82 protein-coding genes, 2 tRNA genes and 3 pseudogenes are annotated in these 92,181 nt (G+C 60.3%); 35 read left to right on the top strand and 52 right to left on the bottom strand.

From position 1 onward, the window contains the following. Positions 1-413: 413 nt before the first annotated feature. The 5 genes from ABRP98_RS04230 to ABRP98_RS04210 all read right to left on the bottom strand — a co-directional run bounded on the left by ABRP98_RS04230 (position 414) and on the right by ABRP98_RS04210 (position 4,279). Positions 414-515, bottom strand: a complete 102-nt coding sequence (locus tag ABRP98_RS04230) for a 30S ribosomal protein bS22 (RefSeq protein WP_003855542.1) — start codon at positions 513-515, stop codon at positions 414-416. Positions 516-791: 276 nt separating this feature from the next. After that, the gene (locus tag ABRP98_RS04225; protein ID WP_005276651.1) at positions 792-980 is read right to left on the bottom strand and encodes a helix-turn-helix domain-containing protein; all 189 of its coding nucleotides are present in this window, start codon (positions 978-980) and stop codon (positions 792-794) included. A gap of 251 nt (positions 981-1,231) precedes the next feature. Further along, on the bottom strand, positions 1,232-2,023 hold the full coding sequence (gene proC / locus ABRP98_RS04220; RefSeq protein WP_349857676.1) for a pyrroline-5-carboxylate reductase: 792 nt from the start codon (positions 2,021-2,023) through the stop codon (positions 1,232-1,234). An 81-nt stretch (positions 2,024-2,104) separates the two neighbouring features. Further along, a complete protein-coding gene (locus ABRP98_RS04215) occupies positions 2,105-3,340 on the bottom strand; it encodes an Rv0497 family membrane protein (protein WP_349857674.1) in 1,236 nt (411 codons plus the stop codon). Positions 3,341-3,349: 9 nt separating this feature from the next. Then, positions 3,350-4,279, bottom strand: a complete 930-nt coding sequence (locus ABRP98_RS04210; RefSeq protein WP_349857672.1) for a Ppx/GppA family phosphatase — start codon at positions 4,277-4,279, stop codon at positions 3,350-3,352. A 33-nt stretch (positions 4,280-4,312) separates the two neighbouring features. On the opposite strand from ABRP98_RS04210, the gene ABRP98_RS04205 reads away from it, so the two are divergent. Next, on the top strand, positions 4,313-5,212 hold the full coding sequence (locus ABRP98_RS04205; protein WP_284771000.1) for a DUF3109 family protein: 900 nt from the start codon (positions 4,313-4,315) through the stop codon (positions 5,210-5,212). On the opposite strand, the gene ABRP98_RS04200 is transcribed toward ABRP98_RS04205, so the two are convergent. The 4 genes from ABRP98_RS04200 to mshA all read right to left on the bottom strand — a co-directional run bounded on the left by ABRP98_RS04200 (position 5,209) and on the right by mshA (position 9,300). Further along, positions 5,209-5,919 (bottom strand): winged helix-turn-helix domain-containing protein, encoded by a 711-nt coding sequence (locus ABRP98_RS04200; protein WP_349857670.1) that lies wholly within the window; start codon positions 5,917-5,919, stop codon positions 5,209-5,211. The two genes, ABRP98_RS04205 and ABRP98_RS04200, sit on opposite strands and share 4 nt — an antisense overlap. After that, positions 5,916-7,178 (bottom strand): sensor histidine kinase, encoded by a 1,263-nt coding sequence (locus ABRP98_RS04195; protein WP_410755951.1) that lies wholly within the window; start codon positions 7,176-7,178, stop codon positions 5,916-5,918. The genes ABRP98_RS04200 and ABRP98_RS04195 overlap by 4 nt, the downstream gene beginning before the upstream one ends. A gap of 68 nt (positions 7,179-7,246) precedes the next feature. Next, the gene (locus ABRP98_RS04190) at positions 7,247-7,993 is read right to left on the bottom strand and encodes a phosphoglyceromutase (protein WP_005276632.1); all 747 of its coding nucleotides are present in this window, start codon (positions 7,991-7,993) and stop codon (positions 7,247-7,249) included. 41 nt (positions 7,994-8,034) lie between these two features. Next, a complete protein-coding gene (mshA, locus tag ABRP98_RS04185; protein ID WP_349857668.1) occupies positions 8,035-9,300 on the bottom strand; it encodes a D-inositol-3-phosphate glycosyltransferase in 1,266 nt (421 codons plus the stop codon). A 66-nt stretch (positions 9,301-9,366) separates the two neighbouring features. Here mshA and ABRP98_RS04180 point away from each other — a divergent pair, with 66 nt between their 5' ends. From ABRP98_RS04180 to ABRP98_RS04160, 5 genes are all read left to right on the top strand, one after another. Continuing rightward, a complete protein-coding gene (locus ABRP98_RS04180; RefSeq protein WP_349857667.1) occupies positions 9,367-11,085 on the top strand; it encodes a long-chain-fatty-acid--CoA ligase in 1,719 nt (572 codons plus the stop codon). Between the two features lie 22 nt (positions 11,086-11,107). Next, positions 11,108-11,677 (top strand): methylated-DNA--[protein]-cysteine S-methyltransferase, encoded by a 570-nt coding sequence (locus ABRP98_RS04175; protein WP_349857665.1) that lies wholly within the window; start codon positions 11,108-11,110, stop codon positions 11,675-11,677. Between the two features lie 70 nt (positions 11,678-11,747). Beyond that, positions 11,748-13,457: a long-chain-fatty-acid--CoA ligase gene (locus ABRP98_RS04170; protein WP_349857663.1), complete on the top strand. Its 1,710-nt coding sequence runs from the start codon at positions 11,748-11,750 to the stop codon at positions 13,455-13,457. 11 nt (positions 13,458-13,468) lie between these two features. Next, complete coding sequence (locus tag ABRP98_RS04165) at positions 13,469-15,046, top strand: AMP-binding protein (protein WP_349857661.1); 1,578 nt, start codon at positions 13,469-13,471, stop codon at positions 15,044-15,046. Between the two features lie 69 nt (positions 15,047-15,115). Beyond that, positions 15,116-15,592: an S-ribosylhomocysteine lyase gene (locus ABRP98_RS04160; protein ID WP_023016638.1), complete on the top strand. Its 477-nt coding sequence runs from the start codon at positions 15,116-15,118 to the stop codon at positions 15,590-15,592. Between the two features lie 156 nt (positions 15,593-15,748). On the opposite strand, the gene ABRP98_RS04155 is transcribed toward ABRP98_RS04160, so the two are convergent. Further along, a complete protein-coding gene (locus ABRP98_RS04155) occupies positions 15,749-16,876 on the bottom strand; it encodes a UDP-N-acetylmuramate dehydrogenase (RefSeq protein WP_349857659.1) in 1,128 nt (375 codons plus the stop codon). A 24-nt stretch (positions 16,877-16,900) separates the two neighbouring features. On the opposite strand from ABRP98_RS04155, the gene ABRP98_RS04150 reads away from it, so the two are divergent. From ABRP98_RS04150 to ABRP98_RS04140, 3 genes are read left to right on the top strand one after another with little or no spacing between them, the layout of a single operon-like run. Continuing rightward, positions 16,901-17,392 (top strand): DUF2505 domain-containing protein, encoded by a 492-nt coding sequence (locus ABRP98_RS04150; RefSeq protein ID WP_284853626.1) that lies wholly within the window; start codon positions 16,901-16,903, stop codon positions 17,390-17,392. Positions 17,393-17,423: 31 nt separating this feature from the next. Continuing rightward, positions 17,424-18,233 (top strand): class I SAM-dependent methyltransferase, encoded by an 810-nt coding sequence (locus ABRP98_RS04145; RefSeq protein WP_349857658.1) that lies wholly within the window; start codon positions 17,424-17,426, stop codon positions 18,231-18,233. Positions 18,234-18,282: 49 nt separating this feature from the next. Continuing rightward, positions 18,283-19,086 carry an LmeA family phospholipid-binding protein gene (locus tag ABRP98_RS04140; RefSeq protein ID WP_349857657.1) on the top strand — a complete coding sequence of 268 codons (804 nt, stop codon included), beginning with the start codon at positions 18,283-18,285 and terminating at the stop codon, positions 19,084-19,086. Positions 19,087-19,140: 54 nt separating this feature from the next. Here the strand turns inward: ABRP98_RS04140 and ABRP98_RS04135 are convergent, their stop codons facing one another. Genes ABRP98_RS04135 through ABRP98_RS04120 form a run of 4 tightly spaced genes read right to left on the bottom strand, consistent with a single transcriptional unit; the run spans position 19,141 to position 21,682 of the window. After that, entirely contained in the window at positions 19,141-19,584 is a 444-nt protein-coding gene (locus ABRP98_RS04135; RefSeq protein WP_349857655.1) for a deoxyribose-phosphate aldolase, read from the bottom strand. A gap of 2 nt (positions 19,585-19,586) precedes the next feature. Beyond that, positions 19,587-19,877: a DUF2516 family protein gene (locus ABRP98_RS04130; protein WP_284853622.1), complete on the bottom strand. Its 291-nt coding sequence runs from the start codon at positions 19,875-19,877 to the stop codon at positions 19,587-19,589. 5 nt (positions 19,878-19,882) lie between these two features. Continuing rightward, positions 19,883-20,317 carry a CGLAU_01105 family protein gene (locus ABRP98_RS04125; protein ID WP_349857653.1) on the bottom strand — a complete coding sequence of 145 codons (435 nt, stop codon included), beginning with the start codon at positions 20,315-20,317 and terminating at the stop codon, positions 19,883-19,885. Positions 20,318-20,350: 33 nt separating this feature from the next. Next, entirely contained in the window at positions 20,351-21,682 is a 1,332-nt protein-coding gene (locus ABRP98_RS04120; protein ID WP_349857652.1) for a DUF445 domain-containing protein, read from the bottom strand. 163 nt (positions 21,683-21,845) lie between these two features. Here ABRP98_RS04120 and ABRP98_RS04115 point away from each other — a divergent pair. Together ABRP98_RS04115 and ABRP98_RS04110 are read left to right on the top strand one after the other, a co-directional pair. Next, a pseudogene (locus tag ABRP98_RS04115) lies at positions 21,846-22,903 on the top strand (type IIL restriction-modification enzyme MmeI); the annotation flags it as partial. Between the two features lie 373 nt (positions 22,904-23,276). Beyond that, positions 23,277-24,472, top strand: a pseudogene (locus ABRP98_RS04110) (IS3 family transposase). Positions 24,473-26,971: 2,499 nt separating this feature from the next. On the opposite strand, the gene ABRP98_RS04105 reads toward ABRP98_RS04110, so the two are convergent. From ABRP98_RS04105 to ABRP98_RS04085, 5 genes are all read right to left on the bottom strand, one after another. Beyond that, a complete protein-coding gene (locus ABRP98_RS04105; protein WP_296088621.1) occupies positions 26,972-27,133 on the bottom strand; it encodes a transposase in 162 nt (53 codons plus the stop codon). Positions 27,134-27,344: 211 nt separating this feature from the next. Continuing rightward, the gene (locus ABRP98_RS04100) at positions 27,345-27,719 is read right to left on the bottom strand and encodes a hypothetical protein (RefSeq protein WP_284853962.1); all 375 of its coding nucleotides are present in this window, start codon (positions 27,717-27,719) and stop codon (positions 27,345-27,347) included. 56 nt (positions 27,720-27,775) lie between these two features. Next, complete coding sequence (locus ABRP98_RS04095) at positions 27,776-28,525, bottom strand: succinate dehydrogenase/fumarate reductase iron-sulfur subunit (RefSeq protein ID WP_349857648.1); 750 nt, start codon at positions 28,523-28,525, stop codon at positions 27,776-27,778. After that, a complete protein-coding gene (locus tag ABRP98_RS04090) occupies positions 28,525-30,540 on the bottom strand; it encodes a fumarate reductase/succinate dehydrogenase flavoprotein subunit (protein WP_349857647.1) in 2,016 nt (671 codons plus the stop codon). The genes ABRP98_RS04095 and ABRP98_RS04090 overlap by 1 nt, the downstream gene beginning before the upstream one ends. Positions 30,541-30,555: 15 nt before the next feature. Continuing rightward, entirely contained in the window at positions 30,556-31,311 is a 756-nt protein-coding gene (locus tag ABRP98_RS04085; RefSeq protein ID WP_239268882.1) for a succinate dehydrogenase cytochrome b subunit, read from the bottom strand. A 372-nt stretch (positions 31,312-31,683) separates the two neighbouring features. On the opposite strand from ABRP98_RS04085, the gene ramB reads away from it, so the two are divergent. Continuing rightward, positions 31,684-33,093 (top strand): acetate metabolism transcriptional regulator RamB, encoded by a 1,410-nt coding sequence (gene ramB, locus ABRP98_RS04080; protein WP_349857645.1) that lies wholly within the window; start codon positions 31,684-31,686, stop codon positions 33,091-33,093. Positions 33,094-33,185: 92 nt separating this feature from the next. On the opposite strand, the gene lpdA is transcribed toward ramB, so the two are convergent. Continuing rightward, positions 33,186-34,598 carry a dihydrolipoyl dehydrogenase gene (lpdA, locus tag ABRP98_RS04075; protein ID WP_005276561.1) on the bottom strand — a complete coding sequence of 471 codons (1,413 nt, stop codon included), beginning with the start codon at positions 34,596-34,598 and terminating at the stop codon, positions 33,186-33,188. A gap of 645 nt (positions 34,599-35,243) precedes the next feature. Here lpdA and ABRP98_RS04070 point away from each other — a divergent pair. The 6 genes from ABRP98_RS04070 to rfbA all read left to right on the top strand — a co-directional run bounded on the left by ABRP98_RS04070 (position 35,244) and on the right by rfbA (position 42,872). Next, entirely contained in the window at positions 35,244-36,323 is a 1,080-nt protein-coding gene (locus tag ABRP98_RS04070) for an alpha/beta hydrolase (protein ID WP_349857644.1), read from the top strand. Positions 36,324-36,362: 39 nt separating this feature from the next. After that, the gene (locus ABRP98_RS04065) at positions 36,363-37,688 is read left to right on the top strand and encodes a M1 family metallopeptidase (protein ID WP_349857642.1); all 1,326 of its coding nucleotides are present in this window, start codon (positions 36,363-36,365) and stop codon (positions 37,686-37,688) included. A gap of 153 nt (positions 37,689-37,841) precedes the next feature. Continuing rightward, the gene (locus tag ABRP98_RS04060; RefSeq protein WP_284783184.1) at positions 37,842-39,398 is read left to right on the top strand and encodes an HNH endonuclease signature motif containing protein; all 1,557 of its coding nucleotides are present in this window, start codon (positions 37,842-37,844) and stop codon (positions 39,396-39,398) included. A 134-nt stretch (positions 39,399-39,532) separates the two neighbouring features. Further along, positions 39,533-40,537, top strand: coding sequence for a dTDP-glucose 4,6-dehydratase (gene rfbB, locus ABRP98_RS04055; protein WP_349857640.1), 1,005 nt, complete (start codon positions 39,533-39,535; stop codon positions 40,535-40,537). 2 nt (positions 40,538-40,539) lie between these two features. Next, positions 40,540-42,021: a dTDP-4-dehydrorhamnose reductase gene (gene rfbD / locus ABRP98_RS04050; RefSeq protein WP_349857638.1), complete on the top strand. Its 1,482-nt coding sequence runs from the start codon at positions 40,540-40,542 to the stop codon at positions 42,019-42,021. Positions 42,022-42,023: 2 nt separating this feature from the next. After that, positions 42,024-42,872: a glucose-1-phosphate thymidylyltransferase RfbA gene (rfbA, locus tag ABRP98_RS04045; RefSeq protein WP_349857636.1), complete on the top strand. Its 849-nt coding sequence runs from the start codon at positions 42,024-42,026 to the stop codon at positions 42,870-42,872. Here rfbA and ABRP98_RS04040 read toward each other — a convergent pair. The 3 genes from ABRP98_RS04040 to ABRP98_RS04030 are packed head-to-tail and all read right to left on the bottom strand — an operon-like array spanning position 42,869 to position 45,436. Beyond that, positions 42,869-43,483 (bottom strand): MBL fold metallo-hydrolase, encoded by a 615-nt coding sequence (locus ABRP98_RS04040; RefSeq protein ID WP_284770764.1) that lies wholly within the window; start codon positions 43,481-43,483, stop codon positions 42,869-42,871. The genes rfbA and ABRP98_RS04040 overlap by 4 nt on opposite strands. Then, positions 43,483-44,568: an S-(hydroxymethyl)mycothiol dehydrogenase gene (locus tag ABRP98_RS04035; RefSeq protein ID WP_349857634.1), complete on the bottom strand. Its 1,086-nt coding sequence runs from the start codon at positions 44,566-44,568 to the stop codon at positions 43,483-43,485. The genes ABRP98_RS04040 and ABRP98_RS04035 overlap by 1 nt, the downstream gene beginning before the upstream one ends. A gap of 52 nt (positions 44,569-44,620) precedes the next feature. Then, on the bottom strand, positions 44,621-45,436 hold the full coding sequence (locus tag ABRP98_RS04030) for a GDSL-type esterase/lipase family protein (RefSeq protein WP_349857633.1): 816 nt from the start codon (positions 45,434-45,436) through the stop codon (positions 44,621-44,623). A gap of 151 nt (positions 45,437-45,587) precedes the next feature. Here ABRP98_RS04030 and ABRP98_RS04025 point away from each other — a divergent pair, with 151 nt between their 5' ends. Then, positions 45,588-47,210, top strand: a complete 1,623-nt coding sequence (locus tag ABRP98_RS04025; RefSeq protein ID WP_349839380.1) for an AMP-binding protein — start codon at positions 45,588-45,590, stop codon at positions 47,208-47,210. Here the strand turns inward: ABRP98_RS04025 and ABRP98_RS04020 are convergent. From ABRP98_RS04020 to ABRP98_RS04010, 3 genes are all read right to left on the bottom strand, one after another. Further along, the gene (locus ABRP98_RS04020) at positions 47,194-47,670 is read right to left on the bottom strand and encodes a hypothetical protein (protein WP_349857631.1); all 477 of its coding nucleotides are present in this window, start codon (positions 47,668-47,670) and stop codon (positions 47,194-47,196) included. The genes ABRP98_RS04025 and ABRP98_RS04020 overlap by 17 nt on opposite strands. Positions 47,671-47,758: 88 nt before the next feature. Continuing rightward, positions 47,759-47,834 (bottom strand) — tRNA-Thr (locus tag ABRP98_RS04015). 141 nt (positions 47,835-47,975) lie between these two features. Continuing rightward, positions 47,976-49,175: a DNA polymerase III subunit delta' gene (locus ABRP98_RS04010; protein ID WP_349857630.1), complete on the bottom strand. Its 1,200-nt coding sequence runs from the start codon at positions 49,173-49,175 to the stop codon at positions 47,976-47,978. 37 nt (positions 49,176-49,212) lie between these two features. Between ABRP98_RS04010 and ABRP98_RS04005 the strand changes: the two genes are divergently transcribed. Together ABRP98_RS04005 and ABRP98_RS04000 are read left to right on the top strand one after the other, a co-directional pair. Next, positions 49,213-50,745, top strand: coding sequence for an adenylate/guanylate cyclase domain-containing protein (locus tag ABRP98_RS04005; protein WP_349857629.1), 1,533 nt, complete (start codon positions 49,213-49,215; stop codon positions 50,743-50,745). Then, positions 50,745-51,953 (top strand): DUF418 domain-containing protein, encoded by a 1,209-nt coding sequence (locus tag ABRP98_RS04000; RefSeq protein WP_349857627.1) that lies wholly within the window; start codon positions 50,745-50,747, stop codon positions 51,951-51,953. The genes ABRP98_RS04005 and ABRP98_RS04000 overlap by 1 nt, the downstream gene beginning before the upstream one ends. Here ABRP98_RS04000 and ABRP98_RS03995 read toward each other — a convergent pair. After that, positions 51,946-52,704, bottom strand: coding sequence for a hypothetical protein (locus tag ABRP98_RS03995; RefSeq protein ID WP_349857626.1), 759 nt, complete (start codon positions 52,702-52,704; stop codon positions 51,946-51,948). The two genes, ABRP98_RS04000 and ABRP98_RS03995, sit on opposite strands and share 8 nt — an antisense overlap. Before the next feature lie 26 nt (positions 52,705-52,730). Further along, positions 52,731-55,730 (bottom strand): type I DNA topoisomerase, encoded by a 3,000-nt coding sequence (topA, locus tag ABRP98_RS03990; protein WP_349857624.1) that lies wholly within the window; start codon positions 55,728-55,730, stop codon positions 52,731-52,733. A gap of 246 nt (positions 55,731-55,976) precedes the next feature. Here topA and ABRP98_RS03985 point away from each other — a divergent pair, with 246 nt between their 5' ends. Then, positions 55,977-56,606 (top strand): DedA family protein, encoded by a 630-nt coding sequence (locus ABRP98_RS03985; protein WP_284783204.1) that lies wholly within the window; start codon positions 55,977-55,979, stop codon positions 56,604-56,606. Between the two features lie 23 nt (positions 56,607-56,629). Here ABRP98_RS03985 and ABRP98_RS03980 read toward each other — a convergent pair whose 3' ends face one another. Continuing rightward, positions 56,630-56,833 carry a cold-shock protein gene (locus ABRP98_RS03980; protein ID WP_005276524.1) on the bottom strand — a complete coding sequence of 68 codons (204 nt, stop codon included), beginning with the start codon at positions 56,831-56,833 and terminating at the stop codon, positions 56,630-56,632. Positions 56,834-57,015: 182 nt separating this feature from the next. Here ABRP98_RS03980 and ABRP98_RS03975 point away from each other — a divergent pair, with 182 nt between their 5' ends. Next, on the top strand, positions 57,016-59,388 hold the full coding sequence (locus ABRP98_RS03975) for a DEAD/DEAH box helicase (protein ID WP_349857621.1): 2,373 nt from the start codon (positions 57,016-57,018) through the stop codon (positions 59,386-59,388). Here ABRP98_RS03975 and ABRP98_RS03970 read toward each other — a convergent pair. From ABRP98_RS03970 to ABRP98_RS03935, 8 genes are all read right to left on the bottom strand, one after another. Then, complete coding sequence (locus ABRP98_RS03970) at positions 59,385-59,708, bottom strand: Rv3654c family TadE-like protein (RefSeq protein ID WP_284850372.1); 324 nt, start codon at positions 59,706-59,708, stop codon at positions 59,385-59,387. The genes ABRP98_RS03975 and ABRP98_RS03970 overlap by 4 nt on opposite strands. Then, a complete protein-coding gene (locus tag ABRP98_RS03965) occupies positions 59,701-60,015 on the bottom strand; it encodes a hypothetical protein (protein WP_284783208.1) in 315 nt (104 codons plus the stop codon). The genes ABRP98_RS03970 and ABRP98_RS03965 overlap by 8 nt, the downstream gene beginning before the upstream one ends. A gap of 33 nt (positions 60,016-60,048) precedes the next feature. Then, positions 60,049-60,252: a DUF4244 domain-containing protein gene (locus ABRP98_RS03960; RefSeq protein ID WP_005276515.1), complete on the bottom strand. Its 204-nt coding sequence runs from the start codon at positions 60,250-60,252 to the stop codon at positions 60,049-60,051. A 57-nt stretch (positions 60,253-60,309) separates the two neighbouring features. Further along, a complete protein-coding gene (locus tag ABRP98_RS03955; RefSeq protein ID WP_349857619.1) occupies positions 60,310-60,933 on the bottom strand; it encodes a type II secretion system F family protein in 624 nt (207 codons plus the stop codon). Further along, entirely contained in the window at positions 60,930-61,709 is a 780-nt protein-coding gene (locus ABRP98_RS03950) for a type II secretion system F family protein (protein ID WP_349857617.1), read from the bottom strand. Before ABRP98_RS03950 ends, ABRP98_RS03955 begins: the two co-directional genes overlap by 4 nt. Further along, entirely contained in the window at positions 61,702-62,904 is a 1,203-nt protein-coding gene (locus ABRP98_RS03945) for a TadA family conjugal transfer-associated ATPase (RefSeq protein ID WP_349857615.1), read from the bottom strand. Before ABRP98_RS03945 ends, ABRP98_RS03950 begins: the two co-directional genes overlap by 8 nt. After that, positions 62,901-63,971, bottom strand: coding sequence for a septum site-determining protein Ssd (gene ssd / locus ABRP98_RS03940; RefSeq protein ID WP_349857613.1), 1,071 nt, complete (start codon positions 63,969-63,971; stop codon positions 62,901-62,903). Before ssd ends, ABRP98_RS03945 begins: the two co-directional genes overlap by 4 nt. A gap of 350 nt (positions 63,972-64,321) precedes the next feature. After that, entirely contained in the window at positions 64,322-65,038 is a 717-nt protein-coding gene (locus tag ABRP98_RS03935; RefSeq protein WP_349838531.1) for an oxidoreductase, read from the bottom strand. Between the two features lie 127 nt (positions 65,039-65,165). Between ABRP98_RS03935 and ABRP98_RS03930 the strand changes: the two genes are divergently transcribed. Together ABRP98_RS03930 and ABRP98_RS03925 are read left to right on the top strand one after the other, a co-directional pair. Continuing rightward, positions 65,166-65,669 carry a phage holin family protein gene (locus tag ABRP98_RS03930; RefSeq protein WP_410757377.1) on the top strand — a complete coding sequence of 168 codons (504 nt, stop codon included), beginning with the start codon at positions 65,166-65,168 and terminating at the stop codon, positions 65,667-65,669. Positions 65,670-65,747: 78 nt separating this feature from the next. Continuing rightward, positions 65,748-66,686, top strand: a complete 939-nt coding sequence (locus ABRP98_RS03925) for an alpha/beta fold hydrolase (protein WP_349857612.1) — start codon at positions 65,748-65,750, stop codon at positions 66,684-66,686. A 45-nt stretch (positions 66,687-66,731) separates the two neighbouring features. On the opposite strand, the gene ABRP98_RS03920 is transcribed toward ABRP98_RS03925, so the two are convergent. From ABRP98_RS03920 to nth, 4 genes are all read right to left on the bottom strand, one after another. Next, the gene (locus ABRP98_RS03920) at positions 66,732-67,928 is read right to left on the bottom strand and encodes a MarP family serine protease (RefSeq protein WP_349857610.1); all 1,197 of its coding nucleotides are present in this window, start codon (positions 67,926-67,928) and stop codon (positions 66,732-66,734) included. Between the two features lie 62 nt (positions 67,929-67,990). Continuing rightward, complete coding sequence (locus ABRP98_RS03915) at positions 67,991-68,692, bottom strand: NUDIX hydrolase (protein WP_296088703.1); 702 nt, start codon at positions 68,690-68,692, stop codon at positions 67,991-67,993. Next, the gene (locus ABRP98_RS03910) at positions 68,689-69,279 is read right to left on the bottom strand and encodes a TlpA family protein disulfide reductase (protein WP_349857607.1); all 591 of its coding nucleotides are present in this window, start codon (positions 69,277-69,279) and stop codon (positions 68,689-68,691) included. Before ABRP98_RS03910 ends, ABRP98_RS03915 begins: the two co-directional genes overlap by 4 nt. Positions 69,280-69,283: 4 nt before the next feature. After that, the gene (nth, locus tag ABRP98_RS03905) at positions 69,284-69,937 is read right to left on the bottom strand and encodes an endonuclease III (protein WP_349857605.1); all 654 of its coding nucleotides are present in this window, start codon (positions 69,935-69,937) and stop codon (positions 69,284-69,286) included. 341 nt (positions 69,938-70,278) lie between these two features. Between nth and glxR the strand changes: the two genes are divergently transcribed. After that, entirely contained in the window at positions 70,279-70,962 is a 684-nt protein-coding gene (glxR, locus tag ABRP98_RS03900) for a CRP-like cAMP-activated global transcriptional regulator GlxR (RefSeq protein WP_005276495.1), read from the top strand. Positions 70,963-71,047: 85 nt separating this feature from the next. Here the strand turns inward: glxR and ABRP98_RS03895 are convergent, their stop codons facing one another. The 4 genes from ABRP98_RS03895 to ABRP98_RS03880 form a co-directional block, all read right to left on the bottom strand. Next, positions 71,048-71,863 carry an MBL fold metallo-hydrolase gene (locus ABRP98_RS03895; protein WP_349857603.1) on the bottom strand — a complete coding sequence of 272 codons (816 nt, stop codon included), beginning with the start codon at positions 71,861-71,863 and terminating at the stop codon, positions 71,048-71,050. An 18-nt stretch (positions 71,864-71,881) separates the two neighbouring features. Next, positions 71,882-72,340: a RidA family protein gene (locus ABRP98_RS03890; RefSeq protein ID WP_349857602.1), complete on the bottom strand. Its 459-nt coding sequence runs from the start codon at positions 72,338-72,340 to the stop codon at positions 71,882-71,884. Beyond that, on the bottom strand, positions 72,341-72,499 hold the full coding sequence (gene sp36, locus ABRP98_RS03885; protein ID WP_349857600.1) for a Sp36 family protein: 159 nt from the start codon (positions 72,497-72,499) through the stop codon (positions 72,341-72,343). It abuts the gene before it with no gap. A 90-nt stretch (positions 72,500-72,589) separates the two neighbouring features. Next, a complete protein-coding gene (locus ABRP98_RS03880) occupies positions 72,590-72,913 on the bottom strand; it encodes a WhiB family transcriptional regulator (protein WP_005276491.1) in 324 nt (107 codons plus the stop codon). Positions 72,914-73,058: 145 nt separating this feature from the next. On the opposite strand from ABRP98_RS03880, the gene ABRP98_RS03875 reads away from it, so the two are divergent. Beyond that, the gene (locus ABRP98_RS03875; RefSeq protein WP_349857598.1) at positions 73,059-75,530 is read left to right on the top strand and encodes a transglycosylase domain-containing protein; all 2,472 of its coding nucleotides are present in this window, start codon (positions 73,059-73,061) and stop codon (positions 75,528-75,530) included. A gap of 3 nt (positions 75,531-75,533) precedes the next feature. On the opposite strand, the gene ABRP98_RS03870 is transcribed toward ABRP98_RS03875, so the two are convergent. After that, on the bottom strand, positions 75,534-75,998 hold the full coding sequence (locus tag ABRP98_RS03870) for a GatB/YqeY domain-containing protein (protein WP_005276488.1): 465 nt from the start codon (positions 75,996-75,998) through the stop codon (positions 75,534-75,536). Between the two features lie 43 nt (positions 75,999-76,041). Here ABRP98_RS03870 and ABRP98_RS03865 point away from each other — a divergent pair, with 43 nt between their 5' ends. Continuing rightward, the gene (locus tag ABRP98_RS03865) at positions 76,042-76,929 is read left to right on the top strand and encodes a metallophosphoesterase (RefSeq protein ID WP_284770738.1); all 888 of its coding nucleotides are present in this window, start codon (positions 76,042-76,044) and stop codon (positions 76,927-76,929) included. A gap of 68 nt (positions 76,930-76,997) precedes the next feature. After that, positions 76,998-77,071, top strand: a tRNA-Pro gene (locus ABRP98_RS03860). A 64-nt stretch (positions 77,072-77,135) separates the two neighbouring features. Here the strand turns inward: ABRP98_RS03860 and ABRP98_RS03855 are convergent. Beyond that, a complete protein-coding gene (locus tag ABRP98_RS03855; RefSeq protein WP_349857596.1) occupies positions 77,136-78,500 on the bottom strand; it encodes a CitMHS family transporter in 1,365 nt (454 codons plus the stop codon). Positions 78,501-78,853: 353 nt separating this feature from the next. Further along, the gene (locus tag ABRP98_RS03850) at positions 78,854-80,317 is read right to left on the bottom strand and encodes a hypothetical protein (protein WP_349857594.1); all 1,464 of its coding nucleotides are present in this window, start codon (positions 80,315-80,317) and stop codon (positions 78,854-78,856) included. Between the two features lie 84 nt (positions 80,318-80,401). Between ABRP98_RS03850 and ABRP98_RS03845 the strand changes: the two genes are divergently transcribed. Continuing rightward, on the top strand, positions 80,402-80,956 hold the full coding sequence (locus ABRP98_RS03845; RefSeq protein WP_349857593.1) for a hypothetical protein: 555 nt from the start codon (positions 80,402-80,404) through the stop codon (positions 80,954-80,956). Positions 80,957-81,101: 145 nt separating this feature from the next. Here the strand turns inward: ABRP98_RS03845 and ABRP98_RS03840 are convergent, their stop codons facing one another. Continuing rightward, positions 81,102-82,652, bottom strand: coding sequence for a catalase (locus ABRP98_RS03840; protein WP_284853990.1), 1,551 nt, complete (start codon positions 82,650-82,652; stop codon positions 81,102-81,104). A 183-nt stretch (positions 82,653-82,835) separates the two neighbouring features. Between ABRP98_RS03840 and ABRP98_RS03835 the strand changes: the two genes are divergently transcribed. Both ABRP98_RS03835 and ABRP98_RS03830 read left to right on the top strand, forming a co-directional pair. Next, positions 82,836-83,378 carry an RNA polymerase sigma factor gene (locus tag ABRP98_RS03835; RefSeq protein ID WP_349857591.1) on the top strand — a complete coding sequence of 181 codons (543 nt, stop codon included), beginning with the start codon at positions 82,836-82,838 and terminating at the stop codon, positions 83,376-83,378. Between the two features lie 260 nt (positions 83,379-83,638). Further along, positions 83,639-84,997 carry a YkvI family membrane protein gene (locus tag ABRP98_RS03830; protein WP_349857589.1) on the top strand — a complete coding sequence of 453 codons (1,359 nt, stop codon included), beginning with the start codon at positions 83,639-83,641 and terminating at the stop codon, positions 84,995-84,997. A 98-nt stretch (positions 84,998-85,095) separates the two neighbouring features. Here the strand turns inward: ABRP98_RS03830 and ABRP98_RS03825 are convergent, their stop codons facing one another. Together ABRP98_RS03825 and ABRP98_RS03820 are read right to left on the bottom strand one after the other, a co-directional pair. Further along, positions 85,096-86,127 carry an aspartate-semialdehyde dehydrogenase gene (locus tag ABRP98_RS03825; RefSeq protein ID WP_349857587.1) on the bottom strand — a complete coding sequence of 344 codons (1,032 nt, stop codon included), beginning with the start codon at positions 86,125-86,127 and terminating at the stop codon, positions 85,096-85,098. A 35-nt stretch (positions 86,128-86,162) separates the two neighbouring features. Then, positions 86,163-87,428 carry an aspartate kinase gene (locus ABRP98_RS03820; protein WP_023016575.1) on the bottom strand — a complete coding sequence of 422 codons (1,266 nt, stop codon included), beginning with the start codon at positions 87,426-87,428 and terminating at the stop codon, positions 86,163-86,165. Between the two features lie 240 nt (positions 87,429-87,668). Here ABRP98_RS03820 and ABRP98_RS03815 point away from each other — a divergent pair, with 240 nt between their 5' ends. After that, the gene (locus ABRP98_RS03815) at positions 87,669-88,511 is read left to right on the top strand and encodes a DMT family transporter (RefSeq protein ID WP_034666781.1); all 843 of its coding nucleotides are present in this window, start codon (positions 87,669-87,671) and stop codon (positions 88,509-88,511) included. Here the strand turns inward: ABRP98_RS03815 and ABRP98_RS03810 are convergent. Beyond that, the gene (locus ABRP98_RS03810; protein ID WP_349857585.1) at positions 88,508-89,602 is read right to left on the bottom strand and encodes a putative hexosyltransferase; all 1,095 of its coding nucleotides are present in this window, start codon (positions 89,600-89,602) and stop codon (positions 88,508-88,510) included. The two genes, ABRP98_RS03815 and ABRP98_RS03810, sit on opposite strands and share 4 nt — an antisense overlap. Positions 89,603-89,836: 234 nt before the next feature. Here ABRP98_RS03810 and leuA point away from each other — a divergent pair, with 234 nt between their 5' ends. Together leuA and ABRP98_RS03800 are read left to right on the top strand one after the other, a co-directional pair. After that, positions 89,837-91,654, top strand: coding sequence for a 2-isopropylmalate synthase (gene leuA / locus ABRP98_RS03805; RefSeq protein ID WP_349857583.1), 1,818 nt, complete (start codon positions 89,837-89,839; stop codon positions 91,652-91,654). Between the two features lie 34 nt (positions 91,655-91,688). After that, a pseudogene (locus ABRP98_RS03800) lies at positions 91,689-92,181 on the top strand (hypothetical protein); the annotation flags it as partial.

The following is a 92,181-nucleotide window of genomic DNA, read 5'->3' as shown; positions in this document are numbered from 1 at the left end:
CTTCGTGCTCTCAAAGAAAACTACTCCCTACTAGTCGGTAACTGATTTCTCAGTCCAACTAATGGGGAGCAGTTCAATCTTGCGGAAAATTGACTCCGCTAAGGCAGCGACTAATGAACTTGGGCGGCTTCACAGAAAGCACGGCATCGCCGATCAAAACGATGGCTAGTAGATACGTACCGAATACAGATAAGGACCCCACTCAGGAACCTCCCTTGAAACAGATGCTAAGCACATGAAGCATCGCATGACCCAGCTTTTCTGGGTTGAATTGATTCTACAGCTCAAAACAATCGACCGTATGTGGCGGTGTCCAGCGGAGGCACGACCGGGAATCCAAGCTCGGCATTAAAACCAGAAAACCTCCGCCGCCGCGCTAAGGCACGGTGCGGAGGAATCCTGGGCTGTTGGGTTTACTTACCCAACTTACGACGCTGCACGCGGGTGCGGCGCAGCATCTTGCGGTGCTTCTTCTTGGACATGCGCTTGCGGCGCTTCTTGATGACAGAACCCATAACAGGCGTCCTCACTTTCTTTTAGTACGTACTGTGAACCTGCCGGCGCCTGAAACGGCAAAGGTGCACTCTTTGCCACCTTGGCCGCACATATGCGGGCCATCACGGCGTGCCGACACGAATGCGATCCATCTTACCTAGTCCCCAGCGCGTCTCCAAAAGTGACCCCGATGGCGACGCCGGCAAAAGGAAGCGCGCGGGAAAACGAGACAGCGCCCACCACCGCTGACCAAGAGTGGCCAACAGAAGTGGGCGCTGCCTTAAAGGCGCGAGAACCTACGCTCCGTAAACGGATGCCTCGAGGTACTCGTTAACGGCAGACTCGTGAACGCGGAAAGAGCGTCCGACGCGCACAGCCGGCATTTCGCCTGCGTGAACCAAACGGTAGACAGTCATCTTAGAGACGCGCATGATTTCGGCGACCTCCGCGATCGTCAGAAAGGTTCCTTTTTCTTCATTTGCCATAATTATCTAACCCTTCAGCTCGTTACGCGCTGTAGGCTTCCCCTCCCACAGGACTTCACGCACGTGCTCGTCCCAGCCTATCGTGAAACATGTGACTAATGCGACCCAAGTGCCAAATTTTTTCACAGCAGTTGTTCAGTTCACCGCCAAAAGCGCTGCTTAACAACCGCCCCATGACTCCCGGACTGCCCCCGCGTGGTGCGAGGTAACTACACCCCCACCACGGGGAACTCGCCGCATTTGGCGGGCTTCTAGCCCAGCTCCTTAGCCTTATCGGAGCACGCCTCGGCGGCGCGGTAAAACGCACCGCGCAGGCCAGACTCTTCCAGCTCGCGCACGGCCGCGGCAGTGGTACCGCCTGGCGAGGTCACACCCGCGCGCAGCTGCGTTGCCGAGCGGCCGGAGTTGGCCAACATATCGCCGGAGCCGGCAGCCGCCTGGGCGGCGAGCTTTTCGGCGATATCGCGGGGAAGGCCGAGCTGCACGCCGGCATCGACAAGCGCCTCTGCCACGAGGAAGAAGTAGGCCGGCGAGGAACCAGCCAGGGCGGTCGCAGCGTCGATGTTTTTCTCTGGGATGACCGCGACCTCACCAACGGCCTCAAGCAGCTCTCTCACGCCCTGCATCTGGGTCTCAGTCACGTGCTCACCGGCGGCGCAGGTGCACATGCCGCGGCGCACCAGCATCGGCGTATTGGGCATAACGCGCACAACAGGCACGCCCTCGCCCGCTGCGGCCTGCAGGGCCTCCAGCGTCAGCCCTGCGGCCATAGAAACCACCACGGCGTCCTTGGCCGGGCTAATCTCGCTCAGCAGGTCCAGGATGGCATACGGCTTAACGGAGGCGAAGATATAATCCGCGCCGTCCACCGCCTCAGCGTTATCCGTCGTGACGTTAACGCCATAGTTGCTCTTGAGTTCTTCACCGCGGGAGGCGGTGCGGTTGGTCACCGTGATATCGGAGGCATTAAAGCCCGATTCCACAAGACCCGAGGTCAAAGCCTCACCGATTTGTCCTCCACCTAAAATTGCAATCTTTGTCATAGTCTCCACAATGCCAAAAATAACGCCACCCGGCTACCTCCACGAAGGAAGCAGCCGGGTGGTTCTCAGCAATTCGCCGGTTTAGAGCATGACCAAAAGCAGTGGTCCAAAGGTCAATATAAGCCCGGTAATGCCCGCAAGGAACATGGAGAAGCCATCGCGGGCGGTGCGTAGCGCATGCGTAACTCCGACCATAATTGCAGTCACGCCGAGTGCCAAGATGGCCACAACGATGCGCGGGAAGTTATCCCAAAGAACTTCAAAGCCCTTGAAGATAACAATGGCCAAGACAATGCCCACGACCACCATGATGAGGATAGACATGGGGTTGAGCTTCTCGTGCTCTTCGGTAATTTCCTCGTCCCGGACCTGGGGCAGCTCGCCGGTATCGTCGGACTTCTTCGCGGCCGCAGCAGGTTTTTGCGCAGGCGCGCCAGCCTTGGCCTTGGTTGCGGCATCCTTGGCATCCTTCGCTCCCGCTGCGGTCGCTGCAGCGGCACCAGCCCCAGCAGCGCCCGCCTTTTCCTTGGTGCTGGATTCAGCGGTATCAGCGACGTCCTTGCGCTTGTCCTGCGAGGACTGTGACTTGCCGATGCGCTGGATCACCGCAGTATCATCCGCGGACGGCTGATAAGACTTCTTCTCGGCATCCTTAGCCGCAGCCTTGTCCTCCGGCTCCGACTGCGCAGGCTTCTTTGCCTCCTGCGCGTTTGCCTTCTGCGCGGGGGCGGGCTTGGCGGTCGGCTGCGAGGCGGACCCCGCTGCCGGCTTAGGAGAGGCGGTAGGCCCGCTCGGCTTGCCGTTCTGCTTCGGCGCCGGGGACGCGGTTGGGGTAGCCGCGGAAGGCTTTTCCGCAGCCGGCTTGGGTGAAGCGAATTGCGGCTGGGATGGCTTGGTTTGCGCAGGCTTGCCGATGCCCGACTGTCCCACACCCTGCTTCGAGCCTTCCTGCGTGCCCGTGGCTGGCTTGCCCGCTGCAGACTTGGAGCCGGTCGGCTTCGCAGCGGAACCGCTCGCCTGCTGGGCCTTGGAATCCGAGGTCTTGGACTCGGCGGCCTTGTTTCCCGCGGACTGCTCATCCTTGGACTTCGGCGCCCGGATGACAGGGGCGTCATCGTCGATGGATACGTTGGTGTGCTTCGCCTCAGGCGGGGTGGACTTTACCTTTTTCAGGCTGCCGGTGAGCTCAGCAACGGATACGCCGCCCTCATCGAGGCTCCGCCGACGGCGGCGAGAGGTCTTCTCGTCCTTGTCCGTGCGGTCCTTCTTATTGCGAGCCAGCAGCTCGGCCACGGTCAACTGTTTTTCGTCAGCCATGATCTCTTCCTATTCCAATCCCTTGTCGGTCCGGCGCAAAATAACACCTTCGCGCAGCGCCCATGGGCAGATTTCCAACTTCTCGATACCCAGAGCTCGCATGCTTGCCTCGGCAACCAAAGCGCCGGCGACGATTTGGTGCGATCGGTTCGAACTTACACCCTCGAGGTCCGCTCTGTCTGCTGCAGTCATGCGCGTAATGAATGAAATCAACTGGCGCAGGCCCGGTGCGGTCAAGGTGCGCTTGACGTATGGCCCCGCAGACGAGGGCGCCGCACCAGTCAGCCGCGAGAGGGTGCGGAAGGTTTTCGAGGTGCCCACGGCCAAGCCAGCCGGGCCCATTGCCTTCATCTGCGTGACGGCATCTTCAAGCTCCGCATCGATGAAATCGCGCAGCGCACTGACCTTCTTTTTCTCCGGCGGATCGGTATCGAACCAGTTGTGGGTAAGACGTCCTGCGCCCAGATCGAGAGAGAAAGCCAGGTCAGGGTGTTCATCGGTACCGATAGATAACTCTAGGGAGCCACCGCCGATGTCCAAGTTGGTGATGCGCCCAGCGGACCAGCCGTACCAACGACGAGCCGCGAGGAAGGTAAGCTGCGCTTCTTCCACGCCCGTGAGGATCTGCAGGCGCACACCGGTCTGCTTTTCCACCTCATCGAGTACCGCTTCAGAGTTAGGGGCAGAGCGGACCGCGGAGGTCGCGAAGGCAATAAATTCGGAGCACCCGAGTTTTTCACCCAGCTCGCTTGCCTCACCCACGGCGGACACGAGCTTTTTCAGGCCCTTTTCGTGGATGTTTCCCTTCTTATCCAGCTGTTCAACCAGCCGGAGTGGGGTCTTCCAATCGCTCATCGGAGTAGGCCGTCCCCCCATTGCGGCATCGACCGCAACGAGGTGGACGGTATTACTTCCAACGTCTAATACACCTAATCGCACACCCATAGCGTAGTAGGTCTACCGTGGTTAGGTGTGAATCGCCCAAAATCTGACACCGTTTACCTAGGTTTTCCCGCCAGCTCGCCTGCGGCGGCATCGATTAAAGCCGGGCACGAAGAGGCCCCAGATTTTCCGCGGGAGTGGTTCGAATTTACCAACCCAAACGACCCTTACCATGTCTTTTCCATCGATCTGACGTGGGTGGAATCGCACTACAGCTGCCAATTTGGCACGTCGGCGTGCCGGGGCATCGATAAGAGCCAGCCCGATGTGGGCTGCTGCGTGCACGGTGCATATATGGCCGATGAACAAGACCGCGACCAGCTTTACGATGCCGTCTCCCGCATGCCCGCGCGCTACTGGCAACTGCGCCCAGCGGGGGTAGATGAATTCCTGGAGCAAGAAAACACCGATGAGCTAGAGCCCTGGTTGGAATGGGACGAGCTCGATGGCGAGGATGGCGAACCGGAACCGGCGCTGAAAACGCCCATCGTGGATGGCGCCTGCATCTTTGCCAACCGCGCCGGCTGGGAAACAGGCACCGGCTGCGCGCTGCACCAATGGGCCGTCGATAGCGGCGAGGAGCTGACCGTGGTCAAGCCAGAGGTGTGCTGGCAGCTGCCGCTGCGGCGCTACGAGGATTATGAAGAACGCCCCGATGGGCAGGAGATTTTGCGCACCACCATCGGCGAATATGACCGCCGCGGTTGGGGAAATGGCGGCGAAGACTTTGATTGGTACTGCTCTACCGATGGCGCCTGCCACGCCAATCCGCTGCCAATGTGGCAATCGCACGAGGACGAGCTCGTCGCGCTCATGGGGCGCGAAAGCTACGATATTTTGGCTCAACAATGCCGTGCCCGCGCGGAAGCCGCCGAGCACGGCGTAAAGCTTAGCCAGCACCCAGCCAGTATCAAGGCCGGCTGGTATTAGAGCTCGAATTTATAGCCCAACCCGCGCACCGTCACCAGGTGCTTCGGGCGAGAGGGGTGCTCCTCAATCTTGGTGCGCAGGCGCTTGATGTGCACGTCTAGCGTCTTGGTATCGCCCACGTAATCGGCACCCCAAATGCGATCGATGAGCTGGCCGCGGGTCAGCACGCGCCCGGCGTTGCGCAGGAGGTATTCCAGCAGGTCAAACTCCTTGAGCGGCATAGCCACCGGCTCGTCTGCCACAGTGACGATGTGGCGCTCCACATCCATCTTCACGCGGCCGCCGGACAGGATCTGCTCGTCTTCTGCCTCGGTGCTCTCCGCAGCACCCGCGTGGGAGGACCGATCGTTGCCGCGACGCAACACGGCCCGGATGCGGGCAATGAGCTCGCGGGAGGAATACGGTTTGGTGACGTAATCGTCCGCGCCCAGCTCCAGGCCCACGACCTTGTCGATTTCCGCATCGCGCGCGGTGACCATAATGACCGGCACGGAGGAGGTGGCGCGCAGCTGCTTGCACACGTCGGTGCCGGACATGCCGGGAAGCATGAGGTCAAGCAGCACGATGTCGATGTCATTTTCGCCGAATTTCTCCAGCGCGGATGGGCCATCGAGGGCGATAATCGGCTCGAAGCCTTCCTTGCGGAGTAAGAATGCCAGCGGATCGGCCAGCGACTCTTCATCTTCCACGATGAGAATGGTGGTCATTGTGCTTTATCCTTTCGACGTGCTGCTACGCGTGCTACCGCACGCTGGAGCCCAGGAGCCGCCGCATCGACGGATTCCTTGTCTTCATTATCCTGCAAGTCAGCCTCGTGCGCTGGCTTCTCTTCCTTATATATGGGCAACTCGATGGTAAAAGTAGAGCCCGTGCCCGGGCGCGACCACAGCTTGATATTGCCCCCGTGGTTGGCCACCACGTGTTTGACAATTGCTAATCCTAAGCCAGTGCCTCCCGTCTGCCGCGACCGGGCTTGGTCAACGCGGAAAAAGCGCTCGAAGACGCGCTTATGATGCTCCGGTGGGATACCGATGCCACGGTCCGTCACCCGGATCAACACGACGTCCTCTCCCACCACTTTCTGTGAGACGGAGACCGGCAATTCCTCCGGCGAATAATTAATCGCGTTGGAAATGAGGTTAGACAGCGCCGTTACCAAGAGAGAACGGTCGCCTCTGATCTGCACGCCCTCGGAGGGACCTTGGGTCAGCCTGATGGAGCGCGCGTCTGCGGCGAGCTGATTGCGCGAAATCGCCTCGTCAATGAGATCGTCCACGTAAAGCGGTTGCATTTCCGGCAGCGCTTCGGCGCCCTGCAGCTTGGACAGCGAAATAAGCTCGCTGACCATATCCGCCATGCGGTTGGCCTCTTTTTGCACCTTGTTGCCGAAGTACTTCACGTGCTCCGGATCCTCGGGGTCTTGCAGCAGGGCCTCGGCCAGCAGTGCGATGCCACCCACCGGGGTTTTCAGCTCGTGGGAGACGTTAGCTACGAAATCGCGGCGCGCGGATTCCATGCGCACGTTTTCGCTCTCATCGGTGCCGTAGATGATGATAAAGCGGCCATCGTTCAGCGTCAGCGGCTTGATAACGGCCTTGACCTGAGTGACGCGGTGCCCAGTGCGGCGCTTGGGGATTGCCAGGTCCACGGTGCGGGTTTCCTTATCCTCGAATACCTGCTCTGCGGTCTTCCAGATTTCCGGATTGACGGCGCGATCGTGGACCACGGACATCTCGTGCGCCGCGGGATTGGACAGGATGATTTCCTGATTCCTATCGAGCACCGTCAGCGCCGTAGGAGAGCCCTGGACCGCGAGGTGCAGGCCCTGGCTCACGTTGGTGACCTGGTTTGCCTGGGCGTCGCTGGCGCGCTGGCGGCGTGCCATACGCTCGCGCACCCGAGAAATTAATGGCAGCGCCACCGCGCAGGCAAGCACGCCCGCGAGAAAGACAAAAATTAATTCCACGTGATTAAGCCTAATCATTAGAAAGTCCCCAGGGAGCACCTCCCCGGGGACTTATATGCAGTAGCGGGTTACTTGCCACCCTGCGCGGCAACGGCAGCGGCCCCGGCCTCGGCGGCCTCTGGGTCCAGGTAGGTGCCGCCCTCGTTGACCACGGAGCCATCCTCCGCGATCTCGTAAACCAGCGGGATACCGGTCGGGATATTCAGCCCGGCGATGTCATCATCGGAAATGCCATCGAGGTGCTTGACCAACGCGCGCAGGGAGTTGCCGTGCGCTGCAATCATGACGGACTCGCCCTTCTTAGCCCGCGGCAGAATCTCTTCCTCGAAATAAGGCACGAAGCGCTCGACTACGTCCTTCAGGCACTCCGTCTGTGGGACCTTGTCCAGGTCCGCGTAGCGGGGGTCGTTTGCCTGGGAGTACTCGGCGTCATCGGCAAGCTCGGGCGGGCGCGTGTCATAGGAACGGCGCCATGCCATGAACTGGTCCTCGCCGTATTCTTCCTTGGTCTCGGCCTTGTTCAAGCCCTGCAGCGCACCGTAGTGGCGCTCATTGAGGCGCCAGTCACGAATGACCGGGATCCAGTGGCGGTCGGCCGCATCCAGCGCGATATTGGCGGTGCGGATGGCGCGGCGCAGCAAGGAGGTGTACAGCACGTTGGGCAGGATGCCTTCTTGCGCGAGCAGCTCGCCGCCGCGCTTGGCCTCTGCCTCACCCTTTTCTGTCAGATCAACATCGACCCAACCAGTAAATTGGTTGGATTCATTCCAGGTGGATTGGCCATGGCGAAGAAGAATCAGTTTTCCGTTAGTCATGCCTCCAGCATGCCACGAAACCACACGGCGCGTCAGTGAAGCTAGTCTCCCTTCGCCCGACGTTGGTGGCAGTCCGGCACGGGAATCTGCCGGGCTTCGTCATAAATTTCCGTCAGCTCTCGGGCCGTGTTGGTCCAACTAAAGCGCGCGGCATGCGCGACGGCGGCCTCGCCCATGGCGATGCGTCGGGCGTCATCATCAAGCAGCTGGCTCAAGGAATCCGCCCAGTCCTTCGGCTCGTGGGACGGCACCAGCAGCCCGGTCTTGCCATCGACGACGGCGATGGGCAGCCCACCCACTGCCGCGGCGACGACCGGCGTGCCAGAGGCCTGGGCCTCGAGCGCCACCAGGCCAAAAGACTCGTTGTAGCTGGGCACCGCCACGATATCCGCGGCGCGGTACACACCTACCAGCTCCTCGGGTGGGCGGGGTCCTAAAAAGCGCACGCGCTTTTGCACGCCCAACTCCCGCGCCAATTCCCTATACGCCTCCGGCGAGGCATTCGCCCCAGATGGCCCGCCGCAGATGAGCACCCGGAAATCGCGGGTGGGCTCGCGGTGGCACAGCTCGGCGGCGGTGCGGATAAGAACTTCGGGCCCCTTGAATTTCTGTAGCCGCCCCACAAAGGCCACGACCTTGGTATGCAACGGGATGCCCAGCTCGCGGCGGGAACGCTCAGTGTTGCGGTCGGTACCTGGGGTGAATAGCCCCACGTCAGCACCTGGGGAGACCACGCGGATGATATCGCGCTCGGCATCGTAGTGCTCCGCCAGATCGCGGGCTTCCTGATCGGTATTGACCACCAGGAGATCGGCATTATCCACCAATTGCTGCTCGCAGATGCGCCGCGCCTCTGATTCCACGGTGTCCTCGGCGGTGCGGTAAGCGTTTTTCACCGCTGCCAAGGTGTGGGCGGTGTGGACGAGGGGGATGCCCCATAGATCGCGCAGCAGCCATCCCACTTGGCCGGAAAGCCAGTAATGGGAGTGAATAAGGTCATATTTTTTGCCCTGCCACTTGGCAAATTGCATTACGCCGCCGGAAAAAGCTGCCAGCTGGGTAGGTAGATCTTCTTTTTCTAGCCCCTCAAAGGGGCCTGCCACAATGTTGATCACCCGCAGGTTGGGGGCCACTTCCACGATTTCTTTGTGGCTGGGGCGGGTAGCGCGGGTATAGACATCCACCTCGACACCAAGCTGGGCTAATTGGCAGGCAATATTTAAAACGTAGACGTTCATTCCGCCGGCATCCCCGGAGCCAGGCTGCTCAATGGGGGAAGTATGCATAGAAATCATGGCGATGCGCATGGTAACTCATCTTAGCGGCGCTATACTGACCCCTGCCAACAACCTACGCTACCGAAAGGTCACGCATTGTCCGCTTATGAATCAAAGGCATGGCTCCAGTATTACCCGGAGTGGACGCCGCATAGCCTCGACTATGGCAACACCACCCTGTTGGACCTGTTTGACAATAACCTCAAGGTCAATGGCGATAAGTCAGCCACGTATTTCTTTGGACGCAGCCAAAACTATTCCGAGCTGGACCGCCAAGTGCGCGCCGCCGCAGCCGGCCTGAAGGCCTTTGGCGTGCGCCCCGGTGACCGCGTAGCCATCGTTGCCCCCAATAGCCCGCAGTACATCGCGGCCTTTTATGCCATCTTGAAGCTCGGCGCCCAGGTTGTGCTGCACAACCCGCTTTATACCGCCCACGAGCTGGAGGGTCTGTTCCAGGATCACGGCGCGCGCATCGCCATCGCCTGGGACAAGGCCGCCCCCACCCTGGAGAAGCTGCGGGCTACCACCAACCTGGAAACGGTCGTGTCCATCAACATGATCAACGCCATGCCCACCCTGCAGCGCGCCGCGCTGCGCCTGCCGCTTCCCCCGCTCAAGGCCAAGCGCGAGCAGCTTTCTGCCCCGGCACCAAATACCGTGCCGTGGGAGGCGCTGATTGGTGATGCCATCGGTGGCAACGGCACCGATATTAAGACGCCGGAGGACATTGATAAGGACACCATCGCGCTGGTGATGTACACCTCCGGTACGACCGGCGCACCCAAGGGCGCGATGCTCTCGCACGGCAACCTCGTATCCAACCTGCTCCAGGGCAAGGCGTGGGTGCCAGGCTTAGGCGATAAGCCAGAGCGCATGCTCGCCGCCCTGCCCTTCTTCCACGCGTATGGCCTGACCATGAACGTCACCTTGGCCCAGCTCATCGGCGGCGAATTGGTCATTCTCCCCGTGCCGCAGATCCCGCTCATCATGCAGCTGATGAAGAAGCACACCCCGACCTGGGTCCCGGGCGTTCCTACCTTGTACGAGCGCATCGTCAAGGCCGCCGAGGAGCAAGAAGTACCCATCAAGGGCGTGCGGGCAGCCTTCTCCGGCGCATCCACCCTGCCTTCTGAGACCGTCAATAAGTGGGAAAACGCCACCGGCGGCCTGCTCGTAGAGGGCTACGGCCTAACCGAATGCTCGCCGATTATCGTGGGCAACCCCATGAGCACCGACCGCCGCCCCGGCTACGTGGGCATTCCCTTCCCGGATACCGAGGTGCGCATCGCCAACCCCGATAACCTGGATGAAACCCAGCCGGACGGCGTTGAGGGCGAAGTGCTGGCCCGCGGCCCGCAGATTTTCAAGGGCTACCTCAATAACCAGGAAGCCACCGATGCCGCCTTCCACGGCGACTGGTTCCGTACCGGTGACATGGGCATCATGGAAGAAGACGGCTTCATCCGCCTGGTCAGCCGCATCAAGGAAATCATCATCACCGGCGGCTTCAACGTCTACCCGGGCGAGGTCGAAGAAATCCTGCGCGAGCACCCCAGCGTCGACGACGCCGCCGTGGTGGGCCGCCCGCGCGAGGACGGCTCCGAAGACGTCGTTGCCTGCCTCGATCTTGCCGATGGCGCCGCGCTCGACCCCGAAGGCCTCAAGGAGTACTGCCGCGAGCGCCTGACCCGCTACAAGGTCCCACGCACCTTCTACCACTTCGAGGAACTGGCCAAGGACCAAATGGGCAAGATCCGCCGCCGCGAGGTACAAGAAGACCTCATCAACCGCCTCGAAGCGGAGAAGAACTCCTAAAACACCTAGAGTTCACACCACCATGCTGCGCACCATCGATACCCCCATCGGCCCGCTGCTACTCACCGCAGATGCAGACGGGCTGTCCCGGGTCGACTTCGTCGCGATCCAGTCGGGTCGCCGCGAAACCAGTAAGGTTCGCGGCGAGGTAAGTAGAGACCGCAACGAGGAAAGCAAGGGACACTGCGAAACCAATCAGGTGCGCGGCGAGGTAAGCGACGGGGACAATGGGGGCATCGACAAGCGCGGTGCAGACATCTTAGATGCGGCGCAGGAGCAGCTGGCGGAGTATTTCGCCGGACACCGCCGCGAGTTCGACCTGCCGCTTAACCCGGCACCCACGACCGAATTTCGCGCCTTGATCCATGCGCAGCTAGACACCATCGGCTACGGCGAGGTTTCAAGCTATGGCGAGCTCGCCGCCGCCGTGGGGCGCCCCGCTGCTACTCGGGCGGTCGGTACCGCTTGCGGCGCCAATCCCCTGCCGATCATTCGGCCCTGCCACCGCGTGCTGCGCAGCGATGGAACGCTCGGTGGCTATGCCGGCGGCCTGGATATCAAGCGTTTTTTGCTGACACTCGAAGAAAACTAGAGGATTTCCTCACGTTCTGGGTATACTCGCCCTTTGTAATATTTTTCTTTACCAAACGAAAGGGTAGCGCGTGTCTGCATACGAATCCCGGGCCTGGATCAAGCACTACAGCGACTGGACCCCCGCCACGCTTGATTATGGCGATAAGACCATCGTTGATTACTACGTTAATAACCTCCGCATCAATGCGAATAAGTCCGCTACCTACTTCTTCGGCAGTACACAGAGCTACGCGGACCTAGACGCACAGGTGCGCGCCGCCGCCGCGGGCCTTAAAGCCTTTGGCATTCGGCCTGGCGATAGGGTCGCCATCGTCATGCCCAACTGCCCCCAACACGTGGTGGCGTTTTATGCCATCCAGCTGCTCGGGGCCACCGCGGTGGAGCACAACCCCCTCTACACCGCCCACGAGCTCGAGGGACTGTTCCAGGACCACAGGGCGCGCGTGGTCATCGCCTGGGACAAAACGGCGCGGACGCTGAATAAGCTGCGCGCCACCACCCCGCTAGAGACCATCGTCTCCGTGAACATGATCGACGCGATGCCACCGCTCAAGCGCCTCGCGCTGCGGATCCCCCTGCCGCCGCTGGCCGCGAAGCGCGAGCAGCTGACCGGCGCGGCCCCGAATACCGTGGCCTGGTCCACACTTATCGGTTCCGCCATCGGCGGCGATGGCAAGGACCTCGAGATTGCCCAGGTCACGCAGGACGATATCGCGCTTATCCTCTACACCTCCGGCACCACCGGAAAACCCAAGGGCGCGCTGCTGTCGCACGGCAACCTCATCGCCAACTGCGTGCAGGGCGAGGCTTGGCTGACGAATATGGACGCCACCGAGCAGCGCTTCCTCGCCGCCTTGCCGCTCTTCCACGCCTACGGCATGACCACGCTGTGCGTACTCAGCATCTACTTCGGCGCCGAGCTGATCTTGGTTCCGTCCCCGCAGATGCCGCTCATCATGGACATCATTAAGAAGCACACTCCCACTTGGCTGCCGGGCGTGCCCACGTTGTACGAGAAGATCATGGACGCCGCCGAGGACAAGGGCGTGGATCTCGCCGGCATCAGCAACGCGTTCTCTGGCGCCGCTACCCTGCCGGTTGACGTGATGGAGCGCTGGGAATCCATGACTGGAGGCCGCCTCGTGGAGGGCTTCGGCATGACCGAGACCTCCCCCGTGCTTATTGGCAACCCCATGAACGGCAACCGCCGCCCGGGCTATGTGGGCCTGCCCTTTCCCGATACCGAGGTGCGCATTGGCAACCCGGATAACCTCGATGAAACCCAGCCAGATGGCGAGCCGGGCGAGATGCTGGCTCGCGGGCCGCAAATTTTCCAGGGCTATTTCAATAACGAAAAGGCCACCGAGGAGTCCTTCCACAATGGTTGGTTCCGCACCGGCGATATGGCCACCATGGATGAGGACGGCTGGGTCAGGCTGGTTAGCCGCATCAAGGAAATCATCATCACTGGCGGCTTTAATGTCTACCCGGCCGAGGTCGAAGAAGTGGTGCGCAAGCACCCAGACGTCAAGGAGGTCGCCGTGGTGGGCCGCCCGCGCAAGGATGGCTCCGAGGACGTCGTCGCCTGCGTCATCCTGCGCGATGGCGCCGTCTTAGACCCAGAAGGCCTCAAATCCTTCTGCCGCGAGCGCCTGACCGGCTACAAGATTCCGCGTACCTTCTACCATTTTGAGGAGCTGACCTCGGACCAGCTGGGCAAGATCCGCCGCCGCATGGTGCAGCAGGATCTCCTCGATCTCCTCAAGCAGAAGGCTTAGTATTAACCACCATGTCAGACCTCGAGTACGACGCTACGCTGACGGATTTCCTCGCCACCGCAGTAGCCAACTTCCCCCACCGTCCCGCCACATTTTTCGGCGGCGAGACCTTGAGCTACGCGGAGCTGGATACCCGCATCGCCGCTGCCGCCGGCGCCCTGCGGGAGATGGGAATCCGCCCCGGCGACCGGGTAGCGCTGGTCTTGCCCAACTCCCCGCAGCACCTCATTGCCTTTTTCGCGGTGCTGCGCCTAGGCGCGGTCGTAGTCGAACATAACCCTCAGTACACCGCCCACGAGCTGGCCCCGCTCTTTGCCCACCACGGCGCCAGCGTCGCCCTGGTCTGGGATCAGGTCGCCGCCGTGGTCGATGGCCTGGCCAGCACGGTGATCCCCGTGCCTTTGGAGGCGCCCCTTCCCCTCTCCGGCGCCCCAGTGCCCCACCGCCAGGCCGCGCTTGCCGATGCCGCCCTCATCCTCTACACCTCCGGCACCACCGGCCAGCCCAAGGGCGTGGTGCTCACGCACGGCAACCTCGCCGCTAATTGCATCCAATTGGAAGCCCAGGCCGATCTGCGCCCGGGCCACGAGCGCTTCCTCGCCACGCTGCCGATGTTCCACTCCTATGGATTGACCATGAGCGTCTTGCTCGCGGTGCGCTGCGCCGCCGAGATCATCCTGCTGCCCGCCCCGCGCCCCGCGGCCGTTGTCAGCGCCTTGGCGCAGCGTCGTCCAACATGGATGCCAGGCGTTCCCACCATTTATGAACGCGCCATGGACGAGCTGGCGGCGGAATCGGGTGCCGAATCTGGCGCAAAACCAAGTGCTGAACCGGCAACAGGAGCGGCCGCCGAACAGGCCGCAGACCTGGGCGGGGTGCGCTACGCCATTTCCGGGGCGGCATCGCTGCCCGCGCGCATCATCGAGCCCTGGCAGGACCGCACCGGCGGCATGCTCGTCGAGGGCTACGGGCTTACTGAGGCCTCCCCCGTGCTGACCATCAACCCGCTTGGTGAGGGTCGGCGCGTGGGGACCATCGGCAAGCCGCTTGCCGATACCGACTTGCGCATCGGGGATCCCGCCGACCTTGACCGCAGCCAACCCGATGGCACGCCCGGCGAGATCCTCGCCCGCGGGCCCCAGGTTTTTGCGGGCTACCTCGATAATCCCGCCGCCACGCGGGAGGCATTCCACGGCGATTGGCTGCGCACCGGCGATATGGGTGTGCGCGAGGCTGATGGCCATTTCCGGCTGGTGGGCCGGATTAAAGAGGTCATCATCACCGGTGGCTTTAACGTCTTTCCTAGCGAGGTGGAACACGCCCTGCTTAGCCACCCTGCGGTGGGCCAAGCCGCGGTGGCGGGCGTCCCGCGTGCCGATGGTTCCGAGGATGTCGCCGCCTGCCTGGTGCTCCACCCCGGCGCCACCTTTGACGCGGAAGCGCTGCGCGAGCACTGCCGTGGCCTCCTGGCCCGTTATAAGGTCCCCCGCCATTTCGTGGTGCAAGAAGAATTGCCCACCGATCAGCTGGGCAAGCTGCGCCGCCGTCAGGTGCAGGACATCTTGGTGGCGGAGGTTTCTTCCCGCTAACTCGCGGCGCGCATTCGGCTGAAGAATCTATTCTGTGAAGTGACACTCGCAGCGATTAGGCTGGGGAGTATGACTGAACAGAACCAAGAAAAGATTAACGTCAAGTCCTTCGAGCTCGACCACCGCCTCGTCAGCGCACCATATATCCGCGTGGCTGACCGCACCGATTTGGGCGGCGGCGTCGAGATTATCAAGTACGACCTGCGCTTCTGCCAGCCCAATAAGGAGCACTTGGACACGGAGGCGCTGCACTCCGTGGAGCACATGATGGCCAACTTTATGCGCAACTACACCGATAAGCTCATCGGCTTTGCTCCCATGGGCTGCCGCACCGGCTTCTACGCCATCACCAACGGCATGGAGCAGGATGAATTGCTGCGCGCCGTTGAGGGTGCGTTGAACGATATCCTTTCCGCCACAGAGGTTCCCGCCGCCAACGAAGAACAGTGCGGTTGGGGCGCGCACCACAGCTTGAAGGGCGCGCAGGATGCGGCCCGCAAGTTCTTGGACGCCAAGCCGGAGTGGCTCGAGGTCATGGCTGCCTAAGACTGCGCCGGGGCGGCTTTTGCGCCGCCCGTGCTGCCCGCGCTGCCAGTGCTGCCTGCAAGCGACACTTACGTCCAAAACAACCGCGTTTCGCCAAAAATGAGGGCGAATTTGAGAAGAACGCGGTTGTTTTGGACGTTTTTATATGCGTGCGGCCTAGTCTTCGTCCATGGATACGCCCAGCCACACCGGCTCGGGCACGAGCTCGACGCCGAAGGCTTCGCGCACGCCGTCGCGGATCGTGCGGGCCAGCGCGACGATGTCTGCGGCGGTCGCGTTTCCGCGGTTGGTCAGCGCCAGGGTGTGCTTGGTGGACAGCGTTGCTGGGCCGGAGCCGGGGTAGCCCTTTGTGAATCCTGCGTTATCGATAAGCCAGGCTGCCGAAAGCTTTTCGTGCGGGGACGGTTCGCCCTGTGCTGAAGCGGTGGCGGGATGGCGGGGCATGCGGTCGGCGGGGGCATCGCCAAGCGTGGCGCGCACCTTGTCCTGGATGGCATCAGCGACGCTGGACTCGACCACGGGGTTGGTGAAAAAGGAGCCTGCGGACCAGGTGTCGTGGTCGGCGGCATCGAGCACCATGCCCTTGCCGCGGCGCAGCGCGAGGACCTCTTCGCGGACCTGGGCGACGGGGCGGCGTTCGCCGGGGGCATCGGTAAGCTGGCCAAAGCGCAGTGGGCGCGACAGCCCATCGGTGGTCAATTGCAATTCGACCTCGAGCACCACCGCTCGGCCGGTGAATTTCAGGTTGGAGTAGCGGTAGGCCAGATCAAGATCGGAGACGGGAACCCACTCATCGGCATCGGTGCGCAGGTTATACAGGCGCACGCGGGTCAAGACCTCAGAAATCTCGGCACCGTAGGCGCCTACGTTTTGTACGGGCACCGCGCCCACCGTGCCGGGAATGCCGGACAGGCACTCGATGCCGCCCAGGGACTGTGCCACGGATTCCGCCACGACCTCGTCCCATACCGCACCGGCTTGGGCGCGCACGAGGCCAGTCTCGGTATCCATGTCCACCGCGGCAAAGTCGAGGACGACGGCGACCACGTCTACCTCGCCATCAGAAACCAGCAGGTTGGAACCGCCGCCGACCACGATGAAAGGAACTTTTTCTTTCTCGAGGTACCGCAGTGCCGCAACCGCTGCTTCAGGCCGCGAACAACGCAACGTGACCCGCGGCTTTCCCCCCACGCGCAAGGTGGTGAGATCGGCAAAGCTCGCCGTGGGATCCACGTCTACGCCGTCGATTGCTGTGAGTTGTTGCGTAAAAAATTTATCAAGCACGTATACCAAGGTAGTCTGTTAAGCATGTCAACTCGTAGTGAAAACACCGTAACCATCAATCAGCCTATCGACATGGTTCACAAGGCGCTGCTCACCCAGGGGTACTGGGAGTACATCGTGGCAAACCTTTCCCCTGAGGCAGGCCAGGTTCACGATTTCTCCGATAACGTAGCCACGCTCTACGAGGTTCTTCCGACCACCCTCTTGCCAGAGGCAGTGCGCGCCATGGTCTCGCAGGATCTCAAGGTCAAGCGCGTGGTCACCGTGGGCGAGCTCAACGGCCAGGCCGCTGACGTCAACTACACCGCAGACGTCAAGGGCACCCCGGTGGACTTCAAGGGCGATATTTCCCTGGCCGGCGAGGGTGAGATGACCAAGCTGACCTACACCAACGAGATCTCCGTCAAGATCCCGATGATGGGCGCGGCCATCGAGCCAAAGGTGGGCGAATCCCTCTCGGAGCTCTTTGATAACGAGGGCAAGCTGACCGAACAGTGGATTTCTGAAAACTCCTAAGGCATCCCAGCCTTAGCATCCACCGATTCCCATGGCCGACCACGCTCATAACCTGCGCGCCAGCGCAGCAGCGGGTCGGCCTTTTGGCGTTATTACCCGCGGCACCACCAACTACAACCGGCTGCGGCGCTGCGATAGGTGGATGATGGCGCACCCGGAAATCTCGGCGTTGCTGCGCCACGTGCGCACCCCGCTCGCGCTCGACGTGGGCTATGGCGCCTCACATACCACCACCGTGGAGTGGGCGCGGTGGCTGCGCCGCATCAACCCCCGCGTGGATGTGCGCGGGCTGGAAATCCACCCGGACAGGGTACTGCCGCCGCGCGATGGCGTGCGCTTTGAGCTGGGCGGATTTGAGCTTGCGGGATACCGGCCGCAGGTGGTGCGCGCCTTTAATGTGCTGCGCCAATACGATGTGGACCAGGTTGCGGAGGCGTGGCAGACGGTGTGCTCACGCTTGGCGCCTGGCGGGTTCTTCGTGGAGGGTACCTGCGATGAACTGGGCCGGCGCGCGGCGTGGATCCTGCTCGATCAGCATGGCCCAAAGACGTTGACGCTCGCATGGGATCCTTTCGACGTGACCCGCCCCTCTGATGTGGCCGAGCGCCTGCCCAAGGTGCTCATCCACCGCAACGTGCCCGGCGAGCCCATCCACGAGCTCCTGCAGGCCGCCGATAGGGCGTGGGATCGCGCCGCCGGGTGGGCCCCGCACGGCCCGCGGGTGCGGTGGCGCATGGCACACGCCCTGCTTGCCGATGCCCCCTTTAGCCTCCAGCCTCCCCGCCGTCGGCTGCGCGATAATACGCTCACTGTGAGCTGGGAGAGCATCGCGCCCCGCTAATATCCAGCACACATTGCCACCGGCCGCCTCATGCGCCACACTGGTAGTCATGGCTGCAAAGAAATCGGGCGGATCGCTCGCTTGGAAAATTGTCGTAGGCGTCCTCGTCGCGCTGCTTGTTTTAATCCTCATCGCCGAGTTTGGCCTGCGCTGGTTCATTGGTAATCAGATGACCGAGGAGTTTAAAAATAGCGCCAAAGAAGAAGGCATCGAGGTCACAGAAGATCCCTCGGTAAGCTTTGGCGGCAGCCCCCTCCTCTTTGGCCTGCTGCGCGGCTCGATTTCCCAAATGGATATGACCACGCCGTCGACCCTGCAGATCGAAGGATCGCAGATCAAGGGGCAACCCGCCTCTGAAATCCACGTGGAAGACATGTCGACGGATACCGATAACCCAGTAGCCGGCTTCCTCCGCGCCACCACTACCGTTCCGGATGACTATCTGCTGGCCAGCTTCCAAAAAGGAATCTCAGACCAATCTGGCAGCGAAACCATTGGGAATATGGTGGTCACTGAAATCACCGCGAATGACCAGAGCGACGAGCTGGAGGTGAAATTTGGCGCCGGTTTGGCCAGCCTTTCGCTCAAGCCCACCGCCCGCGACGGCAAGCTGGAGATCAATGCCACCGAGGCCGCAATCTTTGGCCTCTCGCTGCCTGAGCAGGCCACTAGCTCCATTTCCGAGGCACTGCAGGAAGGCATGTCTGATGAGCTCATAGCCAAGGACTTGCAGGCCGAATCCGTGGATGTAGGCGACGGCAAGGTCACGCTCACCTTTACGGGCACCGATGTCCCGTTGAAGGATTTGGAACACTTCTCAGACGAAAACGGCGAACAGAAAAAGGCCGCCTAACAGCGCCGTCCTAGGGCGGGGTCGGCCGAAGAAGCGGCCGACCTAGGTAGCGACTTAGGCGGTGGGAAATTCTACGACGGGCAGCGAGCTGGACAGCTCGCTGCCTTTTTCTATGACGAGTTTATGAAATCCCGCCTGGGTGGCAGCGGTTTGTGCGATGGACCGCGCCGGTTCCGCCTCCGGCAGGATGAGGCCCACGCGGGCCGGGTCCGGGCAAGCCTCGCGGATGGCGACGAGCTCGGAGAGGATAGGGGTGGCATCGGCAAGCGTGGCATCGACGCTGACCCACACCTCGTCCGCGCCGGACTGGATGGCCAGGCGGGCCTCAGAGGCCTTGATGAGGGTGTGATGCCGGCCGGTGGGATAGCCCGCCACGGCGGTAATGCTCGCCGGCTCTGCTGCAGCCGCCACCGTCACGTGGTGCGGCGAGACCAAAACATGCTGCCCAGCGGCCTGCTCCCTGACCTCAGCGGCGGAAGCGTGCAAGAGATTTTTCATGCTTAGTAGCTGTAGTCGCCGTTGATGATGGCCTTGAGCTGCGGGCGCACGTCAAACCAGTAGACACCGGTGATGACCGTGCCAATCCACGCCAAAATTTGGAGGCCGGTAGCCATCGCTACCGCCGAGCCCGCAAGCAGGCCTACCCATACCCATTTACCTTTGCGGTCGCCGGCCCGAAACGCGTCCTCGCGCGTTGATGCTGCCAGGATTGCGCCGATGATGGCGGTAATGGTCAGGACCTGGAAGAAGTAGATGGGAAACTTATGGGCAATGTCAAGTAAGAGGTACATGCAGATTAATTCGTGGGTTCGTCGGTATCGATAACTTCGCCATCGATAATATTATCGTCACTCTCCGCAGCGGCGGAATTACCATTCTTGGGCGCGTTCTTCTTCTCGTTCACGCGCTCCTGGGCATAGTCATACGCGTCCTTCACGCCCTCGCGGGTTTCCTTGTACGCATCCGCAAACTTGTCCTTCGCCTCAGAGAAAGCCTCCGAGTCGCGGGTTTCTTCCGCAGCCTTCTTAATGGACGCGCCCCACTGCTTGGCGGTAGTGGTGGCCTTATCCAGCATGCCGTCGTTCTCGCCCTGTGGGTCCTGCGCACCCGTGCCCTGCACGCCCTGGTTCTCACGCTCTTCCTGCAGGCGGCCGCCGAAATCCTTGGCGGTATTCAGCGCGGACGCACCGGCTTCCTTCAGGGAATCAAAAAGCTTCTTCTTCTCAGTCATGAAATCCTCCGTGTGACGAATTATTCCGGCGCATTAGGCGCCGAAAATGAGATGATTAACAGCATATATGGCCAAGCCTGCCAGGGAGCCGACGATCGTGCCGTTGAGGCGAATAAATTGCAGATCCTTGCCCACCATCAGCTCGATATTCTGCGAGGCTTCCTGCGCATCCCAGCGCTTGATGGTCTCCGGAATGATCGCGATGATCTCCGGAGCGAATTTCTCCACCGCGTAGCGCGCGGCCTTGTCCACCAGGTCATTGGCCTGGGCCAAGAACTCGGAATCCTCGAGCAAACGGTGCGCCAATTCCTTCACCTTGGCCGTCATCTTCTGCCGTAGGAAGGACTCCGGGTCATTGAACTGATCAATCAGCGTGGTAGAAATCGTGCGCCACATCGCCGCCGGCGCCTGCTGTACTTGGTCAGAGGCCAGCATCTCTTGCTTGATATTCTCAATGCGCTCGCGCATATCCGCATCCCACTGCAGATCCGCAGCCAGCTTGGATAGGTTGCGGCGAATGGCCAGGCGGGCCTCGTGGTTGCCATCGCGGCGGACCTCTTCGGCGAAATTAACGAGCTCGCTATAGACCTTGTCCCCCACCATCTCGCGGGCAAAGCGCGGCGCCCACCCGGGCATTCGATCATCAATCGCCGTGACCACCGTCGATTCCATGCCAAGAATCTTCTTGTGCGCCCAGTCAATGAGGTCATCCTCCAGCGGGCGCGCCTTACCGTCCGCGATATAGCCCTCCAGCAACCGGCCCAACGGCGGCCCCCACTCCGGCTCCGCCAGGCGGTCCATGACCTGGGTGCGGATGAACTGCTCCGCCTCAGCCGGGTCGAGGTCCTCCACCACGCTGGCGGCGCGCTGGCCAATCCATTCGGAGACCTCCTCCGCCTTGCCGGGTTCTGCCCCTTGGCGCGCCAGCCACAGCGGCAGCTCCGCATCCCGCACCTTGGCACTCAGCGCATCCGCGGTCAGGAAGTTCTCCTCCACGAAGTCCTTCAGCGCATCACCCACGCGATCCTTATTATTCGGAATCAGCGCCGTGTGCGGGATGGGCAAGCCCATCGGCCGACGGAACAGTGCCGTCACCGCGAACCAGTCCGCCAGACCACCGACCATGCCGGCCTCAGCCGCCGCACGCACGTAGCCTACCCACACCGGCGCCCCGCTTTCCGATGCCTGCCACCACGAGCACCCCAAAAAGATCACTGCCGCCAGCAGCAGCAGCGACAGCGCAATCGCTTTCCACCGCCGCAGGTCCGCCCGGCGCGCCTCCTGGTTGCCGGCCTGCGGCACACCGGTGCCTGACGATGCCGGCTCCCTCGCCGTATCGAGCTCTGCGTCCGAGCGGTGCGTCATGTGTACTCCTTGGGGATTGTGAAGGTGCATTCGAGCTTCGGTCTATAACACTAGTGGGCATTGCGGGGGCGCAAGGTAGCTGGCTTGGCTAAAATCAATCTTTAGCTTTTCAAACCACTGAAATGCACTTCCCAGTGGCGTAGATCGACGAAGGACGATTCAGGTGGCACGACTCAACCTCAAGGCAATCGAAGAACGCATCAAGCCCCTTGCCGGGCAGGATGACTATGACCGCGAGTTCATCTTTGATCTCTTGCTGGCGTACGGCCGCTCGAAGGGAAATATCACGCGCCTGCGCAATGGCTCGCTCAACATTGCTGAGGATCCAGAGCACGAGGTGGCGCAGAAAAACATCATTTACTTCCGCGAGACCACCGGCGATCTCCTCGAAGAACTTGAACGCCTGCGCGTTTCCCCCACGGTGGTGAAGTTTGCCACCCGCTTTGTCATCGTCACCGATTACACGGAGATGATCGCGTACGACCTGAAGACTAGGGAGAACCGTACCTTCCCTCTGCGCGAAATTGACCAGCATTTCACCTTCTTCTTGCCTTGGGCCGGCATGGAAAAGGCCCAATACACCGCCGAATCCCACGCGGATGTCAAGGCCGCGGAGAAGATGGGCACACTGTTCGATGAGCTCGCTTCCGCCAACCCCAGCATCATGAAAGACCCCGAACAGCGGCACGGACTGAACGTATTTTTCACCCGCCTGCTGTTTTGTTACTTCGCCGAGGACACCGGCATCTTTGGGGAGAACCAGTTCACCAACGCGGTGGGATCGCACACGCTGGAGGATGGCTCCGACACCGCCGATTTCATCCGCGACATGTTTGCCGCCTTGGATGAACCAGACCCGACGAAAAAGCCCAGCCACTTGGCGGACTTCCCTTATGTCAACGGCCGTCTCTTCCGCGCCGACGCCCACCTGACGGTGCCGCGCTTTCCCCCAAAGCCCGTGAGATGCTCATCGAGCTCGGCCGCCAGATTTGGCTCGACATCAACCCAGACATCTTCGGCTCCATGTTCCAGGCAGTCGTTGCACCAGGCAAGCGCTCCAACTTGGGCCAGCACTACACTTCAGTGCCCAACATCCTCAAGACCATCGAGCCACTATTTATGGATGATCTCAAAGAGGAGTTCGACAAAGCCTACGACAGCACCAACAAGTTAGATAAGCTTCTCAACCGCATCGCCCGCATCAAGGTCTTCGACCCAGCCTTTATGCGCAAATCAAGTCTCTCATGCGAGAACCAAGTCCTAGCGGCAATAGCCGCTTAGCATGAAGGGCGATGACTCTAGCTACGTAAACAGTCCATGGATTGTGTTCTTGGACGAACTACCCATACACCTGCCGTATCCCTCCACTGACCTTGAAATGAGCCTAGTCATGCAGAACTTTTCTCAGGCCTCTACAGAACTTGTTTCCAACCTGCACAAGATCGAATCAGAACTTAACCTCGACAAGCGCACCAGTGCGGAAGATCAACTTAAGGTTCCAATTCACAATTTTCTAACTGAGGGACCTGACCCCTGTTTGGTGGACACCTGATATCCAGCCCAGTCGAGCTGGCAAGATTGGTAATCTACCACCATGTCCAGGTACTCCGAACAGTTCAAACGCGATGCCGTGGCCCTCTATGAGAACAATGAGGACCTCTCACTGAACGCAGCATCAGCAGAGCTCGGTATCAACCGTGCCTCGCTGCATGCTTGGGTCAAAAAGTACGGCACCGGCAAACGTGCCCGCATAAAAGCAGTGCATGATAAAGCCCAAGCGGCGAATGATTCTGCGCGAATCCGACAGCTAGAAAAGGAAGTCTCTAAGCTGCGCGAAGAACGCGATATCCTGCGTAAGGCCGCGAAATATTTTGCTTAAAGCAGACTCACTGGTGATCCGCTTCCAGTTTGTCGATGACCACCGAACCGAATACTCGGCTTATGCGGATGTGCCACGTTTTAAAGCTGAATCGTTCCTCGTTTTACAAGTGGGTGAGCACCCGCAAAAAGCGCAGGTTAAAGGTATATTCTGACGGTCTTATTGGTGCAAGAATCAAGACCATCTTCGATGATGAGCACGGGCTTTACGGAGCTAAACGCATCGCCGCAAGCCTTAAGGAAGACCTGGCGTATACCCCGGTCAATCACAAGAAGGTTGCACGCATCATGAAAACCATGGGACTAAAAGGCTTTAGCAAACGGCGTCGATGCACCACCACCAAGCGCAAACCTGGTCACCGCGTCATGCCAGATTTAGTAGGCCGCAAATTCACAGCTGACGAGCCGAACCGTGTGTATGTCGGCGACATTACCTACCTGCCGTGCAAGGGAGGCAAAAACATGTATTTGGCCACAGTCATTGACACTTACTCACGCAAACTTGCAGGTTATGCACTCGCAGACCACATGCGGGTCTCACTGGTCATCGATGCTCTAGCCCACGCACACGGCGTGCGCGGCAGTCTTGACGGGACTATTTTCCATTCCGATCACGGCAGCGTGTACACCTCACAAGCCTTTAGGAACTACTGCTCGTCGTTAGGTGTACGCCAGTCCATGGGAGCGGTAGGAACGAGTGCCGATAATGCCCTGGCAGAATCCTTTAACGCCACCTTAAAACGTGAAGTGCTGCGTGATCGGAAAGTCTTTGACAACCCAATTACCTGTCGTCAAGAGGTCTTCCGGTGGTGCATGCGCTACAACACGCGCCGGCGACACTCCTGGTGCAATCTCGTAGCTCCTGATGTCTTTGAAACCAAGTCTTCGGCTATACTGACCACAGCAGCATAGCTAGCCCCCGATGTGTCCACTTTCCGGGGGTCAGGCCCTATCGTCAATGAAACCTTTATCGCGAAGCAGCCGAATACGCTTAGAAGCTCCCGAATGATTAATCCCCCACAGTCTGGCAACATGGTCGCGCGTCATAGCTTCAAACGCCACCAGCCAATCAAAAAGAAGCCGATCCCTATCGGTTAACTCAAATTTCTTAGCCGTACGAAACGGCCGTCGCCTCCGGTCTGAAACACGAATAATCTTCACCATGCAGTAATGGTCGCACTAGAGTGTGCACACCCTAATGCATAAACGAAACGATTATCACGCACTTTGAAGGAACATGACGAATACCCTTCTCCCGCCTCGCCTACGGCTCGTTGGGCGCCGGGGCATGAAGACTTCGCTATCATGCCCCGGAAGTTCTCGCACGAAACTTCTAACCTTCGCTTCACGAATTCAGTATGAGCAGTGAGCTACCGATTGCTCCAGTACCTACATTGTCAATTGACGCAATAATTCGACTTCGATTGTTATGGCCCATTCTCTGCCCCTTTTTCTTTGGTTATGCGGACAAGACACTTCTTTGAAGAAGACTGACCTGCACTTTCAATAATCCAAAGAGCAATCAGGCATAACACTGCCATTGCTAAGGTACCTAGGATTTCGAATCCTAGATCACTGCTTAGCTCAACCCGCAGCGAGGCCATAAAAGGTGATCACATAGACAACTATTGCAAATCTCTAATTAGCATTTTAACATTTACATATTGGAAATATATCCTCTCTCGAAAGGTAAGACCTTGACCAAAAAGCGTTCACCTCTCCCATTACTGGCATCTTTAACACTCCTGCTGACTACATCAATTGCGACCCCCTCTGCAATCGCACAAGATTTAGCACCCAAGGAAACGTCACCTGGAAGTCAGATCATCCACACCGAAACGCCTGCTGAGTTCCCAACTACCTCTACACGATCCGCGCACACGGTGGAGATTGCCCCTGGGGCTAGCGGCGCCTTTGTAGCACAAGACGTAGAAGGGTATGGGCTCTATGTTGATAGAATCAATGCCAGCTACATGCCTGGAGCCTCTCTTCAAGGCCAAAACATATGCGGTATCACACTAGAGACTTCTTATACAGAGAACTATGGTCGCCACCGAGTCCGAACAGCCACCCCTCCCTGCTCGGTGTTTTCCGCTTGGGTCAACTTCCCTGTTAAAAAACTCCTGAGGAACAACTCGAAAGTATGTTCAAGGGTGAAGGTTAACGGCGTTTGGTCTAACAAAACCTGCGCAACAATACACAGGTAGGTCGATATGGGATCCATCATTTTTATTTTCTTAGGCTGGGCTGCTGCCTTAGCTATCCCTGGTGCGATTATTTACCAACTGGTAAAAATACGAAAAGCGAAGGAAACACATAAAAAGAGCGATTAATCCCCGCGTATAGTCCGACTAGATAGAAGATTTTCAAATCTTTCCTTTACCTACGCAAACAGCACCACATGCCATGAGTGCAAGATGGTGGGTGCGGCGAATCGCCGCACCCACCATCTTTTAGACATAACCTCTCAGCAATCGGGATATCGCAGTTGTGCCATAGAACTGGGGGGGTGCCAGCGCACCATAGATCGTGGTCAGGGGAATGAACACTGGTGACCAGATAGCAGAGCGCTTATGTCAGGCAATGCACCGGAGCATTCGCGTATCAATATGAGCAACAGAGCGCGCTCAAAACGTTCACACTATTGGCACTCTTAGTGGCACCGGGACATAGTCCATCCAACCCAATCTTGTTAAGGAAGGTTTTACTTAACTGCCTAACGGCAGGGGAACCGTATATTGCTTACGGTCTGTCACCCTTTTTACGCCCTGTGGGTAAAACGATTCCAGTCCTCGATAACGCTCGTTGAACGGTTCGAACCGAAACAGCGAACTCTGCAGCGGCATCGGACACAGTTGGGTAGTGCCCTGTCTGCGAAAAAGTATCGTCAAAGTATGCTGCAATTTTGTATGACTGACTGCGACCACTTGCGGAACGACGCTTATTAGCGTTACTCAAAGCCTCACGCTGTTCTTGCGCATATTTACCATCTGGATCGGTCTTCCAGCGCTCTGCGGCTTTCTTACCGCGGTTGCGTCCACTAGTGTGGTGTATCTGTAACCCGTGGTAAGCCTCGTGCCGTTGCGGAAGGAAATAGTTGCCCGGAAAAATCAATAACCTCGGCGATTTACTCCTACTTTCGTAGTGCAGGGATCGTTCCGAGGCTTTCACAATAAAGCCTAGCGTTTCCATAATGAATAATCCAAGATCGACAATAGAACGGGACTTGACGCTGGAAAGTGGACACGTCGGGGAATAAGGCTGCTTGCCAGTGGGCCTACTTTAGTAGTCAAAATGTGTGGCGGCCTTGCGCAGGGTGTCGCGTTCTTCGCGCAGCTTTGCGTTTTCTTTTCCCTCACTGGCGGATCCGTTCGGAATCATTCGCCGCTTGGGCTTCATCATGCACGGCTTTTATGCGGGCGCACGTTTACCGGCGCCGTACTTCTTCACCCATGAATGCAGCGAGGCACGGTTGATGCCGAGCTGGGCTGATGCTGAGTTCAGCGAGAGGTCCTCATTGTTCTCATAGAGGGCCACGGCATCGCGTTTGAACTGTTCGGAGTACCTGGACATGGTGGTAGATTACCTTTCTTTCCAGCGCGACTGGGCTAGATATCAGGTGTCCACCAAACAGGGTCCGGTTCAAGCTCCAGCGGAGCCGGGGTGTGGGGCAGCTGGGCCATCGCCAAGCGCTAGCTCTCCCGTCAAAACAGGAACAGCCCCGCCTCCTGGCATGTTCTCAATGCTATTGGAGGCGGGGCTGGAGGTGCTTTAAGAGCGAATACTAGTTAACTCGGCCGGTTTCCTTGCGGTACTGCCGGTAGTAGCGGCGTCCGAAGTGAATAGAACCAGCGGCCACAATGGCAACCGCAATCAAGGAAATGGCGCCGATGGCGATGGTCAGGCCGTAGTTGCCCTCACCGGCGGTACCCAGCGGGGTATCCCACACGCCGAGGCCCCAGATGAGGATGCCGGCTGCCGGCAGGCAAGACAAGATCAAACCCATGCCGACCCACGTGGAGGTGCGGAGAAGGGAAGAGTGAGGAGCTGCGAAGGATACTGGGTCGTAGCCTTCGATGTAGTTGTCCTGAATCTTGCCGGAGAACTCCGGATACGTTTCGCTCTGGTAGTCAGCAACTACGTGGGTGTTATCGCTCATGGCGGAGTCTTTCTGTCTTTCTCTCGTTCCTAGTATTCCTACGGAATAACTCTAGCTTAGTCGTCCTTGCCACGGAAAGCAGCACGTGCACGTTCGCGGGTAACGGCAGATACTGCAGTCAGTGGGACGCCAGCCGGGCAGACATCGGCACACTCACCGTAGAGGGAGCAGTGGCCGAAGTTGGATTCCAAATCAGCAACCATGTTGCGGGCACGGCTGCCTCGCTCTTCCTTGCCCAGCGGCATCATGGACAGGTGAACCAGCTTGGCACCAGTGAACAGGTGTGCCGCACCGTTCGGGCAGGCAGCAACGCAGGCACCGCAACCAATGCAGGCTGCGTGATCCAGCGAGTACTCAGCGGTCTCGTGGTTGATGTGCATGGTATCGGCATCCGGTGCGGTGCCGGCATCCATGGAAACGTAACCGCCCTGCTCCATCACGTGGTCCAGTGCGGAGCGGTCAACCACCATGTCCTTGATGACGGGGTACGCAGCGGAACGGAATGGCTCCAGCTGAATGGTGTCGCCATCGTTGAAGTTAAACAGGCGCTGCTGGCAGGCAGGGGTGTTCTGACCAGGGCCGTGTGGGCGACCGTTGACGGTCAAACCACAGGTACCACAGATGCCCTCGCGGCAGTCAGAGGCGAAAGCGAAGGGCCCTTCGCCGCGCTCAATGTAGCCTTCGTTGACGTGGTCCAATAGCTCCAGAATGGACATCTGCTCGGAGGCATCATCCACCCGGACGGTTTCGAATTTACCTTCCTGGGTGGGTCCGGCTTGACGCCAGATCTCAAGTGTCAATTTCATTACTTGTAGTTCCTTGTCATCAGCGGGATCGAGTCAAAGTACAGGGGTTCTGCGTGGCGGATGAACTCGTTCTTGTTCTCGCCCGGCTCCCAGGCGGAAACGAAGCACCAGTTCTCATCGTCACGCTCGGCTTCGCCTTCTTCAGAAAGGTGATCTTCGCGGAAGTGAGCGCCGCAAGACTCATCGCGGTCAAGGGCGTCGATGCACATGAGCTCACCCAGGTCCAGGTAATCGGCAACGCGCAGGCCGTATTCCAGGACTTGGTTCATGTCATTCGCCTCACCAGGGATGCGGACGTTCTTCCAGAAGTCATCGCGCAGGGCGCGAATCTTCTCGATGGTGTCCTTCAGGTCCTCGACGTTACGGGACACACCGCAGCCGAAGTACAGCAGGTCACCCAGCTGGCGGTGGTAGTGGGACGGACCGTGCGGGTCATCGCCGTGGACCTGCATCAACTTATCGATGCGCTCCTGGGACTTCTGCACGGCTTCCTGTGCCTCAGCGGAATCCTCGGCCAGCTTGTCCTCGTTGAGGTGGTCAGCCAAGTAGTTCGGGATGGTAAACGGCAGGGTGAACCAGCCGTCAACGGAAGCCGAAAGCAGGGAGTTAGCGCCCAGGCGGTTAGCGCCGTGGTAGGTCCAAGAGCACTCACCGGCGGCGAAGAGGCCGTCAATAGAGGTCATCTCATTGAAGTCGGTCCACAGGCCACCCATGGTGAAGTGACAGGTAGGAGCAATGCGCATTGGGGTCTCGTACGCGGACTCACCAATGGCCTCTTCATACATCTGAATCAGGTTGGAGTAACGCTCGCGGATCTTATCCTTGCCCAGGCGCTCGATAGCGTCACGGAAGTCAAGGTAGACCGAGTTCTTCAGCGGTCCAACGCCCAAGCCCTTGTTGATCTGCTGGGAAATTGCACGGGAGGCAACGTCACGGGGAACCAAGTTACCGAAGGCCGGATAGCGGCGCTCCAAGAAGTAGTCGCGCTCATCATCCGGGATGGTATTCGGGTCGCGGTCATCGCCTTCTTCCTTGGGCGACCAGATGCGGCCATCGTTACGCAGGGACTCCGACATCAAAATGGTCTTGGACTGCCAATCGGAGTTGACCGGCAGGCCTGTCGGGTGGAACTGCACGAACGCCGGGGAAGCCAGGTAAGCGCCCTTGTCATAAGCACGCATCATGGCGCTGGCGTTGGAGTTCTTTGCCAGGGTGGACATGTGGTAGACGTTGCCGTAACCACCGGTACCCAGGATGACGGCGTGGCCGGTGAAGGCCTTGAGCTCACCGGTAATCAGGTTGCGGGTAACAATGCCGCCCGCGCGCTTCTTGCCGTTTTCCTCGTAGGTGATGATGTCCTGCATGTCATTGTGGGCAAAAAGCTCCACATTGCCCAGGCCGATCTGACGGTACAGTGCCGAGGTCGTGGACAGCTGCAGCTGCTGACCTGTTTGGCCACGGGTGTAGTAGGTACGGGAGACCTGCACACCACCGAAGGAACGGGTGGCCAGGGTGCCGCCGTACTCACGGGCGAACGGGGCGCCGATGGCGTTCATGTGGTCAATAACGCGAACGGACTCGTTAGCCAGACGCCAGCAGTCGGACTCGCGGCAGCGGTAATCGCCGCCCTTCACGGTGTCCTTGGTGTGGCGGTAAGCGGAGTCGTTATCGACCTTCTTGGCGCGGGAGGCGTTGACACCACCCTGCGCAGCAATGGAGTGCGCGCGGCGCGGGGAGTCGTGGTAGGTAAAGACCTTGACGCCGTAGCCCAATTCACCAAGGGCTGCCGCAGCAGCACCCGCGGACAAGCCGGTACCTACAACGAGGACCTCGAACTTGCGGCGGTTCAGTGGGGAGACCAGGTTCATGTGGTCAACGTGGTGAGCCCACATATCCTTCATCGGCACGCCGTGCGGTTCCTGGGATTCCAGGATATTACCAGCGGAGACGCCCTCAACGCTGGACTTTGGGTGCGAGAAGTTGGGGTGTTCACGCTTGAGTTCAGTAGTAGTCATGGGTTCCTATCTCCTTTAGCTGACCAAGCCCAGGGCAACGGACAAAGGCATAACGATGTTGCCGATGCATACAACGGCCGGGATGATGTACGCCAAGACCAAGAAGGTCTGACGCCATTTTGCACCGGTGATACCCAGGTCAGATGCGGCGAGGCGGATGCCGTGGGTCAGGTGCAGGAAGAGGCAGCACATTGCCAGCACGTAGAAGATGGTGACCGGCCAACGGCTAAAGGTTTCGATCATATTGGCCTTGACAGAGCCTTCAACGAAGGCTTCCGGGGCCACTGGCTGTACGCCCAAGGTGAGGTCCAGCAGGTGGAAGATGATGAAGAGCAGCAGCACTACACCGGTCACCAGCATGGACTTGGTGGCGAAGGAATCTAGGCCACCCATCAGGTTGGTGCGCTTGAACTTGCCGCGGGATGCCTTGGAGCGGGAAGCCAAGGTGAAGGCACCGTAGATGTGGGCAAGGATTGCCACGATCAGCACGATGCGGATGATCCACAGGGCAGAGCCGTGCGGCAGCAGCGGTTCACCCATCGAGCGCAGGAACTCGCCGTACTCATCCAGGGCGGGCTCACCGTTGTGTGCCGGCATGTACAGCTTCAGGTTGCCGGCCATGTGGCCGACCACGAAAAGCGCAAAGAGCAAACCGGTGACGGCCATGATGAGCTTCAGTACCCACGATGGCGTTCCGGGATTCTGACGAATTGGTTCATTAGTGATGTGGCCGTGAGCAATTGCCTCACGGTCCGGATTTCTTAAAGTCATGACACCTCCATAGTCGTACTTACCTTAACCGGGCTTAACCGCTGGTTACTAGTTATTTTCGAGCAGCCATTCGCTCCTGGTTCGCAGGCACGATCAGGCGGTGAGATCTTTTAGGTAAGGGTATCCTGAGAACAAGAATGCGAAAACGCTGTCACCTTGGCCACCTTCATTTACGCAATACAGATGTTTCATATTTATGAACCAAACTGTGAGCTTCACCACTCCGTGTTACGCGAGTGATTAACCCACCCCTTTATGTGTCAAACTTTCGCATGAAACCCCACAAACCCGGTGTCCAGGTAGCGAAGAGTCTTCACAAAATTTTCGCCATAAAGATGCACACGCGCGCTTTCTACTAGTAATCTTTGGCGCATGAGTAAGACGTATGTGGGCTCTCGCCTTCGCCAGCTTCGCCGTGAACGCGATCTCAGCCAAGCCTCCCTAGCTGGCACCCTCGGCCTTTCCGCCAGTTACGTCAACCAGATTGAACACGACGTCCGCCCGCTGACCGTGCCGGTTCTCCTGCGCATTACCGAGGTCTTTGGCGTCGATGCCACGTTTTTCTCCCGCGATGATGATTCCCGCCTCCTCGCAGAGATCCAGGACGTCATCCAAGACAAGGAACTGTGCCCTTCCCCAGTGGAACTGCAGGAGCTTTCGGAGCTGGTGTATAACCACCCCACCGTTGCCCGCACGCTTGTCGATGTACACCGTCGCTATCGCAATGTGCGCGATAAGCTGTCGCTGGCTACGGATACGAGGAGGACATCGGAAAGCGCAGCTGCCTTATCCATGCCACACGATGAGGTGCGCGACTTCTTCTACGCCCGTCAGAATTACCTGGACGGGCTGGATCACCGCGCGGAGGAACTTGCCGGTGAACTCGCCGTTTCTGGGTTCGGCATTCGCGATACCGAGCAGGCGCTGGCAAACCGGCTGCGCGAGGAACACGGCGTAGAAATCGAGCTGACGGCGCAGATGGATGGCACGCTGCACCGCTTTGACCGCGAGAACGGGCAGTTCACGCTCGCCTCGCGCCTGAGCGAGGGCCAACGCGCCTTCCGCATGGCCGCCGAGCTCGGCCTGCTCGAGGCCCAAGACCAGATCTCCGCGCTGGTGGCCGATGAGCCCTTTACCTCTGATGCCTCCCGCAGCCTGGCGCAACGCGGCTTGGCCAGCTACTTCGCCGCCGCCACGCTCATGCCCTATGCCATGATGCACAGCGAAGCCGAGCGCGCCGGCTACGACGTGGAGTATCTGTGCCAAGTCTTCGGCGTGGGATATGAGACAGTTGCATCCCGGCTCTCCACCCTGCAGCGCGATAACCTGCGCGGCATTCCCTTTACCTTCGTGCGCGTGGATCGTGCAGGCAATATGTCCAAGCGGCAATCCGCCACCGGCGTGCACTTTTCCAATAACGGCGGCACCTGCCCGCTGTGGAATATCTACGAGACCTTCACCCGCCCGGGGGTCATTTCGCGCCAGCTTGCGCAGATGCCCGATGGCCGCAACTACCTGTGGATTTCCCGCGCCGTGCAGCACCACCAAGGACGCTACGGCGATACTAATAAGCTCTTCGCCATTGGCTTAGGCTGCGAGGCCCGCCACGCCGATCGCACAGTCTATGCGGAGGGCCTCGATCTCACCAATCTCCACGCGGCCACCCCCATCGGCCCAGGGTGTCGCACCTGCGCCCGCGAAAACTGCTCGCAGCGCGCTTTCCCGCCCATCAACGAAGCGATCGATATCGATATCCACCGCTCAGCCGTCGCACCTTACTAGCTGGTCTTTTTAGCCGCGCATAGAGAAACGGCACCGCGGTGCTCCTTTTTGGAGAACGCTGCGGTGCCGTTATGCGGTGTAGGAACGCTTGTTTACAGGTTGATCATGTGGCCGCTGATACCTTCGGCGGCTTCCTTCATGGCCTCAGACAAGGTTGGGTGGGTGTGTACGTTGCGGCCGATTTCCTCAGTAGTCAGGTCGAAACGCTGAGCCAAGGTCAGCTCAGGCAAGAGCTCCGACACGTTGGAGCCCACCATGTGTCCGCCGATGAGCTCGCCGAATTCGCCGTCAGCAATAAGCTTGACAAAGCCGGCGGTCTCATTCAGGCCAGCGGCCTTACCGTTTGCGGAGAACGGGAAGGTAGCAACCTTGATGTCCTTATCCGGGAACTTCTCCTTGGCTGCCTCTTCGGTGTAGCCAAAGGAAGCGACCTGCGGGTTGCAGAAGGTAGCGCGCGGCATGTTGTTGTAGTCACCCAAGAGCTGAGTTTCTGCATCAGCAATGGTTTCTGCCGCTACAACGCCCTGTGCCTCTGCCACGTGTGCGAGCTGCAGCTTCGCGGTGACGTCACCGATGGCATAAATGTGGTCAACGTTGGTGCGCATGCGGTCATCGATGTCGATGGCACCGCGCTCAGTCAGCTCAACGCCGGTGTTCTCAAGGCCAAAGCCCTCAACGCGCGGGGCGAAGCCGATGGAGATCATGGCGCGATCCACGGTCAGGGTGTCCTGCTTGGATCCATCCTTGGATTCCACCTCAACGGTGACATCGTCGCCGTTGTCCTTTACAGAGGTGGTCTTGTAGCCGGTCAAAAGCTTAACGCCAAGCTTCTTGTACTGCTTGGCAATCTCCTTGGATACGTCCTTGTCCTCGTTCGGCAGGACGCGGTCCATGAACTCCACGATGGTGACGTCCACACCGTAGTTGGCCAGCACATAAGCAAATTCCATGCCGATGGCGCCGGCGCCCACGATGACCATGGACTTCGGTGCTTCCTCGTTCAAGATCTGCTCTTCATAGGAAACGATATTGCCGCCCAGCTCAACGCCAGGCAGAGACTTGACCACGGAGCCGGTGGCGATGATGCAGTCATCGAAGGTAACGGTCTTACCTTCATCATCGCCCTCAGTAATCTCAATGGTCTTATCGTCCTTGAAGGAACCCAGACCGTTGATCTCGGTGATCTTGTTCTTCTTCATCAGGTAGTGAACGCCCTTGACGATGCCCGAAGAAACCTTGCGGGAGCGCTTGTGGGCTACACCGAAATCAAAGGAAACATCGCCGGAGATGCCAAAAGCCTTCGCCTCGTGGTTGAAGGTGTGGGCTACCTCTGCATTCTTCAGCAGCGACTTAGAGGGAATACAGCCTACGTTGAGGCAGACTCCGCCCCAGTACTGCTTTTCAATAACAGCGACTTTCTTTCCAAGCTGAGCTGCGCGGATAGCGGCAACGTAGCCGCCAGGGCCCGCACCGAGTACTACTACGTCATAATGTTCGTTAGTCACGCCCTACAGGATACGTAACTTTGTCCTCAATGTCGCGTAATTGGTTACACTTGGGGGCACCCCACCCCAAGCCGCGGTGAGGATAGGGAAAGGGCCCTGCAAAGGGGGCATCGGCAAGCAGCAGATGCACCTCCGCAGGGCCCTTAAGCATTCGTGGACTTAAATCACACCCAAGGATGCTAGCAGCGTGGAATATGCATCCATTGCAGAGTGGATGAATGGCCCAATGAATTCATTGAAGGACACGAGGGCGGAATCAAAAAGGTTCATTGCTGTTCTTTCTCTTGATGGGGCGCGAGTACAGAATCTCGCTGCTTAGCTTTTCACACTAAAAGCACTAACGCAGCCGCTACTGATGTTATTACAGGCGCCAACCACGTCACGCTGTGCTTCATTGGGAAATTATGACATAGAAACCTCAGTTGTCATAGCGTTACTTATCATTGATAGCGGAAAAGGCAATGAAGGTGTACCTACCCCCGCTACTCCCCCACGTGAGTGGAAGCCTTTACCGGCAGGCATTTATTGGGCACTATTATTGGTTAGGTCTACATGTAGGAATACTGAATATACTTCCCTCAACATGCCGATTTTTCGCGGCCGAAGTATAGTTATCGAGTCCACTCCCCACTGGAAAGAAGCACTATGAAGCGTCTTAACTCTATCCTCGCGGCAGCTGCGGTTTGCACGGGCTTAGCTTATGCCCCCGTGGCGGGCGCAGCCGATCTCACCCCGCAGCAAGTGGCGGGCGATGCCGCACAGTCCACGATTTCCCCGCTGGAACCTACCCCGGAGATCGCGGGTAAGTCCTGGTACAAGAAGTACAAGGACGACGCGCGCGTTGAAACGCTCGAGGCAACCTCGCCGGCGATGAATGACCGGAAGATTCCGCTAGCTGTCATCCGCGCCAAGAGCGAAAACCGCCCAACCATTTACCTGCTCAATGGCGCAGGCGGAGCAGAGCAAGACATGGACTGGCTAAAGCTTTCTGATGCCGTTGATTTCTACCACGAAAAGGACGTCAACGTTGTAGTCCCGCAGGCCGGTGCGTTCTCCTACTACACCGACTGGATCTCTGAGCCGAGTTCAAAATTCCTGCAGGGACCGCAAAAGTGGGAAACCTTCCTAACTAAGGAACTGCCGGGCGCCATTGAAAAGCACATCAACGCGGATAACCACCGCGCCATTGCCGGCATGTCCATGTCCGCTACCTCTTCCCTGCTGCTAGCCCAGCACAACCCAGGCTTTTACGATGCAGTGGGCTCATACGCCGGTTGTGCCGCTACCGCTTACCCACTGGAACGCAAGGGCGTAGAGTTGACGGTCAACCGCGGCGGCGGCAGCGTGGATCAAATGTGGGGTCCGTACGGCTCCGAGACCAACCGTTACAACGACGCCATGATGAACGCTGAGAAGCTACGCGGTACCGAGCTATACATTTCTTCCGGTTCTGGCTTGGCCGGCGAGGAAGATACGTTCTCCTATATCCAATCCAAGGGCTACAATCCGCTACAGGCAGCGCAGGGATCCGCCACCCTGCAGATTGAAGGCGGCGCCATCGAGGCCGGGGTAAATTACTGTACCCACAATTTCAAGGCCAAGCTTGACCAGGCCGGCGTGCCAGCCACCTTTAACTTCCGCAATACCGGAACCCACTCGTGGCCGCACTGGAACCAGGATCTGAAGGATTCTTGGCAAGTATTCGAGAAGGCATTCAATAGCTAAATTTTGGCTGTGCCTGACGGGCGGTAGGATCGCAATATTATGACATTGCTTCCTACCGCCTTTTCGCGTGCGCATACTGATCCTTATACCGGCGTGGACTTCAACCTCGGTTTTGAAGTCACCCACTACACGCTGGACTTGAACTACCGCGTGGAGCCAAACCTGTTGCAAGGTGAGGCCATTTTAAGCGTGCGCGCGGTGGAAGAGCTGACCTCCTTAACTTTGGACCTCGGCGGGGCGATGGTAGCGCGGCGCGTAACCGCCAAGCACGCCCCGCGGGTGGCTAAATTCCGCCAATCTTCGGGGAAGCTGCGTCTGCGTTTTGCAGACGAGATTCCTGGCGGAACTGAGTTTGAGCTGCACATTCGCTATGGCGGCAGTCCGCGCCCCATCCGCACCACGTGGGGCGAAATTGGCTGGGAGGAAACCGAATCCGGCTCGTTGGTGGCCAGCCAGCCTAATGGCGCGCCCAGCTGGTTCCCGTGCGATGACACGCCTTCAGAAAAGGCGACGTATGACATCATCATCACCGCCGATAGCCCCTTTACCGTCATTTCCAATGGCGAATTGGTCTCCCGCAAGGCCGGCGGTTCCACCACTCGGTGGCACTACCGCACACGCCACCCCATGGCCACGTACCTGGCAACGGTGCAGGTAGGCGAGTTTTCTTCTTATTCGCTGGGGGCTGATACCCAGGCGTGGGCGCCGGCGTTCTTGCGCGAGTGCGTGCGCGAAGAATTCTCCCGGCAGCAAGAGATGGTGGATTTCTTCTCCTCTATCTACGGGCCTTATCCTTTCCCCGCCTATCAGGTCGTCATTGCCGAGGATGAGCTGGAAATCCCCCTCGAGGCCCAGGGCCTGTCCATTTTTGGTTCCAACCATGTGAAAGGCGATCACGCCTTCGAGCGACTCATCGCACACGAGCTTTCCCACCAATGGTTTGGCAATTCCGTTGGCCTTTCTGCATGGAAGGATATTTGGCTCAATGAGGGTTTTGCCTGCTACAGCGAGTGGTTGTGGGGTGAGCACAAGGGTGCCTCCTCCGCGCGCGAGGCGGCGCGCTCGCATTACCAAGTTCTGATGCGCAAGCGCCAAGACATCAAGGTTTCTGATCCCGGTGCGCGCGATATGTTCGATGACCGCGTGTACAAGCGCGGGGCCCTCGCGGTGCACGCCATTCACCGGCTGCTTGGCGATGCCTTCTTCCCCACCCTCACCTCCTACCTCACCCAGCATCAACACTCCGTGGTTCAGCCCTCCGATCTCCTCTCGTCCTTCCGGGGGGCTGCGCCGGACGCCGCTCTTTTCGATGCCACCGTTGCCGCATGGCTCGATGAAACCGCGTTGCCCAAGTTTCCGGACTAGTGGTTTTGGGCGCTATTTGCCGTGGTTTTGTTTATGGACAGGCCCGTTCTAGTGGGGAATGTACAGTCTATTGACCAATTCCTTTCTTGCGGTTGCGCTGGTGTTTTATTGACCTAGAATAGAACATGAAAGCGAAACAGGAAGGAGGGAACCATGGAAACTGCTAAGCATACAGAAATCAATTCAGCGATTTCTGATGTGGCTGCGGGGCTTACGCGCCTGCGCAACCTTATGCAGAATCCGGACGATCTCTCCTTCGAATTGCTCCACCCTAACTTCGAGCATTTAGAACGGGCGCTGGGCAATAAATCCACTATCGATGCCGCCTTTGCCTTTATTGCAGAGCGCGATGATGCCGGCAGGCGGGTCGGCTCCTCTAAGGCTAAGGACTATTTAGTCGCCCGCCTTGGCCTCACGGAGTCCGAAGCCGCCGCACGCCTGCGCAACGGCAAGAACCTCTTTGCACCCATCGAGGATCCTGAACCTACTCCCCCGCCAGCAGACGACGAGGCAGACGCGGCCGCGCAAAAGAAAGCCGAGGAGGAAGCGCGCCGCCGCGCCGAACGTGAGCGCCGCGCGGAAGAACAGCGCCGCAAGAAGCTCTTCGAGGAAGACCCTATCCCAGAGCGCATCCTCAACCTCATCGAACGGGAGCTGCGTAACCTCAATAAGTTCGCGGTTCCTGGGCCGCGGGAGCTGCGCAATAAGGCTCTAGAGGAGGCTAAACGCCGCTCCTATGAGTCCCTGCGCGATTGGCTGCGGCAGGCTATCCGCAAAGCAAATAAGCACGCCGTCGATCCCTCTGGGAAGCGCGATCCGCACGCGGCCACCCGCAAGCGCCGCTTCAGCATTTCTAACCAAGATGCAGACGGTGGCGTGCACATCTCCGGCTACCTCGATGCCTCCGCCGCCGCGGTCCTAGCCAGCGCTTTCGCCCCTGCCAAGAATAAAGGCAGCGAAAGCCTGAGTCCCGAAGACGATACGCGCACCTATGCCCAGCGCATGGCAGATCAGTTGACCGCGGCACTGGGGAGCTACTTATCCGCAGGCCAAAAGAAATCGGACGGTCTCGGTTCCTTCTTCGTCGCTACCACTCTTGAAGAGCTACAAGCGATGAGCAGTGACACCCGCTTCACCACGAGCGTGGGAATCGACCTATCCCCGCTCGATCTTCTCCGCTTGGGCGCCGCGCAGCACGACTTTTTCTGCGCCGTTGATGACAAGGGCTTCCCGCTCGAGCTCGGGCGCACCAAGCGCACCGCTTCGCTGTGGCAAAAGCTGGCGCTCGCCGCCAATGAAATCGTGTGCACACACCCAGACTGCAACCGGCCGTGGCAAGACTGCGATGTTCACCACCTGCAGGCGTGGTCCCACGGGGGAGCTACAGACCTCCGGAACCTGACCCTGTTATGCCGCCGACACCACGTGGACAATAACGATAACCGCGATGGCCGTAATGGCATGGGGCATGCGGAAAGAGACCCGGAAACGGGCCGGGTGGGTTATCGCTCGGCGCATACCGGAGGCCTTTCCCCCTCGGTAGAGCTCAATGACTCCCCCGCTGCGGAGCAAGCCCCGGCGCGCAAGCTCACTGACCCGCCTGCTCAGCCTCATGCACCGGTGGATTCACCACCCGGTTCCCCGGTTGAATCGCCGCAGCCTTCGGCGCTGGGCTCACCACCTTCTCCGCCGCCTCCCGGCGCAGCGTGAGTATGCCTTACTCCCCACCCATCATCATGCCTTCAGGCCGTACGATCATGTCGTGCGGCCTAGAAGTGCGTGTACAAGCGTTTTGGGGCTGTCCACGCGCAGCGCCTATACGGACTGCCCTACACTGGAGACTCATGCACACCATGCTCGTTACTGGCGGCGCCGGCTTCATCGGCGCCAATTTCGTGCGCCTCATGACAAAGGTTCGCCCAGATACCCACATCACCGTTTTGGATAAGCTGACCTACGCCGGCAACCGAGATAACCTTGCGGGGCTCGATGTGGAATTAGTGGAGGGCGATATCGCGGATGCTACGACGGTAAAGCCGCTCGTCGCCAAGGCGGATATCGTCGTGCACTTCGCCGCTGAATCGCATAATGATAATTCGCTGCGGGATCCCTCACCGTTTATCCAGACCAATGTGGTGGGTACCTATACCCTTCTGGAGGCGTGCCGGGCATACGATGTCCGCTTTCACCACGTTTCTACCGATGAGGTATTCGGGGACTTAGAAATTGGGGCGGATACCAAGTTCACTGAGGAAACCGCCTATGCGCCCTCCAGCCCTTATTCGGCTACCAAGGCGAGCTCCGATCACCTCGTGCGGGCATGGGTCCGTTCTTTTGGACTGCGCGCCACCATTTCTAATTGCTCGAATAATTATGGGCCCTACCAACACATCGAGAAGTTCATCCCGCGCCAAATCACCAATATCCTTTCCGGGCATACGCCTAAGCTCTATGGCACGGGTGAGCAAGTGCGCGACTGGATCCACGTCGACGATCACAATGCGGCAGTGCTAAAAATCCTCGAAGAGGGGCGGATAGGTGAGACGTATAATATCGGCGCTGATCAGCCGGACATCGATAATAAGCGCATCATCGAGATGATCTGCGAAATCATGGGACATACCCAAGGAGGTCGGGCCCTGTACGAGCACGTGGCGGACCGCCCCGGCCACGACCAGCGCTATGCCATGGATGCTTCCAAGCTGCGCCGCGAATTGGATTGGCAGCCCCGTTATACCGATATCCGGGCGGGACTAGAAGATACCATCGCCTGGTATCGCGATAACGAAACTTGGTGGCGTTTCCAAAAGGATTCTGTAGAAGCCCGCTATAAAGAGCAAGGACAGTAATTATGCAGGTACACAACACCGCCATTGAAGGCCTAAGCATCATTGAGCTGGACGTACACGGAGATAACCGTGGCTGGTTCAAGGAGAACTGGCAGCGCGAGAAACTTAGCGAGGCCGCACCAGAGCTGGCTTCGTTCCAGCCGGTGCAAAATAATATTTCTTATAACCGCACCGGTGCCACGCGCGGGCTGCACGCTGAGCCTTGGGACAAGCTCATCTCCGTCGCGCACGGCAAGATCTTTGGTGCCTGGTGCGATCTACGGGAAGGTTCCGCAACCTTCGGCGAAATTGTCACCCATGAAGTGGGGCCAGAGACCGCCGTATTTGTGCCCCGCGGGGTTGCCAATGGTTTTCAAGCCCTCGAGGAAACTTCCTACTCCTACCTGGTTAACGAGCATTGGTCCCCCGAGGCACGCTATACCGGAACCAACCTCGACGCTGTGGAGTGGCCCCTCGAACCACGCGAGGTTTCAGAAAAAGACAAGCAACTGCCAGCGCTTGCAGATGTAGAGCCCATGCCACCCCGCAAAATCCTCGTGACCGGTGCGAATGGTCAGCTTGGCCGGGCGCTGAAACGGGTCCTCAAGAATGCCGAGTTCTGTACCCGCACGGAGTTCGACATCACCAATCCCCCGCAGCGCCAGTGGAAACAATACGAAGCCATCATCAACTGCGCCGCCTACAACGACGTCAATGGCGCCGAGGACGATTGCGCCGCCGCCTGGGCCGTAAACGCCGAGGCGCCAGCCAAACTCGCCCGCATCGCTGCCGAAAACCAGCTGACCTTCGTACACGTATCCAGCGACTACATCTTCGATGGATCCAATGAGCTGCACACTGAAGACGAGATCCCCTCGCCCCTATCCGCCTACGGGGCGTCGAAGGCTGCTGGTGAAACCGCCGCTCAGACTGCACCGCAGCATTATGTTGTGCGCACCTCGTGGGTGTTTGGCGATGGCCCGAATTTCATCGCCACCATGCGCCGCTTCGCCGAAGCGGATAAGGAGCCGAAGGTCATTCATGACCAGCGCGGGCGCCCCACCTTCGCTGAGGATTTGGCCAAGGGCATCGCGCATCTCTTGCGCACCCGGCCCGAGTACGGGATTTATAATATCTCCAATTCCGGCGATACCGTCGGGCGCGATGAAATGGCGATGTCCGTATTCATCGGCCTGGGCCACGACCCCTCAGAGGTCACGCCGGTAAGCACCGAGCAGTATCGGGAAATCGTCGGCCCCGAAGCACCGCGCCCCAAAGAGTCGACACTTGCCCTAGATAAAATCGAGGCCACGGGATTTTCGCCGCAAAATTGGCGGGCAGCCCTCGCCTTGTATCTCGCGCTGTACCCTAGCGAACCCAGCGAGCCCAGCGGACCCAGCGGTGCCGGTGAGCCCAGCGATACCGGTGATACCGGCGAGCCTGGCGCCGGAGCAACCGCCGGAACCGCCAAAACTAACGAAAACACCGAGGCCAGCGAGGAGTAGCGATGAAAGGCATAATCCTCGCCGGTGGATCCGGAACGCGGCTTTATCCCATCACTAAGGGCATCTCTAAGCAGCTTATGCCCATCTATGACAAGCCGATGATCTACTACCCGTTAACCACGCTCATCCAAGCGGGCATTCGGGAGATCCTCATCATCACCACCCCAGAGGACGCTGGGGCGTTTCAAAGGCTCTTCGGGGATGGATCCCAGCTCGGGCTGATGATCGATTACGCCGTGCAGCACCGGCCCGAAGGGTTGGCGCAGGCTTTTTTGATTGGGGAGGATTTCATTGGTGATGACAGCGTTGCGCTGGTCCTCGGCGATAATATCTTCCACGGCTTCGGCGGGGAACTAAGCCAGTGCCGCAATCCAGAAGGCGGCATCATCTTTGCCTATGAAGTATCGGATCCGCAGCGCTACGGCGTCGTCGAATTCGACCAAGCCGGCCAAGCGCTCAGCATTGAAGAAAAGCCGGCGGAACCGCGGTCTAATCATGCCGTCGTCGGGCTGTATTTCTACGATAATTCTGTCATCGATATCGCTAAGTCCATCACGCCAAGCAATCGCGGGGAGCTCGAGATTACCTCCATCAACGAGGCCTACCTGCGCCGCGGCGCGCTAAGTGTGCAGCGCCTCCACCGCGGTAGTGTTTGGCTGGATACCGGCACCGTCGATTCCATGAGCGAGGCCGCCGCCTACGTAGAGGTGATGCAGAAAAGAACGGGCATCATCATCGGTTCCCCCGAGGTGGCGGCCTACGAAGCCGGATTCATTTCCCAGGCGGAGCTGGAAGCGCTAGCCCAGCCCCTCCTCAAATCCGGCTACGGAGAGTACTTGCGCGATTTTTAGTAGCCGCGCTCGATGTACTCGTCGATGCGCGCCGCTTCCGCGCCCACCGTCGTAGCATCGCCGTGGCCCGGCAAGACCTTGGTGTCATCCGGCAGGTTGAATACGACGTTGCGCAGGGATTCGATGATCACATCGAAGTCCGAGTACTTGCGCCCCGTTGCGCCAGGGCCGCCGTTAAACAGGGTATCGCCAGACAAAAGCGTGCCATCGACGTAGAGGACAACACAGCCCGGCGAGTGGCCCGGGGTGTGGTAGACAGTGATCTTCTCACCGTTGATGTCGAACTGGCCGTTATCGGCTAGGTCGATGTAGTGGGCATCGCCATTGGCCTCTTGCCACAGCATGTCATCGTCCGGGTGCATGTAGACATCCGCATCAAAGCGCTTTGCTGCTTCCGGCGCGAGCTCGCAGTGATCGTTGTGGCCGTGGGTCAAGATGATGCCCTCAACCTTGCGATCGCCCACCAACTCTGCCACGGCATCGAGGTCGTGGGAAGGGTCGACGATGTAGACACTGGAGGCATCGCCAAGCACGTAGACGTTATTGTCAACGTCCCATTCGCCGCCGTCCAAACGGAACTTTCCGGAAGTTACCGTGCTTTCAATCTGCATTAAAATTCCACCACCGAACGTAGTACCTTGCCGTCCTTCATAGTTTGGAAGGCAGACTCGACATCGTCAAGCGCGATGCGCTCAGAAACAAACTTATCCAGCGGGAAGTTGCCGGCCTTGTGCAGGGCAACGTATGCGGGGAAGTCACGCTCCGGCAAGCAGTCGCCGTACCAAGCCGGCTTGATGGAACCGCCGCGGCCGTAGAGATCGATGGCCGGGATGTCCACGTGGTCAGTCAGGTTAGGCACGCCCACCATCACCATGCGGCCGGCGTGATCGCGGGAGTAGAAGGCCTGGCGCCACGTTGGCTGGATGCCCACCGCGTCGATGGAAACATCCGTGCCGAAGCCGCCGGTGAGATCGCGCACCGCATCGATGACCTCCTGCTCCGACATGCCCTTCGAGCAAATGGTGTCGGTGGCACCGAACTCGCGCGCCGTCTCCAGCTTGGACTCATCAATGTCTACGGCGATGATCTTCGCCGCGCCCGCCAGCTTCGCACCAGCAATCGCTGCCACGCCGACGCCGCCGCAGCCGAAGATGGCTACGGACTCGCCCAGCTGGATATCGCCGGTATTAACGGAAGCGCCCAGGCCGGCCATGATGCCGCAGCCCAGCAAGCCCGCAGCGACTGGATCCATCTCATCAACCTTGGTGCACTGGCCCTCGTGGACCAGGGTCTTCTCCGCGAAGGAACCGATGCCCAGCGCAGGGGTGAGCTCGGTGCCGTCCTCCAAGGTCATGGCCTTGGAAGCGTTGTGGGTATTGAAGCAGTACTTGGGCTCGCCCTTCTTGCAGGCGCGGCACTCGCCGCACACTGCACGCCAGTTCAGGACGACGAAATCGCCCTCCTCCACGTGAGTAACCGAAGAGCCTACGGTCTCCACCACGCCGGCCGCCTCGTGGCCCAGCAGGAAGGGGAAGGCATCCTCGATGTCACCATCGCGGTAGGCCAAGTCGGTGTGGCATACACCGCAGGCCTGCACCCGCACGATGACGTCATTGGGGCCGGGATCGGGAACGACGATATTTACGGTCTCAACTTCCGCGCCCTTAGAGCGGGCAATAACAGCTTTTACAGTCATGTCCACAACCATACCTACATTTTCAATATCACCACATTATTGAAAACCATTGCTAGGAAGCTGCAATGACGTTGGCCGCGTGCTCGTGGCCGCGCTGGTTCATGTGGATGGGCAGGTTGCCAGGGCCCGCCGTAAAGTCCACGAGACCTGCCCACATGCGGTCATTCGCATTAGCGCACATGCCGTTATTGCGGGTCGATGGCTTCATGTCCAAGAATTGCACGCCGGTACGGGCCGCCAAATCAACCTGCATCCACTGCGCCTTATTCTCGTAATCCTCGACCATGGGCAGGAAGGTCGAATCCAGCGGCGTCGGGCCAACGTGGATGAGGCAGTAGTGCGACCCCGAACCGATAGTGGGGTAGCCCACGATCTGGATGCGAGCATTCGGGGCGGCGTGCTTAATCCGCTCAATCTGTGGGGCGGTGCGATCCGTAAATTCCCGGCGGATCTGATCCAGGTTCAAATCGCGGTGATTATAAGTGTCATTAAAGCCAGTGGTAATCAGCACGCGCGCCGTATCTGGGGTCAGCGCGCCCGATCCGATGGCGGCATCCACCTGCTGCCAAATCTGCGGACCATTGGACATTGTCACCGCACCAGAGCAGGAGAAATCGCGCACCGGCAGGCCCATCTTGGCGCCGGCCCGCTTCGCATAGTTGAAAGAAGTGGGGCAGTTTTCCCCGATTACCCGGGAGGGACTGAAGCGATCCGCCAAGTATTCCCCGCCATTCGGATCCGCCATGACCGAGTCGCCGAAGGAGACGAGATTGCGTTCTGCCGCGCTAGCCTGCGGTGCGGCCACCGCACCTACCACCGCGATCGCAGAAGCTACGACCGACAATGCCTTGAGTTTTATAGATTTCATTGAGAGACCTTTTCTTCACACCTTGTAACTTAAGTGTATATTAGTCACTCTGGTAACATTTTTCGAGTTAAAAGCAACACTATCTTTTCTTCTGACGATATCGTTCGTAGTTATATTTTCGTTATCTTCTCTTTTCGGAGCTTTCTCTTCCATGAAATTGTCTGATGTTCCCTTCCACGCCTCCGCGCTCAGCCAGTTCTTTCCTGCCCTCTTCAAGTCAGGGCTTATCACCCGGCAAGGCGGGCTTGGCGGGCAGCTCAAGCTCCTGCCCAACCTCGCGCGTTACCGCTTCACCACGGCGCGCGAAATCGAGCAGGCCTATTTAACCTGCCCCGATCGCCTCGCGCTTATCGATGACGATGGCACCCTCACCTACCGCCAGCTGCGATCCCACGCGCAGAATTTCGCCCGCTACCTAGAGTCCCTGGAGCTGCCGGAAATCCGGCTCGGCGTCATGGCCCGCAACGGCCGCGGCATCATCATCCCGCTCGGTGCCAAGGGCTACGCCGGTGCCGGAATCTACCTGCTCAATGTCGGTTCTTCCCCAGAGCAGCTGGCCGGCTGCATCGAAGAAAATGGCATTAACGTCCTCGTCATCGATGATGAATTCATCGACCGCGTCGATCCCAACCTCGATATCCCAGTCATCATCGCCCACGATACGGGAGCAAGCGATCTGCCCACGCTCGAGAAAATCGTGAAGAATCCCCTGGATATCGAGCTTCCCACCTTTCCCAAGCACGGCCCCATCGTGCTGATGTCCTCCGGCACGACCGGCATCCCCAAGGGCATCGTCCGCCCCGAGCCGACGTTGCCCGTCGTGCTCGCCTCCATCGTGGGCAATATCCCGTGGCGCGCCGATCAGCGCGTGCAGATGACGGCCTCCATCTTCCACACTTGGGGCTGGGCCTGCATCAATATCGCCTTGGGGCTGCGCAATACCATCGTCACCCGCCGCGTTTTTGAGCCGGAGCAGGTGCTTGATGATGTCCAACGCTACCGCCTCGACGGCATGCTCTCCTCCCCCATCTTTTTCAAGCGCTTGGTGGATCACGATCCCGAGGGTTCCTTCGATACCTCCAGCCTGAACTTCATCGCCTCTGCCGGCAATGCACTTACCCCGCAGGTGGTCAAGGACACCAACGCGCGCTTCGGCCCCATCCTGTGCAACGTCTACGGCTCCACGGAGCTGGCGCTTGCCTCAACGGCCACGATGGAACAAGTCGCAGAAAACCCTGATGCGGTGGGCAAGGTGGCCAATGGCACCAAGCTGCGCATCCTCGATGAGGAGGGCCACCCCGTTCCTCGCGGCGAGGTGGGCGAAATCTACCTCACCAATTCCACCGCCATGACCGGCTATACCAACCCCAAGCTCAAGCTCAATCGGATCGATGGATTGTTGTCGATCGGTGATCTTGGGTACATCGACAAGCAGGGCTTCCTCCACGTCGTGGGCCGGGCCGATGACATGATCATCGTGGGCGGCGAGAATGTCCACCCCCAGTCCGTGACCGAGGTGCTCGAGGCCATGCCCGGCATCGATGAAGTGCACGCGGGTGGTGTGGAGGATAGCGAGACCTTCAGCCGCATCGCCGTCTGGGCGGTGCCTACTGCCGATGCCGCCGGCCGCGAACTGACTGCCGATGCCATCCGCGCCTGGGTGCACGAAAAGCTCGCCGAGCACTCCGTGCCCCGCGACGTACACTTCCTATCCAAGCTGCCGCGCAATGCCACCGGCAAGGTGGTTCCGCGCCTGCTCAAACACGGCGATTAAATTTTTCAATGCCCCACCACATCGGTGGGGTAAAGAGCACGGCAATAAGCCAATAAATCAACCAGAAGCTGCCGTTTAGCCCTACCACCGCGATGCTAGCTATAAGGATCGCAGCCGTCACCGCACTGGCATATACGGATTTTCTTAAATTATTATCGGACTGATTCCCAGACTCGGTTTTCGACCTCCCGCTGAGCTTCCGATCAACTGCGCGTATGATATCGCCGCCAAAGACCAGCGAAAATGCGATATAAAAAGCTGCGAAACCGTGCATGAATCCCGCTTCGCCATCATTATGCATGGTGAAAAATGAGAAAATTAACAGGACTATGTCAATAATTGGCGTAGCGATAAAAAATGCCAGTCCAATTCTTGGGGCCTTAACGATGTAGCGGAGAACACCACCCAGAATGAGGCACGCCCAAAAGAGAATTTCTGTTGCGACGGTAGCAATAAGCAATGTATCGTCTGCTCCCTCATCAAGGCCATATGGCCTGCCTCTATTGAAGGAGAGTTTACATTAAGGAAGAAACCCGCACAGATAAAAATGGAGCCGCCTGCGAGAATCGAACTCGCGACCTTTTCATTACGAGTGAAATGCTCTACCGACTGAGCTAAGGCGGCGCGCTGTTTAAGCAGCACTGGCGATTCTATCGCAGGGGTGGCGCGGAAAAGAAATCGGTGCCTAGGCCTGGTTTTTGGCGGGCCGGTGTTAAACTCCGGCCCGATACTAGCGACGGTCCCGGTACTAGACAGCCCCCAGCGCTAAAGGCAGGCCCGCCGCAGCCTGCCCACCAAGCCGTCGAAGGCAATCTGCGTACCTACGTTCTGGGTTAGCTGCTCGCGGCAATAAGAAATGGCGGACTGGCACTCCAAGAGGCCCTCCTCGCTCACCCGCTGCGCCAGCTCGCCAGATAGCCCCACGAAGTCCGGGTGGGTCATCTCCACCTGCGCGCCCACCTTTGTCATCAGCGCGTCGCGATAGATTCCGGAGAGATCGACGAGCACCAAATCGAGGTTATCGATGACCCGTCGCTTCGCCCGCTTCTTGTGCTGTTCTTGTAAGTCCTTGATGGCGGAGCGGGCATCGCGCTGCGCCTTCGCCGCGCCCTTGCCCTTCGCGCCCACGCCAAAGGTATTTTCCAGCTTGGCCAGCTCCGCTTCTTCTTCCTCCTTGTGCGATTCCTTCACGTCCGCATCCACCAGCTTGAGAAGCGAGGTCACCGCCTGAAAGCCCTGGGATTCGTGGAAGATGTCCTCTGCCAGGTTGATGGCCACCGCCCGGCGTTTTTGCACCGTAGGATCTGCCACCAAGTGGCGCGCCCTGCCCACGTGGCGCAGGGAAGTCACGGCGGCGAGGCGGGCATCGTGATCCGAGGCGCCTTCGCTCACCAACTGCGCAACGATATTTTCCACCGACGGCGAGGGAATGTACAGGTGCCGGCAGCGCGAGCGGAGGGTTTGGGAGAAGTCCTCGGGGGCATCGGAAGGCGCGCACATGATAATCACGGTGCGCTCCGGCGGTTCCTCCACCGTCTTGAGCAGCGCGTTGGCGCCGTTATTGTTGAGGCGATCCGCGTTATTGAAGATCACGACGCGCCACGGGGCGACCGTGGGCAGGCTCGCGGCGCGCCCAATGACCTCTCGCACCGTATCCACCGGGATGATGACCTCCTGCGGGTCCACCAAGACCAGGTCCGTGTGCTGCTTGGTGCCTAGCACGGCGCGGCAGGCCTCGCATTTTCCGCAGCCCGGTTCCTCCGGATCCGTGCACATGAGCGCGGCCGCGAAATCGATTGCGGCCAAGGATCGCCCGGAACCGGGCGGGCCGGTAAAGAGCCAGGAATGGCTCATCGCCCGCGGATCTGCCCCCGGCATCCCCCGCGCCGCCCGCGCGGCACCCAAGATAGTGCGGGCCACACCTGGGGTATCTGCCAATCGTTGCGCAACGCTTCCCGTATTCACTCGCTCTAGCCTACTGGTCTTACTACAGTAAGTAGTTATGAACAGACTATTGCGTGGCGCTCGTTGGCTTATGGGAACCCAATGGCCGGTATACGCTGCCTTGGTCTTGGGCGCCAATATCATCGGCGCCATCGCGATCATGACCTTTATCCTCTATTTCCTGCCCATGCCGGAAATTGACGACTTTGCCGCCGAGCTGCCCAACCTGAAGGGAGTGGCGGCGGTTTACCTCATCTTTGCCGTCATGATCGGCATCGCCGCTACCCTGCTGCTCTTCCGCCCCGTGCTGGACTGGCAGCGCAATCCTGATGCACACGATCCAAATATGGTGCGCACCCTCGTATTGCGCATCCCCGTTTACCAATCCCTGGTCGCGGCCGCAGTCTGGCTCATCGGCATCATCTTGACGGTGGTTATCTCCAGCGGGCAATCAGGGCGCCTCGGGCTCGTCGTAGGTGTCTCCACCACCCTGGCGGGCCTAGTGGTCATCATCTTGACCTACCTGCAGGCAGAGCGCCTCGTGCGGCCCGTCGCCGCGCAGGCCGTCGCCCGCCGCTTTGAAGATTCCACCGTCGAACCGCCCATCAAGTATCGCCTCTTTTCCACCTGGCTGATGACCTCCGGGGTGCCGCTACTCGGCATCGTGCTGGTGCTATTAGGGCAGCACACTGGGCTCTTTTCTGGCGATGCCAGCGAGATCATCCCGGCCATCGTGGCGCTCGCGCTTACCGCCCTGGCCACCGGGTTTATCGGCACCAGCTTCGCCATCATGAGCGTGGTCGATCCCATCGTGGAATTGCAGGATGCGATTAACCGCGTGCGCCGCGGCGAGGCCGATGCCGAGGTCGATATCTACGATGGTTCCGAGCTCGGCGTCCTGCAGGCCGGTTTCAATGAGATGATGCGCGGGCTGCGCGAGCGCCAGCGCGTTCGCGATATCTTCGGCCGCTACGTGGGCACCGAGGTAGCTCAGCGCGCCCTTGAAGAGCGCCCCGAATTGGGCGGCGAGGACCGCAAAGTCGCGGTGCTGTTTATCGATGTTATCGGTTCCACCACCTTCGCGGTCAACCACTCCCCCGAAGAAGTGGTCACGGAGCTCAATAAATTCTTCGAGCACGTCGTGACGGTGGTGCACCGCAATAAGGGCATTATCAATAAGTTCCAGGGCGATGCCGCCCTCGCCGTCTTTGGTGCGCCGCTCAACGTGTACGACTCGACTTCGATGGCGCTGCAGGCCGCCCGCGAGCTGCGCGGCGAATTGCGCGGGCTCGAGCTGCAGGCCGGCATCGGCGTCGCCTCCGGCCACGTGGTGGCAGGCCACATCGGCGGCGCGGATCGCTTCGAGTACACCGTCATCGGCGATGCCGTTAACGAGGCCGCGCGCCTGACCGAAATGGCCAAGGACACCCCCGGCCAGGTCCTGACCAACGCCGCCACCCTAAAGACCGCCAACGAGGCCGAGCAGGCCCGCTGGACCGTCATGAAATCCATTGAGCTGCGCGGGCGCCGCCGCATGACCCAGTTGGCGCGCCCCATCCGCGCCAGCCTGGCAGAAAGGTGCGAAATCTAATGGCAAGCACCCGCCTCATCGTGCCCGATGCGGCGCGCGGAATGACGCTTTTAGGCATCGCGATAGCGAATATGACCACCGCGTGGATCATCACCGAGGATCGCCCGGGCGCGTATTTCGGCGGCATCCTCGATGACAGCGTGCTCGATAAAATCGCCGTCGTCTTCGGTGCTTTCTTCGTGCACAACCGCGGCCTGCCCATGTTTTCTACCCTGCTGGGCTTCGGCGTGGGGCTTATTGCGATGAGCCTGTGGCGGCGGGAATTTCCGCTGGGAGAAGCGAGGAGGGTCATCGCCAAGCGCTATGGCTTTCTCGCGCTGTTGGGCGCGGTGCACATGGTGCTGCTGTTTTGGGGCGATATCATGTTTGTCTACGGCGTAGCGGGCATAGTCATTGCCCTGCTGCTCACGCTGCATAATTCTACGCTGCGCAAGATTTCTAATATCGCGCTCGGGGTGCTGACGGTGCTCGGCATCGCCGCGTTTATTTTCTCCGCGGTTGGCGGCGGGCTCGATATGCCCGTCGATGCCATTGGCACGGTAAATTCCTACGGTGACCTGCTGCTCAGCCAGCTTCTCACCCTGGGCGCGCAGATCATCTCCGCCCCGCTCATCGTGCTGATGTACCTACCAGTAATGCTGGTGGGCTTTGTGTGGGCGCGCGAGGGCGTGCTTGCCGATGTCCCCTCTCACCGCCCCCAACTCCTGCGCTGGGTGGCCATCGCCGCGGCCGTCACGCTGGTCATTGGCACGCTGTGGTCCTTGGGCACCCTCGGGGTCATCGATCAACGTTGGGCGAACGCCGCCAGTAGCGCCAATTCCACTCTCGGCGTGCTGACCGGGCCGGGAATCCTCGCCGGGCTCGCCCTAATCTTGCAGCCCGTGCAAGAACGCCTAGCCGCCGGCGCCTCCGTGCCCGCGCTCTTGTGGCCCTTCGTCGCGCTGGGAAAGCGCTCTATGAGCGGTTATGTGGGCCAGTCGATACTGTTTTTCCTTATCGTGCACCCCTTCACGCTGGACTACGGCCACGACTTAGGAGCCTTCGGCCAAGCCGGGCTCGCCTGCGGCGTGTGGCTGGTCACCGTGATTGGCGCGTGCGTGCTCGAAGCGCTGGGCCTGCGCGGGCCCTTCGAGGTGGTGCACCGCCGGCTGTCTTATGGCCCGAGCATGCAGCCGGAGCGGAGCTTGCCTAGTCAGGACCTTACCTAGTCAGAGCATCGACTAGCAGGAAGTGCCCCAATGCAAAGGCACCGGCCTCCGCCGCGCCCACCGCCCGGGCCGCCCTCGTGGGCTTGGCTTGTTTCTTGTTTTTCTTCAGTATCCGCGTCTTCTGCTGAGACTCAGCAAAAGACAGCTGTGCCCGCAGCGCCGTCAGGCCTTCCGCCGCAACCAAGAGATTGGCGCCGTGGCTCAAGCCCTTTGTCGCATCGGCGCGCAGGCGCGGATCGCCCGCCAGCGCCGAGGTGGTCAGCACCGCCGCGCCGCCCACCGCTACCGCGGTCCGGGTGGGCTGCTTGCGCGCAGCGACGATCGCCGCCGCCCAAGCGATGGCGCGCAGGCCCCAACCGCGGGCATCATTGCGCGCGCCGCGCCGATAAAGCACCCACGAATACGCCGCGTGGCTAGCGGTAACGCCTGCCACCCCAAGGAGGGAGGGGCGGTGCAAGCGGCGCGACTTTTCCACCTGGCCCACCGCGCCGGCCAGCAGTGCGGGGCTCAGGGTGGGGTTTTGCGCCTCCGCCGCCAAAAGGGGCAAAAGCGGCGCGCTCGTGACGGCGTGGGCCTTCTTCCAGCCAAAGAGGCGGGACCATACCGTGGATTCACCAAGCGCCAGGTACGCGAAACGCCGCCAGCCCCGCGGCGTGCGCCGGGCTGGGTCGGTGACATCGGCAAAGGTTTCGGACACCGCGCGGGTCAGGGCCGCGGTGCCCTCCTCGGTGCGGGCAAGAAAACCATTCATGCCCGCCACCTTACTTATCTCTGCACTTATTTCTTCCGTGAACCGGCCTTCACCACGTTCTTCGTGCCGGGCGAAGGCTTCGAGCTGGATTTCTTGGCTGCCTTCTTGCTGGACTTTTTGGTCGCCTTCTTAGTGGCCTTCTTCGTCGATTTCTTGGTCGACTTCTTTGTGCTCTTCTTAGAAGACTTCTTTGTGGACTTCTTCTTCGTCTCTCCAGAGGCCTCTTTGGCGCGGCGCTCGGAAAGGAGCTCGTTGGCGCGGGCATCGGTAAGCTGCTCCGGATCGTCGCCGCGGCGCAGGGACGCATTGGTGGTGCCGTCCGTGACGTACGGGCCGAAGCGGCCATCCTTAACGGTCATAGGCTTGCCCGAGACGTCATTATCGCCGAGTTGCTTGAGCGGCGGCTGTGCGGCCGCGCGGCCACGACGCTTCGGCTCCGCATAAATGCGGCGGGCCTCATCCAAGGTGATGCTAAAGATCTGCTCTTCCTTAGCCAGCGAGCGCGAATCCGATCCCTTCTTCAGGTACGGGCCGTAACGGCCGTTTTGGGCGGTGATCATCTCCCCGTCGTCCACGCCCACCTCGCGCGGCAGGGACAGCAGCTCAAGGGCCTGTTCCAGCGTGACGGTCAGCGGCTCCATCGAGCTAAAGAGCGAGGCTGTGCCCGGCTTCAGCTTCTCATCAATGTAGTCATTGATGCGCTTTTCCTTCTGCTTCGCGGCCGTCTTGGTCTCCCAATTCTTGGCGCGCTTGCCTTCCTCGGCGCGCTGCTTATCCTCTTCGGCGCGCTCCTTGGCGACGATTTCCAAAGCCTCCGCCTCGGCCTTCTCCCGCTCATCATCGCGGACGACCTCGGTGACATAGGGTCCAAAGCGGCCTTCCTTAGCCACCACCATGCGCCCGTTTTCAGGGTTTTCGCCGAGCTGGCGCCCGCCCTGCGAGGTGGCGAAGAGCTTTTCCGCCAGCTGCTCATTCAGCCCGTCCGGGGTCACCGTCTCCGAGAGGTTGGCGCGCTGGTATTCCACGCTGCCGTCCTCGTTGGTGCCAATCGCGCGCTCGATATAAGGCCCGTAGCGGCCGACGCGCACGAAGACCTCGCGGCCCTCCGAATCGGTATAGAGCTTCAGCGAGTTGACCTTGCGGGCATCGATGGCCTCGAGGTTGACATCGATAAGCGATTTCAGCCCGCCATGCCGCGCGATAGACGCCGCCTTGTGCTCGTTGGCCTCAGCGTTGCCAAAGTAAAAGCCGTTGAGCCAGTCCGTGCCATCCTCCGTGCCGGTGGCAATCGAGTCCAGCTCATCTTCCATGGACGAGGTGAAGTCATAATCCACTAGCTCGGTGAAGTTTTCCTCCAAGAGGCCCACCACGGCGAAGGCTACCCAGGAAGGAACCAGGGCGTTGCCGCGCGAGACCACGTAGCCGCGGTCCTGGATGGTCTTGATGATGGAGGCATACGTCGACGGGCGCCCGATGCCCAAGTCCTCCATCTTTTTCACCAGGCTGGCCTCTGTATAGCGCGCCGGAGGGTTGGTGGAGTGGCCTTCTGCCGAGACTTCTTCGGCCTTCAGGTCGCGGCCTTCCTCCAAGTGCGGCAGGCGGTTTTCGCTCTTCTTGCTCGTATCCTCGTCGGCGCCGTAAGCCTTCAAAAAGCCCGGGAAGGTAATGGTGCGACCGGTTGCAGAGAACTCGACGTCATAGGTGCCGTTATCCGTGGTCGCGGTGCCAGCGACCGCTACCTTCATGGAGGTGCCCTTGGCATCGGCCATCTGCGAGGCCACGGTGCGCTTCCAAATCAGGTCATAAAGCTTAAATTCCTCCGCATCCAGCTGGCTAGACAGCTGGCCTGGGGTGGCAAAGGACTCACCGGCGGGGCGGATCGCCTCGTGCGCCTCCTGCGAGTTTTTGACGCGGCGGTCATAAACGCGCGGGGAATCCGAGACGTATTCTTCGCCATAAATGCTGGTAGCGGAGCTACGCGCGGCGTTCAAGCCCTGTTTGGACAGCGAAGAGGAGTCCGTACGCATATACGTAATGTGGCCGTTTTCGTAAAGGCGCTGTGCAATGCGCATCGTGCGTTCAGAGGTAAAGTGCAGGCGCCGGCCCGCCTCCTGCTGCAGCGTCGAGGTCATAAACGGCGCATAAGGCTTGCGGGTATAGGGCTTGTGCTCTACCCCGGCTACTGTCATGCCCGCGCCCTGCAGAGACTTTTCCAAGGCCTCCGCTTGCGGCTGGGTGATGACGATGACGTCCTTGGTCTTCACATTTCCGCGATCGTCGAAATCGCGGCCCACAGCCACGCGCTTGCCATTGACCGCGGTCAGACGCGCGTCAAAGGCCGACGGGCCCTCGCCGCTACCGGTGCCGGTGCCCGCGTCCAGGGTGGCGAGCAAATCCCAGTAATCAGCGGAGATAAACGCCATGCGTTCGCGCTCGCGCTCGACGATGACCCGCGTGGCCACCGACTGCACGCGCCCGGCCGAAAGGCGCGGCATGACCTTCTTCCACAGCACGGGCGAGACTTCGTAGCCGTAGAGGCGGTCGAGGATGCGGCGGGTTTCTTGGGCATCAATAAGGTCATAGTCCAAGTCGCGGGTGTTTTCCGCCGCCTCCAAGATGGCGGACTTGGTGATCTCATTAAAGACCATGCGGCGCACTGGCACCTTGGGCTTTAAAACCTCCAATAGGTGCCAAGCAATGGCCTCGCCCTCGCGGTCCGGGTCTGTTGCCAGCAAGAGGCTATCGCACTGCTTCAGCTTGGATTTGAGGTCAGCGACCTTTTTCTTTTTATCCGGGCTGACGACGTAGAGCGGGGCGAAATCATCTTCCGGGTTAACACCCAAGCGGGCCCAAGATTCTTTCTTGAACTTCGCCGGCACGTCGGCAGCGCCCCGCGGGAGATCGCGGATATGCCCTACGGAGGCCTCCACGATGTAGTTATCTCCCAGGTACGGCTGGATCTTCTTCGCCTTAGTTGCCGACTCCACAATCACTAAAGTTTTGCCCGGCTCGGCCGCTTCTGCCACTTCGACTTCATCCCTTTCGATGATGCGAACATTAAAATTTGTGCGCTTTCAGCAATCGCCCCTAGCGTACACAGGTGGTTTATACCGTTCTTCGCACCATATACTCGGTAACACCAAAAGGCTTTGTAGGGGGCGCTTCGCACCCCCACCGAACCGGTCTATACTGACCTTTTTAGAAAGTCCAGCAGCTGTGAAAGCATTGTTGGGGACGATAGCACACCCACAACACACCCCGTGGAGGATTAGATGGTTGACACAGTAACCATGTGGATTGAAGCCATCATGGGCACGGAGTGGGTTTATCCAATCGTGGGCCTGCTCATTTTCGGGGACTGTTTCTTTCCAGTGCTCCCCTCTGAAATCCCGCTGAATATGGTCGGCGCTTGGGCCGGTTCGCAGGGATTTCCGCACCTGCCCACCATGTTCTTTGTGGCGCTGGTAGCAGCCATGTTGGGTGATAACCTGTGTTTCTTACTGGGCACGCGGTTTATGCCATTGCTTAACCGCATTCAAAAAGGAACGAAGGCCTACGAGGCCCTCACCTGGGTAAAACGCAATGTACGCCGCGGCGGTGGCGCGGCCATTATCATTGCCCGCTTTATCCCCTCGGCCAGGCTCTTTATGACCATTTTGCTAGGGTCAATGCGCTTTCCCTGGCCGGTCTTCCTCTTCTTCGACACCATTGGCGTGATGCTCTGGGTATTCCAAGCCTTGGCCATTGGTTATGTGGGCGGCATGGCGTTCTCCGATACCCCACTGTTTGCGATGGTTATCAGCATTATCGCCGCCGTATTCATCGGCTTCGGACTACAAAAGGCCCAAAACAGCATCACGGAGTGGTGGGATACCCGCCGCGGCTACGCCGAAACGCCCTAGGGCGCTTAAAACCCTAGAGGGCGTTAGAGAATGGAAACGGCCTGCGCCTGGTCGCCCTTCGGACCGGATCCAACCTCGAAGCTGACCTTCTGGTTTTCTTCCAAGGTGCGGAAACCGCTGCCCTGAATCTCGGAGTAGTGCACGAAGATGTCTCCGCCGCCGTCCTCGCGCTCGATGAAGCCGTATCCCTTTTCGGAGTTAAACCACTTAACGGTTCCTTGTGTCATGGTGAACTGAGTTCCTTTTCTTAAAGAGGTAGCGCGGATTGCCGCGCCGGTAGTTATTCGGTAAATGGGTCCTCGAGCAGTACCGTGAAGTATAAAACCGCACCAAGACAACATTGGCCTGTCAACAGTGTGACACGTTCCACGCCAAAGCGATAGATTTAACTCACAAGGGGGGTAAAAAATTGTCTCACCCGGCTGGCAACAACCCCATTGGTGAAGAGCTCCTAGACCTCATCCAACGGCGCCTTTCTGAGTCCACCCTGACGTTTCACACCACGCTCCCGGCAAAGCGGGCGCGCTACGCCGAATGGCCAGAGTGGGTGCTGCCGGGGTTGAAGGAGCAGGTGGTAGATGGGGGCATCGGCAAGCTCTATGCGCACCAGGCCGAGCTCGCCGAATGCGCGTGGCAGGGCCGTGACGCAGTAATTTCCACCGGCACCTCGTCCGGAAAGTCTTTGGGCTACCAGCTGCCCATCCTCACCCGGCTGGCAAAGGATCAGACCGCGTGCGCGCTCTACCTCACCCCCACCAAGGCCCTCGGATCGGACCAGCTGCAGTCCGCGCTCGAGCTGTGCCGCGGGATTCCGGAGCTCAAGAACGTGGTACCCGCGCCCTACGACGGCGATACGCCCCAGGAGTCGCGGGCGGGCGTGCGCGAGCATTCGCGCCTGGTGTTTTCCAATCCCGATATGGTGCACATGTCCATGCTGGCCGCGCACGCGCGGTGGGCGCGGGTGCTGCGCCACCTGGAGTTCATCGTCATCGATGAATGCCACTCCTACCGGGGCGTATTCGGCGCCAATGTGGCCCTGGTTCTGCGCCGCTTGCTCCGCCTGTGCCGGCATTATGGATCGCGTCCCACCATCATTTATGCCTCCGCAACCATGAATGACCCGGCCCGGCATGCCGAACGCCTCACCGGCCGCCCGGCGCACGCGATTACTGAGGATTCCGCCCCCACCGGTGCGCGCACGGTCGCGCTCTGGGAGCCTGGGTTTTTAGAGGGTGCGGAGGGCGAGCACGGCGCCCCCGTGCGACGCGCGGCCACGACTGAGGCCGCCGAGATGATGGCAACCTTCATCGCGGAAGGCGCCCGGACCATGACCTTTGTGCGCTCCCGCCGCTCCGCCGAGGTCGTGGCGATGGTAGCCGCCGAGACCCTCTCCGGCAGTTTGGGCCGGCCGGATTTCGCACAACGCATCGCCGCCTACCGCGCAGGTTACTTAGCCGAGGACCGCCGCCGGTTGGAGCAGGCGCTTGACGATGCCTCCCTATTAGGCGTCGCCACCACCTCCGCCCTCGAGCTGGGCATCGACGTTGGCGGGCTCGATGCCGTGGTCACCGCCGGATTTCCTGGCACGGTGGCCAGTTTTTGGCAGCAAGCCGGGCGCGCGGGCCGGCGCGGGCAAGGCTCGCTCGTGGTGCTCGTCGCCCGCGATGAGCCCATGGATACTTTCCTGGTGCACCACCCCGATGCGCTCTTGGGCAAGCCGGTGGAAGCGAGCGTGTTTAACCCCACGAACCCCTATATCCTCTTTGGCCATATCTACTGCGCGGCGGTGGAAAAACCGCTGGATGATGCCATCATTGCTGAGTGGGGTGCCAGCGCGGTCATCCACCAGCTTGCGGAGCAAGGCCTCGTGCGCCGCCGGGAGCGCGGGTGGTTTGCCGTGCCGATTCCCGCCTCCAGCGCGGAGGAGCTCTCGCCGGAAACCGCCCACTCGGCGGTATCGCTGCGCGGCGGGGCGGGCGAGGAGGTCATGATCGTGGATGCCTCAGATGGCCGGCTATTGGGCACCATCGATGCAGCGCGCGCGACCAGCCAGGTCCACCCCGGCGCGGTCTACCTGCACCAGGGCGAAAGTTTTGTCATCGAGGAGCTCCTCCTATCCGATTATGTGGCGCTCGCTCGCCCAGAGACCCCCGAGTATTCGACCACCCCGCGATCCACGACGGATATCCGCATCGTGCGCGAGGCCGATAACCTGGTCAATTATTCCCCGGGCCTGTGGGTGGCGGACGTGGAAGTCGAGGTCACCGACCGCGTCACCGGCTACCAGGTGCGGCTTGCCGATGGCACCATCGGCGACGATATTCCCCTCGATCTCCCCGAACAGCGGCTGACCACCCGCGCCGTGGCCTATACCATCGACCCGCTGGCGCTTTCTGCGATGGGCATTACCGCCGCCGATATCCCCGGCACCCTGCATGCGGCAGAACACGCCGCCATTGGCCTGTTGCCGCTTATCGCCACCTGCGACCGCTGGGATATCGGCGGCGTATCCACCGCCCTGCACGCGGATACGCAGCTTCCCACCGTCTTTGTCTACGACGGCCACCCCGGCGGTGCCGGGTTTGCCGAAGAGGGATTCCGCCGCTTCCCCGAGTGGATAGCGGCCACCTTTGAGGCGGTGCGCTCCTGCCCGTGCGAGGCCGGGTGCCCATCGTGCGTGCAATCGCCCAAGTGCGGCAACGGCAATAATCCCCTGAGCAAGGACGGCGCCATCAAGCTGCTCGGTGCGCTCGTCACTATGACGCAGGAGGCCGCGGTTTAAACTGGGCCCGCTTTGGCCGTGGCGCTCTGGCCGCGCACCGCGGCAACGGCGATGATATCGGATGCATTTTCGGTGCATTCCTCGAGGCTCGCGCCGTTTTCCCGCGCGGTGCTTTCTGCGGCCGCACACGCGTCCTTGCCGGTGGCTAAGGCCCACGCGCCAGCCACGGCGGCAAGGTCCGCGGCCACTTGCGCTTCATGGCGCGCGGTCACGCGTGATCCTACCGCCGCGATGACCAGTAACAGGCTGATAATGGCGACGATGATTCCGGTGGCGGCAATGGTGGCGTATCCGTCCTCGCCGCGGAGCCTGCTAGTCATTGCCGGCCACCTCCGCGGGAAAGACCGCTTCCGCGCTCATGGTGCCAATGGGAGCATCGACGCTTACCGATGCCCTGAAAAGCCCCGCGCTTTCCTGCACGCTCACCCGGGCATCCTCGCGCGCTGGTTGGTACTCGACGCCGATCGCGTGCGACCTCGCCGCCGCGCCCGCCATGTCCACCGCCGCGATATAGGACGCCATCGTCGCGATCGCACCGATAATGCCCGCCGCCACGAGGACGAGGGAGCTTAATGCCAGGGCGGCTTCGATGGTCACCGAACCATCGTCATCGACTACCGTGCGCATGATTCCTCCTTTCTGTTTCTCTAGTGCGCCCGGCTAGCTCGGGGTATTCGATAGCGCATCGGTGATAATTCCCTCGATGGCATCGACCACGCCGCCGCCGTTGATGACCATGTACAGCACGCCGGCAAGTGCTGCGGCCGCGAGCGATCCCATGGCGTATTCAATCGTGCTCATCCCCTCATCGTTACGGACGAGGGCGCGGGTGAGCTGGGAGTACTTAATAAATAGTGCAGACATTTTAGGAGTCCTTTCTGAAAAGGTGTGGTGGTTGAGTAGAAGTGAAAAGTGGTGCATCTAGAAAAGCTGCGCGCCCAAGCTGATCACTACGGGCGCAAGGCCTAGAACGATGAATGCTGGCAGGAAGCACACCGCCAGCGGGAGGACAATGAATACTCCTGCGCGCTCTGCTTTAGCCGTAGCGTGAGCAGATGCTTCGGCGCGCAAAGAAGTACAGATTCGCGTGCATCCGGCGGCTATGGTGGCCCCGGACTGGCCCGATAAGATGACAAGCCCCGCCACGTCCTCTAGTCCCGCATGGCCCTTCATGTGGTCCCATGCAGATTCCGTGGGCACGCCAACTCCCAGGAGCGCGGATACCGTCTCCCACAGGTGCTGGGTATCGGCCTCTGCCGTGCGCGTGACTGCCGTAGCAGCGGCGTGCACCGTCAGGCCCGCACTCAGGCAAGCTGCGAAAAGTTCGATATCCCCGGCCACGAGGAGTGGATCCACGGTGGTAGAGGGCTGGAGTTTGCTCATCAATCCCCCGCGCACTGTTGCGCCATCGCGCTTTCTTGGGCCGGCGCGCGGGGTCTTCGCCGTGTGCTGCGCTGTGTTTTGTGCCGTAGCCGGCCCCAGCCGCCCCTTGGTGGCCGGCAGCCCAACGAGCACAGCCAGCGCCAGGCAGATAAAGGCCATCATGGTGCCGCCTTCCTGATAATGACGCGGGACCAGGCAAAGCCGCCGCAGTCAAGCCCTACCCCGATGACCAGCAGGATTCCGCCTAATCCCCCGCCGAGCAAGAAGCCCAGCGAATTGGCCCCCATCGCCCCGCCCATGGCGATGCCCGCAATGGGAAGGCAGGCCAAGACCGTGGCCGTAGCTTGGGGTCCTTGCAGCCCGGCCGCGGTGGATTGGTGGTGTCGGCGCAGCGCATCCATTCGGCTTTGGGCCTGTTCAAAGAGGCTGGCCACCGCGATGCCGTGCTGTGTGGATAATTCGAGCAGGTGGCCCAGCCGGGTCAGTTCTGCATCCGCATGGGCACCTGAGAGCGCCACGTGTGGGGGCGCACCGCGCGCAGCGGCGGTAGCGGTGGATTCTAAGGCCGCGCTCATATCCCGCGGCGTCGTCGAGGGAAGGGACTCAGCCCCGCGCGATAGCGCACTTGCCAGGGTTGCCCCGGCGCGCAGGTCAGCGGTGACGACCCCGAAGTATCCGGCTAGGGCTTCGCGGCTGCGCCGGCGCGTGCGGGCGGCCATGATGTCCTTGATATACCACGACACGCACCAGGCGATGATCGCTGCCGCGACCGCAATACTTATCCGCCCGACCGAGAAGAAGACCAAGCTGCCGCAGAATACGGCGCCCAAAATGACCAAGGAGCTGGCCTTTATCCGGCTGCCCTTGCCAGCAATGCGGGATGCGCTCGAGGGAGCCGACAGCAACAGCGCTGCGGCGAGCAATAAGAAGCTAAGCATCCGCCTGACCTCCTGCTTCTTCGCGCTGTTCCTCCAACAGCGCGGCCGAGAATTCCGCAAAGCCAGGCGCGGGCCCCTTGGTTGCACTCCAGACAATGCGCGGGGTGACCGGATTGCCCTCTAAGACGCCGATATGAGCCAGGCGCCGGCCATGTGGCGTGCGCTCCATGGTGAGCACCACGTTGACGGCAGCCGCCAATTGCGAGTGCAGGGCGCTGCGGTCCAGGCCGCCGAGTGCGCCGAGGGCCTCCATGCGGGCGGGTACCTCAAAGAGGGAATTGGCGTGCAAGGTACCCGCACCGCCATCGTGGCCCGTATTCAGCGCGGCGAGGAGATCGACTACCTCTGGGCCGCGAATCTCACCGACGACGATGCGGTCTGGGCGCATGCGCAGCGCTTGCCGCAGCAATTGCGCCATGGTGATTTCCCCGCTGCCTTCAGCGTTTGCCCGGCGCGAGACGATGCTCACGCAATGCGGGTGGTGGGGTGATAGCTCCGCCGTATCTTCGATGACCACGATGCGCTCGCGCTCGGATACGGTTCCCAATAGCGCCGAGAGCAGCGTCGTCTTGCCGGAGCCGGTACCTCCGATAACGAGGAAGGACACTCGCTTTTTCACCATCGCGGCAAGCAACTGGCCGATGTCCTCCGGCACGGTGCCATTGGCCACCAACTGCGGCAGGGTGGTCTGCGCCTGCCGCAATACGCGCAGGCTAATGCACGTTCCGCCCACTGCGGGTGGGCTTAAAAGGGCATGCACGCGGAGCACGACGCCATCGGGGCGCGTGACGCGGCCATCGGCAAAAGGCTGGGCATCATCAAGCCGCGTGCCCGATGCCGCGGCCAACCGAGAGGCAAGCTGGCGCACCTCCCCATCATTGCGAAAGGTGATATCGCTGCGCTCTAGCCCCTCTCCTCGGTCCATAAAGACGTGTTCAGGCCCGTTGACCACGACATCGGTCACGCCCTGCCGGGCCAATAAGGCATCCAGTGGCCCCATGCCGGTGGCATCTTGGCGCAAGCGCCGGAGCAGATCCACCACGGCGACATCACTGATAACCCCTGCTTCCTCGCGGATCCGCCGGGCCAAGCTAGGGGCGTCGTGCACCAGATCCGGCTCGGCGGCAATGACCCGCTGCATCTTCTCCATGGTCTTTTCCATGGTCTCGGCCGAGCTATCCATCGCTGCGCTCATACCCCTACCTCCTCGCGCACCGCACGGGCGGTTTTGGCGAGCGCCGCGGGAAGCCGGGCTGGGAGTCCACCGATCTCTATGCTGCGGGTGAGCCCGCGCACGGTGGGCAATTGGGCACTGACTCGGTAGTGGATAATGTCTTCTACCTCGGGTGCGCTGAGAGCCGCCCACTGCCGTTGGCGCAGGACCACCACGATGTCGCGCCGCGCCTCATCCAGTCGCAGGATAAGTTGTGCGGCCGCCGCTGCCGATCGCACCTCCGCGGCCACCACCAGCACCACGTGCGTGCAGGCAGCCGGGATATTTTCCGCCGTGCAATCCACAACGCACAGGCCCTCGGCCGCGTGCGCCGCAGACGTCACCGCCGCCAAGAGCGTGGCATCCAGCTTGAACGAGTCCTTGACCGTGCTGCGCGCTGCGGATAGAACCGCTATGCCATCAGCGGTAGAGGGCAAGGCGCGGTAAAGGTCGGCGGCGTCAATGCTGCCATCGCCAATGTTGAGCTCCGGCCAGCGGGCACCCGGCGCGGTTTCCACGCCGAGGAGGAGATCGAGGCCGCCGGAGTGCGCGGTGGCATCGATAAGCAGCGCTCGCGCCTGCTCACTCGCCGTGCAGTGGGATCGCGCCAAGGCGGCAGCAAAGGTGGAGGTGCCTACCCCTCCGCTGGCGCCCACCACCGCGATGGTGGCGGTACCGGGGCGATCTTCTGGCGGGTGCGCGGCCTGGGCGATTGCCGCCAGCAGGTCTTTAATTTCCGCGGGGATAATAAAGGCGCGGTCCGCATGGCAGGCAAGTGCTGCCTCATAATCGATGGGCCCCGGATCCGCGGCGAGAAAAAGCACCGGGACGGGCGTGGTCTGTGCGGCTTGTGCCGAGGCGATAACGCGCGCCATGAGCGCATCGACCAAGACCGTATAGGCCCCGGCGAGGCTGCGCGGAATATCGCGGGGATCGGTCACCGTAATAACCTCGTGGCTGGTCGCGGCGGCGGCATGGACCGCCTCGGCGCGCAAGGCTTCCTCGCCAATGGCGACGACGATGGTGGAGCGAGAGTGTGCTGTATTCATGCCCCCTAGCCTGAAGCACCCGCGCCACCTGCACTAGGGATGGAACTTCCCGCCTGTGGATAAATGCGCGAAAGCTACCACTTAGCGCTCAGTTAGTTACATTTTCAACAAAGTCTTGTGGATAACCGTAGATATAGGTGACGGCCCGCGCATCGGGGGGTGCGCGCGGGCCGTCAGTAACCCGGCCTCGGGGGGCGAGCCGGGGCAGGCCGCACAGTACATCGGGGCCTTGCACCGATTATTATGACACGTTCATTACCCGATCACAACAGCTAAGAAAAACTATCTACCTGCACGGCCCTGACCTGCACCGAATGGATGTTCACTGCCTACCGGGGACGGGCGTACGGTTAAGCGGCGCGGGCGATGGCATCGGCTTCTTTGCCACCTACCTCCCAGGCGGAAAGGTGAAAAAGCACCACCTCACCAGGCTTGTCGCGGTAGTTCGCGCGGCACTCGCGGTAGGCCTTGGATTGGCGGTGGAAATACACCTCTGGCACGGCGAACCCGCGGGGATCGAAGCCGGTGTGTATGGCGGCCAGGCGGGCGGCAATCCGCGCCACCACGCCGCTGCGCGGGCCAAAGAATTCACCGGCCGCGATTTCGGCATGCACGACGCTCGGCAAAAGGTCGCGGAATGCGGGGCCACTGCCCTGCGCAATCAGACGCGCTAAGCCCTGCAAGCGCGCGCTATCGCCACTGGGAATCCCGTTTCCGCCGGCGGCGACGTCGATGCGCGCGAGCACCTGCAGCGGCGCGCGGGCAAAGGAACGGACGGTAGAATCCACCACCTCAGGCGCTGCTACGGAATACGCGCTGACCGCGCCTGCGAGCGGACCACTTTCCACATCGCCCGGGCCAGGGTGCGGGGGGATGGCGTGCCCATCCAAGGCCACGCTGGCGCGCGCCCCGCGCATCAAGGACTCCGCGGAGATGACCTCATACCTGCGCAGCCCGGCCGGCCTGCGGTGGGCGCGCGCGATGGCCGCCGCTGCTTTTTCCGCACCTTCTTTCACCCCCGGGAGGCGAAATAGCGGGGATAACGCGTCATTTTCTGGCATATACATTAGGATAGCCCTAGACGCCCCGAGCCCCGAAGACCCCCTGTGACTGGCGCGGCACCATAAAACCGCACTGTTTCTATTATCATTGGGGCCGTTACAAGGTTTAGATGAAAAACGAGGAGAATTAATCGTGAGCAACGATGGATTATTTACTGACGGCACCGATCAATTCGCACCAAAGGTTAATTCGATTCCTTTGAGCGATGTAGATGCATCGTCCTCCGAAACCTCCATCGGCAAGTTGGTCTCCAATGCCACCGAGCAGATGTCCCAGCTCGTGCGCTCTGAGGTAGAGCTGGCCAAGACGGAGCTGGCGCAGTCCGCCAAGAAGGGCGGCATCGGCGCCGGCTTCTTCGGTGCAGCCGGTACCATCGCGCTGTACAGCTCTTTCTTCTTTTTCTTCTTCCTCGCTGAGCTCCTCGCCCTCTGGCTGGAGCGCTGGGCAGCCTTCTTGATCGTCTTCCTCGTGATGATCGTGGCGGCCGGTGTCCTCGCACTGCTCGGCGTCAAGAACGTCAAGAAGGTTAAGGCGCCGCAGAAGACCATAGATTCCACCAAGGAACTCAAGAACCTGATTCCGGGCAAGGCGCAGAAGTCGCTGGACCGGAAGGACACTCACGGCCTGTATACCTAAACCGCACGCACTATTAGATCCGCCTCAGCCTTTCCTGGGGCGGATTTTCTGTACACATAGAAAGGCGCCTTGCCCTCCATGGCTTTAACACCACTTCCCCCCTCCACGGTTGAGCTGGAAGGACCCTTTGCGCACGAGTTTGTCCACACCCGGGGCATCCGCCTGCACGTGGCCATAGCGGGCGATAGCGCCGATCCCCTCGTCGTTTTTATTCACGGCGCTTTTGGCGGCTGGTTCGATTTCCAGGAGGTCATAGGGCCCCTCGCCCAGTGCGGGTACCACGTCGCCGCGGTGGATATGCGCGGCTTTGGCATGTCCGATAAGCCGCCCATCGATCCCGGCCAGGATATCCGCACTCTGGTCGGGGATCTGGATGGCCTTATTCAGGCATTGGGCCACGATGATGCCTATATCGTCGGCGCCGATACCGGTGGCGCGGTGGCCTGGTGCCTGGCCGCCGAGCGCCCCAATCGCGTGCGCGGCTTGGTTTCGGTCTCGGCCGCGCACCCAGTTGATATCCGCCGCGCCATCGCCGCCCGCCCCTGGGATTTTGGGTGGATGATCCTGCGCTCCCTTCTCTGCCACCTGCCCAAGGTCACCCGCGCGAATACCCTGCTGCTCAGCCCCCGGGCCTACCGCAAGGAGCTCAGCCTGGATACGGGGCCCGCGCTTGCCGATGCCACCCTAGAGTCCATCCTTGCCCTGCGCCTGCGCGCCTCCCAGATTGGCAAGGTGCGCCGCGGGATCCTGTGGAACCACCGGATGCGCACCGCCGTGGTGCCCTTGAACTGGTCCGAATTAGCCGTCAAGCGCCCCGTCCTTTTCATCCACGCCCAACAGCGCTTGTGGACCCCCCTTATCCAGAGGGCCTCCCTCCGCGCCCGCGCGGGGTTTAGTGCCACCTCGATCCCAGGGGCCAAGAACCTGCCCTTCCTTGAGGCCCCTGAGGAGTTCGTCGACGAACTGCGCCGCTGGCTCGACGCAGTAGGTGACCGCGCGAGCGCGTGGGGCGCGTAGGACGGCGCGTGGGGAGACATACCCCACGCGGATCTAATACGAAAGCTAGTGCGCCACGCACTCGCCCGTTTCTACCGGGCGTTTCAACTGGGTGACATCCCCAATGTGGCCGATGACCTCGTCTGCGGTCAGCGCGTATCCGGTCTCAGAATCATCCACTGAGGCGCCGAAGATAACGCCCAAGACCTCGCCCGCGGTATTGACCAGGGGGCCGCCTGAGTTGCCCTGTTGGATATTGCCGCGCACCGTATAGGAATCGCGCTCTACCCGGCCTTGGGAGTAGATATCTGGCCCGGCGATGGTGATGCGATCGCGCACGCGGGCCATTTCCGCATTAAAGGGGCCGGAGTGTGGGAAACCCATGACCATGGCATCGTCGCCGGTCTGGGCCGGCTGCTGCGCCCACGGCAAGGGCTGGATGCCCAAATCCGGCGCGTGCAAGACGGCGATATCGACCTCTGGGTTGTAGTAGACCACCGTGGCGTCTTTCAACCCCAGCTTCGTATCCAACCTCACCGTTTGGGTGCCGGCCACCACGTGGGCATTGGTGACCACATAGTCATTGTCCACCACAAAACCGGAGCCCATGAGGCGGCGGGAGCACTCTTCGGCATCGCCAAGCACATGAATGATAGACGGTCGGATGCTGCGCACCAGCTCCGGATCCTGCACATCTGGGGCGGGGTCCTCGACGTCCTTGCCGCTGATGGAGGTTTCCCACGGCGAGACCAAGGGCGGAAGCCCCGATTCATTGAGCATCGCCGCCACGCCATTGGGAAGGGAGGCCAGGCGCGTCGGGGCGGCCGCGTTGAGGTTGCTCAGGATGCGGGAATCGCGCAGCCCCTGCCCCGCGGATCCGCCCAAATTGGTGGCCACGGGAATGGAAATCATCCAGATGACGATGAGCGCGATGAAGGACTGAAAGACCGCGCCGAATAGCGAATCTATCCGCTGGGTGGTGCGCGCCTTCATGCGGTCGCGCACGCTGGTGCCCAAGGAGGAACCAATGATCTGCCCAATACCCACCAGCAAAACTAGGATTCCCACGAGCAGGAGCAGGCGCAGCGAAGGCTCCTCCACTGTGCGCAGTACACTGGGCGCTACAGCGATGCCCACCACGAGGCCCGCACCCACGCCAATGGCGGAGAGCACCGCGGCAAGCGCACCATTGCGCCAACCACTTAGCAATACTGCTAATACGGCAAGCACAATCAGGCCGTCAACAACGAGCGCAGCAGTCATGGCTTTGGTTCTTTCTCGATCGAAATCTCGTGCGTCCTCCGGCGCCTTAAGCGCACGGGCAATTAGGACATCTTCTCATTATTGCGGGACTTTTTGAGGGTGTCACGCAGGTCTATGACCGAATTGTTATCCCACGGTACGCTCCACCCAGAATGATCCAATAATGCTGCCAGCACCCCGGCAGTAAAGCCCCAAATCACGTAGTCATTGGCATAAAACGCCGGCCCTTGCCACTGCTTGAATCCCACCAGCAGGCGGTTGCGGGGGTCAATGAGCTCCCTGATCGGGACGAAGAACACATCATCGGTCTCCGCCGGGCTAGCGGGATAGACCTCACCCGGCTCCGCCCAGTGGGCCAAAATTGGGCTTACCGGATTCCCCGTGGCGCGAATATGCAGCTGTTCCCACTGCTCTAAGGGCGTGACCGTGTGGCGCTGCAGATCGGTTTCCTCCCACGCCTCCCGCAGGGCGGTATCTACCAGCGAGGTATCGCCCGGATCCCGCCGGCCGCCGGGAAAGGCAATCTGCCCGGAATGCGAGCGCAGGGACGGCGAGCGGTGCGTAAGCAAAATTTCGCCATCCTCCACACTGTTCCCGCTAAGCAGCATCAGCACCGCGGCTTCCCGCTTGACTGGCACTTCTTCCTCCGAGCCATTGAGCTGGGATGCTTGCCGCTGCCCAATAAGCTCTTGCACCTGACTCGGATCGACGCCCAGCGCGGGTTTTATCCACTCGGGCGCGTATTCGGGCCATAATTTACTCATCCGGCAAGCGCCTCCTCAACCGTCTTTTCGATCTCGGCCGCAGAGGTAAACGGCTGCGCCGCCTGCTTGATCACTTCCCCATCGCGGAGAATCACGGTCACGGGAACCACGCCAGGCAGGCCCAGCGTGCCCGCGAAGCTATTATTCGGATCCTGGAAGCTCGGGAGGTCTACTCCCACGTCATTGAGGAATGCGGCCCCGTTGGCGGCGTTTTTATCCGCGTGCACCCCAATGACCTTCCAATCAGGGTGGGATTCTGCCACCTCGTCCAGGTGGGGCAATTCCGCGCGGCACAGCTCGCACCACCACGCCCACACGTTGGCGATGGTAATGCCCTCATCCGCCTTGTCTCCCTCACCGGCATCGTCGCCGCCTAGGCATTCCAGATCCACCCCGGCGATGGGCCCCGCGGGGCAATCTGGGCGCTCTGCTACGTCTTGGTCGCCCGCCAAGCCTGAGCCCGCGCTAGGGGCCTGCGCCGAATCGCCTGTGCCGGTGTCATCCCCACGCAGCTGCATGACCCCCACCACCACGAGGAGTGCGATGACAATGGCCGCAATGACGGTGCCGAAGACGTATTTTTTCATACCGCTAGCTTAATGCAGCCGGGCACAGATCCCGCACCACGCAATTCCCACACTCCGGGTTCCGGGCGTGGCAGACGCGCCGGCCGTGAAAAATGACGCGGTGGGAAAACATCGTCCACTCGGCCTCTGCAATGAGCTTGGCGATGTCCCTTTCTATCTTCACCGGCGTCTTCTCTCCCGTCAGCTCTAGGCGCTGCATCAGGCGACTAAAGTGCGTATCCACGGTAAGGCCCGGTACCCCGAAGGCATCGCCCAGCACCACCAGCGCCGTCTTGCGGCCCACCCCAGGCAGGGAGGTCAGTTCCTTTACGGTCTGCGGCACCTCGCCGTCGAATTCAGAAACTAGGCGCTCACCAATGCCCATGAGATGCCCCGCCTTTGCCCGCTGAAACCCCAGCGGCCGCAGGATTGCCTCCAGGTCCTCCCGCCTGGCCGCCGCATAATCGGCCGCAGTGGGATAGGTGCGGAAAAGCTCAGGGGTTACCGAGTTCACGCGCGCATCCGTGCACTGCGCGGAGAGCACCGTAGCCACCAAGAGCTGGAGGGGAGAGTCAAAATCGAGCTCGCACTGCGCATCGGGGTGTTCGCGTGCCAATCGCTCATTAATGACGGGCGCTCTCTTGCTCGGGGCCGCGGTGGCCGACAGTGATGAACTCATGCCGCCAAGCTTAGTAGGATAGGAATACATGATTTCACTTGTTATTTTTGTTCCGCTCGGCATCGCCCTTTTCGCGCTCCTCATGGAAAAATTGGAAGCGATTGTCTTCGCGGATTAATAGAAAACGCGCTGGCTGTAACGCTGGGGGCGTACGTGATCCCATTTCTGTTATGTAAACGAAACTAGGGCAGTACCCAAAAGTGACGAACTGCACTGTAAAATGGGGTACGCTAAAAATTGACCCCGCTTGTTCCGCATTAGCGTGCCTCCCTGGAGCCCGCAAAAGGATGTGGCCCAAGCACTTTAGTGACTTTTCGCAGTCGACATCCAAGGAGTAAAACGTGGAAGGCGTACAGGACACCCTCTCCCGCGCCGGAATCTTCCAAGGCGTTGATCCCGTAGCAGTGCAGAATCTTCTCGAGCAGATGGAGACAGTGCGCTTCCCGCGCGGTACCACCATCTTCGATGAAGGCGAGCCCGGTGACCGTTTGTATATCATCACCTCCGGCAAGATTAAGCTCGCCCGTCACGCCCCGGATGGCCGCGAAAACCTCCTGACCGTGATGGGCCCGTCCGATATGTTCGGCGAGCTCTCCATCTTCGATCCAGGCCCACGTACCTCGTCCGCCGTCTGCGTGACTGAGGTCCAGGCCGCCACCATGAACTCCGAGCTGCTGGATAAGTGGGTTAGCGATCACCCCGCCATCGCCCAGCAGCTGCTGCGCGTGCTGGCCCGCCGCCTGCGCCGCACTAACGCCAACCTGGCGGACCTTATCTTCACCGACGTGCCTGGCCGTGTTGCCAAGACCCTGCTGCAGCTGGCTAACCGCTTTGGTGTCCAGGAAGGCAGCGCGCTGCGCGTCAACCACGATCTCACCCAGGAAGAGATTGCCCAGTTGGTCGGCGCTTCCCGCGAGACCGTCAACAAGGCCCTGGCTACCTTCGCCCACCGCGGCTGGATTCGCCTCGAGGGCAAGTCCGTGCTCATCGTCGATACCGAACACCTCGCCCGCCGCGCGCGATAAAACCAAAAATCCCCTCCGCCCCCGTGCATAAGCACTAAGGGTGGAGGGAATATGCGTTTTAGCAGGCTTCCTGCCGCGCCGCGCGTTAGCTGTCGGTACCGTCGAGGTACTTCAACGCGGTGCGCGTAGATTGCTCAGCGGCATGGCGCAGCACCGGATCCACATCGTCATACATTTCATTGACCAAGGTGGTCAGGCCCACGTCATCACCCAGCCGGGAGCGGATTTCCCGGATCTGATCCAAGCGGTAATGCCGGCGGTCAATGTACTTGCGCGCCACCTGCGAGGTATCCTCCAAATCCGGCCCGTGGCCCGGGAAGATCGGAACATCCTTGCCGCGAGATTCCAGCACATCCAGGGCATGCAGGTAATCGGCCAAATCGCCGTCCGTTTCTGAGAGCAAAACGGTGTGGCGCCCCGCGATGGTATCGCCGGTAACAATGCCTTCTAGCCGGGAATTTTCTACCTCCCCGCTCCACACGAAAAAGGACGTGGAGTCCGCGGTGTGGCCCGGCGTATGCAGGACCTCCAGTTGCGGGGTGATGCCTTCCAAAGTCAGGATTTCACCCTTCTGCAATGCCTCCGCGCCATTGCAATAGCTAGGATCGAAGGCGCGGATGGGCGCGCCGGTCATCTGCCGGAGCCGTTGCGCGCCCGAAGCGTGGTCATCGTGGCGGTGGGTAAGCAGAATCAAAGCCACCTCACCGGCATGGCGATGCACAACGTTGAGGTGGCCTTCATCCTCCGGCCCCGGGTCTACGACGATCGACCGAGAGTCTTCAGCGGCGCTGATAATCCAGGTATTCGTGCCCTCGAGGGCGGTATAGCTGGGATTATCACAAAGAACTACGCCGACGGATTGGCTTACGGGACGCAATTGACTGTATGCGGGGTGCTCCATGCCTACCAGCCTAACCGATCACTCAGCGATCTCTACGATCAATTCGATCTCCACCGGGGCATTCTTAGGCAAGGCGGCAACGCCAACTGCAGAACGCGCGTGCGTGCCAGCCTCGCCGAATACCTCCCCGATGAAATCCGATGCCCCGTTAACCACCGCGGGCTGTTCTTCGTAGCTGGGATCCGAGGCCACGAAGCCAACGATCTTGATCACGCGGGAGATATTGTCCAGCCCGATCTCCGCATCAACGGCCGCCAGGGCATTGAGGACGGCGGTGCGAGCCTGTTCTTGGGCCTGCTCCGTGGTGACTTCAGCGCCGACCTTGCCGGTCACCGGCAGGGAGCCATCCACCAAGGGAAGCTGGCCAGAGGTCCATACCTGGTTACCCACGCGCAGCGCGGGCACATAGGAAGCCAGCGGCTTAGCGACGCCCGGCAGCTCCACCCCTAGCTCTGTCAAGCGAGCGGAAAAGCTCATTTACCCTGCCACCTCGCGCTTGAAGTAGGCCACCACGTTCTCCGGGTTCGGGCCAGGGGTGATGGAGACCAATTCCCATCCGTCTTCGCCCCAAGAGTCAAGGATCTGCTTGGTGGCGTGGGTCAGTACTGGTGCGGTTGCGTATTCCCATTTAGTCATGGGTTTCATTCTAGCGATTTAATACGACTTATGCCGCCCCTATTCCGGAGCGTCACCGCTGGCGGGCGGGCAATTACCCCTCTGACCGCCTTAAATACCGACGAGTTCGCCGCCCTTAGCCAGGTAATTGGCCCAGTCAGTGATGTGGGGGTTCTTGCGCAGCAGCGCGCGGCGCTGGCGCTCGGTCAACCCGCCCCACACGCCAAATTCCACGCGGTTATCAAGGGCATCTGCGCGGCATTCCGTTAATACCGGGCAGTGGCGGCAAATGACGGCAGCTTTGCGCTGTTCAGCGCCGCGCACAAATAATGCGTCTGGGTCCTCATTGCGGCACTTTGCTTGAGTGACCCACTCACCACGCTCGGGATTTCGGGCTGTATTGGACATTCCCGCAGTCTTCACTCGAACGGTCATGGGTGAGTGTTCTCCTTCCCAGACGGAATACTATGTACCGAGGCCTGAGTCTATTCACTAGAACGCGGAATTGTCTACGAGGTCACACTTTAGGGGGTGCAGGTCACCTTCCCCATTGCTAGGCAGACCACGTAGGGTATTGGGGGTGACTGTCTTCAAATCTTTGTCCAAGATAGCCCTGTCCACGGTCTTGGTAGCCGCGCTCATCGCGCTCGCGCTCGCCCCCTTTGCGGGCATTTCCGGCGTGGCGATCGCCCGCACCAACCAGACCATGCAATCGGACCTGCAAGATCTAACAGCGGGCAATATCCCTGGTGTTACCACGGTGCAGGATGCCTCAGGCAAAGATATGGCCTATGTCTATAGCCAACGCCGCCACCCCGTAGATGCTGACGAGATTTCGGACGCGATGAAAAACGCCATCGTCTCCATTGAAGACGAACGCTTTTACGAGCACGGCGGCGTTGATCTCCAAGGCAATTTCCGCGCCCTGTGGACCAACCTCACCTCCGGCGGGGTATCCCAGGGCGCGTCCACCATTGACCAGCAGTACGTCAAGAACTACCTCCTGCTCGTCTCCGCACAAAACGATGAAGAACGGGCCGCGGCGACCGAGCAATCCGTCACCCGCAAGTTGCGTGAAATGCGCATGGCAACGCAGATGAATGAGGAATTGGATAAGAAGGAAATCCTCACCAATTACCTCAACTTGGTCTCTTTTGGCAACCATGCCTACGGCGTGGAGGCCGCCGCGCGGACCTACTTTGATAGCCACGCCGCGGACCTCACGGTGCCGCAGGCGGCGATGCTGGCGGGCATGGTGCAGTCCTCAGAGCGCCTCAACCCCTATACCAATGAGGAAGAGGTGCTTGACCGCCGCAACGTCGTGCTGCAGTCCATGGCGGATAACGGCTATCTGGAGCAGGCGGATGCGGATGAGTATAAGGGGGAAGAATTGGGCGTCGGCAAGCGGCCCAATACCTTGGACAATGGCTGCATCGGCGCAGCTGATCGCGGCTTTTTCTGCGATTTTGTGCTGCAGTACCTTGAGGAAAAGGGTATGGACCAAGATCAGCTTGCCAACGGTGGATATACCGTAAAGACCACGTTGGACCCGCAGGTGCAGGATACGGCGCTATCTGCGGTGCAGTCGCGCACCAACCCGAATGCTCAGGGCGTCGCCGAGGTGATGAACGTTATCGAACCGGGCACGTCAGACCGCAAGGTCTTGGCCATGGTCTCTTCCCGTGCGTACGGGCTGGACCAAGATAATAATGAAACCCTGCTGCCGCAGACCAACTCCTTGGTGGGCAATGGCGCCGGCTCGGTTTTTAAGGCCTTTACCGCCGCGGCCGCCCTCGAGGCTGGCTACGGCATTAAGAATACGGTGGATGTGCCCACCCGCTATGAGGCCGAAGGCCTTGGCCACGGCGGCGCCGATAACTGCCCCGCCAACCGCTACTGTGTGGAAAACGCGGGCAACTATAAGGCCACGATGACACTGCAAGAGGCCTTGGCCCACTCGCCCAATACGCCATTTATCAAGCTCACCGAACAGGTTGGCGTGGCACCCATCGTAGATATGGCGGTACGCCTCGGCCTGCGCTCCTACGACGAAAAGGGCACCTTTGATAAGGACACTTCCATTGCGCAGCGCACAAAGGACGCCAATTCCGGTTCCTTTACCCTGGGCCCCAACCCGGTAAATCCGCTGGAACTATCCAATGTCGGCGCAACGATTGCCTCCAATGGCCGGTGGTGCGAGCCCAATCCCATTGACGAGGTCCTGGACAAGAATGGCAACGAGGTCTACCTCAAGGAAACCCCGTGCGAGCAGGCGGTAGACCAGGATGTAGCCCACGCCCTAGCCAATGCGCTGTCTGAAGATGCCACGCAGGGAACCGCCAAGGATGCCGCCCAGGCTGCTGGCTTTAGCTCTCCCATCGCCGCCAAGACCGGTACCACCGAGTCCAACCAGTCCTCGGCATTTTTGGGATTCAACGACGGGCTCGCCGCCGCTCCTTATATTTATAACGACGGCACCGATACCCAGCCGCTGTGTACCTCACCCGTGCGCCAGTGCACCGGCTCCGGCAACCTCTTTGGTGGCTTAGAGCCCGCGCAGACATTTTTCACCATGGCATCGCAGCTGCCGCAAGCTACCCAGGGCGGGCTGCCCAACTACAACAAGAAATACGATGACGGCACCACCGGGGATAAGTTGCTCGATAGCTTGCGCGGGAAAAACGAGTCACAGGCCCGCAGCACCCTTGAGGCCAAGGGCTATGTGGTAAAAACCTCCCGCGTTGTCGGCGGGGATGTTCCCTACGGTCGAGTGGTGCGCGCGATTACCGGCAAGGATGGCAGGAAGGACGGCGCCGAGATTACCCTGCAGCTTTCCGATGGCACCTCTGCCACCCAATCTCCCTCCAGCGGCGTGGGCAGTGCGAATACGACCGGCGCACAAAATAACACCGGCAGCGGGAACACTACCGGTGTGAGCAACTGGGGAGGAAATAACGGCGGCGGATTGAACCTCAGCCCAGAGGACTTTGGAATCCGCCAGGAAGATATCGATAACTTCCGCAACGATATCCGCAATCTCCTCGGCCGCTAAAGATTAGTTAAGCTGGCCTTTTACCTCTGCGGAAAGGCGCTTGCCGTCGGCTTGGCCGGCGGCTTTTGCATTGGCAACCTTCATGACCGCACCCATCTGCTTCATGGTGGGTGCTTCGCCGTTTTCTTTTTCTACCTCAGCAATTGCTTCTTCTACCAAAGCCTTAAGCTCCGCATCATCGAGCTGGCGCGGCTGGTAGGCCTCGAAGAAGGGGACATCGACAAGCTCGGCCTCTGCCAATTCCGGGCGGCCATTTTCTTCATAGACCTCTGCGGACTCGCGGCGCTTTTTAATCTCGCGCGCGATGACCTTGAGGATATCTTCATCCTCCAGCTCGTGGCGGGAGCCAGTGGTTTCTTCGGCCTGGATTGCCGCGAGCAGCGCGCGAATGGCGCTGGTGCGCTGCTTTTCCTTGGCCTTCATCGACGTTTTCAGATCTGCTCGGATAGTATCTTTTAGCTCGCTCATGCCTTTCAATATACGTCCATTTAAGGCAGGTAGTGTAGAAGCTGTGAAACTTCAACGGATTCTTGGCGGCGTCGCCGCAGGCCTAGGTGTTGCTGCTTGGGGCTTTAGCGAGCTCACGAAATTCGAGCTCAAGGAATTTACCCTTCCACTCCTTCCCAAGGGCACCCTGCGCGGCGAAGAAGAGTTCCGCCTGCTTCACATTTCTGACCTGCACATGATCCCGGGACAGCAGACCAAGATCGACTGGGTCTCCGCCCTCGATGCACTGGAGCCAGACCTCGTGGTCAATACCGGCGATAACCTCTCCGATAAGCAGGCCGTGCCCGATACCCTGCGCGCGCTCGGCCCGCTGCTCGCCCGGCCCGGCGTCTTCGTGTTTGGCACCAATGATTATTGGGCGCCGCGCCCGGTCAACCCCTTCAAATACCTGCTGGGGAAAAAGCGCGAGCCCTCCTACGTTGACCTTCCTTGGCGCGGCATGCGCGCGGCCTTCGTGGAGCACGGTTGGTACGACGGCAACCAGGCACGTCACGAGTTCAAGGTGGGCAATGTTCGCCTTGCCGTGGCCGGAGTGGACGATCCGCACCACGACTTGGACGATTATTCCGAAATCGCCGGCCCACCCCACGAGGATGCCGATCTATCGCTTGCCCTGCTCCACGCCCCCGAGCCGCGCGTGCTCGAAAAGTTCGCCGCCGATGGTTACCAGCTCTCCCTTTCCGGCCATACCCACGGTGGGCAGGTGTGCCTGCCCGGTTCGCGCGCCATCGTGACCAATTGCGGCATCGACCGCCCGCGCGCACAGGGCCTGCATGATTTCGGCCCTATGAAGATGCACGTCTCCAATGGCTTGGGCACGTCCAAATTCGCCCCGGTGCGTTTATTCTGCCGCCCCTCGGCCACCCTGCTGAGGATCACTGAGGTGGACTAGACCTGCCGTTTTGCCGATCGCATTCACCGTGCGTTAAAGTATTTCAGTACTGCTTTTAAGCAGTAGACCGGGATATGGCGCAGGTTGGTAGCGCGCTTCGTTCGGGACGAAGAGGTCGCAGGTTCAAATCCTGTTATCCCGACAGTAGCCCGCAGGAAACTGCGGGCTTTTTCCATGCCTACAAGGCCCTGGATTCCAGAGCCCGCTTAGGCCAGCATTCCGGTAAAGAAGACGATGGCGACGAGGATGATGGAAAATACCCATGCGATGGGGAAGGCTATCTTGAGGTACTTGCCCATCTGACCGTCCGCCAGTCCCAGCGCCAGCCACAGTGCTGGCGAAAATGGGGAGACGAAGGTTCCCACCACGTTGCCGATAATGAGAGCGCTCGCAGCGCCCATACCGCTGACGCCGAAGGACTCCACCGTACCCTGGACGATGGGCAATACCGAGAAGTAATACGCATCCGTGGAGGTCAACAGATCTAGCGGAACCCCAAAGAATCCCACGATGACGTGCAGATACGGCGCCACTCCTTCCGGGAGAATATTCACCAGGCTCAGCGCGATTTCTTCTAGCATCTTGGTCTCATTGAGCACGCCCAAAAACATCGCGGCTGCAATGATCACTCCGGCCATGGACAAGGCGTTGGGGGCGTGACGCCGCAAGGCATCGCCCTGCTCCATCGCGCCGTCGAAGTTCACCACCAAGGCAATGGTGGTAGCAATAAGGAACGCGGGTGCCGGTGGCAGCAAGCCCGAAAGCAGGGCTGCGAGCACGGCCAAGGCAACGACGATATTCGCGATAGTAACCCACCGGGATTTCCGGTACCTGAACCCGAGTTTCTGTTGTTCCTCAGCCTGCTTGGCGGAAAAATCATCCGCCAAGGAATTCACGTCCACTGAGATGGTGCCCTTAATCTCGCCGCTTTCCTGCAGCTTGGCTAAGCGGCTCTTTTCGCGCCATCCCAACAGGGCGGCAATGGCGAAGATGAGGACCACTGCCACACCTTGGATGGGCAATAAGTGCAGCCAGATATCGTTCGGGTCTTGCTCAACCACCGCACCGGCACGCCCCAATGGTCCGCCCCACGGGACCATATTCATCACCGAAGCGGCTAGGACCACGATGGTAATCAGCACATAACGCGACATGTGCAGCGCCCGGTACAGCGGCAGCAATGCGGGAATCGTAATAAGGAAGGTCGTGGAACCCGATCCATCGAGGTGCGCCACGATGCCGATGGCGGCCGTGCCTATAGTCACGGCCATGACATTGCCGCGGGTCGCCTTGATGAGGCTGCGGATCACCGGGGTAAAAAGCCCCACATCCTGCAAAATGCCAAAGAAAATGATGGCGAAGATGAACATCACCACGACGTTGATGACAGAACTTAAGCCTTCGCCAAAGAAATCCGCGATATCTTCTACGCCGAAGCCTGTTATCACAGCGCCGATGACGGGCACCAAGGTCATGGGAATAATGGGATTAACGCGGCCACGGATGAGGATTCCCACCGTCACAAAGATGATGGCCAGTCCCATCAGGGTCAGCCCTAGGGAGGTCTGCATTGCGCTCCTTTAAAAGTCACTGGCGCCCGCATGGCGCACGCCATTAGCCAAAAGACGTATGGCTAATGCTAAACATTGCTGTGTGGTAGCGCACATTCCTGCCGTGGGCCGCATTTATCAACCCTGGCCCGCCGTGAATATATACCTTTGGGTAAAAACGGGAAACGACGCGGCGCCCCTACAGCACCGCGTCGCCCCTATTCCCTATCACTCACAACGGCGCAAGCCGTTCGCCTACCCCCTAAGTAGGCGGTGTGAGCACTAGTAAGAATAACACTCCTCGTATTCCAGCCATAGCGCTGGCAAACCATTGCCAGCTTTATACAAACTTTTGGCCATTTAAGTATTAAATTTCAGACTTTAGCGGCTGTTTTTGGGTTCTCCCTGGCAGGCACGAGCCATTTCACTGCACTCAGACCTACAAGAGTGATAGCGCCCAAAACGGCAAGGCCAGTCCACAGCACCACTGCCTCACCATCGTTACCCGCCACGGTGACGGCGGCCGTTGTCCAGTTGAGCGGCAAAAGGTTAGCTACAACCTGCCACACCTTGTCCACCCCGGCGATGGCCGCGGATTTCCACAGCCACCCCACCAACGCGGTCTGCCCAATGCCAAAGATCGCGGCGAGGATCGATCCCACGGTCATGCCACACAGTTCGAGCAGGCCCCGCACGATAAGCGCGGAGGACAGGGCACCCAAGAACAGCGCCCCTCCGGCGGCCACCGCGGCGATGGGGGTAAGGCCGATGGACAGGACGTAAAGCAGGATCTCCCCGATAGCCACCGCTGCCAGCGATCCACCGAGAACCATCAGCCACGGGCGGAATCCCAATTTCCACGCCACCCCGGCCGCGGATCCAGCCAAGAGGACGAGCGCGGAAATGAGCATGGCGATGACCGGGCTCAGCTGGCGTGCATCTTCCTCTGCAGCCACGTGCGCGGGAGGCAGGGCACGCTGCACCTCTACCAGGTTCGATTGGTTTTGTTCGGCCATGCCGGTGAGCTTGCCGGCGCCATCGTCAAGCTGGCCCACCCCATCGAGCGCCTCATCCACGCGGCTATTGAGCTCCGCGATGGACTGGTTGAGCTGCTGCGCGCCTGCCACAGCCTGGTTGATGCCATCGTGATAGGCATAGCCGCTTACCGCCAGCTGATTGGAGAGATCGCGCGAGCCATCCTTCAGCTTTTTCAACTCCCCGGTCAGGGATTCATCGAGGCGGAAGTTTTCCACCTGCTTGCGCAGATCTCCCAGCTGGGAGCGGACTTGTTTCGCTTCCTTGGAATCATTTCCCTCCAGGTCGCGCACCGTACCATCGATGGCTTCCAAGATTTGGCCTTGGACGGCCCCCAGGCCCACGACCTGGTCGACGGCCCCGCCGACGGTATTGGCCAGCTCCGTCGCCCCTCCGCCGAGGGTATTGGTCCCGGACTGCAGCTGGTTAAGGCCCGAGACCAGCTCTTGCGAGCCGTCGGCGAGCTTTTCGACGCCCTCGCCTAATTCCCCAGCACCCTTATCCAGCTCACTAGTACCCTTGTTCAAGCGATCTGCGCCGGATTTCAGGATGCTGGCCTGCGCTTGGGCGCGGCTGGCGGCCTCGGCGGCTTCCTTAAGCTCCAGCGATGCCGAATTCGCCTGTGGTGCGCCATAAGGCTGCGCGGCGCTCGACCACGCATGCGCCGGTTCCCACTGCGCCCAGGCCGCCACTGCGGTACCAACGATAAGCGGTACGGCGAGCAATACGAGCAGGAAGAAATTGCGCCACCGCGAAGAGCTCGCGGACGCGGTGGGCGCGGTCGAGGCAAGGCGTTTGGTCATGCTAGTAACCTATCGCTGCAGGTCATTCCCTTTCCGCAGGCGCGCCGATCCCCACGCATAACAAAGAGAATCTACTATTAAGACATGCCTATCCCCCTGAAACCCCCGTTCTCCCGCACGCTAGCGTGCGCGGCCGCGTTTCCGCTGTGCATGGCATTGGTGTCCTGCGCCGATGATGCCGATACCTCCGCCCACCCCAGTGAGCCCCAGTTTTCTGATGCCGTGGCGCAATCCAGTTCCGGATCTGCAAGCTCCGCGGAAGGCACGGCAGCCACTACAACCGATGCCCCTGCGACCTCACCCAAAAAGACGCAGGCACAACAACCCACTCCAAAGGAAGTCACGGTCACCACAACCACCACGCAGGCCAAGGGCGATTGCTCCCCCGCGTCCTTTGCTCCCATTGTCCCCAAAATGGACAACATTGTGGTTATAGATTGTGACGGTGCCTGGGCTCACTTTGGCAAAGACCAAACAGATTGGACCGTATGGGCGCGATTTAGCGAAGGCGAGTGGACAATTATTGAGCCAATCGGTGTAGCTACTTCTGGAATGAGCGAACCGTGTTATGACGTGGACAAATGGATCAAGCAGGGCGCTCCTAGCTTTGTCTCAGACAATATGCGCCGCTGCGATTAATACCGCCTAACGTACAGGCCGCCTTCGACCAACTGTCTCCGCTGCACCCAACTCACAGCAACTCGCTGTGGGTTGAGGACGTGGGGTTGGTCGAAGGCGGCCTGTATTTTATGCCTCTAAGAAGCAGTACAACCTCAGTGGCGAGCTACTTCTTTTCGGCAAAGACCTCGCGCACGCGCTGGCCCAGATCCGGGTGGACGTTGGTCCAGTACTGGTACACGCGCTCTTCGGTTTCTTCGGACACGCCGGCCATCGCGTTGGTGATATTGGTGACCAAGCGCTCCTTGGCGGCATCGTCGTAGACGTTTTCGTACAGGTCGCGCGCTTGGACGAAGTCATCGTCTTCCGCGTGGCGTACGTACGGCGCGCGGACCAAGTCCTGACCGTGGGGATCCGGGTTCACGTAGAGGTCCGCCGCAGTGGTGGTCTCTAGGTCCTCGCGGTTGTTGACGGAGGCATCATCAAGCACGCCCGTACCCTTCGCATGGCGGTTGGGCGAGTACACCGGATCCTCTGGTGCATTGTAGAAGTACTGCATTGGACCCTCGTGCTCGTAGGTATTGACCTTCTCCGCATTACGAGGCTGGTTGACCGGCAAGTGCTTGTAGTTCGGCCCGATGCGATAGCGCTGCTGATCTGCATAGGCAAAGACGCGGGCCTGAAGCATCTTATCCGGAGATAGGCCAACACCCGGCACGATATTGGAGGGATCGAGTGCAACCTGCTCGATCTGGGCAAAGAAGTTGCGCGGGTTGCGGTTGAGCTCGAAGTAGCCCACATCGTGCAGCGGGTAGTCCTTCTTGGACCAGACCTTGGTCAGATCGAAGGGGTTGAAGCGGTAGTCCTCTGCCTCCGCAAGCGGCATGATCTGCACCTTGACATCCCAGATGGGGTAGTTGCCCTCTTCGATGGCGTTGTAGAGATCCGCGCGGTGGCTATCTGGGTTCTGGCCAGCTTCCACGGTGGCCTCTTCATCAGTGAAGTTCTCTACACCCTGGCGGGAGATGAAGTGGTACTTCACCCAGAATGCCTCGCCGTCTTCGTTGACCCACTGGAAGGTGTGGGAACCGTAGCCATTTTGGTGGCGGGTGGTCTTCGGGGTGCCGCGGTCACCCATCAGGTAGGTCACCTGGTGGGCGGATTCCGGGTTGCGGGTCCAGAAATCCCACTGCATATCGGCATCGCGCAGGCCATTGGAGCCCAGGCGCTTTTGGGAGTGGATGAAGTCCGGGAACTTCATGCCATCGCGCAGGAAGAATACCGGGGTGTTATTGCCCACGATGTCGAAGTTGCCGTCTTCGGTGTAGAAGCGGAGGGCAAAGCCGTGCACATCGCGCCAGGTATCCGGGGAGCCCTGCTCGCCAGCGACGGTGGAAAAACGGCCCATCATCGGGGTGACGGTGCCCTTCTGGAAGACCTTAGCCTTGGTGTAGGCGGACACATCTTCGGTGATGTGCAGCTCACCGTAGGCGCCGTGGCCCTTGGCGTGCGGGGTACGCTCGGGCACGCGCTCGCGGTTGAAGTGGGCGAGCTTTTCAATGAGGTGAATATCGTTAAGCGCGACCGGACCCTGGGGTCCGGCGGTCACGGACGTGTTCTCAGAAGGAACGGGCTGGCCGGAAGGGCGGGTCGTGGTGCCCTTGCCTGCGGGACGCTGTCCCTTGTTCAAGATGTCATCAGCGGTGGAATCAGTCATGGTATGTCTTTGCCTCCTGGCAATCACTCGATAATTTGGGGTCAATTATCAATCACGGACAACCCATAGCTTACTACGTATAACGGCGCTGCGCTACCTTTTCCGCGCATAAGCCGCTTGCTTTTGCCCCAGCCACCGCAACCTTGGATAAGAAATGCAGGAGCTACTGGTAGATTCATTCAGGTGACACACCACTCCGCAACAGACGACGCCCGCGTCACCGAGCTCGCCCTCCGGGCTGGGCGCGGCGACCGAGCAGCGCTTACGGAGTTCATCAAGGCCACCCAGGATGATGTCTGGCGCCTGCTCGCCCACCTGGGTGGCCCCGAAATCGCCGACGACCTCACCCAGGAGACCTACCTGCGCGTCATTGGCGCCTTGCCGCGCTTTGCCGCCCGCTCTTCCGCACGCACCTGGCTGCTCTCGCTGGCCCGGCGCGTGTGGGTGGATAATATCCGCCACGATATGGCCCGGCCCCGCAAGTCCGCCACGCAATACGAGGACGCTATGAGCTCCGCCGCGGAAAACTCAGGTTCCTGGAGCGATTGGATAGATGCCCGGGCGCTTATCGATGCCCTGCCAGCCGACCGCCGCGAAGCCCTCATCCTCACCCAGGTGCTGGGCTATACCTATGAGGAAGCTGCCAAGATCGCCGGGGTGCGCGTCGGCACCATCCGCTCCCGCGTGGCGCGCGCCCGCAAGGACCTCATCGAGGGCGCAAATTAATACCCCCGGATGTTCGAGAGCCTAGACGCATACTTTCGCCGCAATACTTAACAACGTGCAGGTACTTAGGGCAGCGCAGGGGGCGCATGCGGCCTGAGGTCGGGGTAGAAAAATACTAAAGTGACGCGATTTCAGCTGTGAAGTAACGGGTGAAATGTGATTCTATTAGATACACACACGTGATAAATCGACCGTCGATCCGGGCCCGCGCGTTCCCAAAGCCGGGCCCGGCGAGTGTGAGTAAGAGAGTTTCTCCCCTCATGATTAAACGCGCAATCGGAATTTCCATGGCGTTTATTGGCGTCGTGGTGGGCGCAGGCTTTGCCTCGGGCCAAGAAGCCATGCAGTACTTCGTAGCTTTCGGTGAATGGGGCCTGTGGGGCATCGCCCTCGCCGCCGCCCTCATGATGGTCACCGGCGTGTCCATCCTGCAACTGGGCTCCTATTTCCAGGCGGTGGAGCACACCGCTGTCTACAACAAGATCGCTTCACCAGTCACCGCCAAGATCTTGGACTGGTCCACGCTGATTACGCTGTTTTCCATCGGCTTCGTCATGTTCGCCGGTGGTGGCTCCAATATCAACCAGCAATTCCCCAGCATCCCCGTGTGGGTCGGCGGCACCGTCATGCTGATCCTCGTGCTGCTGGTGGGTCTTATGGACGTGGACCGCGTTACCCGCGTCATCGGTACCATCACCCCGTTCATCATCATCTTCGTGGTGCTGGCCACTGGCTACACCATCCTTACGGCTGATGTGGACTTTGCATCCCTAAACACCTGGGCCATCGATAACGTCGATACCTCGCTGCCGAACTGGTGGCTCTCCGCCCTGAACTACACCGGCCTGAACGTCATGACGGCCGTGTCCATGTCCATCGTCATCGGCGGTAACTTCCTAGATAACCGCGCCGTGGGCATCGGCGGCCTCATCGGTGGTTTCCTCTACCTCATCCTGCTGGCCCTGCTCGTCTTCGCCCTCTTCTTCGAGGCTAAGGACGTCAACGGCGAGGATATGCCGGTGTTGAAGCTGATTACGGGCATCCACCCAGTTCTTGGTATCTTGATGACCTTCGTTATCTACGGCATGGTCTTTAACACTGCCATCGGTATGTTCTACGCGCTGGGCAAGCGCCTGACCCGCAATAACCCACAGCGCTTCTACCCCGTATACGCCGCATCCTGCATCATCGGCTTCATCCTGTCCTTCATCGGCTTCCAGTCCCTGGTCAGCAACGTCTACCCCATCCTGGGTTACCTCGGTCTGCTGATGATTTTCGTCATGGTTTATAACCGCATTAAAAACCGCGGCATGCTTGCCGATGAATCCGATCGCCGCATGCGTGCCCACGATCTCGTCGCCCGCAAGCTCGACCCGCGCGAGCGCTTTACCAAGAAGAATGAGCGCGAGCTGCGCATGCTAGCCGCAGCATCCAATATGGGGACGCAGGAATTTATCGATCACCTCGCCGAGGATATCCACGAGGAGCTCGAAGAGGACGATGAACTCGACTACGACCGTTCAGAGCCCGCGCCTTCCGTCACCTACGTCCAGCACACGAAGCCGGAAGTACCTTCCGTTGATAGTGACTTGGACTTTGGCAAGAAAGACGAAGACTAAGCTTTAAGGCCTTAACAAAGCCACACGCAATTCGGCTCCTCGCTTCCCATTACAGGAAGGAGGAGCCGAATTTTTATGCGCCGGGCAAGGCTTCGCGGCTATACCAACAGTTCTGCGATCTGAATGGTATTAAGCGCAGCGCCCTTGCGCAGGTTATCGCCGGAGACGACGAGCACGAGGCCCTTATTGTCATCTACGGTCTGATCCTGGCGGATGCGCCCGACCAAGGAATCGTCCTTGCCGGCGGCGGCGAGGGGGGTGGGGACATCGGCAAGCGTCACGCCTGGGGCATCGCTCAGAAGCTCGGTGGCCTGCTCTGGGGTGATGGGCTTGTCGAACTCCGCGTGGATGGTCAGGGTGTGGCCGGTAAAGACGGGGATGCGCACACAGGTGCCGGCGACCTTGAGGTCCGGCAGGCCGAGAATCTTGCGGGATTCGTTGCGCAGCTTCTGCTCTTCGTTGGTCTCGTTGCTGCCGTCATCGACGAGGCTGCCGGCAAAGGGCAGGGCGTTATAAGCGATGGGCGCAACGAAAGGCCCCAGGTCCTCATCATCGAGGCCGGAACCATCGTGGACCAGGTTCACGTTGTGATCACCCACGCTGTAGACCTGCGCGGCGAGTGTCTGCACGCCCGCCAGGCCGGAGCCGGATACCGCCTGGTAGGACGATACGTGCAGCTTATTGAGGCCGGCGGCATCGTGCAGAACCTTCAGCACCGGCATGGCGGCCATGGTGGTGCAGTTCGGGTTGGCGATGATGCCCTTCGGCGGGTTCTTCGCCTCCTCGGGGTTTACCTCCGATACCACGAGCGGGACCTCCGGGTCCTTGCGATAGGCCGAAGAATTATCCACCACGGTAGCGCCCGCGGCGGCAAAGACCGGGGCCCACTTCTCAGAGGTGGAACCGCCCGCGGAAAATACCGCGATATCGACATCGGCCACGGACTCTTCGGTGACCTCGGCCAAGTCCTCCACTTCAATCTGCTCGCCGCGGAATTCCAGCTCGGTGCCTGCGGAACGGGCGGAGGCGAAAAAGCGCACCTTATCCGCCGGGAAATTACGTTCTTCCAAAATGGAGCGCATCACGCGGCCGACCTGGCCGGTGGCGCCGACGACTGCAACGGTAGTCATTGTCTTCCTTTTTTATTGCTCTGTAGTGCTCTAGTTTAGCGTCCGGTTCCAGCATAGACGGTGGCTTCTTCCTCGCCGCCGAGCTGGAACTTATCGTGCAGGGCGCGCGCTGCCTTTTCCAAGTCTGCCTCGCGCGTCAACATGGAGATGCGGATTTCGGAAGTGGAAATAAGCTCCATATTCACTCCCACATCGCGCAGGGCCTCGGTAAAGTCCGCCGTCACGCCGGGGTGGGACTTCATGCCGGCGCCGACGAGGGAGACCTTGCCCACCTGGTCATCGTAAAGCACATTGGACCAACCGCCCTCAGACTGCAGCTTGCTCAATAGCTCCATCGCGCGGGGGCCATCGGCGCGCGGGCAGGTAAAGGTGATGTCGGTGGTGCCATCCTCCAAGGAGGAGACGTTTTGCAGCACCATGTCGATATTGATCTCCGCATCGGCGATGACGCGGAAAAGCTTCGCGGCCTCGCCCGGACGATCTGGGATGCCCAGCACGGTTACCTTCGCCTCGGATTTATCAGTTGCTACACCAGTAAGTACTGCTTCTTCCACGGGGATATCCTCCATTGAGCCGGTCACCAACGTGCCGGGGTCATTTGAATAAGACGAGCGAACTCGCAACGGAACATTGAAAGCGCGGGCGTATTCCACGCTGCGCAGGACCAGAATCTTGGATCCTACGGCGGCCATTTCCAGCATCTCTTCAAAAGAGAGCTTTTCTAGCTTTTGCGCATCCGGAACGATGCGCGGATCGGCGGTATAGACGCCATCGACATCGGAGTAGATTTCGCACACATCCGCCTTGAGCGCCGCCGCCAGGGCGACCGCGGTGGTATCGGACCCGCCGCGGCCCAGCGTGGTCACATCGCGCGAGTCCTTATTCACGCCTTGGAAACCGGCGACGATGCAGATCTGTCCATCTTCTAGGGCCTCGGTCAGGCGCCCAGGGGTGACGTCAACGATGCGCGCATTGCCGTGGCGCTCGGTCGTCAGCACACCCGCCTGGGAGCCGGTAAAGGACTGGGCCTTCGCACCCAAGGACTCCACCGCCATGGCCACTAGCGCATTGGAGATGCGCTCGCCGGCGGTAAGGAGCATATCCATTTCGCGCTGCGGGGGAACGGGATTGACTTGCGCTGCAAGGTCAAGAAGCTCATCGGTGGTATCCCCCATAGCGGAGCACACCACGACGACATCATTGCCCTGCTTTTTAGTGGCCACAATCCGCTCCGCTACCGCGCGGATGCGATCTGCGGATTCGAGGGAGGAGCCGCCGTATTTTTGAACGATCAGGGCCACGGTGTGGTTGCCACCTTTCGTTTTAAAAGGCACTCCTGGGCGCAGGCGCGCCACAGAAATACCTGTCGGACACTAGTCAAATTCCTATGCTACCCCGCAAGGCGCTACACCTCATCATAATTCCGAAACAATACTTTTATTTTATTCACACCCACCCCCGTGCGCGCGCGAGGCGGTGGGACGGGGGCGGCATCGCTAAGCAAAATGCATCTCCGGGACTTTTTTACTAGCGTTGAGCGGGTGTTAAGCAACTTCCTGGCCGTATTCTTCGCGCTCGCCTCCGCGCTTACGGTTGCTTGGGGCACGGTCGTTCGCCACCGCATCGCCCTTGAAGCAGACGATTCAGTCATGCGCTCCGCTATGACCAATCCACTGTGGTGGGTCGGCACCGGCGCAGCCATCCTCGCCTATGGCCTCCAGGTCGTTGCCCTGGGCTTTGGTACCTTGCTGGTAGTCCAGCCCATTTTGGTCCTCTCGCTCATGTTTACTCTGCCGCTTTCGGCCTGGTATGCCAAGCGCCCCATGCCCGTGCACGAGACGTTCTGGTCCATTGCGCTGACGGTGGCGGTCGGCGTGATGGTGGTCTACGGCCGCCCCGTTGCCGGTAATCCCCGGCCCGAATGGAGCCAGTGGTGGCCCGCCCTGCTATTGGGCCTGGCCACCCTGGTCGCGTTGGGCGTGGCCGGCCATAAATTCCGCGAGCAGCGCCCGCTCGCCCTGGGCACGGCCTGCGGCGTCATCTACGGTTTCGTCGCCCTGCTTTCTAAGGCCGTGGTCGATATCTTCACCCACGAGGGCTTGAGCGTCCTGGTGGGCAGCTGGCAGTTCTACGGCCTCATCGGCCTCGCCCTGACCGGCACCGTGGTGCAGCAATACTCCTTTAACGCCGGCCCCCTGGCGCAGTCGCTACCGGCCATGACCATCTTCGAGCCCATCGTTGCCTTTGGCCTGGGCTATATGGTCTTGGGCGAAAAATTCCTCATCGATTCCACCGCCGGCTGGCTCGTCATGGTGGCCGCGCTCGGCGTCATGATTGCCGCGACCATCATTTTGTCCCGCAACCCGGTCAGCCAGCGCAGCTAGATGGCCCACTCGAATACGGCCAGCATATAGGCCGAAAACCAGGCCCCGAAGAGCACCCAGGCACCCACGCTTGCCGATGCCCCCTTCTTGCCCACCCACGGCACCAATACCACCGCTGCGGGCAGTAAGAGGCGGGGGCGGGAGTGCATGATGCCATCGGAAAGCAGCACATTTGCCATCAGCACCGCGGCAAACAGCCAGGCTGGCAGCGGCAGGCGCCGCCAGGCCAGCAGCAGGCAGATAGGGGCAGCGATGATGACTGCGGCGCTGAGCAAATACCCACCGTTCGTGGCGCTAGACAGCGTCTCTGCTACCCAGGACACCGTCGCCCGGCCGCCATCGAAACCGGAATTCCAGTGCTTTTCCTGCAGGCCAAAGTAGCCGCCGGCGCCGGGTAAATGGCGATTGGCCCACCAGATATAGCCAGCTAAGGGCAGCGCCGATACCGCCACGCTCAGCCAAGCCCACCAGGTGCGCCGCGCCTTGAAAAGCACCATGAGCGCGAAGACCACGATGAGATCTACCGCGGTAAGGCGGACAAAAGAGGCAAGAAAAATGAGCACCCCGGCTGCGATCCAGCGCTGATCATGCAACATCACCACGGCCCAGATCGCGAGCGCGCCGAAGAGCGCCTCCGTATAGGGCATGGCAAAAACGATGCTCATGGGCGCGCTGGTGACCACCGTCGCGCCGAGCACCTGGCCACGCACCCCCAGCCCCACCTGCCTAGCCAGCGCCATAACGCCCGCCGCCAAGGCGATGGTGAAAAAGAGGTTGAGGACCATCGCCGTGCCCGCAATATCCGTGCCCAGCAGGTTACTGACCGCCCGCACCGCCAGTGGGAAGCCGGGAAAGAACGCGAGGGTGGTTTCATCGCCGGCCCCGGCATAGCCCACGCGGGCGATATCCACGTAGTAGTTGGCGTCCCATTTATTCAGCAGCCCCCACAGGGAATCGCCCTGCGCCGCGGCCAGCGCCGCGAGCACGCTGAGGCGAATCGCCGTTCCCGCAACCGCCACCAGTGCAGCATAAAACCAACAGCGCAGCGCGGGCGCGGCTGCGGGGCGGCGGGCGGTAGGAACAGTAGGCACATCAGCATGGTACGCCACGCGCCCAGGCGTCCCGCTGAATGAAATATGTTGCCACACCGTGAGATCCTCTGTAGTGTGACCGGTATGACATTGCGGAACGACCTACTCCTTATCTGCCGCGGCGGGATTTCGGCCTAAACCTACGGCCAGCGCCCCGTCGCGGAGTCTGGCAATCCTTAGCCCAGCTGGCCGTCGCACTTCCCGACACCAAACACATTAAGGACACCGCACATTATGTCTCCCAACGATTCCTTCATCAGCGCACCCCGCGAAATCACCACCCCTGCAGGCCCTCCCCGCGAGGGACAGCCTGCGTGGAATAGACAGCGCGGCTCCTCCATGCCCTTCGAGCGCTACCAACCCTTCGCCGTAGAGGTCGAGGACATCGACCTGCCGGACCGCACTTGGCCAAGCAAGAAGATCACCCACGCCCCGCAGTGGTGCGCCGTGGACCTGCGCGATGGCAACCAGGCACTGATCGATCCCATGAGCCCGGAGCGCAAGCACCGCATGTTCGACCTGCTGGTGCAGATGGGCTACAAGGAAATCGAGGTGGGCTTCCCGTCCGCCTCCCAGACGGACTTCAACTTCGTCCGCGAAATCATCGAGGGCGATAAGATTCCAGAGGACGTCACCATCCAGGTCCTCGTCCAGGCCCGCGAGCACCTGATCCGCCGCACCTTCGAGGCCTGTGCCGGCGCCAAGAACGTCATCGTGCACTTTTATAACTCCACCTCGAAGCTGCAGCGCCGCGTGGTCTTCCGCAAGGACAAGCCAGCCATCAAGAAGCTGGCTACCGATGCCGCCGAGCTCATCAAATCCATCGCCGCCGACTACCCCGATACCAACTGGCGCTGGGAATACTCCCCCGAGTCTTTTACCGGCACCGAGCTGGATTTCGCCCGCGAGGTCTGCGATGACGTGGTCGCCATCATGGATCCCAGCCCCGAGAACCCGATGATCATCAACCTGCCGTCCACGGTGGAGATGATCTCGCCGAATATCTACGCCGATTCCATCGAGTGGATGGACCGCAACCTGGCCCGGCGCGATTCCATCTTGATTTCGCTGCACCCCCACAATGACCGCGGCGAGGGCGTTGCCGCCGCCGAGCTGGGCTATATGGCCGGCGCCGACCGCATCGAAGGCTGCCTGTTTGGCAATGGTGAGCGCACCGGCAACGTGGACTTGGTGACCTTGGGCCTGAACATGCTCACCCAGGGCGTTGACCCCCAGATAGACTTCACCGATCTGCCCAAGATCCGCGAAACCGTGGAGTACTGCAACCAGCTGCGCGTCCCGGAGCGCCACCCATACGGCGGCGAACTGGTCTTTACCGCGTTCTCTGGCTCGCACCAGGACGCCATCAATAAGGGCTTGGACGCGCTGGCCGCAACGGTGCGCCCGGAGGCCAATTCCACCGACGTCAGCTGGGAAGAGCTGCGCGATGCCATCTGGGAGGTGCCCTACCTGCCCATCGACCCGAAGGACGTGGGCCGCGATTACCAGGCCGTTATCCGCGTCAATTCCCAGTCCGGCAAGGGCGGCGTTGCCTACATCATGAAGACCGACCACGGCATCAATATGCCCCGCGCCATGCAGGCAGAATTTTCCACCGTCGTGCAGGAAATCACCGATACCGAAGGCGGCGAGGTCAACTCCAAGAATATGTGGGACATCTTCGCCACCGAATTCTTGGACCGCACCACCCCGTTGCACCTGGAATCGTTTGAGATCGACAATATTTCCGCCGATGATACCGATGCCACCGTGACCGCCACCGTGACTTATAACGGCAAGGAATCCGAGGTCACCGGCACCGGCAACGGCCCCATTGCCGCCTACGCCAATGCGCTGGAGTCCTTGGGCATCGATTTCGATGTCATCGACTACTCCCAGCAATCGCGCTCGGCCGGCGATGATGCCGAGGCCGCCTGCTACATTGCCGCCGACGTCAACCAGAACAAGGTCTGGGGCGCGGGCATCGCCGCTTCCACGACCCGCGCCTCCATCAACGCGATTACCTCCGCAGTAAACCGCGCGTTGGCATAACGCGGGCGCGGCCGGGCATGGTAGAAGATCGACTATGCCTTCTTCTACCTACCTCATCCCCCACCGCGGCCTCGGCGCGGTGCAGACCTTGCCCATTCACGGCGCATCGGTGAAGGGCACGGAGGAATTTACCGTCACCCTGGCTCCCGGCCAGGAGGGCGGTTTAAGCGTGGAAGCACAGGGCCAGATCGGCACCATTAGCGCCGCGGACCGCACGGAATACCCCGAGATCGACCTCCTTTTCCGCGCCGGTCTCACCCCAGCCGCCACGGCCCAGCCGCATACCGATGGCCACGTCACCCTCCTGCTTCCCCGCCCCGGGCTCTGCCTGCCGGCGAATAATCCGCCCGGCGGGCCCTATACGATGCTGGGCTACGCCCCGCCCATCGATATCACCGATCTTCCCGCGGATCTCGATATCCCCGCCCAGGCCCGGATGCATGTGCTGGTCAACCTGGTGCCTTCTACCGACGCCGTCGATGTCTTCTTCGGCCCCAGATTCCTCACCACCCTATCCCCGGGCCCCT

Source organism: Corynebacterium sp. KPL2838 (assembly GCF_040225455.1).
Taxonomy (GTDB): domain Bacteria; phylum Actinomycetota; class Actinomycetes; order Mycobacteriales; family Mycobacteriaceae; genus Corynebacterium; species Corynebacterium rhinophilum.
Note: the sequence above shows the minus strand (reverse complement) of the source record. Positions and strands in the feature narration are given on the sequence as shown.

Excerpts from the sequence above, each read along its gene's own strand:
- ABRP98_RS03945 (WP_349857615.1), bottom strand. The coding sequence starts at position 62,904 with ATGAGCGCAGCGATGGATAGCTCGGCCGAGACCATGGAAAAGACCATG.
- ABRP98_RS03890 (WP_349857602.1), bottom strand. The coding sequence starts at position 72,340 with ATGAGCTTTTCCGCTCGCTTGACAGAGCTAGGGGTGGAGCTGCCGGGC.
- ABRP98_RS03935 (WP_349838531.1), bottom strand. The coding sequence starts at position 65,038 with ATGTATATGCCAGAAAATGACGCGTTATCCCCGCTATTTCGCCTCCCG.
- ABRP98_RS03870 (WP_005276488.1), bottom strand. The coding sequence starts at position 75,998 with ATGAGCGAGCTAAAAGATACTATCCGAGCAGATCTGAAAACGTCGATG.
- ABRP98_RS04120 (WP_349857652.1), bottom strand. The coding sequence starts at position 21,682 with ATGACGCACCGCTCGGACGCAGAGCTCGATACGGCGAGGGAGCCGGCA.
- ABRP98_RS04035 (WP_349857634.1), bottom strand. The coding sequence starts at position 44,568 with ATGACTGTAAAAGCTGTTATTGCCCGCTCTAAGGGCGCGGAAGTTGAG.
- sp36 (WP_349857600.1), bottom strand. The coding sequence starts at position 72,499 with ATGACTAAATGGGAATACGCAACCGCACCAGTACTGACCCACGCCACC.
- ABRP98_RS03985 (WP_284783204.1), top strand. The coding sequence starts at position 55,977 with ATGGTTGACACAGTAACCATGTGGATTGAAGCCATCATGGGCACGGAG.
- ABRP98_RS04140 (WP_349857657.1), top strand. The coding sequence starts at position 18,283 with ATGGCTGCAAAGAAATCGGGCGGATCGCTCGCTTGGAAAATTGTCGTA.
- ABRP98_RS03855 (WP_349857596.1), bottom strand. The coding sequence starts at position 78,500 with ATGCAGACCTCCCTAGGGCTGACCCTGATGGGACTGGCCATCATCTTT.
- ABRP98_RS03850 (WP_349857594.1), bottom strand. The coding sequence starts at position 80,317 with ATGACCAAACGCCTTGCCTCGACCGCGCCCACCGCGTCCGCGAGCTCT.
- ABRP98_RS03980 (WP_005276524.1), bottom strand. The coding sequence starts at position 56,833 with ATGACACAAGGAACCGTTAAGTGGTTTAACTCCGAAAAGGGATACGGC.
- ABRP98_RS03960 (WP_005276515.1), bottom strand. The coding sequence starts at position 60,252 with ATGTCTGCACTATTTATTAAGTACTCCCAGCTCACCCGCGCCCTCGTC.
- ABRP98_RS04125 (WP_349857653.1), bottom strand. The coding sequence starts at position 20,317 with ATGACTGAGAAGAAGAAGCTTTTTGATTCCCTGAAGGAAGCCGGTGCG.
- ABRP98_RS03920 (WP_349857610.1), bottom strand. The coding sequence starts at position 67,928 with ATGACTGCTGCGCTCGTTGTTGACGGCCTGATTGTGCTTGCCGTATTA.
- ABRP98_RS03880 (WP_005276491.1), bottom strand. The coding sequence starts at position 72,913 with ATGACCGTTCGAGTGAAGACTGCGGGAATGTCCAATACAGCCCGAAAT.
- ABRP98_RS04165 (WP_349857661.1), top strand. The coding sequence starts at position 13,469 with ATGTCAGACCTCGAGTACGACGCTACGCTGACGGATTTCCTCGCCACC.
- ABRP98_RS04150 (WP_284853626.1), top strand. The coding sequence starts at position 16,901 with ATGTCAACTCGTAGTGAAAACACCGTAACCATCAATCAGCCTATCGAC.
- ABRP98_RS03915 (WP_296088703.1), bottom strand. The coding sequence starts at position 68,692 with ATGAGTAAATTATGGCCCGAATACGCGCCCGAGTGGATAAAACCCGCG.
- ABRP98_RS04095 (WP_349857648.1), bottom strand. The coding sequence starts at position 28,525 with ATGAAATTGACACTTGAGATCTGGCGTCAAGCCGGACCCACCCAGGAA.
- ABRP98_RS04005 (WP_349857629.1), top strand. The coding sequence starts at position 49,213 with ATGAACAGACTATTGCGTGGCGCTCGTTGGCTTATGGGAACCCAATGG.
- proC (WP_349857676.1), bottom strand. The coding sequence starts at position 2,023 with ATGACAAAGATTGCAATTTTAGGTGGAGGACAAATCGGTGAGGCTTTG.
- nth (WP_349857605.1), bottom strand. The coding sequence starts at position 69,937 with ATGAGTTCATCACTGTCGGCCACCGCGGCCCCGAGCAAGAGAGCGCCC.
- ABRP98_RS03830 (WP_349857589.1), top strand. The coding sequence starts at position 83,639 with ATGATTAAACGCGCAATCGGAATTTCCATGGCGTTTATTGGCGTCGTG.
- ABRP98_RS04030 (WP_349857633.1), bottom strand. The coding sequence starts at position 45,436 with ATGAAATCTATAAAACTCAAGGCATTGTCGGTCGTAGCTTCTGCGATC.
- ABRP98_RS03825 (WP_349857587.1), bottom strand. The coding sequence starts at position 86,127 with ATGACTACCGTTGCAGTCGTCGGCGCCACCGGCCAGGTCGGCCGCGTG.
- ABRP98_RS04100 (WP_284853962.1), bottom strand. The coding sequence starts at position 27,719 with ATGAGCGATAACACCCACGTAGTTGCTGACTACCAGAGCGAAACGTAT.
- ABRP98_RS04090 (WP_349857647.1), bottom strand. The coding sequence starts at position 30,540 with ATGACTACTACTGAACTCAAGCGTGAACACCCCAACTTCTCGCACCCA.
- ABRP98_RS04025 (WP_349839380.1), top strand. The coding sequence starts at position 45,588 with ATGAAATTGTCTGATGTTCCCTTCCACGCCTCCGCGCTCAGCCAGTTC.
- ABRP98_RS04200 (WP_349857670.1), bottom strand. The coding sequence starts at position 5,919 with ATGACCACCATTCTCATCGTGGAAGATGAAGAGTCGCTGGCCGATCCG.
- ABRP98_RS03970 (WP_284850372.1), bottom strand. The coding sequence starts at position 59,708 with ATGACTAGCAGGCTCCGCGGCGAGGACGGATACGCCACCATTGCCGCC.
- ABRP98_RS04215 (WP_349857674.1), bottom strand. The coding sequence starts at position 3,340 with ATGGCTGACGAAAAACAGTTGACCGTGGCCGAGCTGCTGGCTCGCAAT.
- ABRP98_RS04175 (WP_349857665.1), top strand. The coding sequence starts at position 11,108 with ATGCTGCGCACCATCGATACCCCCATCGGCCCGCTGCTACTCACCGCA.
- ABRP98_RS04085 (WP_239268882.1), bottom strand. The coding sequence starts at position 31,311 with ATGACTTTAAGAAATCCGGACCGTGAGGCAATTGCTCACGGCCACATC.
- ABRP98_RS04160 (WP_023016638.1), top strand. The coding sequence starts at position 15,116 with ATGACTGAACAGAACCAAGAAAAGATTAACGTCAAGTCCTTCGAGCTC.
- ABRP98_RS03995 (WP_349857626.1), bottom strand. The coding sequence starts at position 52,704 with ATGAATGGTTTTCTTGCCCGCACCGAGGAGGGCACCGCGGCCCTGACC.
- ABRP98_RS03965 (WP_284783208.1), bottom strand. The coding sequence starts at position 60,015 with ATGCGCACGGTAGTCGATGACGATGGTTCGGTGACCATCGAAGCCGCC.
- ABRP98_RS03845 (WP_349857593.1), top strand. The coding sequence starts at position 80,402 with ATGCCTATCCCCCTGAAACCCCCGTTCTCCCGCACGCTAGCGTGCGCG.
- ABRP98_RS03950 (WP_349857617.1), bottom strand. The coding sequence starts at position 61,709 with ATGCTTAGCTTCTTATTGCTCGCCGCAGCGCTGTTGCTGTCGGCTCCC.
- ABRP98_RS03840 (WP_284853990.1), bottom strand. The coding sequence starts at position 82,652 with ATGACTGATTCCACCGCTGATGACATCTTGAACAAGGGACAGCGTCCC.
- ABRP98_RS04230 (WP_003855542.1), bottom strand. The coding sequence starts at position 515 with ATGGGTTCTGTCATCAAGAAGCGCCGCAAGCGCATGTCCAAGAAGAAG.
- ABRP98_RS04065 (WP_349857642.1), top strand. The coding sequence starts at position 36,363 with ATGACATTGCTTCCTACCGCCTTTTCGCGTGCGCATACTGATCCTTAT.
- ABRP98_RS04135 (WP_349857655.1), bottom strand. The coding sequence starts at position 19,584 with ATGAAAAATCTCTTGCACGCTTCCGCCGCTGAGGTCAGGGAGCAGGCC.
- mshA (WP_349857668.1), bottom strand. The coding sequence starts at position 9,300 with ATGCGCATCGCCATGATTTCTATGCATACTTCCCCCATTGAGCAGCCT.
- rfbD (WP_349857638.1), top strand. The coding sequence starts at position 40,540 with ATGCAGGTACACAACACCGCCATTGAAGGCCTAAGCATCATTGAGCTG.
- ABRP98_RS03925 (WP_349857612.1), top strand. The coding sequence starts at position 65,748 with ATGGCTTTAACACCACTTCCCCCCTCCACGGTTGAGCTGGAAGGACCC.
- ABRP98_RS04070 (WP_349857644.1), top strand. The coding sequence starts at position 35,244 with ATGAAGCGTCTTAACTCTATCCTCGCGGCAGCTGCGGTTTGCACGGGC.
- ABRP98_RS04060 (WP_284783184.1), top strand. The coding sequence starts at position 37,842 with ATGGAAACTGCTAAGCATACAGAAATCAATTCAGCGATTTCTGATGTG.
- ABRP98_RS04130 (WP_284853622.1), bottom strand. The coding sequence starts at position 19,877 with ATGTACCTCTTACTTGACATTGCCCATAAGTTTCCCATCTACTTCTTC.
- rfbB (WP_349857640.1), top strand. The coding sequence starts at position 39,533 with ATGCACACCATGCTCGTTACTGGCGGCGCCGGCTTCATCGGCGCCAAT.
- ABRP98_RS03910 (WP_349857607.1), bottom strand. The coding sequence starts at position 69,279 with ATGAAAAAATACGTCTTCGGCACCGTCATTGCGGCCATTGTCATCGCA.
- ABRP98_RS04105 (WP_296088621.1), bottom strand. The coding sequence starts at position 27,133 with ATGTCCAGGTACTCCGAACAGTTCAAACGCGATGCCGTGGCCCTCTAT.
- ABRP98_RS04145 (WP_349857658.1), top strand. The coding sequence starts at position 17,424 with ATGGCCGACCACGCTCATAACCTGCGCGCCAGCGCAGCAGCGGGTCGG.
- ABRP98_RS04225 (WP_005276651.1), bottom strand. The coding sequence starts at position 980 with ATGGCAAATGAAGAAAAAGGAACCTTTCTGACGATCGCGGAGGTCGCC.
- ABRP98_RS04040 (WP_284770764.1), bottom strand. The coding sequence starts at position 43,483 with ATGCAGATTGAAAGCACGGTAACTTCCGGAAAGTTCCGTTTGGACGGC.
- ABRP98_RS03955 (WP_349857619.1), bottom strand. The coding sequence starts at position 60,933 with ATGATGGCCTTTATCTGCCTGGCGCTGGCTGTGCTCGTTGGGCTGCCG.
- ramB (WP_349857645.1), top strand. The coding sequence starts at position 31,684 with ATGAGTAAGACGTATGTGGGCTCTCGCCTTCGCCAGCTTCGCCGTGAA.
- rfbA (WP_349857636.1), top strand. The coding sequence starts at position 42,024 with ATGAAAGGCATAATCCTCGCCGGTGGATCCGGAACGCGGCTTTATCCC.
- ABRP98_RS04190 (WP_005276632.1), bottom strand. The coding sequence starts at position 7,993 with ATGACTAACGGAAAACTGATTCTTCTTCGCCATGGCCAATCCACCTGG.
- ssd (WP_349857613.1), bottom strand. The coding sequence starts at position 63,971 with ATGAATACAGCACACTCTCGCTCCACCATCGTCGTCGCCATTGGCGAG.
- ABRP98_RS04000 (WP_349857627.1), top strand. The coding sequence starts at position 50,745 with ATGGCAAGCACCCGCCTCATCGTGCCCGATGCGGCGCGCGGAATGACG.
- ABRP98_RS03895 (WP_349857603.1), bottom strand. The coding sequence starts at position 71,863 with ATGGAGCACCCCGCATACAGTCAATTGCGTCCCGTAAGCCAATCCGTC.
- leuA (WP_349857583.1), top strand. The coding sequence starts at position 89,837 with ATGTCTCCCAACGATTCCTTCATCAGCGCACCCCGCGAAATCACCACC.